Source organism: Actinorugispora endophytica, from assembly GCF_004363075.1.
In the GTDB taxonomy this organism is placed as follows: domain Bacteria; phylum Actinomycetota; class Actinomycetes; order Streptosporangiales; family Streptosporangiaceae; genus Actinorugispora; species Actinorugispora endophytica.
Window position 1 is genome coordinate 1 of the sequence record NZ_SNYN01000017.1, and the last position, 100,741, is coordinate 100,741.

The following is a 100,741-nucleotide window of genomic DNA, read 5'->3' on the forward strand; positions in this document are numbered from 1 at the left end:
GGGGGGGGGGGGGGGGGGGGGGGGTCGGCCGCCCGGCTTCGCGGGGGGGGGGGGGGGGGGGGGGTTGGTGGGGGGGGGGGGCCCCCCCCCCCCCCCCGGGGGGGGGGGGCCCCCCCCCCCCGGGGGGGGGCCCCACCGCGCGGGATCGGATCAGGGAAAGCGGCGGCCCGCACGGGGGTTCCGGCGGGTGGCGCGGCGCAGCTCCCGGGTGATGCGTTCGAGTTCGCCTCCTCCGCCGCGTCGGGGGGCGGGGCGCGCCGTTCGTCGCGAGCCCCCGAGGGCGCGGCGGGCACGGGCGACGATGCGATCGAGGGCGGACATCTGCGGATCACTCCCTTGGGTCGACTGCTGTTCGCCCTTCCGCTGCCCGCAGGGCGGCCGTTCATGCGCGCCGCGGCGGGGCGGTCCCGCCGCGGCGCGCAGCCCCCTCGTCAGCTCCCCGGATCGGGGTTCCGGCGTTTCCCCTGGTTCCTGAGGTACTCGCCGGCGCTGTCGCCGGCCTTGTCGATGTGCTCGTCGTACTTGCCGCCGGTCTTCTTCTTGGCCATCTCCGCGGCCTTGTCGATCCCTTTCTCCGCCTTGTCGCTGTGCTCTCCGGCGAGCCTCTTCGCCTTGTCGAAGGCGTCTCCGAGCTTGCCCACGCCGTCGCCCCCTCTGGTCGGACGGAGCCCTCCCGCTCCGCGCCTGCCCGTGGCCATACCCCGATGACCAGGGCGTATACCCGTCTGGGAGCGCTCAGACGCCCAGCACGACGCGTGCGACGGAGAAGTAGATGAGCAGACCGGTGGCGTCCACCAGGGTCGAGACCAGCGGCGCGGACACCACCGCGGGGTCGACGCCGGCCCTGCGGGCCAGCAGCGGCATGGTGCTGCCGATGACGGCCGCCCAGGTGCAGATCGCCACCACCGACAGCGCCACGGCGACCGCGATCCACGGGTCCACCAGCAGCGAGCCGATGGCCAGGGCGATCAGCGCGAGCATGACGCCCAGCAGCAGCCCGACCCGGGACTCCTTCCAGGCGACCCGGGGCAGGTCCCTGATGCGCACCTCGCCCACGGCCAGCGCGCGCACGATGGCGGTGGCCGACTGCGAACCGACGTTGCCGCCGGTTCCGGTGAGCATCGGGACGAACAGGGCCAGCGCGGTCACCTCCTCCAGGGTGGCCTCGAACCCCTGCATGACGTTGACGGTCAGCGTCGAGGCGACGATGAGCAGCAGCAGCCAGACCGAGCGGGCGCGGGCCAGCCGCAGCACGCCGACCGCGGCGTAGTGGCCGCTCACCGGGCTGGCGCCGGACTGGCGGGCGATGTCCTCGGTGTCGGCCGCCTCGATCAGTTCCAGGGCGTCGTCGAAGGTGAGCAGCCCGACGAAGCGCTCCTCGGAGTCGACCACGGGCAGTGCGACGAGGTTGGCCTCCTGCATGAGGCGGGCCGCGTCCTCGGCGGGCTCGGTGGCGTAGGTCCGTGCGGCGAACACGTCCACCAGGTCCTTCAGGACGGTGTCGGGCGAGCTGGTGACGAGTTCGCTGAGCTGCACCGTACCGGCCAGGCGGCGGCCCGCGTCGACGACGGGCAGGACGTGGACGGTCTCGGCCGCCGCGCCTTTGGCGCGCACCACCTCGAGGGCGCGGGCGACCGTGATGTCGCGGTGCAGGACCACCGCCTCGGGCGTCATGTACCGGCCGACGGACTCCTCGGGGTAGCCCAGCAGCGCCGCGGTCATCCGGCGCTCGGCGGGGCTCAGCCCGGCCAGCGCCCGCGCGGCGATCTTGGCCGGGGCCTCCTCGATCAGGCGGGCGCGGTCGTCCGGCTCCATCTTCTCCAGCAGCTCGCGGAAGGCCCCGTCGCGCAGGCTCACGAGGATCTCCTGCTGCTGACCGGGGTCGAGCTCCTCGAAGACCTCCAGCTCCCGCTCCTTGTCCAGGAGACGGAAGGGGACGACGGCGAGCGCCGAGTCCATTCGGGCCAACGCGTCGGCGATCTCGTAGAAGGGGTGCTCGGCCAGCCACAGCCGCATCCCGATCAGGTCGTTGGCGGCGACCAGGTCTGCCAGCTCGACCGGCTCGTCCTCGGATTGGGTCATCAGCTTCGCCAGATCACCACGAGGGCGCAGTCGTCGTTCTTGTCCTTGCTCAGGGTGTGCACGAGGTCCTCGGCGCCGCGGCCGAAGCCCTCGGCCACCAGGTTCTCGGCCTCGCCCAGGAGTTTGTCCACCCCGGAGTCGAGGTCCTCGCCGGGCGTTTCGATGAGGCCGTCCGTGTAGAGCATGATGGCGTCGCCGGGGCGCAGCCGCCCCCGTACGGCCGGATAGCTCATCGAGGGGATGACCCCGAGCACGACGCCCTTGGCGTCGGTGGTGCCCCACCCGCCGGTCGCGCTGTCGAACTGCACGGCGGGCGGGTGCCCCGCCGAGGCGAGGAGGTACTCCCCCGTCACCAGGTCGACGCTCAGGTGCACCGCGGTGACGAAGCCCTCGCCGACGGCGGTGCGCATCAGGTAGTCGTTGCAGTGCTCCAGGAACTCACCGCGCGGGACCGCGCTGATCAGGCCGCCGAAGGCGCCCGAGAGCAGCAGCGCGCGGGTGCCGGCGTCCACGCCCTTGCCGGAGACGTCGACCACGGCGACGTCGAGCCGGTCGTCCCGGCGCATGGAGACCACGAAGTCGCCGCCGAAGGACGAGCCACCCGCCTGGCGCAGGACCGCGGTGGAGTCCCAGCCGCGCGGGAGGTCGGGCAGGAGGCCCTGGGTGCGCAGGCGGTCGCGCAGTTCGAGGAGCATCTTCTCCCCGCTGAGCCCCTGCACGCCGAGCTGCTCGCGTACCCCCGACAGCAGGTAGGCCAGGACCGCGGTGACGCCGATGGTGACGGCGAGGCCCGGGCCGACCTGGCCGAGGTCCAGGGCGTAGGCGGTGAACGCCAGGACGGCGGCGACGACGGCGAGCAGGAAGGCCAGGCTCTTGCGTTTGAGCAGCAGGCCGCCCGCCAGGACGGTGAGGATGACGGCGCTGGGCGGGAACCATCCCGTGGGACCCCACACCGCTCCGACACCGATGCCGACGGCGAGCAGGACGAGGGTGATCAGGACGAGGCGGTAGCGGAAGAGCACTTTGCGTTTGAGCAGCGCGACAGCGCGTCGCACCAGTGAGCGGGCGAAACGAAGGATTCTGGTGGGCGGCGAAGTGCTCATCGCTGCCGAACTTTAGCGCGCGAAACCCACCCAAGCACGTCGCCCCACGGGCATTCCGTTCGAGACTTCGCATAACGGGCCAACCGATATGCGCCCAGGGCGCACCCCGAAAAATTCACAGAACGATTCATGATCCAGTATGGGCCCCAACTGCCGCCGCCGTCAGGCGAACGGCCTATCCCGTTCGCCGAACGGACCGGGACCGCCCTCCCGGGCGGCCGGCTCCGTCGAGCGGGACGGACCGGCGGACCACGTCCGCCACATCCTGCCACAGGTGCCTCCTGCCAGTTCAAAACGGGTACAAGAGCGAGATCTGGACGCCAAAAACCCGTGGCGCCCGACCGTGCCGCACTGGTAGGGACTACACCATGCCCAACACGCACCCCGCGGTCGCCCACGAGGCATGGACCGTACGCCCCGTCACCGAACCGGAGTTCCCCGACTTCTCCAGGACCTGCGCCGAGGCTCTGCTCAGTCCGGTCACGAGCGAGGAGCGGATCGAGCTGCACCTCGCCAACACCGACCTCGACCGCACGCTCGCCGCCTTCGACGGGGACCGGATCGTGGGCACCACGCAGGTGCACTCCTTCCAGATGGCGCTGCCGGGCGGGGTCCGGCCGGTCGCGGGCGTCTCCGCGGTCGGGGTGCTGCCCACGCACCGCCGCCGGGGCGTGCTCACCGCGCTGATGCGGCGCCAACTCCGCGACGTGTACGAGCGCGGGGAGGCCGTGGCCGCGCTGTTCGCCTCCGAGGGCGGGATCTACGGCCGGTTCGGCTACGGACTGGCCGCGCTGTCCGGGACCGTCACCGTCCGCAAGGGGGAGGGCGTGCTGCGCCCGGACGCTCCGCGCGACCCCGCGCTGCGGCTGCGCATGGCCGCCCCCGCCGCGGCGCGCGAGGAGCTGGCCGTGGTGCACCGGACCGCCGTGCCCGCCCGCGTCGGGGAGTTCCACCGCGGCGAGCGGTGGTGGGACCGGGTCCTGCGGGACCCCGAGACGGACCGGGGCGGTTTCAGCCCCTGCAAGGCCGTCCTGGTGGAGGACGGCGCGGGGCCGCTGGGGTACGCGCTGTACAGGGTGAAGCAGGACTGGGACGAATTCGGCAACGCCGACGGCTCGCTGAAGGTTGTGGAACTCCAGGCCACCGACCCCGCGGCCCACGCCATGCTGTGGGAGTTCCTGCTCAACCGCGACCTGGTGGGCACCGTCACCGCCGACCTGCGGCCCGCCGACGACCCCCTGCTGTACCTGCTGGCCGACCGCAACCGGGCGCGCATGACCCTGGACACCGGTTTCTGGGGGCGGCTGGTGGACCTGCCCAAGGCGCTGTCCGAGCGCTCCTACGCGGCTCCGGTGGATGTGGTCGTCGAGGTGTCCGACCCGGTGTGCCCGTGGAACGAGGGCCGCTGGCACCTGTCCGCGGACACCCGCTCGGCGCACTGCGAGCGCACCGAGCGCGAGGCCGACCTCGCGCTCGGCGTGGGGACGCTCGGCTCGGCGTACATGGGCGGCGAGCGCCTCACCTCGTACGCCGCGGCCGGTCTGGTGCACCGGGCCCGCCCGGGCGCGGTGGCGGAGCTGTCCACCGCGCTGGTCACGCCGGCGCTGCCGCACTGCTCGGCCATCTTCTGACGGGGCGGTCCCTCGCCGATCTCGGCCTTTCCGGGGTCTCAACCGCCTCCACGGCCCCGGAAGGGCCGAGGTCGGCGGGGAGGACCGCTACGGACCGGACGCTAGGGCAGCGGAGGGAGCTCGCCGGTGCGCTCGTAGGTCGAGAGCATGTCGATCCGGCGGCCGTGCCGCTCCTCGCCGCTGTAGGGCGTGGACAGGAAGACCTCGACGAAGCCGACGACCTCTTCGGGCGAGTGCATCCGGGCGCCGATGCCGATCACGTTGGCGTTGTTGTGCTCGCGGGACAGCCGCGCCGTGTCGGTGCTCCAGGCCAGGGCCGCCCGTACGCCCTTGACCTTGTTCGCGGCGATCTGCTCGCCGTTGCCTGAGCCGCCCAGCACGATGCCGAGCGCTCCCGCGTCGCCGGCGACGCCCTCCGCCGCGCGGAGTACGAACGGGGGGTAGTCGTCGACCGCGTCGTAGACGGTCGGTCCGGCGTCGACGACCTCGTGTCCCTGCTCCTTGAGCCAGGAGACGAGGTGCTCCTTCAGTTCGTAGCCGGCATGGTCGGATCCAATGTAAACACGCACGCCCCCAGTCTGGCAGGTCACCGGGGGGAACGCGGCCCGGGCGCGCCGGCGCCCGGCGGCCGTGAGCGGCCGCCGGGCGCCGGCGTGGTTCCGGTGTCCGGGGCTACGCCCCGATCCCTGCCTGGAAGACCGCGATGCCGAGCACCCCGAAGAGGATCCCGGACACGATGGCGACGACGTTCACCAGGACGATGGCCTTGAGGTCCTTGCTCACGGGGCCGGCCTTGGACGCGGACGACTGACTCAACTCAAACCACCTCGGCGTGATCGGGCAACGTGCTCACCGGAGATTTTGTCATAGTCCGTCATGGTTCGGGATCGGGGACGGGTCGATCCGCGCCTCATCCCCAGTGCGGGGGGACCTCGCGCGCCAGCTCGTCGATCCGGGAGTCGCCGTCCCCGTCCCCGACCGGCTCGCCCCAGCCCGCGCCGCGCTCGTCCGCGGTGGTGTCGGGCAGGATGTCCAGGTCGTCGTCGAAGAAGACCGGGCGCTCCTCATCCGGTTCGCTCATGCTCGCCCTTCCGGTCGGGGATCGGTTCAGTCGAAGATCGGTTCGCGGGTGCGGCTGCGCTTGAGCTCGAAGAACCCGTCGGTCCCCGCGACCAGCAGGACGCCGTCCCACAACCGCCCCGCGGCCTCGCCCCGGGGCGCGGGGGACACGACCGGACCGAAGAACGAGACTCCCTCGACCGATACCACCGGGGTTCCCACCTCCTGGCCGACCCTGTCCATGCCGTCGTGGTGCGACTTGCGCAGGGCCTCATCGTAGTCAGTGCTCCCGGCCGCCTCGACGAGGTCCGCGGGCAGGCCCGCGTCGGCCAGGGCCGCGGCGATGGTCTCCACCGTGTAGGGCTCCGCGCGGTTGTGCAGGCGGGTGCCGAGCGCGGTGTAGAACGGGCCCAGCACCTCGTTGCCCAGGCGCTGCTCGGCCGCGATGGCCACGCGCACGCCCCGCCACCTCTCCTCCGGCTGCGCCTCCCTGCCCTCGTTCAGCACCGCCAGGCTCATGACGTGCCAACGCGCCCGCACCGGGCGGACCTTCTCCACCTCCAGAAGCCAGCGCGAGGCCATCCACGCCCACGGACACAGAGGGTCGAACCAGAGGTCAACGGTGGTTCTCTCATCGGTCAACGTCATCTCTCCTCACGTCTTCACCCACGGACAGGAGCACGGTCGGCCCGGGCCGTCGCGTCCTCCAGTGGGAAACCACCGGAAACGTTTCCGCATTCCAGCCCTTGGCGTGGCAGGATCGATCCTGATCATCAACCAGGCCGCCCGCCCGCACGGCTGCGGACGCGGCGGCGGTCATCGAAACGGCCGGCGACGACGGCGGCCGCGAAGGGAGCGGGTCGTGGCAGGCAATCTGACGCGTGACGAGGCGCGGGAGCGGGCTCGGATCCTGGACGTCGAGTCCTACGTCGTGGAGCTCGATCTCACCTCGGACGATCAGACCTTCACCTCCACCACCGTGGTCCGGTTCGGCTGCTCCGAGCCGGGCTCCGGATCCTTCGTGGACCTGACGGCTCCGGCGGTGCGCGAGATCAGGCTGAACGGGGCCGCGCTCGACCCGGCCGAGGTGTTCGACGGCGAGCGGATCTCCCTTCCCTCCCTGGAGGGCTCCAACGAGCTCCGCGTCGTCGCCGACGCCGCCTACATGCGCACCGGCGAGGGGCTGCACCGGTTCGTCGACCCCGTCGACGGCAGCACCTACCTCTACAGCCAGTTCGAGACCGCGGACGCGCACCGGATGTACACGTGCTTCGACCAGCCCGACCTCAAGGCCTCGTTCGAGCTGACCGTGCTGGCCCCCGCGGACTTCGAGGTCGTCTCCAACAGCGCCCCCGACGCCTCCCGCGAACCGGTCGAGGGCGACGAGGCGGTGCGCTGGCACTTTCCGGCGACCAAGCCCATGTCGACCTACATCACGGCGCTGATCGCGGGTCCGTACCACGTGGTGCGCGACGAGCACGACGGCATCCCGCTGGGCGTGTACTGCCGGGCCTCCCTCGCCGAGCACCTGGACGCCGACGCGATCCTGGAGGTCACCAAGCAAGGATTCGACTTCTTCCACGGCCTCTTCGGCGTCCGGTACGCCTTCGGCAAGTACGACCAGCTGTTCGTGCCGGAGTTCAACGCGGGCGCGATGGAGAACGCCGGCGCGGTCACCTTCCTGGAGGACTACGTCTTCCGGTCCCGGGTGACCGACGCCCGCTACGAGCGCCGCGCCGAGACGATCCTGCACGAGATGGCGCACATGTGGTTCGGCGACCTCGTCACCATGCGCTGGTGGGACGACCTGTGGCTGAACGAGTCGTTCGCCACGTACGCGAGCGTGTACTGCCAGGCCCAGGCCACCAGGTGGACCGACGCCTGGACGACCTTCGCCAACGTGGAGAAGGCGTGGGCGCTGCGCCAGGACCAGCTGCCCTCCACCCACCCGATCGCCGCCGACATCCCCGACATGCAGGCCGTGGAGGTCAACTTCGACGGCATCACCTACGCCAAGGGCGCGTCGGTCCTCAAGCAGCTGGTGGCCTACGTGGGGGTGGACGCGTTCTTCTCGGGCGTGCGCGAGTACTTCGCCGAGCACGCCTGGGGCAACACCGAGCTGTCCGACCTGCTGACCAAACTGGAGAGCGCCTCGGGCCGGGACCTGTCCGGCTGGTCCCGGGAGTGGCTGGAGACCGCGGGTGTGAACACCATGCGCCCGGACTTCGAGGTGGACGGCGACGGGAACTTCACCTCGTTCGCGGTGCTCCAGGAGGCGGCCCCGGACCACCCGACGCTGCGCTCGCACCGGCTGGCCATCGGCCTGTACGACCGGACCGACGCGGGAATCACCCGCCGGCACCGGGTCGAGCTGGACGTGAGCGGCGAGCGCACCGAGGTGCCCGAGCTCGTGGGCACGGCCCGGCCCGACCTGGTGCTGATCAACGACGACGACCTGACCTTCATCAAGCTCCGCCTGGACGAGCGGTCGCTGCGCACGGTGACCGAGAGCGTCGGCGAGATCGCCGAGTCGCTCCCCCGGGCGCTGGCCTTCGCCGCCGCCTGGGACATGACCCGGGACGGCGAGATGGCCGCGCGCGACTACGTGCGCCTGGTGGTCACCGGCCTGGGCGGGGTCGACGACGTGGCGGTCGCGCAGACCCTTCAGCGCCAGGCGCTGTCGGCGCTGGTCAACTACGCCGCGCCCGACTGGCGCGCCGAGGGCTTCGACCTGCTGGCGGCTCGGCTGCGGGACCTGCTCAGCGCCGCCGCGCCGGGCAGCGACCTCCAGCTGGCCTACGCGCACGGCTTCGCCGGCACCGCGCGCTCGCCCGAGCACCTGTCCCTGCTCCGGGGCCTCTTCGACGGCGCGATCGTGGTGGACGGCCTGGAGATCGACACCGACCTGCGCTGGACGCTGCTGCGCTCCCTGGTCGCGGCGGGCACCGCCGGTGAGGACGAGATCGCCGCCGAGCTGGAGAGGGACCCCACGGCCGCGGGCGAGCGGGCCGCCGCGGGCTGCCGCGCCGCGGTTCCCACCCCCGAGGCCAAGGCCCTGGCCTGGGAGCGGATCACCGGCGGATCGCTGGCCAACGCCGAGTTCCGCGCGACCCTGGGCGGCTTCATGGAGCCCTCGCACAGCGAGCTGCTCCGCGAGTACGTCGACAAGTACTTCGACCTGCTCGCCGAGGCGTGGGCCAAGTGGACCGGCGAGTTCGCGCAGACCTTCGCCGAGTTCGCCTACCCGGGCCACCTGATCGAGGAGGAGACGCTGCGCCGCACCGACTCCTACATCGAGACCGAGTCCCCTGCCCCGGCCCTGCGCCGCCTCCTGCTGGAGGGCCGCGCGGGCGTGGAGCGCGCCCTGCACGCCCGCGCCAAGGACGCCGAAGCCGGGAGGTGACCCCCGCCCGGTGAACGACGCCCGCCGCGCCCCCGTCCGGGGGCGCGGCGGGCGTCCCCGTCAGGCCCGGGGGCCGGGGCGCGGCGCGACGTCGGCCAGGGGGCCCAGCGCGGCGCGCACCGCGGCCACCCGGTCCTGGCCGGTGACCAGGTCGTCGAGCAGGACCGGCACCCCTTCGGCGTCGGTGAGGGGGATCCGCCAGTTCGGGTACTCGGTACTGGTTCCGGGCTGGTTCTGCATGCGGTGGTCCCCGACCAGGTCGGTCAGCGCGACGCCGACCATCCTGGACGGGGTGCGCCGCAGGTAGCCGTGCAGGGCCACGACCACCGCGGCCGGGTCCGAGACGGGGTCGACCGAGGGGTCCAGCAGGCCGAGGTCGACCAGCATCGCGCGCCAGGCCGCCACCTGGGACTCGGCCTCGGCGCGCTCCCGCTCGACCGGACGGGTCAGCAGGCCGAGGTGGTCGCGCAGGTCGACGTGCTCGGCGGACACGAAGGAGGCCACCGGCGGCAGGTCGTGGGTGGCCACGGTGGCCAGGCAGTCCGCGCGCCAGGTCTCGGGGCGGCGCGGCCGGTTGGCCTCGTCCCGCTCGAACCACAGCACCGACGTGCCCAGGATCCCGCGTTCGGCGAGGTGGTCGCGGACCCACGGCTCGACGGTGCCCAGGTCCTCGCCCACCACGAGCGCCCCCGCCTCGTGCGCGGCGAGCAGCAGCGCCCCGACCATCCCCTCGTGGTCGTAGCGCACGTAGGCGCCCTCTGCGGGGGAGGCGCCCTCCGGCACCCACCACAGCCGGAACAGGCCCATGACGTGGTCCACCCGGATACCGCCCGCGTGCCGCATCGCCTGGCGCATCTGCTCCGCGAACGGCAGGTACCCCTGCTCGGCGAGCCGGACCGGGTGCCACGGCGGCTGGCCCCAGTCCTGGCCCTGCTGGTTGAACTCGTCCGGCGGGGCGCCCGTCCGCACCCCGGCGGTGAGCGCGTCGCCGTACATCCACGCGTCCGCGCCGCCGCTCTGGACCCCCACCGCGAGGTCGTGCACGATCCCGACGCCCATCCCCGCCGCGCGGGCGCTGGCCTGGGCCGCGGCGAGCTGCTCGTCCATGAGCCACTGCACCCAGCGGTGGAAGTCCACGGCCGGCCGGCGGCGCAGCGCCTCGTCCCGGGCCCCGGCGCCGTCCGGGTCGCGCAGCCGCTCGGGCCAGCGGCGGTGGTCGAACCCGTACTCCTCGGCGATCGCGCACCAGGTGGCGTACTTCACCAGTGCGTCGCCCTCCCGGTCCAGGTAGGCCCGCAGGGCCTCCTCCCGGTCGGGGTCGCGCCGGGCCTGGAAGAGGATCTCCAGTGCCGCGCGCTTGGCCCGCCAGACCGCGTCGCGGTCGATCAGGTCGGCGGTGCGGCTCCGCTCCCGTAGCGGGCGGGCGAGCCGCTGGACCGCCTCGCGGTGGACGGGGCGCAGGCCCGCGTACTCCGGGACGTCCTCGACGCGGATGTAGAGGGGCGTGACGTAGCGGCGGCTGACCGGCAGGTAGGGCGAGGGCTCCAGGGGCGGGACCGGTTCGGTGGCGTGGATGGGGTTGACGAGGGTGAAGGACGCTCCCAGGTCCCTTGCCGCCCAGTCCGAGAGCTCGGCGAGGTCGCGCAGGTCTCCCATCGCCCACGAGGCGCGCGAGCGGACCGAGTACAGCTGGGCCATCAGCCCCCACAACCGCCGCCCCTCGGGGACACGGGGGGCCGGCAACCGGTCGGGCACCACCAGCAGGGGCGCGCGTTCGCCGCGCCGGCCGTACTCCACGCGCAGCAGGTGCGCCCCGAGCGGCAGGTCGGGGCCGGGGACGACCGTCCCGCCGCCGGACAGCTCGACCCAGGCCCGGGCGCCGTCGGGGAGCGGGACGTCCGGAGCCCGGCCCCGCCGGACGACGACGGACACCGGAAGCAGCCGGCCCGCCCGGCGCTCCCTGTGCGCCCGGAGCGCGGCGCGGGGGTCGTCCACGTCCAGGCCGAGCACCCCGAGCACGTGGCGCAGCGTCGGCGGGGGGACGTCGACCCGGTCGCCCCGCCAGTCCACGTAACTCGTGGAGACGCCGTGTTCCTCGGCCAGGCGGACCAGCTCAGCATCGCTCACAGGAACCGATCATGCCCTACTCCGGCCCGCATCTCCGGTACCTTCGGCAACCGGTCGCGGACACGGCCCGGTTTCCGTCCGACCGGGACGGCCGCCTCCGGGGCGGGCCGGACGGCGGCCCGAAACGCCTCGCCCCCGGGGTCCTCCCACTTCACCGAAATGGCGGAGGGCTCCCTTTCCTCCTCGTCATACTGGGCGGGTGCTGAAGTCCTATCGTCCGCTGTTTTCCATCCCCCACCTCCCGAACCTCTTCGTCTGGTCCCTCGCCGCCCGCCTCCAGGTCGCGGGCCTGCCGATCGGGGTCACCTTCCTCGTCGCGGACTGGACCGGCTCCTACGCCCTGGCCGGCGTGGTCACCGCGACCCTGACCGTGGGGACCGCGGTGGCCGGGCCGCTCCGGGGCCGGATGGCCGACAGGGGCCGCGTCGACCGGCTCGTGGCCGTGTGCGGCCTCGTCTACAGCGCCGGGCTCCTGGCGCTGGCCCTCCTGCCCGGTTCGCTGTGGTGGGCGGCCGTTCCGCTGACCCTGGTCACCGGCCTGTTCATGCCGCCCGCCAATCAGGTCGGCCGGGCGCTGTGGCCCCGGCTGACCTCCGGTCCGGACCGCACGACGATGTACGCGGCCGAGGCCACCTTCCAGGAGCTCCTGTTCGTGGTGGGACCGCTCATGGCGGCCGCGGCCGTGGGCTGGGGCGGCGGGCGCGCGGCCGTGCTCCTGATGGGCGCGACCTCCCTGGTGGGGGCGCTGGGCTTCGCCGCCGCGATCCGCAGGGCCGGAGTCGCCGCCGCCCCCGTCCCGACCGGGGGCGGCCGGGCCGCGCGGGGGCGGCGGTCGCTGCTGCTCCGGCCCGAGCTCACGGTGCTGATCGCCGTGTGCACGCTGCTGGTCGGCGGGCTCGCGGCCGTGGACCTGGTCATCGTGGCCTGGGCTCGGGAGCTGGGCTCTCCCGGCCACGCCGGGGGCCTCGCGGCGGTCTGGGCCCTGGGGTCGCTGGTCGGCGGCCTCGTGGCCGGCGGGCTGCACGGGACGCCGCGGATCCCCCGCAGGGCGTTCTCGGCCGCGTTCGGGACCGCGCTGCTGATCCCGCTGCTGCCGCCCCTCACGGAGCTGCCCACGCCGTGGCTGCTCTCCCCGGTGCTGTTCGCCGCCGGACTGGCCATCGCCCCGACGCTGGCGGCGGTGACCGAGCGGCTCGGTGATGCCGCCCCGGAGGACCGGCGTGCCGAGGCCTTCGGCTGGATGAGCACCGGGATCACCACGGGGGTCGCCCTCTCCGCTCCGCTGACCGGCTGGCTGGTCGACGCGGGCGGCGTCGCCTCGGCGGTGGCGGGCGGGGCGGTCCTGATCCTGGCCGCCGCCGTCCTCACCCTCCGTGTCCCCCAGCCCGGCCCGCACGGGACCCTCGGGACCGTACGGGCCGCCTGAGCGGCGCACCCCTACCTGTTCCAGATCTCCGGGACGCGTCCGATCCACGGCCGGGCCGCCTCCAGCTGCGCGGACAGCGAGATGAGCGTCGCCTCGTCGCCGAGCTGCCCGGCGAGCATCACGCCGATGGGCAGGCCCTCGGCGGTGGTGTGCAGGGGGATGTTCACCGCGGGCTGGCCGGTGATGTTGTAGATGCCGGTGAACGGGGTGAACGCGGTCATCCGGTCGTACTCGTCGGCGGGATCCCCGGTCTCCTCGAAGTACCCGAGGGGCGCCGGCGGCGCGGCCAGGGTCGGGGTGAGGACCGCGTCGTAGGGGGCGAGCGCGGTCAGCGCGGCCCGGCTGAGGCCCTGCAGCGCGGTGGCGGCGTCCAGGTACTCGGGGGCGGACGTGGCGCGGCCCCTCTCGCGCAGCCAGCGGGTCAGCGGGCGCAGCCGGTGCTCGTCCCCGGGCGGGACCGGGGTGCGGGTCGCCGCCACCGCCCACACGGTCGCGAAGTGGCCCGTCTGCGAGCCGTCGAAGGGCGGCTCGACCTCCTCGACGTCGTGCCCGAGGTCGCCCAGCAGCAGGACCGCCTCCCGGTAGGCCTCCAGGACGTCGGGGTGCACGTCCACGCCCGGGACCGGCGGGGTGGCGAAGCACGCCACCCGCAGGCGCCCGGGCGCGCGTCCGGCGTGGGCGAGGAAGGTCTCGCCCTCGGCGAGCGGCCGGGCGGTGTGGTGGTCGCCGGGGCGGCTGATCGCGATGACGTCGAGCAGCAGCGCCGCGTCGGCGACCGTGCGGGCCAGCGGGCCGGTGGCGCCCAGCCCGACGAGGTCGGACCGCGGGGCCGCGGTGACCCGTCCCCGGCTGGGTTTGACGCCGTACAGCCCGCACACGCTGGCCGGGATGCGGATCGACCCGCCGCCGTCGCTTCCCTGGGCCAGCGGCGCCAGCCCCGCGGCCACGGCGGCCGCCGCCCCGCCGCTGGACCCCCCGGCCGAGCGCGCGGTGTCCCACGGGGTGCGCGCGGGCGGGGCGACCTCGTTCTCGGTGTGGCACGGCATGCCGAACTCGGGCACGTTGGTCTTCCCGGTGAAGACGGCCCCGGCCCGGCGCAGTTCGGCGACGTACTCCTCGTCCGCCTCCGCGACCCGGTCGGCGAACACGCGCGATCCTCCCGTGCAGCGGACTCCCGCGACCATGTCGAGGTCCTTGATCGGCACGGACACCCCCAGCAGCGGCGGCAGGCGCTCCGGCGTGTCGGACAGCAGCCGCTTCTCCGCCTTCCGAGCCTGTTCGCGGGCCAGTTCGGGGGTGACCGTAACGAAGGCCCCGACCTCGTCGCCGAGCCGCCCGATGCGGTCCAGGTAGTGGTCGGTGATCTCGACGGGGGACAGTTCACGGCGGTTGACCAGCTCTGCCTGCTGCACCGCGGTGAAGTCATGGATTTCACTCACGAACGTCGAGGTTAGGCAAAACCCGCGAGGGCGGCCACCGCTCCGGAGGCGGTCCTCGTCCTCTCCAGAGAACCTCGAAGGGTAATCCTTCCCACTCAGGCCTGGAAGCACACCCGGAGGAAACCACCCAGCAGGGAACAAAAGTGTGAGTTCCAATGGGCTAGGAGCCCGCGCGATATCGAACTACGCTCAAGGGCGTGGAATCGGCAACAAGTACCAGGCAGGACGAGCCCCCCGAGGTCGACGACATCGGTCGGCGCCGGAGCGCTCCCGTCTCGCCCTTCAGCGCACGCGAAGGCGGCCGCGGGCCCTCGAACCCCAAGGACGCCGTTCTCCAGACCTACCGCTCGTTGTTGCGGCCGGGCGCCAACCGCCGCTGGCTGCTGCGCGGCGCCGCCTGCGTCGCGGCCGCCATCGTCGCCGGGCTGCTGACCCGGGACTGGCGGATCGGCGTGACGATCGGCGGCGCGGTGCTCGTCGGGCTCATCGTGCACACCGCGCGGCGCCAGTCCGAGGTCCCGCAGTGGCGCAAGCCCTCGGCCGCCCGGCGCCGGACCGAGGCGCAGCTCAAGGTGATGCAGCGCTTCGGCTACCGGGTCCTGCACGCCCGGCGCATCCAGGACGGCAACGGGCAGATCGACCACTTCATCGTGGGGCGCCGGGGTGCGTTCGCCATCGACTCCGAGACCTGGGACAAGCGTCTTCCCCTGCGCAACAAGCTGGAGAAGCTCTACCACGGCCGCTTCTCCAAGAACGAGCGGATCGACGAGGCGCTGGCGGAGGCGCGCAACGCCGAGCGCCTGATCAGCGCGGAGCTGGGCCGGGAGATCAAGGTCCGCGCGTCGCTGGCGATCTACGGGCCGAGCATGCCCTGGGACAGCCACCGGCTGCGCGGGGTGGACATCATCACCGGTACCAAGGTCCGCAAGTGGCTGCGCAGCGGAAAGGACCGGCTCACCCCGGAGGAGATCGACGAGATCTACGCGGCCGCCGAGAAGGTGCTCCCGGCGCGCTACTGACTCCCTCCCCTTCCCGACGTTCGGACTCCAGGGCGGCGCACGCGCCGCCCTGTCTCATTATCTGGTCCCCTCATCTTCAAGTGCGAGATACGAGCACTGGGCCGGGGGGACTACCATCGAGGGAACTCTGCACGCCAGTTCCGACCCCGGGCGGCACGTCCGTGTCAGGCCGCGCCCGTACGGACAACCGACGGAACACCCGCCGCTCCGTCCCGCCGCCGGTCCCGGTTCTTCTCGACGGGAGCACACTCCATGCCCGCGCTTCGTTCACGCACGGTCACCCACGGCAGGAACATGGCCGGTGCGCGCGCGCTCATGCGCGCCACCGGTGTGGAACGTGAGGACTTCGGCAAGCCCATCGTGGCGGTCGCCAACAGCTTCACCCAGTTCGTGCCCGGCCACGTGCACCTCCGCGAGGTCGCCGACGTCGTGGCCGACGCCGTGCGCGAGGCCGGCGGTGTCCCGCGCGAGTTCAACACCATCGCCGTGGACGACGGCATCGCCATGGGGCACAGCGGCATGCTGTACTCCCTGCCCAGCCGCGAGCTGATCGCCGACTCCGTCGAGTACATGGTGAACGCGCACTGCGCCGACGCGCTGGTGTGCGTGTCCAACTGCGACAAGATCACCCCGGGCATGCTGCTGGCCGCGCTGCGCCTGAACATCCCCACGGTGTTCGTCTCCGGCGGGCCGATGGAGGCCGGCAAGGTCACCGTCGTCAACGGGACCGCCACCACGGTGCGCAAGCTGGACCTGATCAACCCGATGATCGCCGCCGCGGACGAGAGCGTCTCCCAGGCCGAGCTGGACGAGATGGAGGAGGCCGCCTGCCCCACCTGCGGCTCCTGCTCCGGCATGTTCACCGCCAACTCGATGAACTGCCTGACCGAGGCCATGGGCCTGGCGCTGCCCGGCAACGGCACCGTGCTCGCCACGCACGTGGCCCGCAGGCGCCTCTACGAGGACGCCGGACGCCTCGTCGTGGAGGCCGCCAAGCGCTACTACGAGGACGACGACGCCTCGGTGCTGCCGCTGTCCATCGCCACCCCGGCGGCGTTCGAGAACGCGATGGCGCTGGACGTGGCCATGGGCGGTTCCACCAACACGATCCTGCACCTGCTGGCCGCGGCCACCGAGGCCGGCGTGGACTTCGGCCTGGACGAGATCGACGCGGTCTCGCGCCGGGTCCCGTGCCTGTGCAAGGTCGCGCCGAACACCGAGAAGTACCACATCGAGGACGTGCACCGGGCCGGCGGCATCCCCGCCATCCTGGGCGAACTGGCGCGCGGCGGCCTGCTGGACACCTCGCTGCCCACGGTGCACGGCAAGACCGTCGGCGAGTTCCTGGCCGAGTGGGACATCGTCTCCCCGGACGTGCGGCCCGACGCGGTCGAGCTGTTCCACGCCGCCCCGGGCGGCAGGCGCAGCACCCAGGCCTACTCCCAGGACACCCGCTGGGACACCCTCGACCGCGACCGCGAGTCCGGGTGCGTCCGCGCGGTCGGGCACGCCTACACCAAGGACGGCGGCCTGGCCGTGCTCAGGGGCAACCTCGCCCCCGACGGCGCCATCGTCAAGACCGCGGGCGTCGAGGAGGAGCTGTGGACCTTCAGCGGCCCCGCCAAGGTGTTCGAGAGCCAGGACGACGCCGTGGACGGCATCCTCAACAAGCGCGTCAGCCCCGGTGACGTCGTCGTCATCCGCTACGAGGGCCCCAAGGGCGGCCCGGGCATGCAGGAGATGCTCTACCCGACGAGCTTCCTCAAGGGCCGCGGCCTGGGCAAGGCGTGCGCGCTGATCACCGACGGCCGCTTCTCCGGAGGCACCTCGGGGCTGTCGATCGGGCACGCCTCCCCCGAGGCCGCCGCCGGCGGCGACATCGCCCTGGTCGAGGACGGGGACGTCATCAGCATCGACATCCCCGGCCGGCGGATCGCGCTGGACGTCCCCGAATCGGAGCTGGACGCGCGCCGCGAGCGCCTGGTCAAGGAGCTGGGCGGCTTCCGCCCCCGCGACCGGCAGCGGCCGGTGAGCGCGGCGTTGCGCGCCTACGCGGCGATGGCCACCTCGGCGTCCACCGGTGCCGCCCGGGACGTCTCCCAGGTCGAGGGACCCCGCCCGTAGCGTCCACCGGGGGGAACGCCGAAGGGGACCGGCCCGTTGCGGGCCGGTCCCCTTCGGCGTTCCCCCCGGTCAGCCGCAGCACCCGCCTCCGCAGCACCCTCCGCCCCGGGGCTCGGCCGGGGCCTGCGCGAGCCCGCCCACCCCGACGGTGGACAGCAGCTTCACGGTGTCGTCGTGCCCCTCGGGGCACTCGGCGGGTTCGTTGGCGGCCGCCATGGGCCGGGACACTTCGAAGGTGTCGCCGCAGGCACGGCAGCGGAAGTCGTAACGAGGCATGGCACCAGGATAGGAGGAAGCCCCCGTACCCCGGTCCGGCCGGACAGCGGGTGGGGGGACGACGCGGTAGCGCCCCGGATCGGGGTGGGACCCTGACCCGATCCCGGGGCGTTCGCCGGTCAGGCCGCTCGCGCCATGTACTGGGCCCAGAGGGGATCTCCGTGGTTCTCACCGTTGATGAGACGCCAGTGCATGCCCCGGGGAACCGTGGGGGTCACGTTCAACTCCCAACCGAGTTCGTCCAGGAGCCGATCGGCCTTGCGGTGGTTGCACGACCTGCAGGAGGCGACGACGTTCTCCCAGACGTGCGCGCCGCCGCGGCTGCGCGGGATCACGTGGTCGATGGTCTCGGCCCGCTTCTCGCAGTAGGCGCAGTGGTAGCCGTCCCGCCGCATGAGGGCCACCCTGGTCAGGGGCACTCTTCGCCGGTACGGCACCCGGATGTAGCGGTACAGCCGGATGACCGACGGCACCGACAACGCCGTGGTCGCCGAGTGCAGGACGGCGCCGGCTGCGTCGCCGTGCACGACTTCGGCTTTTTCCCGCAACACCAGCAGAATCGCTCGGCGCAGCGGCACGGTCGTCAGTGGTTCGTAGCTGGCGTTGAGCAGCAGTACGTGACGGCTCGCTGTGCCGCCCCCCGTACCGCGCCGGGCGCTCATACCTGCCTCCGGGCCGCCGGCGCGCCGGCCACCCGTGTCTCATCCCCGGCCAGCCTGTCGGCCAGCCAGGAAACCTCCCTATGGACCGGCCAGACGACCGGTACTCTTCGCGTTGCCACACGGACCTCCCGTGGGTGGTTCCCGCCGAGTAACGTCCCTCATTCAGTTTGCTTGGTCGGAGGATGTCGCCGCCACCCTATTTCAGCACCGTGTCGTGAAAAACCGTGTGAAATCGAATGATCACGGTATGGCGGGGGCTTGCGGCGGCTTTCGTCGGAGAGCGCTGGATAGAGTGCATGGCATGCCTAACGTCCGCTACCCCTTCGCCGAGCGTCAGGATCTGACTGAGAATCTGCACGGACGCTCCGTCCTCGACCCCTACCGCTGGCTCGAGGACACCGACTCGGCGGCCACCAAGGAATGGGCCGAGGCCCAGGACGTCCTCTTCGCCGAGGCCGCGCACGTCTGGCCCGCGACCGAGTGGTTCGGCGCGCAGGTCCAGGAGCTGCTGGGCGCCGGATACGTGGGTTCCCCCGTCTGGCGCGGGGACCGCCGCCTGTTCGTCCGGCGCACCGCCGACCAGGAGCACGGCGTGCTCTACACCGCCGACCCGTCGGGGGCCGAGCGGGCCCTGATCGACCCCACCGCCCTGGACCCCGACGGCACCACCACCCTGGACTCCTGGGTGCCCGACATCGAGGGGCGGCTGCTGGCCTACCAGCTGTCCGAAGGCGGCGACGAGCAGTCCAGGCTCCGGGTCATGGACATCGCTACCGGCGAGGTCGTGGACGGCCCGATCGACCGCTGCTCCTACTCCCCCATCGCCTGGCTGCCGGGCGGGGACGCCTTCTACTACGTGCGCCGCCTCGCCCCCGGCCGGGTGCCCGAGAACGAGGAGCAGTACCACCGGCGGGTCTACCTGCACCGTGTCGGCGCGCCGGTGGACGAGGACGTGCTGGTCTTCGGTGAGGGCCGGGACAAGACCGAGTACTTCGGGGTGTCGGTGAGCCGGGACGGGCGCTGGCTGACGCTGACCGCCTCCCCCGGGACGGCGTCGCGCAACGACGCCTGGATCGCGGACCTGACCGCGGGCCCGCTCGAGGCGCCGGTCCTCACGGCCATCCAGGAAGGTGTGGACGCCGAGGTCTCGCCGCACGTGGCGCGGGACGGGCTGCTGTACCTGTTCACCGACCGGGACGCGCCCCGCGGCCGGCTGTGCGTCACGGATCCGACCACCCCCGGTTACCCGAACTGGCGCACCCTGATCGCCACCGACCCCGACGCCGTGCTCAGCGACTACGCGATCCTGGACGGCGCGGAGCCGGCGTCCCCGGTGCTGCTGGTCGGCTGGGAGCGGCACGCCGTCAGCGAGGTCGGCGTGCACGACCTCGGCACGGGCGAGCGGCTGGGCGGCCTCGCGCTGCCCGGGCTGGGCTCGGTGGGCGGGCTCACCACACGTCCCGAAGGCGGTTTCGAGGCCTGGTTCACCTACACCGACAACACCTCCCCGGTGAGTGTGCACCGCTACGACGCGCGGACCGGCGAGGTGACGCCGTGGGCGAGCGCCCCGGGGACGCTGGACGTGCCCCGGGTACGCACCGAGCAGGTCACCTACACCTCCCGGGACGGCACACCGGTGCGGATGCTGGTGGTCACCCCGCCCGACGCCGACGGCCCCCTGCCGACCGTCCTGTACGGCTACGGCGGCTTCTCCATCTCGCTGACCCCGAGCTACTCGGCGGCGGTGCTGGCGTGGGTGCGGGCGGGCGGCGCGTACGCGGTCGCCTCCCTGCGCGGCGGGCTCGAGGAGGGCGAGGAGTGGCACCGCGGCGGCATGCTCGGCAACAAGCAGAACGTCTTCGACGACTGCCACGCCGCCGCCGAGCATCTGATCGCCTCGGGCGTCACGGCTCCGGGGATGCTCGCGGTGATGGGCGGCAGCAACGGCGGCCTGCTGGTGGGCGCGGCGGTCACCCAGCGCCCGGAGCTGTACACGGCGGCGGTGTGCTCGGCCCCTCTCCTGGACATGGTGCGCTACGAGAGGTTCGGCCTCGGCCAGCTGTGGAGCGTGGAGTACGGCAGCGCCGCGGACCCCGACGCCCTGGACTGGCTGCTGGCGTACTCGCCGTACCACAACGTGCGCGAGGGGGAGCGCTATCCGGCGACCCTGTTCACGGTCTTCGACAACGACACCCGGGTGGACCCGCTGCACGCCCGCAAGATGTGCGCGGCGATGCAGCACGCCACGGCCGCGCCGTTCGAGCGCGCCCCGATCCTGCTGCGAAGGGAGGCCGAGGTGGGGCACAGCTCCCGTTCGATCAGCCGCAGCGTCCGGCTCAGCGCGGACCAGCTGGCCTTCCTCGCCCACCACACCGGCCTGCACGTCCCGGCCGCCGTGAACCACGCGCGGGGGTGACGCCTCGGCCGCCGCCCCGCCCGGGCGGGGCGGCGGCCGCCTTGGCACAATCGGGGGGATGTCGATCGGGATGAGGGGCGAACACTCGTGAGCGGGAGCACTGCGGGCAACGGCGTGGCGGACGGCGTCGGGACCGCGCGTCGGCACGTCCATCTGGAGCAGGTCCGGTTCGCCGACCTCGACCCGTTGAACCACGTCAACAACGTGCGGATGCTGACCTACCTGGAGAACGCGCGCATCTCGTTCCTGCGGTGGGACGTCGACGGCGGCCCGCCCTTCGGCGGCCTGGTGGTGGCCCGGCACGAAGCCGACTACCTGCGGCCGCTGTTGCTGCGCCGCGCGCCGGTGCGGGTCGAGACCTGGGTGGTCGAGGTCAGGCACGCCAGCTTCACCCTCGGGTACGAGGTCCTCGACGACGACGCGGTGTACCTGCGGGCCCGGTCGGTACTCGTCGGCTACGACCTGGACGTCCAGCGCCCCCGCCGCCTGCACGACGAGGAGCGCGCCCACCTGCTGCGCTTCCTCTCCGAGTAGGCGGCGCCGGATCGGCCGGGAACGCCACGCGGCCTTTCGTGAGCACACCACCCCGGACGCACCCTCGTCCGCGGGCCTCCCTAGCCTTTTCGGTGTGGGGAGACGCTGGCTGGTCCTCTGCCTCGCGGTCGCCGCTCAGATCGCGAGCCTGTCCGCGCTGTTCGGGGTGGCGTTCGCGCTCCCGGCGCTGCGGCAGGAGTACGGGATCACGATCGCCCAGGCGGGAACGCTCGCCGGGCTGCCGAGCCTCGGCCTGCTGCTGACGCTGCTCGGTTGGGGCGTCGTCATCGACCGGTACGGCGAGCGGTTCACCATGACGCTGAGCCTGTCCCTGACCGCGCTGTTCCTGGCGCTGCTCTCTGCGGTCGAAGGACCGGTCGGGGCGGGGGCCGTGCTGGTCCTGGTCGGAGCGGCGGGCGGCCCGGTGAACGCGGCCGGGGGACGGCTCGTCATGGGCTGGTTCTCCGCGCGTGAGCGGGGGCTCGCGATGGGGGTGCGCCAGGGCGCGCAGCCCCTCGGCATGGGCCTGTCCGCGGCGCTGATGCCTGCCCTGGCCGGGCAGCACGGCTTCTTCGCGGCCATGCTGGTGCCGCTCGTGCTCTCGGTGGCGGTGCTCCCCCTGGTGGTGCTCTTCGCCACGCCTCCCGCTGCGGCACCGTCTGCGGCACCCGTCTCCCCGGAGGAGATCCCGGCCTCCCCCTACCGGCGTGCCGCGATCTGGCGGGTGCACGGGGTGAGCATGCTGCTGGGCGTGCCGCAGTTCACCGTTCTGACGTACGCGCTGGTGTACCTGGTGGAGGACCACGGGTGGGCGGCGTCGGCCGCGGGGCTGCTGATGGCGGCCGTGCAGGTTCCCGGCGCCTTGGCCCGGCTCGGCGCGGGGGTCTGGTCGGACCGGGCGGGGACCCGCCTGGGTCCGGTGCGGGTCATCGCCGCGAGCGGGGCCGTCTCGCTGGTCCTGCTCGCCGCCGCGCCTCCGTCGCTCCCCGGCGCAGCGGTGGTGTTGCTGGCCGTGAGCGCGCTGCTGACCATGAGCCACAACGGGCTGACCTTCACCGCGGTCGCCGAGACCGCCGGGATGGCGTGGGCGGGGCGCGCGATGGCCGCGCAGAACTCGCTCCAGGCGGTCAGTTCGACCCTGACCCCCGTCCTGATGGGGGCGCTGATCGGCTGGTCCGGATTTCCCGCCGCGTTCGGCGTGGCGGCGCTGTTCTGCGTCGCCGCGGTCGTCGCCATGCCCCGCGCTACTTGAGGGAGATCCGGATCGGCTCGTCCCCGTCGTCGTCGCGGGCCTCGCTCGTGACGGTGACGACGGTGGGGTCCGCGACCGCCGCGGGCGGTCCGGCCTCCTCAGGCACGTTCACCAGGCTGTGCGCGGCGTGCACCATGTACTCCCACAGCGGCTGCTCCAGCTGGGGCGGCAGCGCGACCTCGTCCACGGCCGCGCGCATGTGCGCCAGCCAGTGGTCGCGTTCGAGCGCGCCGACGCGGAACGGGACGTGCCGCATCCGCAGCCGCGGGTGCCCCCGCCGCTCGCTGTAGGTGCGGGGGCCGCCCCAGTACTGGATGAGGAACAGCCGGAACCGCTCCTCGGCGGGCCCCAGGTCCTCCTCGGGGTACATCGGCCGCAGGACGGGGTCGGCGGCGACGCCCTGGTAGAAGCGGCGGACCAGGCGGGTGAAGGTCTCCTCACCACCGGCCGCGTCGAAGAAGGTCACTTGGTCACCATGCGGAGCAGTCATAATCACCTGACAGGTTATGTCCTTCTCGTCCACGGAGCGACTGGCGGCCCGGCGGGGGAACAGGTCCGGCCCGGACCGACGCGGCGCGTCGGTCCGGGCCGGGGCCCCGGTCAGTCGCGGGTGAGCTTGCGGTGCGTGACCGCGTGCGGGCGCGCGGCCTCGGGGCCGAGACGCTCGATCTTGTTCTTCTCGTACGACTCGAAGTTGCCCTCGAACCAGAACCAGCTGGAGTCGCCCTCCCACGCCAGGATGTGCGTGGCGACGCGGTCCAGGAACCACCGGTCGTGGCTGGTGATCACGGCGCAGCCGGGGAACTCCAGCAGCGCGTTCTCCAGCGAGCCGAGGGTCTCCACGTCCAGGTCGTTGGTGGGCTCGTCCAGCAGCAGCAGGTTGCCGCCCTGCTTGAGGGTCAGCGCCAGGTTGACGCGGTTGCGCTCACCACCCGACAGCACGCCGGCCATCTTCTGCTGATCAGAGCCCTTGAAGCCGAAGGCCGCCACGTAGGCGCGGCTGGGGATCTCGACGTTGCCGACCCGGATGAAGCTCTCGCCGTCGGAGATGACCTCCCAGACGTTCTTCTTGTCCTCGATCCGGCCCCGGTACTGGTCGACGTAGGAGATCTTGACGGTCTCGCCGACGTTGATCAGGCCCGAGTCCGGTGTCTCCTCGCCCACGACCATCTTGAACAGGGTGGTCTTGCCCACCCCGTTGGGACCGATGACACCGACGATGCCGTTCGGCGGGAGCGAGAAGCTCAGGTCCTCGATGAGGAGGCGGTCGTCGAAGCCCTTGGTGAGGTTCTTGACCTCGACCACCGTGGTGCCCAGGCGCGGGCCCGGCGGGATCTGGATCTCCTCGAAGTCGAGCTTGCGGGTCTTGTCGGCCTCGGCCGCCATCTCCTCGTACCGCTGGAGGCGGGCCTTGCTCTTGGTCTGGCGGGCCTTGGCGTTGGAGCGGACCCACTCCAGCTCGTCCTGGATGCGCCTCTGTCGCTTGGCGTCCTTGGCGCCCTCCACCTTCAGCCGGCTGGCCTTGGTGTCGAGGTAGGTCGTGTAGTTGCCCTCGTAGGGGTAGAGCCGACCGCGGTCGATCTCCAGGATCCAGGTCGCGACGTTGTCCAGGAAGTACCTGTCGTGTGTGATCGCGATGATCGTTCCGGGGTACTTCTCCAGGTGCTGCTCCAGCCACTGCACGCTCTCGGCGTCCAGGTGGTTGGTGGGCTCGTCCAGCAGCAGCAGGTCGGGCTGCTCCAACAGGAGCTTGCACAGCGCCACGCGGCGCTTCTCGCCACCGGACAGCACCGAGACGTCGGCGTCCGCGGGCGGGCAGCGCAGCGCGTCCATCGCCTGGGCGAGCTGGCTGTCCAGGTCCCAGGCGTTGCGGTGGTCGAGGACGTCCTGCAGCTTGCCCATCTCTTCGAGCAGCGCGTCGGAGTAGTCCGTGGCCATCTGTTCGGCGATCTCGTTGAAGCGGTCGAGCATCGCCTTGGTCTCGGCGACGCCGTCCTGGACGTTCTCCAAGACCGTCTTGGCGGGGTCGAGCTGCGGTTCCTGGGCGAGCAGGCCGACGGTGAACCCGGGCATGAGCCGCGCCTCACCGTTGGACGGCTGCTCGATGCCAGCCATCAGCTTCAACAGCGTGGACTTGCCCGCGCCGTTGGGCCCCACGACGCCGATCTTGGCCCCGGGCAGGAAAGAACCCGAGACATCGTCCAAGACAACCTTGTCGCCATGCGCTTTGCGCACGTTTTGCATCGTGTAGATGTACTCCGCCATGTCTTCCAGACTAGGGCGTCCGTCCCCGTGCCCCGGCCACCCCGCTACCCGTTGCCGGCCTCGGGCACCGGTGACCTCTCGGCGAGCCACTCGGGGGTGAAGCCGCGCCAGTTCCGCGGCGAGACACCGTGCCGCAGGGCCTGCCGGATGAGCAGGGCCATGGAGTAGTCCGGCACGGCCTCGACCGCCCTGTCCAGTGCCGCCTCCGCCAGGTACGGGTCCTCGTTCTGCCAGGCGGCGAACGCGAGCAGGCAGGCGGGGGCCGCGGCGTAGGCGGGGTCGACCCTGCGCAGCACGTGCGACCACAACCCGATGTGCTCCGCGATGTGCGCGCGGTCGATCCGCGACCACGCCTCGTCCCGGGCCCGCAGGCCGACGAGCAGCACGCCCAGCCAGGCCACGGTCTCGGGATCGGGGGGCGGTCCGCCGCGCACGGCCGCGGCCACCGCGGCCCGCACCGCCCGGATCCCCGCGGCGGTGAAGGAGGCGCCGGAGGGCGCCCGCCCGTCGGGGGCGGGGCGGCCCCACAGCCGGGTGCGGCGCGTCTCCGCCGCGAGGGTGGCCCGTCGCATCTCCTCGCGCTCGGGGCCGTTGACGGGCCCGGTGAACGCCAGGAGCTCGGCGCGGCTCCAGGGCCGCAGGCCCGCGGTGACCGCCGTGGCCGGGACCGCGGACCGGTGCACGTCGTAAGGCGTCCCTTCGGCCGGACAGCACCCGGGATCGCGGCACACGTAGGACCAGTAGCGGCCGCCCGCCAGCCGGAGCGCCTCGACGACGGCCACGTCCAGGCGGTCCAGGCGTGTCCGGAGCGCCGCCACGCGCGGAGCGGTCCACTCCTCGGAGCCGTAGCCGACGGCGAGTGCCTGCCAGCGGCGCTCCCGGTCGAAGGAGTCGCACAGGCGTTCGGCGAGTCCGGAGGGGTCGGCGGGATCGTCCCCCGCCACGGGTTCGTAGCCGACGGCGAAGTCGACCGCTCCGGTGGCGGCGTCGACTCCGAGGACGACCAGGCCGCGCTCCGGCTGGAACCCGACCAGGTAGGGCACTGCCGCGATCAGGTCGACGGGCGAGCGCACGGTGAGCTGGAAGGAGGTGTCAGGGGTTTCCTCTGTGGTCATGCGTCCACCGTGCGACAGCGCGCACACGGCGACGCAAGACGGCCTCCCGTCCTGTGGACGACGCCCCGCCCCCGGCGGAGGCTCCCTAGTCCTCCGGGTCGTCCCGGGGCGTGCCGCGGGACTGGGCGGGGACGCCCAGCGACTTGGTCACCGGCAGGCAGACGCGGTTGCGTCCCGAGTCCTTCGCCCGGTAGAGCGCGAGGTCCGCGGCCGTCATGAGTTCCAGCAGGTCCCCGCCGTGCACCCGGAGCAGCGCCACCCCGATGGAGATGGTGACCGTCACCGTGGTGTCGTTGACCGGCAGCGCCATGCGGCCCACCCGCGCGCGCAGCCGCTCGGCGACCCGGCACGCCTCGGCCATGTCCGCGCCGGGCAGGACCACGACGAACTCCTCCCCGCCGAAGCGGCCGACCTCGTCGTACTGGCGGAGCTGGTGTTTGAGGGTGTTGGCGACGCCGAGCAGCACCTGGTCGCCGCACAGGTGCCCGTAGGTGTCGTTGACCCGTTTGAAGTGGTCGATGTCCACGATCAGGACCGCCATGGGGCGTCCCGACTGGTTCGCCCGCGCCAGTTGGATCTCGGCCTCGCGCTCCCAGGCCGCGGCGTTGAGCAGACCGGTCTTGGGGTCGGTGCGCGCCGCGGTCTGGAGCTGCTGGAAGAGCAGGCTGCGCTGGAGCAGCAGCACCGGGGGAAGCGCGATCAGCAGCAGGAACAGCGACAGCGCGCTCAGGACCGCCACCACCAGGCCCACGCACACCTCGACCGCGTCCAGCATCAGCGGCTCGGAGTTCCACACCGTCGTGCGGCGCGGTTCGTCGTGGTCGCTGAGCCGGATCGTGCCGGCGACGAGAAAGGTGTTGAGAACGGTGAACAGCGCGGCGCACAGCACGGCCGCGCCGACGGCCCGCCCGCTGATCAGGGCGCTGCTCTCGGCCGAGCCCGCGATGCCGTCGATCAGGACGACCCGGCCGGTGACGAGGGCGTGGAACACGGAGGAGGCCACGAAGCCGGAGAGCGCGACCGCCGCCGCGCTGAACACCCGGCGGAACACGACGGCCTGCTGGACCCGGTACTGCATCAGCAGGTAGAGCGGGATCGGCACGAACAGGGAGTACAGGGGCGGCAGCAGGATCAGGGTGGGGATCCACCAGGCGCCCAGCAGGTCCCGGACCAGGCCCTGGGGCATCCCCAGGCGGCGCATGGCCTCCACGCAGACCGCTCCCCCGCCGACCAGCGCAGCGGCGGTGAGCACCTCCTCCGCCCTCGGGACGGTGGTGAGCGCCCCGGCCACGGCCAGCAGCACGTCGACCGCGACCAGGACCGTGACGAGCCCCACCACGGCACGCGGCTGCGCGAAGAGTGTCCAGTCCGCGGGACGGAAGAGCGCTCCCCGGTCGCGGCCGGTGATTGGGCGCCGCGTGACCGTCATTTTGGCCTCCTCGCTGCCGGTCCACCCGATACGGCGGGTTCACCGGCTCCGGCGCCGCCCAGCGGTGTTCGACGTCCGCGGGACGGAAACGGAGCACTGACTAGTTATTACTTTAGGTAATATCCTAATCGCTAATTGTGTACACCGTGTAGAAACGGATACATTGAGTGATGCTTAATCACAGCGTTTGGTTCCGCTCCCGGCCGCCGTTCGCCGGAATTACCGGAACCGGCCACGTGGAGCCCGGCGCGGCCGTCCCCTCCGCTGGGAGGCGGGCGGACCCCACCGCGGTCCCCGAAGTGAGGGACTGCGGAAAGACAGCACGGCGGCGCCGGACGGAGGATTCCCCGTCCGGCGCCGCCGTGTGATCCGGTCCGGCCCGTCAGCCCTGCTCGGACCGCCGCGTCCGGGCCAGCGCCTGGCAGTAGCGGCCGTACTTCTGGAGTTCGTCCTCCAGGGGTGCGACGACGCGCTCGACCGCGATCCGCTCGACGCGCCCGGTCCCCTGCCCGTCGACCTGCTCACGGCGGCGGGCCGCCTCCACCGAGACGAGGTTCCGGCAGCCGACCCCGGTCAGCCAGCCCAGGAGCAGCGACGAGGCCGCCAGTGCGGCCGCGAACGCCATGAACAGCGGGGTGTCCAGCGCGGGGACTCCGGTGATCCCGCCGCCGATCCAGCTGACCAGCAGCACCGCCAGCCAGGCCAGTCCGATCCCGGCCGCCGCCACCAGCAGGTATTGCGCCGCCCGCGCGGCCCGCCACCAGGAGGGCGCGACCTTCTCGTCCGGGATCGTGTCCGCGATGGCCGCGCCCAGCTCGTCGGACAGCGTCTCCAGGTTCGACCGCCCCGCCGCGCGCACCCGCTTGGGCCACGGGTCCGGCAGGGAGCCGGCCGCGGAGTCGGCCGCTTCGATGACGGCGGTGTCGATCTCGGCGCGCTGCGCGCCGATCGGTCCGCCTCCCCCCTGCGGGAGGCCCTCGTGCAGGAAGTCCAGCTGGACCGCCCTCAGCGGGTCGCGCCGCAGCCGTCTGAGCCACCGGGTGACGGGCCAGTCCACCACCCGCGCGCCGTGGCGCTCGTGCGCGGTCTCGGTGGCGTCCGCGATCGCCTCGACGCCGCTGGCCTCGGCCAGCCGCTCCACGAGCCTCTTCCTGGCGGACGGGGGAAGTTCGGCGGCCGCGTCCGGGGCCCCGTACTCCTCGAAGTCCGCCACGACCTGCTCCAGGTCCGCGACGAGGCGGTCGATCGAGGCGCGGCGCTCGGCGACCGTCTCCACGAGCAGCTCCCTCAGGTCGCGCAGGCCGTGGCCGGTGACCGCCGAGGAGGTGAGTACGCGCGGCTGCGCCCCGGACTCGGTCTCCAGGAGCCTGCGCAGGTCGGTCAGGAGCTCCTCGACCTCCTCGGGGCCGACCCGGTCGACCTGGTTGAGCACGGCCACCGTCACCGCTCCGTGCCCGGCCATCTCGGCGAGGTAGCGGTGGTGAACCGCGGCGTCGGCGTACTTCTGCGGGTCCAGGACCCAGACCAGCAGGTCCGCGGTTCCGATGAGGTGGTCGGACTCGGCGGTGTGCACGGCGCGCACGGAGTCGTGGTCGGGCAGGTCCAGCAGGATGAGGCCGGTGAGGTCGGAGTCGCCCTTGTCGAGCTCGCTGGCGCGCGAGTGCCGGTGGCGCGGCGGCACCCCGAGCCAGTCGAGCAGGCCGTCGGCCCCTTCGAGACCCCACACGCAGGCGTGCGCGGAGGAGGTGGTGGGCCGGGTGATGCCGACCCGGGACAGCTCGAGCCCGCTCAACGCGTTGAACAGCGAGGACTTCCCGCTGCCGGTGCCGCCGGCCAGCGCGATCACGGTGTGGTCGGCGGACAGCCGCAGCCGGGCGCCCGCGTGCGTGAGCAGGCCCCGGGCACGCGCGATGAGTTCGGGGGCGAAGTGGTCGCGGCCGAGTTCGACGAGGACCGCCAGGGCGTCGAGCCGGGAGATCAGCTCCGCGCGCGTGGTGGCGGGCATCGGCTGCCAGATCTCGCGGCGGGTGGGCTGGTACTCCTCCTCGTCATCGTCGTCCGTTCCCGACGAGGGCGACCAGTCGGGCTCGTCTGCCTCGGGCTCGGCCGCCTCGGCCCCGGCCTTCCCGGCCCCGGCGGGCTCCATCGCCTCGGGGACGTCGGCGGCCGGTTCGGGGACGGGGTCCGCGCGCCGACCGGTGGCCGCGTCGTCCTCGTCGACCGCGTCGACCGCGTCGGCGAGGCTGCCGACCCAGCCCGCGAGGTTGTCCGGGTCGTCGGGGTCGGGCCCGTCGTCGGAAGCGGTCTCCTCGCCGCCCTCCGTCGGCGCGGCGGGCGCGGCGCGCGGGGCCGCGTGCCTTCCGCCGGACGGGGGGCGGGCCGGCTCGGTCTGCGGCTCCTGGACGAACCCGTTCTCCCGCGGCCGCTCCGGGGCGGGCTCGGCCGTGGTGACCCCGGGGATCCGGTAGCTGAAGGCCGCCGGGGGGCGGGCGTCGTCAAGCGCGGGCTGGGGGCCCGAATGCGCGTCGGCGGCCCTGCGCAGTTCCGGGTAGGAGTCGGTGTCCTGGCCGGTCGGGTCCTGCGGCGGCTGGCCGGGGGGAGCCGTCCGGTCCTGCCGCCAGCCCTGGCCCGGCGGGGGGACCGCGGGCACGGCCTCGGGGCGGGCCGTGTCAGGCGCGTGCTCGGCGTGGGCGAAGTTCCGGGGAGTCGTCATCGTGCAATCTCAAGGTTGTGCGTGGCCTGGTGGAGTCGGACGGCGTCGGACTGGTCCGGCAGGTTCGCCGCGGCCAGTGCCTCGGCGAAGCGGTGCTTCTCCTCTTCGAAGAGTGAACTGACGCGCGCGCGCAGGTCGGCGCGCGCCTGGACTCCGATGTTGCGCAGCGGCTCCGCCCCGAACAGCGCCTTGAGCAGCCGGTTCGGCGACGCGTTGGGCGGCGCGGTGGCGGCGCTGTCGTTGTCGGAGATGCCGAAGCCGAGCAGGCCGACGATCATGACGAGTCCGAACGCCTCCACGTCGTAGGTGAAGAAGCGCGAGACCGAGCGCTTGGCCACCCCGTCGGAGGAGATGAGTCCGATGATGTGGCGCTGCCAGTCGGCGACCGCGGTCCTGGCCCGGTGCGGGAAGTCCTCGGGAAGCGCGTCGAGCCTGTGCCGCTCCGCGATGGCCGTCGCCCCCGGGATCTCCTTCCAGCGCTCCATGGCCGTCTCGACCGCGCGTTCGGCGGCGGAGACCACGAGCGCCTCGATGGAGTCGCGGATCGCCTGCTCGAGCGCGTAGACGCGGGACCGGCCCTCGGGGTCGTCCTTGGCCCTGCGCTTGTTGCGCATCCGCAGCGAGCGCGCCAGCTCGCCGCTGGAGGCGATGTCCTGCCACCGGGCGAGCACGTTTCCGCGCAGCAGCGAGGCGTCGGAGGCCCCGCGTTCGATCTCGGCCAGGGCGGAGGCGAAGGAGGTGCTCGCCGAGGAGGCCAGGGTGGTGCCCGCCTCGGCCTGGATCTCGACCTGCCTGGCGAGTTCGGGGATCCGGGTGCGGAAGCTCTCCAGCACGCCGAGGAAGGTCCGGCGCGAGACCCGGTCCCGTTTGACGGGGTCGACGGCGATGTCGGCCAGGTAGTCGCGGATCAGGTCGGCGGTGTTGGCGGTGAAGCGGCCCCCGGCGATCTGGTCGGTCTCCGGAATCGTGAAGCGGGTCGCCGAACCGAGGCCGTTGGCCTCGAGCATCGCGCCGAAGTGGTCGACGAGCTGCTTGCGGCCGCGCCGGGGCACCCGGGAGAGCACGACCGCCAGCGAGGTGTCGCGGTCCCGGGCGACCTGGAGGAACTCCCAGACCCGGGCGTCGGCGTAGCGGCGACTGGTGGTGACGAACACCCACAGGTCCGCGGCGTCCAGGAACTTGGCGGCGAACTCGTGGTGGGCCGCGACGGCGGAGTCGACGTCGGGGGTGTCCAGCAGGGCCACCCCCTGGGGCATGCAGTCGGTGGCGGCCAGCACGAGCATGCCGTCCTTGCCCGGCATGGCCAGGCCCTGCTGGCGCACGCGCGGCAGCGACGGCAGGAACGACGCCTCGCTGAACCAGTCCACGTCCGCCGGGTTACACGCCAGCACGGGGCTGTTGGTGGTGGGGCGGCGGACCCCGGTGGTGGTCACCTGCTCGCCCACGAGGCTGTTGACCAGGGTGGACTTGCCCGCCCCGGTGGAACCCGCGACGGCGATCAGCAACGGGGTGTCCGCCTTGCGCACGCGGGGCAGGACGTAGTCGTCGAGCTGGTCGAGCACGTCGCTGCGAGCGGTGCGCCCCTCCTCGGCCCCGGGCAGGCCCTCGGTGAACTCGATGGCACGGATCCGCGTGCGCAGCGCCTCGAGGTTCTTCTCCAGCTGCGCGTCACTGGCTGTCGAACCGCGGTGAGCCCCCACCGACCGGCCGCCCTGGCGGGAGCGCGCCCTGCCGGCCGGGTTCTCCGGGGACTCTCTGCCCCGGGGCCCCCCGGCTCCCTCGGACGCGTCCGGTATCGATTCGCCTGGCCCTGTCGCTTCCGGCACAGCAGGCGGCCGGGTCATGGCGGCTCCGCCCTTCTCGTCGGTATTCGTGGTCACAACACCCGATTCCCCCCGAGGCCCTCGTCACTCCCGACCGGTCGACCTGCCGGTCGGCGTAGGCGATTCCACGGCGTATTGGCCTCTGTGCAGTATGTCAAGGTCCCGGGCCGCGTTCACCACTTCCCCGATGACGAGTACCGCAGGAGGCCGCACCCCTGCCTCGTCGGCGGCCTTCTCGACCGTTTCCAGGGTGGCCAGCAGCGTGCTCTGCGTCGGTAGCGTGGCGTCCTGGACGACGGCGACCGGTGTCCGGGGGTCGCGGCCGTGCTCGATGAGGGCGGCGGCGATCCGCCCGATGCGCTCGACGCCCATCAGCGCGACGACTGTGCCGTCCGCCCCGGCGATTCCGGCCCAGTCGACGGTGGAGCGCTCGTCGCCGGGAGCGACGTGGGCCGAGACGATGTGCACGTCCTGGGAGACACCGCGATGGGTGACGGGGATGCCCGCGCTGGCGGGGGCGGCGAGCGCGCTGGTCACACCGGGGACAACGGTGACGGGGACGCCCGCGGCCGCGCAGGCCGCGGCCTCCTCGCCGCCGCGGCCGAACAGGAACGAGTCGCCCCCCTTGAGCCGGACCACGAACTTGCCCTGCCTGGCCCGGTCCACGAGCACGTCGTTGATGCTCTCCTGGGCCATCGAGCGCCCGTAGGGGATCTTGGAGGCGTCGATGACCTCCACCTCGCCGGACAGCTGGTCGAGCAGGGTGGTCGGCGCGAGCCGGTCCACCACGACCACGTCGGCCTGCGACAGCAGCTGGCGGCCGCGCACGGTGATCAGCCCGGGGTCGCCGGGACCTCCGCCGACCAGGGCCACGCCGCGCAGCGGCTCACGGCTGCGGCGGGCGTCCAGGGTGCCTTCGGCCAGCCCGTCGATGACGGCGTCGCGCAGGCCCGCCGCCCGGCGGGGGTCGCCGCCCGCGATCACCCCGACGGTGATGCCCGAGGTGCTGCCGCTGGCGGGCGTCCAGGCGCTGGACGCGTGCCGGTCGTCGGCCCGGACGGACCAGATCCGGGCGGCCTCGGCCTCGGCCGTCACCGCCTCGTTGACGTCGGCCGCGTCGGTCGCCGCGTGGACCAGCCAGAAGTCGCCGAGCTCGGTGTCGGTGACGTCGCCGGGACGGTAGGCGCGCCGCTCCCATCGCAGCCGCCCGGCCGAGGCGAGGTCCTCGAGCATGGCCGCGGCCTCGGGGGAGACCAGCGTGACCCGGGCTCCCGCCTCCAGGAGCACGGGAATCCTGCGCTGGGCGACGTGTCCGCCGCCCACCACGAGCACATCCCGTTCCCGCAGTCGCAAACCGAGAAGATACGTCACCGAGGCAGCCTCCAGATCCCGATTCCAGACCCCGTGCGTCCAGGGGTCCGGTGCTTGGCGCACCCGCGCCCGATTGGGCGCCTGTCCCGGCCGGCCCGCTCCCGGTCGGCGGGGCGGCCCGGGCTGGTGCCTCCCGTGTCCCCTAGGAGCGTTCCGGTGTTCGGGTCCGGCCGCGCGGACCGGGGTGCGGAGCCCATATTCCAGACACGCTCCAAAAGTACCGTGCCGCCCCCTGCCCGCGGCTACCCGTTCCCCGGTGAGAAAGCTCCCGCGCGCCGCCCCGGAAGGCGGCGGCCTTCTCCTCCCGTGACGTTCCGGACGCGGCGCGGAGGCATCCGGCGCGCGGCGGCCCGGAGAGGATACCCGGCGCGCGGTCACATTCGCGTATCGCGTCGGCGGGGGCCCGGCGGGGCGACCGGACGGCCCTCCCCGACCGGGGGCCGCCCGGCGGGGGAGCGCACCGCCGGCCGGCCCCTCGCCTCCGACCGGGCGGCGCCTTCCCGTCAACGACCCCCCGTGCCCGTCATTCCCGTTCGGACACGCTGGCGGAGTCGAAGGTCGCCACGTCGCGCAGGGCCCGCGCGGCGCTCTGCACGAGCGGAAGCGCCAGCAGCGCGCCGGAGCCCTCGCCCAGGCGCAGCTCCAGGTCGACCAGTGGGCGCAGGCCGAGATGCTCCAGCACCACGGCGTGACCCGGCTCGCTGGACCGGTGCCCGGCGACGCAGGCCCGCATCGCCTCGGGCGCCAGCGCGGCCGCGGCCAGGGCCGCGGCCCCGGCGATGACGCCGTCCAGCAGGACCGGCACCCGCATGGCGGCCGCGCCCAGGACGAAGCCCGCCAGCGCCGCGTGCTCCAGTCCGCCGACGGCGGCCAGCACGCCCACCGGGTCCGCCGGGTCGACCGGGTTGGCCCGCAGCGCCGCGCGCACGACCTCGATCTTGCGCGCGTGCGTGCCGTCGTCCACACCGGTGCCCCGCCCGGTGACCTCGGCGGCGTCCCGGCCGGTGAACACGGCGATCAGCGCGGCCGACGCGGTGGTGTTGGCGATCCCCATGTCACCGGTGACCAGGCAGCGGTTGCCCGCGGCCACCAGGTCCCGGGCCACCTCGATCCCCGCCTCGATGGCGTATCCGGCCTGGAGACGGCTCATCGCCGGGCCCCTCGTCATGTCGGCGGTGCCGCGCGCGATCTTGCGGGGCAGCAGGCCGGGCACGGCGGGCAGGTCCGACACCACGCCCACGTCCACGATCGTGACCTCGGCCCCGACCTGCGCGGCGAAGGCGTTCACGACCGCGCCGCCGTCCAGGAAGTTGCGCACCATCTGCGCGGTGACCTCCTGGGGCCAGGGGGTCACCCCCTGGGCGTGCACGCCGTGGTCGCCCGCGAACACCGCGACGGCGGCCGGCTCGGGGATCGGCGCGGGACACTCCCCCGCCAGCCCGGCGAGCTGCACCGAGACGTCCTCCAGCACCCCCAGGGACCCGGCGGGCTTGGTCATCCGCGCCTGGCGCTCCCTCGCCTCCTGGACCGCGCGCCGGTTGAGCGGGCTGATTCCGGCGACCGTCTCCTCCAGCAAGCTCGTCGGCTCCTCGCCCGGCAGACCGCGCTGCCCGTAGTGTTCACTGTGCACCGCCCAGGACAGCGGCCGGCGCTGCGCCCAGCCGCCCAGGGAGAGCTCGGGCTCGGGGGGAAAGTCGTCCACGTGGCCGACGCACAGGTAGGCGACGACCTCGAGGTGCGGGGGCAGGTCCAGTTCCCGGGCCAGGTCGCGTTCGGCGAAGAAGCTCACCCAGCCCACGCCGAGTCCCTCGGCGCGCGCGGCCAGCCACAGGTTCTCCACGGCCAGCGCGGCGGAGTACCCCGCGGTCTGCGGCTGGGCGCGCCGCCCCAGCGTGTGCCGCCCGCCCCGGGTCGGGTCCACGGTGACCACGATGTTCACCGGGGTGTCCAGGACCGCCTCGACCTTGAGGCCGGAGAAGGCGCGGGCCCGCGCTCCGGGCAGCGCCCGGGCGTACTCCTCGCGCTGGCGCCGCACCAGGTCGCGGACCCGGGCCCGGGTCCGCGGGTCGCGGATCACCACGAAGTCCCAGGGCTGGGAGAAGCCGACCGAGGGGGCCTGGTGGGCGGCCTCCAGGATCCGGACCAGGACCTCGTCGGACACGGGGTCGGGGCGGAAGCCCACCCTGACGTCGCGGCGCTCGCGGATGGCCCGGTAGACGGCCTCGCGCTCGGCGTCGCCGTACGCGTGCGCGCGCCTGGGTGCGGACGGCTGCGGCTCGACGGGGTCGGGGACCGAGCCGACCGGTTCGGCGATCACCTCGCCGTCGACGGGGCCCTCCGGCGCCTCCTCGACCGGTTCGACCGGTTCGACCGGTTCGGCCGGTCCGGCCTCCGGAGGACGGGGCGCATCGACGGGTTCGGAAGGCGCGGCCGGCTCGTTCACCTGGTCGCTCCGGTCCTCGGGTTCCGCCGGTCGTCGGGTCGCGGGCGGGGAGGCGTGCTCGGGGCCGGGCGCCTCGGGCGGACGCGCGGCCTCGGGGGCCTCGCCCCCGCGCGGATTCGCGGGCCGGGAGGCGGCCGCGCCGCGGAACGGGATCACGTTGCGGCGGGTCTGGGGACGGTCCGGGACGGGAGAGGCCCCGCCCGTGTCGGGGGGAGGCGCCGGGTGCCGCGTCCCGGGCTCGGGCGGGGCCTCCGGAGCCGGTGCCGCCGCCGGGGGCTGCGGCCGGGTGGTCGGCGTGCGCGCGGACGGCCGATCGGTCCCCTCCTCGGGGAGCGGGTCCGGCCACGGCGCGGCGGACGGTCGGGGCGGCTCGGGCGGCCCCGCGCGGAAGGGGTCCTGGTCCCGGTTCCCGCCCAGTGGGAGCGGCGGCAGCGGCCCCGCGCCCTGCCCCTGCTCGGGCAGTCCGTCCAGAAGCCCTCCCGGTGACTGCGCGTCACCGGGGAAGGGGACCGCGGCCCAGCGCCCGGTCCCGTACCGGTCCGGCTCCGCGTCCCGCGCGGCCGGGCGGCCGGGCGCGCTCCCGTGGTCGTCCTCTTCGGCCCCGGCCGCCCCGCCGGCCTGGTCGTCACCGCTCATGGAGGTCCTCCGAAGTCGTGGATACTGGTCGGAACCCGGTTCCGGTCATCGGCACGTCAGTCCCCTGCCCCGTCTCGGCCGTCACGCCGGTCTCCCGTAGACGCGCTGGTGGGGGCCGGTGCGCCTCGGAAGGCGTCCGGCCTTCCGCCCCTCGTTCGCGTGGCGGCCCCGCAGCGCTCAGAGCAACTCTGCCAGAACCCGCAGGATCTGGGCGTTGGTCCCCGCATCCCGGACCGCGACGCGCACGTGGTCGGGGCCCAGCCCGGGGAAGGTGTCCCCCCTGCGCACCGCGATCCCGTGCTCGCGCAACGCGCGACGCAGTCGGCCCGCTCCCGGGGTGCGCACGAGGAGGAACGACGCGCGGTGACCCGGTGTGACGGCCAGTCCGAGGTCGGTGAGGTCGTCGGCCAGTCGCGTACGCCGCTCGGTGAGGTCGGCGGCCCAGGTCTCGGCCTCCGCGACCGCGCGCGGCGAACTGCACGCGCCCGCCGCCACCAGGGCCGGGGTGGAGACCGACCACAACGGCTGGGCCTCGGCGAGCCGGCGGACCAGGGCGGGCTCGGCCAGCAGGTAGCCGATACGCAGGCCCGCCAGCCCCCAGGTCTTGGTGAGGCTGCGCACGACCACGAGGCCGGGCAGGTCGGTGCGCGCGGACAGGGAGTCGGGCTCTCCGGGGACGCAGTCGGCGAACGCCTCGTCCACGACGAGGATCCGGCCGGGCCGGGCGAGCGCGGCCAGGGCCTCGGCCGGGTGCAGCACCGACGTGGGGTTGGTGGGGTTGCCGACCATGACGAGATCGGCGTCCTCGGGCACGGCGGCCGTGTCCAGGGTGAAGCCGCCGGTGAGCAGGACCCGGTCGACCCGGTGCCCGGCGGCGCGCAGGGCCGCTTCGGGTTCGGTGAACTGGGGGTGCACCACGACCGCGCGGCGCGGCGCGAGAGCGCGGGCCAGCAGCACGAACGCCTCGGCCGCGCCCGCGGTGAGCAGCACGTCGTCGGGGTGCCGCCGGTGCCGCCGGGCCACCGCCCGGCGCGCCGGGCCGGGGTCCGGATAGGCGGCCAGGTCCGCGACGGAGGCCGCGATGCGCTCGGCCAGCCAGCGCGGCGGGGTTCCGGCGCGGACGTTGACCGCGAAGTCCAGGAGGCCGTGACCGACCTCGGAGTCGCCGTGGTGGCGCAGATCGACCATCGGTTCGCGTTCCCCCCGGTGTGCCGGCGCGTCGTGGACCCGCGGCCCGTGCCGGTCGGGTCCGGTCCGCGGTGGTTCTCTCGATGATCCCGGCACCGGCGCCGTTCCCTGGCCGTTCCGAGCGGCGCCGGCGGGGTCGGCGCCGCCGCGGACCGGAGATTCTCCGGAGCCGCCGGATCAGTCCCTGTCGAGTGCGAGTTTGAAGCCGACGTGGGAGTCCGTGAAGCCGAGCCGCTGGTAGAAGCGGTGCGCGTCGGTGCGTGAGGCGTTGGAGGTGAGCTGGACCATTCGGCAGCCGCGTTTGCGCGCCTCCTCCACCGCCCACTTGACGAGTTCGGACCCCAGGCCCTTGCCGCGCTCGCCGTTGTACACCCGGACGGCCTCGATCTGGGCGCGGGTGGCTCCCCTGTGGGACAGCCCGGGGAGGAAGATCAGCTGCAGGGTGCCCCGGATCTCCCCCTCGTGCTCGGCGACCGCGTAGATCTGGTGCGAGTCGGTGTCGATCGCGGCGAACGCCTCGCGGTACGGAGTCAGGTCCCCGGGTGTCTCCCGGGCCGCGCCGAGTTCGTCGTCGGCCAGCAGCGCGACGATGGCGGGCAGGTCCCTGGGAGCGGCGCGGCGGATAGTCAGGTTCTTCACACCGCCTATTTTCCCAAAGACCCGGTTCCGGCCCGCGCGCGGGTCGACGCGGTCCCGACGCGCCTCAACCGAGCAGATCCGACCTGATGACGCTGTAGACGGCCAGGTCGGTCCGTCCGTGGTGCAGCGGCGCGGCGTTGCGTTCGGTGCCCTCGTAGACGAATCCGGTCCTCTCCGCGACACGGCGTGAGGCCGTGTTGGCGGTGGCCGCCTTGAGTTGCAGCCGCTCGAAGCCCTGCTCCAGCAGCACCCAGCGGGTGATGGCGGTGACCGCCTCCGAGGCGACGCCCCGGCCGCGCGCCGCCGGGGCCACCCAGTAGCCGACCTCGGTGGTGCGCGCCCGCCAGTCCGTGCGCACCAGGCCGAACGATCCGGCGAAGGCCCCGGTGTCCTTGAGCACGGCCGCCCACTGCTGGCCGTCCCCGGTGGCCCGCATGGCCGGCGCGGTGTCGACACACCAGGTCACGGCGTCGGCGCGGGTGTAGGGCCGGCCCGGTGCGGGGATCGGGACCCACTTCCGGGTGACCGGGTCGGTGACGGACTCGAACACGTCGTCGATGTCGGCCTCGGTGAAGGCCCGCAGCCGCAGCCTGTCGGTCTCCAGGACGACACTGGGCATGATCGGATCGGTGGACAACTGGAGCCCTCTCTGGTCAGGGTGCGGAGTGGACCGCGACCACAGTGTGCCAGCAGGTGAGGCCCCCGCATCACCTCCGGGGAGGGCCGGTATCCTCGACCGGCCGCCTCTCCCGCGGAAGGGGACCAGCCCCTTCCGGGACGCGGACGGGTACTTCCCGCCCTTCCACCCCCTGGAGCCCCTCATGGACCTGCCCGCGGTTCCCGCCGTCCTCTTCGGTGTTCTGGCGCTCTTCGTCGTCATCGGCCTGGTGGTCTCCCTGGCCAACAGACGGAAGAAGCGGTCGGGCAGGAGTGGAGACGACGGCGGCGGCGACGGCGGTTCGGACTGGGGCTGGAGCTGGGGCGACGGCGGCGGGGGCGACAGCGGTGGAGGCGACGGCGGGGGAAGCGGAGGCGGCGGAGACTGAGCCGCCCCGGGCAACAGTCGCCCAAGAACCACCGTTTTTCCGGCAACGCCTACCGTGGCAGCGTTCGGGCGGGCAGGCTGGGATGGGGAGTCCTGGGAGCCCACAGCACGAGGAGCGCGCCCGATGCACGAGGAGATCGTCTACCGTCCCGCCCGGGAGCTGACCGCGATGATGCGGCGGCGTGAGCTCTCCGCGCGCGAGGTCGTCGCGGCGCACCTGGCCCGGATCGAGGCGGTGAACCCCTCGGTCAACGCGGTGGTGACACTGTGCGGGGACCGGGCGATGGACGAGGCCGCGGCGGCGGACGAGTCGCTGGTGTCCGGTGTCGAGCCGGGCCCGCTGCACGGGCTGCCGATCGCGCACAAGGACACGCACTCCACCGCCGGGGTGCGCACCACCTTCGGCTCGCCGTTCTTCGCCGACCACGTCCCCGAGCACGACGAACTGGTCGTGGCGCGGATGCGCGGCGCCGGGGCGATCACCATCGGCAAGACGAACGTGCCGGAGTTCGCGGCGGGATCGCACACCTTCAACACGCTCTTCGGGGTGACCCGCAACCCGTACGACACCACCAGGTCCGCGGGGGGCAGCAGCGGTGGCGCGGCCGCCGCGCTGGCGTGCGGCATGCACGCGCTCGCCGATGGCTCCGACATGGGCGGCTCGCTGCGCAACCCGGCCTCGTTCAACAACGTGGTGGGCCTGCGCCCGTCCCCCGGACGGGTCCCCACGCACCCGGAGCCGCTGGGCTGGTCGACGCTCTCGGTGCAGGGGCCGATGGGCCGCGACACCGCCGACACCGCGCTGCTGCTGTCGGTGATGGCGGGCCCCGATCCGCGCAGTCCGATCGCGGTCGACGAGCCGGGCGGGGTCTTCGCCGAGCCGCTGGAGCGCGACCTCACCGGCCTGCGGGTGGCATGGAGTCCGGACCTGGGCGGGGCCCTGGCCTGCGAGCGGTCCGTGCTGGAGACACTGACCGCGCAACTGGGCGTCCTCACCGACCTGGGTTGCCGGGTCGAGACGGCCGCTCCGGACCTGACCGGCGCCGACGAGGTGTTCCGGACACTGCGGGCCTGGGTGTTCGAGAGCAACCTGGGACCGCTGCTGGACGCCGACCGCTCCAGGCTCAAGCCGTCGGTGGTGTGGAACATCGAGGAGGGCCGCAAGCTGACCGGCCCCGACCTGGCCCGCGCCGAACGGCTGCACACCGAGATCTTCCACCGGGTGCGCGCGTTCTTCGAACGTTACGACGTGCTGCTGCTCCCGGTCAGCCAGGTCGCCCCGTTCGACGCCGACCAGGAGTACCCGGCCGACATCGACGGCCAGGTCCAGGCGACCTACCTGGACTGGATGCGCTCGGCGTACTGGATCTCGATCACCGGGAGCCCCGCGCTGTCGGTTCCCGCCGGCTTCACCCCCACCGGGCTTCCGGTGGGGCTGCAGATCGTGGGCCCGCACCTGGCCGAGCGTCGCGTCCTGGAGGTCGGCCACGCCTTCGAGGCCGCGACCCGCTTCGGCCGACGCCGCCCGAACCTGGGCTGACGCCCCGAGGCTTTGCCAAGGACCCACGCGAAGCGACCCGGTTCGCGGTCCCCACAGGGCCTCTGTTGATGATCTTGAGCCTTCTGCCCGTTTCGGGGCCGGGAAGGGCAGAAAGCCCACGACCGTCAAGAAAACCCTCACGCAACGGACGTCGTGGGCGCGGCCCCGACCGGCACCCGCCGTCGCCGCCCGGCGTGACCTCGCGATCCGCATGGCGCGAGGCCGAACGACCCACCCGAGGCACCGGCACGCGCACCACCGCCCCGCCGCCCCGCCGGAGACCCCCTAGTCGTCCACTCTGGCCAGCAGCCAGTCGTCAGTGGCCGAGTCGTGGCGGAGCTCGTAGACGCCGGACTCCGCGCCGGCGCCGACGCGCACTCGCCAGAAGGTCCGCGCGGGCGGCCTCCGCGCGCGCCCCGCCGTGAAGTCCGAGCGCAGTGTGACCCAGTGCTCCAGGATCTGCTGCACCACGTAGAGCCGCCCCTGCCACACGAACCGCGCCGGCCTTCCGCCCTGGTCCCACACCTGCACCGGCACACCGTAGACCTGACCCACCACCACCGTCCCCACCCGCCCCCATCAGCGCATCAACGACCAGATCAACTCGCGGACCACGGCTTCGTTCGAACACGTGTTCTAATTATAGCGAAAACCGGCGCGGGCCGGGCTCCGACACGTCTTGCGAGCGGCCGGATCTGACCACCTGCGGCCAGTCCCGCCGGCATCCGCCCCCGGTTCCCGGCGCGGCCGCGAGACATGACCGGCTCTGGAACCGGCCCCGGGGACCGGCGCGCCCCCCGAACCCGCACGGCATCCGCGCCCCCGCGGAGACGTCCGACGCGGCCTTTCGTCCCGAGGCCGCAGGCCCGGGACGGCCCGTCGAACACGACCGGGGACCACGCCCGGGATCGATACGCTGTGAAGCGCGAAGCACGCGATCCACAAAGGAACCCACCACTGTGACGCCAAACGGGCACGAGCGCGCAAAACCCCTCCGCACCGGCGACCCGACCGAGTTGGGCGACTACCGCATCCTCGGTCGCCTCGGACGCGGTGGCATGGGGACGGTCTACCTCGCCAAGGACCCGACAGGCCGCAACGTCGCGGTCAAACTGATCCACCCCGGCATCAGCGACGACGATGCCTTCCGCCGGCGGTTCGCCCGCGAGGTGGAGTCGGCCCGCAGCGTCGCCCGCTTCTCCACCGCCGCGGTGATCGACGCGCGGCTGGACGGCGACCCCCTCTTCATCGTCTCCGAGTACGTCGCGGGCCCCAACCTGGCCGAGGCCATCGCGGCCGACGGACCGATGGACGGCGGCACCCTGGAGAGCCTGGCCATGGGGGTGGCCGCGGCCCTCACCGCGATCCACGGCGCGGGCGTCATCCACCGCGACCTCAAACCCGCCAACGTGCTGCTGTCCTCGGTGGGTCCCAAAGTGATCGACTTCGGGATCGCGCGGGCGATGGACGACGACGGCGCCGTCACCCGCTCCAGCCAGCTGATGGGCACCCCCGCCTACCTGGCGCCCGAGCTCATCGCGGGGGAACCCCTCGCACCGCCCTCCGACATCTTCTCCTGGGGCTGCCTGGTCGCCTTCGCCGGAACCGGCAGGGCCCCCTTCAACGGGCCCACCGTCCCGGCGGTACTGCACCAGATCATCTCCGCGGCACCCAACCTGACCGGACTCGACTCCGGGGTGAAGGACCTGGTCGAGGCCGCACTGGACAAGAACCCCGACAACCGGCCCACCGCCCAGCAGCTGCTCAACCGGCTGGTCGGGCAGGAGGCGCCGAGCCCCACCGCGGTCAACGAGACCATGGCGCGCTCCTGGACCCCGCCCTCGACCGCGCGGCCCGTGGACGCGGACTCCGGCCCGAACCCGACCGCCGGCGCCGCCGGCCCTCCGAGCGGTCCGGACGCCGCCCCCACCTTCGCCCTCGCCCAGGAGCCGACCTCCGCGCTGCCGGGCCCCGAAACCGGCCCGGGGCAACCGCCCTCCGACCGCTTCGGGCCGCCGTCCGGCGGGCAGCCCGGCTTCCACGGGCCCTCCGCCGGGCACCGGGGAGTCCATCCCGCGGCCCACCCTCCCGGCCTTTCGCACCCCCCACAGGCCCGGTACTCCCCTCCCCCGCCCGGCCCGGGACCGCAGTACAGCCCCTCGGGTCCGAACAACGCCTACTCGCCCCCGTTCGGGCAGCCTCCCGTCGGCCACGGCGGCGACTACGGCGGCGGCACCCCCTCCGGAGGCGGCGCCCGGACCGACGGCACCCCCTCCGGCGGCCGCTTCCCGGCCAAGACGGCCGGCGCGGGAGCGCTGGCGCTCGTCGTGGTCGCGGGAACGGTCCTCGGCGGGATATGGCTGTTCGGCGACCCCCAGGTCCCCGAGGGCACCGAGATCTACAGCGACGACTTCACCGTGCGGGACGACGGCTGGGGCGACCGCGCCTTCGACCCCTCCGACACCTACTACTGGTCCGGCTACCACCAGGACGGCTACGCGCTCGGCGCCGACGGGGACGACCGCCAATCCACCTCCATGCCCGCCCCCACCGGTCCCCTCCCCGAGCAGGTCCGGGTCAGCGCCACCGCCCGGGTGCTCTCGGGGCCGGACTACGGGACGTTCGGGCTGTACTGCCTGCGCAGCGGGGAGGACGACGACGTCACCTTCTACCGCGCGAACGTGCGGGTGGACGGCACCGAGGCGGAGATCAGGCGCGAGGCGGGCGCCGCCGGGTCGCGCCACCTGGCCAGGTCGAGCGGCGGCTCGGTGCCCGGTTTCACCGCGACCGAGGAGGGCGCGGAGGAGCCGGTCGTCAACACGCTCGACTTCACCTGCGAACTGGACACCGAGAGCAGCACCGTGGACCTCAACCTGTGGGTCAACGGCGAGCACGTCCTGGAGGCGTCGGACGGCAACCCGCTGCCCGTCGACGGCGAGGAGGCTCCCGGCGCGGGCATCACGGTCGGCCGCGGCGTCGGCGGTGGACAGGACATCGTGACCGTTTTCGACGACTTCGCGCTGTACCGGCTGGGTGAGGGAGAGCCCGTGGAGTCGCAGGGGTAGCGTCTGCCCCACGGAGTGCCACAACGGGCACCCTGCCGGGTCCCGCGAGCTGAGCAGAGGAGTTCACACATGCGCGCCATCGTCATCGAGGAGACCGGCGGCCCCGAAGTGATGCGTCTGGCCGAGGTGCCCGACCCCGTACCGGGCCCCGGCCAGGTCGTCGTCGACGTCGAGGCCCGCGGGGTCAACTTCATCGACGTCTACCGACGCGCGGGGATCTACGCCGTCCCGACCCCGTTCACCCCCGGCGGTGAGGGCGCGGGCACGGTCAGCGCCGTCGGCGAGGGCGTCACCGGGGTGGCCGTCGGCATGCGGGTGGGTTCGGTGGAGGTGGCCGGCTCCTACGCCGAACGCGCGATCGTCGAGGCCGACAAGCTCATCCCGCTTCCCGACGGCGTCACCTCCGAGCAGGCGGCCGCGGTCCTGCTCCAGGGGATCACCGCGCACTACCTCACCCACTCGACCTACGCGGTGCAGCCAGGCGACACCGTGCTGGTGCACGCCGCGGCCGGCGGTACCGGCCTGCTCATCACCCAGCTCGCCAAACTGCGCGGAGCCAGGGTGATCGGGACGGTCTCCACCGAGGCCAAGGAGGCGCGGGCCCGCGAGGCGGGGGCCGACGAGGTCATCCGGTACACGGAGGCCGACGTGGTCGAGGAGGTCCGGCGCCTGACCGACGGCGAGGGGGTTCCGGTGGTGTACGACGGCGTGGGCGCCGGCACCTTCGACGCGAGCCTGGCGTGCCTGCGCCGGCGCGGCCTGCTCGCGTTGTTCGGCCAGTCCAGCGGCGTCGTCCCCCCGGTGGACCCGCAGCGGCTGAACACCGCCGGATCGGTCTACCTGACCCGGCCGTTCCTGGGTCACTACACGGCGACCCGCGACGAGCTGCTGGAACGCTCCTCGGACGTGCTGGGCCTGGTGGCGACGGGCAGCCTGCACGTGCACGTGGGCGGCCGCTACCCGCTGGCCGAGGCCCACCGCGCGCACGCCGCCCTGGCGTCCCGGGCGACCACCGGCAAGCTGCTGCTGGTCTAGTCGTCCCGCGTCGTGAGCCCGGTGCTCACTCGCGCTCGGGATCACCACTCCCCGCGGTGTCGGAGGGATACGACGACGATCGAGGGTCCTCCTTGTCGGTGATCTCGACGTCAGCGTCCTTGGACGTCCGTTCCGGGGGCGCCGACGTCGAGATCACCGGGGAGTCGCCTGCGCGCGGGTTCCCTACGCCTCCTCCCGCTGGCCGGGGAAACCGATGGGACCGGCCGCCGCCTCGGCTTCGGCCTTGGCCTCGGCGACCGCCTCGGCGGCGAGGTCGGCCGCGTGGTCGGCCGCGCGCAGCGCCTCACCGCGCACCGGGTCGCCCGAGGTGAGCTGCGGCGTGGCTCCCTCCTCCGGCGCCGCGTCCTCCTCAGCCCGGGGTGTCGCCGCCTCCCCGTCGGCGGCGGGCGCGAACGCCCTGCTGACGTTCTGGATGGCCTGGGTGAGCTCGCCCGGGATCACCCAGAAGGTGTTCCCCTCGCCGTTGGCGAGCGTGGGCAGCGTCTCCAGGTACTTGTAGGCCAGCAGCTTGGAGTCGGCGTTGTTGGCGTGCACCGCCTGGAACACCCGCTCGATGGCCTTGGCCTCGCCGTCGGCGCGCAGGATGGCGGCCTGCTGCTGGCCCTGCGCCTCCAGGATGGCCTGCTGGCGGGCGCCTTCGGCGGTGAGGATGCGGGACTGGCGCTCTCCCTCGGCGTGCAGGATCGTGGCGCGCTTGTCGCGCTCGGCCCGCATCTGCTTCTCCATGGCCTCCTTGATGGAGGGGGGCGGGTCGATGGCCTTGATCTCGACCCGGTTCACCCTTATCCCCCACTTGCCGGTGGCCTCGTCCAGAACGCCGCGCAGGCGCGAGTTGATGTCCTCGCGCGAGGTCAGGGTCCGCTCCAGGTCCATGCCGCCGATGACGTTGCGCAGCGTGGTGACGGTGAGCTGGTCGATGGCCTGCAGGTAGTTGGCCACCTCGTAGGCGGCGGCCCGGGGGTCGGTGATCTGGTAGTAGAGGACGGTGTCGATGTTGACCACCAGGTTGTCCTCGGTGATCACGGGCTGGGGCCGGGAGGAGAACACCTGCTCGCGCAGGTCGAACTTGGTGTTCACCCGGTCCACTCCCGGGATGATGAAGTTCAGGCCGGGCTGCAGGGTTCGCATGTAGCGACCGAATCGCTCGATGTTGTAGGCGCGCGCCTGGGGAACGATCCGCACGGTGGATACCACCCCCAGGACCACGATGACCGCGAGGACGATGAAGAGGATCTCCATGGCTGGTGTCATTCCTTCTCTCGGGTCGGCCTGGCGGGGGCGGCGCGCTCCGGTGGGAACCCGCTCGCCGGGGCGGGTGTCACGGCAGGGCTTCCCTCGGGTAGACCACGGCGGTGGCGCCCTCGATCTCCATGACGTCGACGTGGACCCCGGGCGGGATGGTGAGTGACTCGTCGAGGGCCCTGGCCGACCACTCCTCGCCCGAGAGCCTGATCCGGCCGCCGTCGCCGGTGACCTCCTCGAGGACGAGCGCGGACCTTCCCACGAGCGCGTCGGTTCCCGAGCGCAGGATCGGGGGCTGGGTCATGTGGCGGCGGGCGATCGGCCTGACGACGAGCAGCCCCGCCGCCGCGGTGGCGGTGAACGCCAGGACCTGCGGCACGAGACCGAGCCCGAGCGCGCCCGCCACACCCGCGACCAGCGCCGCCGCCGCCAGCAGTCCCAGCGCTAGGGTCAACGTGAAGAGCTCGGCGACGCCCAGGGCGACGGCCACGACCAACCAGACAACCCACAACGGCATACCAGCCTCCGGTCCTGTGGCGGGTATCACTAAAACTACCCCCGGGCGATCGGAGATCACACTTGGGGGAAGCGACATGTGGACAACGAACGGCGGGCACCACGCGGCCGCGTCCGCTTCCCCTCCCCCGAAGGCTTCTGTTTTCCTCCGCCGGGGCGGACGGCCCGGGCCCGGGCCGTCCGGGCTCCCCCGCGGAACCCGCCCGATCCCCCTTCACATACGACGCGAACCACTTCGCGCGCGGCGGACGTTTGCGAGAATCCGAACATGAGCCACTACCCCGAGCCGTACGACAACGCCGGCGACCCGAACGCTTGGAACCAGGGCTGGGAGACGTCCCCCCAGGGCCCCCCGCCCATGGGCGGGGACCCCAACGCGCAGCTGGCGCCCTACAACGCGCAGACGGGCGGTTACCAGACCCCCTTCGGCCCCCACGGGGAGCTCCAGCCCTCCCAGGAGCAGCCGATCGCCGTCCTCGGCGACATCACGGTGACGCAGAACCTCGTCATGACCCCGGTCGGCACCTTCCCGATCAGGGGAAGCATGTGGACGCTCAACGACATGACCGTCGTCCGTCAGCAGATGGCGACCTGGGCCCTGGTCGTGGCCTTGATCGGCTTCCTCTTCATCTGCGTCTTCAGCCTCTTCTTCCTGCTGGTGAAGGAGACCACCGTGTCCGGGACGATCCAGATCACGGTGCGCCAGGGCGAGAAGTTCTACACCACCCAGGTCCCGGTACACAGCCAGGCCCAGGGGCACCAGGTCCACCAGCAGTTCCAGTACATCCGCTCGATGGCGGTCTGACCGCTCCCCGCGTGGCCGCGGCCGGGAGCGGCCCCGGCCGCGCTCAGGGGCCTCCCGGGGGGACGACGGGCATCCCGCCGGGGGCGCCGTCCTCCAGCAGCCTCAGCAGTGCCGCCGTGTCCATGTGCTCCTCGACGAGGTCGCCGAGGGCGTCCAGGCGCCGGCTCCGTTCGGCGGCGAAGTCGGTGTCGGGGGCGCAGGCGAAGTCGCGGCCCGCGCGAGCGGCCACCTCGCGTAGGAAGGCCCTCCGGAAGCCGTCGTTCTCCAGCGCCCCGTGCCAGGTGGTCCCCCACACCGCGCCCAGCCGGTGGCCGTCCAGGAAGGGCTCGGTGTCGGCGGACGGGTCGACGTGGACCACCCCGTGGTGGATCTCGTAGGCGCGCACCGGGTTCCCGTACGCGGTTCCGACCGGCCGCCCCAGCGTCTTCTCCACGGCGAAGTCAACCCGGGTGGGCAGCAGCCCCAGGCCCTCCACCCGACCGGCCCGGGACTCCACCTCGTCGTCGATGCCGCGGGCCAGCATCTGGTAACCGCCGCAGATCCCCAGCAGCGGGAGACCCCGCCCGGCCCTTTCCACCAGCGCGTCGGCCAGTCCGCGTTCGCGCAGCCAGGCCAGGTCCGCCACGGTGGCGCGGCTGCCCGGCAGGATCACCAGGTCCGCGTCCGCGACCTCGTGCGGCGCGGTGACGAAGCGCACGTCCACCCCGGGCTCGACGGTGAGCGCGTCGATGTCGGTGAAGTTGCTGATGCGCGGCAGCCGCACCACCGCCACCCGCAGGGTCTGCGACCCCAGCGGGGGACGCGACGGGCCGCGGTCCACGCTCAGCGCCAGCGAGTCCTCCACGTCCAGCCACAGCCCGTCCAGCCAGGGCAGCACCCCGTACACGTCCCGGCCGGTGAGCGAGCGGATCATGTCCAGGCCCGGTTCGAGGAGTTCGCGCGCGCCCCGGAACTTGTTGACCACGAACCCCGCGACCAGGGCCTGGTCGGCCGGCTCCAGCAGGGCCAGGGTGCCGTGCAGCGCGGCGAACACCCCGCCCCGGTCGATGTCGCCGACCACCAGGACGGGCAGGTCCGCGGCTCGCGCCAGCCCCATGTTGGCGATGTCCCCGGCGCGCAGGTTGATCTCGGCGGGGCTGCCCGCACCCTCGCAGAGCACCACGTCGTGTGAGGCGCGCAGCTCGGCCAGCGCCTCCAGCGACACCTCGCGCAGGCGCTCCTTGTAGGACCGGTAGGTCAGTGCGTCGGCCTCGCCGACGGGGCGGCCCCGCACGACGACCTGGCTGCTGCGGTCGCTCCCGGGCTTGAGCAGGACCGGGTTCATCGCGGCGGTCGGTTCGATCCCGCAGGCGGCGGCCTGCATGGCCTGGGCACGGCCGATCTCCGCGCCGTCGGGGGTGACCACCGAGTTCAGGGACATGTTCTGCGCCTTGAAGGGCGCGACCCTAACCCCTTGGCGGGCCAGCCAGCGGCACAGTCCCGCCGTGACCACGCTCTTGCCCGCGTCCGAGGTGGTCCCCGCCACGAGCAGCGCGGGCGCGGCGCCGCGTTCCGAGAGCATCAGCGCGCCTCCCCGCTCACCGGGCGGAGACGTTCTGCCGTCGCCCAGGCCGCGGCCGCCGCGACGAGGGCGGCGCCCGCGTTGACGGCGCGGGCCAGGCGGACGGCGCGGCGGATGTCGCGGACCCGCGGAGCCCGGCCGTCGCCGAGTTCGGGACGGTGCTCGACCCGTCCGCCGTACACGTTGCGCCCGCCCAGGCGGATGTCCAGCGCGCCGGCGAACGCGGACTCGCACTGACCGGCGTTGGGGCTGGGGTGCCGGTCGCCGTAGCGGGCGCGGGCGCGCCAGGCCCGGCGCGGGTCTCCGCCGACGACCGGCGCGGCGGCCGCGACCAGCAGCGCGGTCAGCCGGGCCGGGGCCCAGTTGGCGACGTCGTCCAGGCGCGCGGCGGCCCAGCCGAACCGCTCGTAGCGCGCTGACCGGTGCCCGACCATGGCGTCCAGGGTGTTGACGGCGCGGTAGCCGAGCAGTCCGGCGGGTCCCAGCAGAGCGCCCCACAGCAGGGGGGCGACGACGGCGTCGGATGTGTTCTCGGCCACCGATTCGACGGTGGCGCGGGCCAGCGCGTCGGCGTCCAGCCCGCTGGGGTCGCGTCCGCACAGGTGCGGCAGCCTCCGCCGGGCCTCCGCCAGGTCCCCCGCCTCGAGCGCGTCGGCCATCGCCGCGGCCTCGCGTCCCAGCATGGCCCCGCCGACGACGGCCCAGGTCGCCGTGGCCGTGACCGCGAAGGCCCGGCACCGGCCGGCGTCCGCGAGCGCGCCCGCCGCGGCGACCGGTGCCACGGCCAGGACCGCGAACGCCGCCCCGCGCGTCCGGCTCGGCGCGTACAGCCGCTCCTCCAGCCTCCCCGCGGCCGTCCCGAACACCGCGACGGGGTGTCCCCGTTCGGGGTCCGCGACCACCCGATCCATCAGGGCTCCGGCCAACAAGCCTGCCGCCCGGGGCCATCCCGCGGCCATTCGACGCTTCTTTCGCACCCCACAACCCTAGAGGCTGCGGAAAGTCCGTTTCCGCACCGACCAGGGAAAACGAATTGCGACTCTCGGTGGCCATATGAACACTTGGAGAAGTCGGCGCTCCCCCGCGCATTCCCTCTCATCTCATTCGCCCGCGAAGGGCCGTGAAGGGAGGGAAGGCCATGAACGTCGTGTACATCGTTACGGTCCTCATTGTGTTCGGCCAGTATTGGAGCTGGTGAAACGGCCGGCGACGTCGCGCGGGAGGCACGACCGGGCGCCTCCCGCGCGACGCGCCCGTCTTCGCGAAACACCCGCGCCACGCGCCGCGTCGGTCGTCGGACAGAGGTAACGTGTTCGACGACGCCTTAGCAACCGGTTTGGTGGAGAGCGCGTGGTAACGAGACGCAACTACGCATCGCCGTAGTTGATACGATTTCGTCCGAACCTGGGCGTCCTCGGCGATATCCCCTAGAATGTCGCCTCGACTCCACCCTCCACGGTTCGGGGCCGCTCCACCATCGCGCCCCGAGATCCGCAGTGTCACCGGAATCCTCTCGGAACACGCCACAATTGAATCCGAGCACCCGTAGCTCAGTGGATAGAGCACCGGACTTCTAATCCGATGGTCGCAGGTTCGAATCCTGCCGGGTGCGCACTGGCCGAACAGCGAAAGGCGCCTTCCCGCCCGGGGCCGGGCGGGAAGGCGCCTCGTTCTGCCCGAGGCCGCGCTCGGGCCCGGCGGGGCAGGCGCGCGCCAGCACGCCCGGGGCGGATCTCCCGGCCGTCCCGGTGAACGTTCCCGGCCGGGACTCCCGATCACACCGGACCGCTGTTCCGGTCCCCGCCGGGCCGCCTTTTCGGACGGCTGCGATTCGGCGGCGCCCGGCACCCCGGAGCACCCGCGCCCGCGTGGCGGGGCCGTCCTCCGGGCCGGGGCCGGCCTCACCCCGCGCATCGCCGGATTGCGCCCGCCCGCTACCCACGATAAACATCGTTCACAGGGTAAAGACCCGAGTATGGCCGCTTCGCGATGATTGGTGCGTGAACACAGCAAATCCCGTCATTTCGGGTGAAGGAACCCAGCCCCGGCCCCAGCCGCACGTGAGGGAGGACACCTGTGCCTGAAACCCCCGTGGACGCTGTCGGGGTGCTGGACCGGCTCGCCTCCGGGGTACCGGGGGTCGAGGCCATCGTGCTGGCGGACCGGAGCGGGCGGCCGCTGGCCTCGTCCACCGGGACCGCCGCCGGCGACGCCGACCGGCTGGCCGCCGTCGCCGGCGGTGTGTCGGGCCTGGCCGGAGCCGCCATGGCGCTGCTGAACACCGGTGTGCTCGAACAGGCCGCCATCGACCTCGGGCACGGGCACCTGGTGGTGCACGCGCTCGGCGGAGGCCGCCGAATCGTCGCGCTGACCTCCCCGGACGGCGACCTCTCGGCCCTGGAGCGGGAGGTCCGGGACGCCTCCTCCGAGTTCTCCCTCGTCCAGCAGCCCCAACGGGCCGCCGGAGGCGGCGAGGAGGAGGCCGACCCGCTCGCGCAGGTGCACCGCCTGACGGAGCGGTTCCCCGGCTGGCGCATCCGCTACGAGGTCCCCGCCCCCGCTGCGGCCGGCGGATTCACCGCCGAACGCGACCACAGTTCCGAGGACCTCTTCGTCCTGCTGGGCCTCCTGAACGCCGTCCACGCCCGCACCGGCGCGGAACTAGAGGCCAGGCTCGCGATCCAGGACGCCGTCTCGACGGGCCTGGACGCGATCACCTCGTTGAGCCCCGCCTCCTGGAACTCGATCGAACGCGGTCTGGCCGCGCTGCTGCGCGATCCCCGCTTCTGACCGGACCTGACAGGTCCTGGCCGCATCCGGCCATGTCCAAGCACGCCTGACCACACCTGAGAGCGCGGTTCCCGACCGCCGGTTCTCCCTTCTCCTCCCGCGCCGCGCGGCGGCTTCGCCATGCCCGAAAACGGCGGGCGACGCTCCCCCATTTCTCTCCGACCCCTGTGGACACGACCCCGATGACACCCCCTGATCCCGCACGTCCGCCCGTCCGGCTGTACGAGGCCGCCGACCCCGCCCTGCTGTGGCCCGCGCTGCTGGCCGACCACGGCCAGATCGCGCCGGTGGAGATCGAACCCGGCGCGCACGGCTGGCTCGTGCTGTCCTGGAACCTGAACCGGCGAGTGCTGACCGACACCCGCGCCTTCGCCCGCGACCCGGCGTGGTGGCGCGAACTGCACGACGGCACCATCGGCCCCGCCTCGGGCCTGCGCGCCCTGTACGGCAAGCGGCAGTCCGCGCTGTTCTGCGACGGGGCCGAGCACCAGCGCTACCGCGACGCCCTCGTGGCCGCGCTCGGCCGGTTGACCAGGCAGCAGGCGGTCCGGCACATCGACGAGGCCGCCAACCGGCTGATCGACGCGTTCTGCCTGCACGGCAAGGCCGACCTGATCGCCCAGTACGCCCGCCAGCTCCCGTTGACCGTGCTGTGCCGCCTGTTCGGTCTGGCCCCCGACGAGACCGTCCGGGTCTGCGCGGCCATGCAGACGCTGTGGGAGGCCGGGCCCGACGCCCCCGCCGCCAAGACGCGGATCGAGGCGCTGCTGGACGGCCTCGCCCGCAGACGCCGCGCCGCTCCCGGCGACGACCTGGCGTCCGGCCTCGTCTCCGAGGGCATGACCGACGACGAGGTCCGCGACCAGCTCACCCTGGTCATCGCCGCGGGCGACGACCCCGTCACGCACCTGATCGGCAACACCCTGCGGATGCTGCTCACCGCTCCGGGGCTGCGCGCCTCCGTGGCGGGCTCGCGGACTCTGATCGCCGAGACCATCAACGCCTCCCTGTGGGCCGACCCGCCGGTCCAGGCCCTCATCGGCCGCTACCCCACCGCCGACGTGGAGCTGGGCGGGGCCCGGGTGCGCAGGGGCGACTGCCTGGTCATCGGCTACGCCGCCGCGCACCTGGACCTGATGGCCCGCACCGACCCCGCCGTCGCCCAGGCCAACCGCGCCCACCTGACCTGGGGCGCGGGACCGCACACCTGCCCCCAGATCGGGCGGTCCCTCACCCTGGCCATCGCCGAGACCGCCGTCGAGCAGCTCATGCACCGCCTGCCCGACCTGCGCCTGGCCGTGGACGCCGGCCTGCTGCGTCGGCGCCCCTCCCTGTCGGTGCACGCCCTCACCGACCTTCCGGTGAGCTTCACCCCCGCCGCCCCCTCACGCATGGACCGAGGAGACTCGATATGGAACCGCCCCGCCCTCGCACCGTCCGGCTCGACCCCGCCTCGGGGATCGACATCCACGCCCGGGCGCGCGAGCTCCGGGAGAAGGGGCCCGTGGTACGGGTGGCTTTTCCCGGCCTGGAGGTCTGGGCGGTGACCCACGACGCCGAGCTGCGCGCGGCGATGGCCGACGAGGCCACGTTCGTACGCGGCTGGCGCAACTGGCGCGCCCTGGCGGCGGGGGAGATCGACGCCGCGCACCCGGTCGCGGCCATGATGCGCGTCGAGTCGATGATCGCCCGCTCGGGGGACGACCACAGGCGTCTGCGCGGCCTGGTCCAGGCCGGGTTCACCCGCCGCCGCGTGGAGGCCCTGCGCCCCCGTGTCGAGGCGCTCACCACCAGCCTCCTGCACCGGATGGCGCGCCGCGGCGGGGTGGTCGACCTGAAGGCCGCGTTCGCGTTCCCACTGCCCATGATGGTCATCAGCGACCTGCTCGGCCTCGACCCGGCCGACCAGGAATCCCTGTCCTCCCTGGTCACCCGCATCCTGTCGGGGACCGACCCGACCGCCAACACCGACGCGTTCGCGTTCGCCGTCCGGATGGTCCGCGCCAAGCGCGCCGCCGGCGACGACGCGCTGATCAGCGCCCTCATCGACGCGCGCGACGGCGACGGCGACGCCCTCACCGAGGAGGAACTCGTCTGGAGTGTCCTGCTGCTCGTCGTCGGAGGGTTCGAGACCACCGTGGGGATGATCGGCAACTCGGTGAAACTGCTGCTCAACCATCCCGAGCAGCTCGCCCTGCTGCGCGGCGGCAGGGTGTCGTGGGAGCAGGCCGTCGAGGAGTGCCTGCGCTTCGACCCCTCGGTGGCGATGCTGCCGTTCCTGTACACCACCCGCGACGTGGAGATGGGCGGCGTCACCATCCCGAAGGGGGAGGCGGTCCTGATGTGCTACGCGGCCGCCAACCGCGATCCGGCCGCGCACGCCGTACCCGACCGCTTCGACACCACCCGCGGCGGGAACCGCCACATGGCCTTCGGCCACGCCGCCCACCTGTGCCTGGGCGCGCCACTGGCCCGCCTGGAACTGGCGGTCGCTCTGCCCGCCCTGTTCCGGAGGTTCCCGGACATCGCCCTGGCCGCCCCGACCGAACCGATGCCGTCGGTCTTCATGAACCATCCGCAGAGCATCCCCGTCCGCCTGTTCGGGAGCGGCGGACCGGCCGGCTGACCCCCGCTCCCGACCGGGCGGGGCTACCGGGCGGGGTCCGTCACTCCCATCGCGCGGAGGGCGCAGTGGACGATCTCGGCCTGGGCGTCCGGTTGCGAGTGCAGGTCGGGGGCGCGGATGAAGTCGTCGATGATGTGCACCGCGCACAGGGCCAGGACGCGGGCCTCGGGCTCGGTGAGCCCGGGGTTCAGCGCCATGATGGAGCGGACCCAGCGTGTCGCGTAGTCGCGCTGGCGGCGGCGCAGCATGCCCAGTTCGCGGGGGGGCAGGTTCTCGCTCTCGGTCACGTAGACGGCGAGGATGTCGCCGTGGTCGCGCGCCATCGCGACACGGGTCTCCGCCAGGACCGCCAGGGCCGCCGCCGGGTCGTCGACGCCGTCCAGGGCCACGGCGACCGCCGCGTGCAGACGGTCCGAGGCGCGCTGGAACATGCTGCTCAGCAGCTCGCTCTTGCCTTCGGTGTACTTGTACAGCGCCGCCGCCGTCACCCCCGCCGCCGCGCCGATGTCCTCCATGCTCACCGCGTGGTAGCCGCGCTCGCGGAACAGCCGCGCCGCCTCGGCCATCGCCCTCTCCCAGCGCGGGCGCCCCGCCCGGGGCTCCGCCGGGTTCGGGACGCCGCGCAGCGGCGGGGACGGGAACTCGGTGGCCAGGACCCGCAGGGTGGCCTCGGAGAGGAGTTCGACGTAGCGCTCCCGGGGCATCCGGACCCGGTACAGCGCCGAGCTGCCCAGAGCCCCGTGCCCCGCCCAGGCCAGCAGCCTGATCTGCGCGTCCGAGAGGTCCGGGCGGCGCCCGCGCAGCTCCGAGCCCCAGAAGATCAGTGTCTTGTCGACCCTTCGGCGCAGTTCGTCCTGCTCCTCGGGCGGCAGGTAGTGGTAGTCGCGCTGCCACAGCGCGGCGGAGTCCCGTTCGACGACCGAGACCCGGGCCATCCGCACGATCCGGTCCCGGAGGCTCTCGCCCTGCGTCTGCAGCGTTCCCTGCTCCTCGTAGGCGTTGACGAGCGACCATATCGCGCGGCTGAGCAGGTCCTGCTTGCTGTCGAAGTAGCGGTAGACGGCCGGCCCCGAGAGCCCCGCCCCGGCGGCGATGTCGGTCATCCCGACCTGGTGGTAGCCGTGCCTCCGGAACAGGTCGACAGCCACCGCCAGCAGCTGCCTGGAGCGCTCCTTCCTGCGGTCGGCCCGGGTCGTCCCCAGTTCCCTCGACATCTGTTCACTCCTCGTTCCCGTACCCGCCGCTCGCCAAGGCGAGGCTACCCTGGGCAGTCGGGCCGTCTCAGTATCCGATCCAGGCCTGGCGGTGGTACTCGATGATGCGAGGACGCAGCAGGGTCGAGGCCAGGGCCTCCCCCTCCTCGCCGGGGCGGCGGTCCTTGGGGAAGACCTTCGCGGCCGCCAGCGTCTGCTCGTCGAGGAACCGGGTCGGAGGCAGGTCCGAGGGAAGCGTCAGCTCCGGGGCCTGTCCGGCTCCGGCGAGGAAGAACCCCCAGTTGCCGAAGCTGGGCACGTCCACGTTGTAGGGGACCCCGCTCAGTCCGGCCTCTCGCATGCTCTCGCCCACACTCCAGTAGGCGCGCGACGCGAAGTACGGCGAGCCCGCCTGCACCACGATTCGCGCGTCCTCCGCCATCGCCCGCCGGGCCAGGGTGTAGAACTCTACCGAGTAGAGCTTGGCGGTGCCGACATCGTCGGGGTCGGGCAGGTCCGCGACCACCACGTCGAAGCGCTCGCCGTTGCGGCGCAGCCAGTCGAAGGCGTCGTCGTGGACCACCGTGAGCCGCTCGTCGCCGAAGACGCCGCCGTTGAGGGCTCTGATCGGGGGCAGGGAGTCCGCCAGCTCCACCACCGCCGGATCCAGGTCGACCAGCACCACACGCTCCACGTCGTCGTACCCGAGGATCTCGCGCACGGCCAGGCCGTCCCCCCCTCCGAGCACCAGGACGTCGCCGCGCGGCCCGTCCATCACCGGGTGCACCAGGGACTCGTGGTAGCGGTACTCGTCCAGGGAGGAGAACTGCAGGTCGCCGTTGAGAAAGAGGCGCAGATCCGTGTGGTCCAGGCTCTCGGTGACGACGATCTCCTGGTACTCCGAGCGCTCGGCGTGCACGACGGGGTCGCGGTACAGGGCCTGGCGCGCGCTCACCTCGAACCTCCCGGACAGCGTGAAGGCCCCGCCCAGCGCCAGCAGCACCAGGGTCAGGACCACCGCCAGCCCCACCGCGCCCGCCCGCGTCAGCGAGCGGCGGAACAGCCACAGCACGACGGCCATGCCCATGACGGCGTTGACCGCGCCCACCAGCAGCGCCCCCTGCGGCAGGCCCAGCAGCGGGAGCAGCAGGAAGGGGAAGGCCAGTCCTCCGACGAGGCCCCCCACGTAGTCCGCGGCGAACAGGTCGGCGACGGCGCTGGCGGCGTCCTGCCTGCGGATGCGCTGGATGAGCGTCATCAGCAGCGGGATCTCCGCTCCGATGAGCGCGCCGATGACGAAGGCGATGCCGACCAGGGCCGGCTGGTAGAGCGAGAACCAGGCGAAGGCCGCGTACAGCAGCAGCACCGACAGGCCGCCGAACAGCGACAGCAGTCCCTCGATGATCGCGAACCAGAACGCGGGGCGGCGGGCGAGCCGCTTGGACGCCAGCGAGCCGATGCCCATGGCGAACACCATGACCGACAGCACCACCGACGCCTGGGTGATGGTGTCGCCGAGCAGGTAGCTGCCCAGCGCCACCAGCGCCAGTTCGTAGACGAGTCCGCACGCGGCGCAGACGAACACCGCGAACATCACCAGGAAGCGGGCGAGCCGCGGCCGCACCGGCAGCCGCGGCTCCTCGGTCTCGCCCGCGCCCCGCAGCGCGGTGTCCGTGCCGGCCATCAGGAGATCGCGACGGCCACGACCAGCGCGACGGCGATGTGCGCGGAGGCGTTCACCCAGGCCGCCGGGTGCAGTTCGGTCTCGGAGACGATCGAGCCGAGCTTGCCGGGCGTGAGCAGGTCGATGAGCAGGAAGGAGAGGGACATCACGAGGAGCCCGATGACGCCGTAGGCCAGCGTGCTGACCAGGCCGAACAGCAGGCCCGGGCCGCTCGCGAGGATCGCCGAGGCGACCACGAGCGCGACGCCCAGGGTGTTGGCCGCGACGATGAGGGTGGCGTTGCGGTTGCGCTGCGCCCAGATCAGCTCGTGCAGCTTGCCGGGGGTGAGCAGGTCGATGATCAGATAGCCGACGGCCATCAGCGCGATTCCGACCACGCCGTAGGCCAGGCAGGCGACGGCATCGATGAGCAGCAGGTTCATGGGTTCCTCGTCTGGTGTGGGTAGTGGTGTCGCACGGGTGGGAAGGCGGTCACTTGCCCCATCCGGGGCCCCCGCCCCGGTTCGAGCTGCCGCTGGAGTCGCTGGTGCTGTTGCTGTTGCTGTTGTTGTTTCCGCCGCTGTTGCCGCTGCTGCCGCCGAAGAACCACACGCCGCCCCCGGAGGAGGAGCCGCTGCGGCACCCGACGTAGGTGTACTCGCCGTTGACCAGGTCGTAGTCGCCGTCGTTGGGGTCGTACTCGTAGTACGTGTTGCCCGAGACGTCCGTCTCCCGGTCGTAGTCGCCGCAGGCGCGCGAAGGGCTGCAGGCGACCAGGCACACCACGAGGACGGCGACGAGTCCCGTTCCGATCAGCAGGAACCTCTTGACGTTGGTCGCGGAGTCGTCATCGGCCATGGTGCGGGTCTTCCCTTCCGGGGCGTGGATGCAGGACGGTCGTGGAGGCGGTCGTCACAAGTTCGCCGCTCTGCGGGTAGGCGTGCCAGCTCCGCCAGTGCAGGACGGGGCCGGCCGCCATCGCGAGCAGGGCCGTGACGGCGAGGGGATCGCCGGGGAAGGTCGCCAGAAGCGTGTCCGGCCGGTCGGTCAGGCGGTCGCGCATCCTGGTGGTCTGCTCGGCGAACGCGCTGGGGCCCAGACGCAGCACGGAACTGGTGAAGCCGTGCCGCCGGACCCCCTCCACCCGGGGCGCGGCGCTGCCGGGCAGGCCGCCGGCCTCACCCGGCAGGCAGGCGACGGTCTCGATCATGTGTGCCGCGGGGTCCTCCAGCAGGACCTGGTGGGAGGCGCCCAGCACCCTGAGTTCGACGCGGGCCCCCGAGAGGTCCAGGACCCTGGTCGCCAGCGGTTCGGCCGGCGGGTGGGTGAGGCTCCAGGCGAGGTCGGCCGCCCGGGTGTCGCTGAAGGGGGTCTCGATGGCGACGCGCACGGGTCAGCCGCCCGGGTAGATGGTGAAGGAGCCGAGCGCGACGTCGGTGCCCAGGCTGGCCTCCCACCCTCCGTGGTCGAAGCGCTCGAACGCCAGGTGCCTGCCTCCGGGAGCCTCGTAGTCGGCGTAGTCCATGCCGCCGCTCTCGCGCAGGCCGGTGGTGCCCTCGGACCGGTAGGAGGCGGTGCCCCGCTCGACGAAGCGGTACCGCACGCCCTCGACCTCGAGGGTCTTGGGGCCGGGGACCAGGCTCAGGTCGGGGCGGCCGGTCCACATGACGATCTGCACGTCGGGGTCCTCCTCGACGGACAGCCAGCGGCGCTCGCCCTCGACCTCCATGAAGTGCTCGGCCCAGTCCCAGCCTCCCTCGGACAGCCGCAGGGAGCCGCGCACCCAGGTGCGCTCGATCCCGAAGTCGAGCATGTCGCCCGCCTTGATGGTGCGCGGATCGCCTTCGGTCCCCTGCTCCGCGAAGGGGTCGCGGGGCGTCTTGGGGACGGGGGCGGGCGGTTTCGCCGCGGCGCCCCGGGAGCGGCCCAGTAGATAGACCACCGCCGCGATCGCCACCACCACGATGATGACGATGATTCCGATCAGGACCAAATCGCCCACGTGCCTGCTCTCCTGCTTCTCATCTGTGCAGATCCTCGCACGTCACGGGTAGATCCGTCCATACAGGATCCCGTTGGTGCATTCACGAGCGTTTCGACGGAATCCAGGGCAATCCGGTTGCACCGGTCCGTCGAATTGTTGTCGGACCACGGGGGGTGAGCGGGCGGACACCACGGCACCCGCCCCGACCGGTTCCGGGGGGCCGGTCTTGAAGCGGATGCCGTGGACGCGGTCGTAGAGATCGTTCTCGGTCGGCAACCGCCGCCTCCGTCCATGCCGGGACGCGTACCCCTGTGCAATGCCCCGGAGGCCGCGGGACGGAACCTGAACTTCTCGGGGCCGGTCTCCCGAACCACCGGAAAGCCCCTCCGTCTCGGCGGAGCGGTCGGCGAGCCGGCGTACCGGCCTCCGCGAGCGGCCGTTTCCGGCCGCCGCGCCCCGGCGGCCCGGGTCGGTGTGTTAGTCGCCCGTGTCCGGGAGCAGAAGTGATACGACGGTCTGCGACACCGATTGGAGCCTCCATGACAGAGCGCGACGGCGCGGGGACGATCGACACCACGGCCCTGCGGGAACTTCTGGACGGCCGGTGGGCCGCCGTGCGCGGGCAGGCCAGGAAGCTGTTGCGCGGGCCGGAGTTCGCCCCCGTGTACGGGTTGGGGGTGGACGAGCACCGGACCCGGGTGTCGGGGCAGCTGCGCGCGCTCGCCGGGACCCGGCTGTCCGGTCACGGGTTCTCCTCCGACCACGGCGGGTCCGGCGACGTCGGCGCCTCCGTGGTCGCCTTCGAGATGCTGGTCTGCGACCTGTCGCTGATGGTCAAGGTCGGTGTGCAGTGGGGGTTGTTCGGCGGGGCGGTCCAGGCGCTGGGCACCGAGCGGCACCACGCGGCGTACCTGCGCGACGTGATGTCGGTGGAGCTTCCGGGGTGCTTCGCGATGACCGAGACCGGGCACGGCTCGGACGTGCAGCGGCTGCGCACCACCGCGACGTTCGACCCGGAGACCGACGAGTTCGTCGTGCACACCCCCGACGAGGCCGCCCGCAAGGACTACATCGGCAACGCCGCCAGGGACGGGCGCATGGCGGTGGTGTTCGCCCAACTCGTCACGGGCGGCGAGCGGCACGGCGTGCACGCGCTGATGGTTCCGCTGCGCGACGCGTCAGGCCGGCCGATGCCGGGCGTGCGGATCGAGGACTGCGGCCCCAAGGCCGGGTTGAACGGCGTGGACAACGGACGCCTGTGGTTCGACCGGGTGCGGGTTCCGCGCACCTCGCTGCTCAACCGGTACGGCGACGTGGACGCCGAGGGCCGTTACTCCAGCCCCATCGAGAACGCCAACCGGCGCTTCTTCACCATGCTGGGCACCCTCATCCGCGGCCGGATCAGCGTGGCGGGCGGCGCCGGCACGGCCACCAAGGCGGCGCTGGCGATCGCGGTCCGCTACGGCGAGGCCCGCCACCAGTTCGACCGGCCCGGCGGGGGCGGGGAGGTCCCGCTGCTGGACTACCTGACCCACCAGCGGCGGCTGCTGCCCGCGCTGGCGAAGAGCTACGCGCTGCACTTCGCCCAGGAGGAGCTGGTGTCGCGGCTGCACGAGAGCGTCACCGGGGGTCCCCTGGACGACCGCGGGCAGCGCGAACTCGAGGCGCGCGCGGCCGGGTTGAAGGCGGTCGCCACCTGGCACGCGACGCACACCATCCAGACCTGCCGGGAGGCGTGCGGCGGCGCGGGCTACCTGTCGGAGAACCGGCTGCCCCAGCTCAAGGCCGACACCGACGTCTTCACCACCTTCGAAGGCGACAACACCGTTCTGCTCCAGCTGGTGGCCAAGGGGCTGCTCACCAACTACCGGCAGGAGTTCGGGAGCCTGGACACCCTGGGCACGGCCCGGTTCGTGGCCGGCCAGTTCTTCGAGGCGGTCATCGAGCGCACCGCCGCGCGCTCCCTGATCGAGCGCCTGGTCAACGCCGCGCCCGGCCGGGACGAGGACGCGAACCTGTTCGACCGCGGCTGGCAGTGCAAGCTGCTGGAGGACCGCGAGGAGCACGTGCTGGAGGGTCTGGCCCGGCGCCTGCGCAAGCCCGGCGCGGACGCCTTCTCGATGTTCAACGACGCCCAGGACCACGTGCTGCTGGCGGGTCGGGCGCACGTGGAGAGGATCGCGCTGGAGGCGTTCGTCGCGGGTGTCGAGCGCGTGTCGGACGAGGGGACACGCGCGGTGCTGAACCGGCTGTGCGACCTGTACGCGTTGTCGGTCATCGAGGCCGACCGCGCCTGGTTCCTGGAGCACGAGCGCCTCACCCCCGCGCGGTCCAAGGCCATCACGACCGCTGTCAACGCCCTGTGCGGGAGACTGCGCCCGCACGCCCTCGACCTGGTCGGGGCCTTCGGCCTGAACGACGAGTGGCTGGCCGCCCCGATCGCCCTGGGCGCGGAGGCGGCCCGCCAGGAGCCGCGGTCCCGCGCGCAGGCGCCCCGGTAGGGCCGGGATCGCCGACGGGGCGTCAGCGCCCGGTGAGGACGCCGTCGAGTGTCCGGGCCCACTGGGCGATGACGCGGCCGCGCCGCGCGCGGTCGTCGGCGAGCAGCCCGGCCAGCCCCATGCCGCGCGCCAGGTCCAGGGTGGCCTGGACGGACTCGCGCACGCCCGGGACGGACTCGTCCGCGTCCAGCAGCTCGAGGGCGGCCCGGTGCGCCTCTCGGTCCATGCGCTCCTCCAGGGGGAGCACGTGGGAGCGCAGCGCGGGGTCGTTGGCGGCCGCCGCCCAGAGCTGGACCGCCGCCGCGAACTCCGTCCCCTGGTAGGTCTCGACCAGCATCCGGACGACCGCCTCGGTGCGCGCCGGGCCGCGCGGCAGTTTCGCGGCGCGGCGGCGCGTCTCGGCCATGCGCGACTCGCTCACGTGCAGCACCGCGGCGGTGAACAGCGCCTCCCTGGTCGGGAAGTGGTGCCGGGCCGCGTCCCGGGACACCCCCGCGCGCTCGGCGACCAGGTCGACGGTGCTGCCGGCCCAACCGATCTCGGCCAGGCATCCGACCGCGGCGTCCAGCAACCGCCGCCTGGCGGCCCGGCTGCGCTCCTGCGGGGGGTCTCCCGCCCGAGCCGCCCGAGCCGCTCCCGACGTCCCGGTCTCCCTCCGGTGCCGCCCTTCCATGGCCTCCCCGAATCGGTTGGCTCGGACCTCTTCCGCGGCGGCCCGACGCGTCGCCGTACCGGTCATGGCCACGAGGGTGGCACGGACCGCGCACGGAGAACAAGCGCGGGCGGCGGTTCCCCGCGCCCGGCTACTCCGGGGGCTTGACGACGGGGCGGTGCACGACCTCGTCGATGACGGTGAGGGTCTGGGTGGCGGTCACCCCCGGCAGGGCCTGCAGGCGGGTGAGGATGAGGTCGCGGAGCTGGTGGGTGTCCGCGACGCGGACCAGCAGCACGATGTCGGCCGAGCCGACCACGTACCAGCAGTACTCGATCTCCGGATACGAGGAGAGCACCTCGCGGTTGGCCCGCCAGTCGGGCTGGCTTCCGGAGATCAGCACCAGTGCGGTGACCCCGAGGCCCATCTTCGCGTGGTCGGTGACCACCGAGTAGCCGCGGATGACCCCGTCGTCGGTGAGCCGCTTGATCCGGTTGTAGGCGGTGGCCCGCGAGACGTTCGCCATCGCGGCGATCTCGGTGATCCCGGTCCGCGCGTCGTCGGCGAGCGCGCTGATGATCGTGTTGTCCGTCCCGTCGGGAAGCCTTGCGGGGCGCCGCTGCTCGCCGTTCGTCATCGGCTCGCTCCAAGCTCTAGACATCTCGCAATGAATTACCAAAATCGAGACAACTTCGTCTACCGGATTCTCAATAGACGAGACAACGGCGTCCCCCAAGGGGGGATTCCCCCAAAAGTGATGACAGGTCCGCCCGCGACCACGCTCCTAGGATCGGGAGGTGGACCACCCGCACCCGACGCCGGGAGAGCAGCCGTGCCCGTTTCCGCCGCAGTCCGCGCCCGGGTCCGGGGGTTCCTCCCGGTCGAGGCCGAGATCAGGTACATCTTCCCCGCCTCCTGGAACGAGTCGGTCTTCTTCGTCTTCGTGGTCACCGACGCCGCCGTCACCGTCCTGACGAACCGGATGTTCAGCCGGAGCCGCCCCAAGGAGATCTGGCACGTCTTCCCACGCGCCGTGCGCATCGGTCCCGTGGACACCCACCTCATCCCCACCTTCGAACTGGGCGGCCGCCAGTTCGAGGTGCACGAGGAGTACGTCCCGGTGATCAACGCCGCCGACGCCGAACTCTCCCCCGGCGCGCTTCCGCCGGACCCGCTCTCCGAGCTCTGAAGTCCGCCGGCCACGCCGCTGTTCTCGGCTTCCCCGGGGCCTCGGAGGCGGCCGGGACCCCGGGGAAGCCGAGAACAGCGAGAGAACCCGCCCGGTGAGCGGACTGTTTCGTTTGCGCCCCACCATGCCCCATCATCTTAGACAGAAAGGGATGAGAGCGGCTAAAATATATCTTTGCGTATCGACTTGGAGCTCGAATATGGCAAAAGTGTCGACTTTCTGAGCACACTTGAGGCACACGGTCGCGGATTCGCGTCCCAGCCCACCGGCCCGAGGAGTCACCCGCCATGAACGCAGAGGAAGCAGCTCCAGCGGGCCCCGACCTCAGCGGGATCCCGCCCGAGCTGTCCCGGTCGATGTACCGCGACATGCTCACCGCCCGGCTCCTGGACGACGAGGCGATCGCGCTGCAGCGCCAGGGCGTCTTCCCCGCCTACGTCTCCCTGCGCGGCCAGGAGGCCGCCCAGGTCGGCAGCGCCGCCGCGCTGGACACCGCGACCGACTTCGCTTTCCCCACCTACCGGGAGATGGCGGTCGCCCTCACCATGGGCGTGGACATGGTCGGCTACCTGGCCAGCCACCGCGCGCTGTGGCACGGCGGCCTCTACGACCCGATGGAGTCCCGGTTCGGCCCGGTCAACGCCGTCGTGGGCGGCCCCGTACCGCACGCCGTGGGCTGGGCGCTGGGCGAGAGCCTGCGCGACGGCCCCGGCTGCGCGATCGCCTACTTCGGCGACGGGGCCAGTTCCGAGGGCGACGTGCACGAGGCCATGAACTTCGCCGGGGTCTTCGGCGCGCCGGTGGTGTTCTTCTGCCAGAACAACCAGTGGGCGCTTTCGGTGCCCGTCGAGGCGCAGGTGGCGGGCGGCTCCGTCGCCGCGCGCGCCGCCGGGTACGGGATGCCCGGCGTGCGGGTGGACGGCCAGGACGTCGCGGCGGTGTACGAGGCCACCCGGGCCGCCCTTCGGCGGGCCCGTGACGGCGGCGGCCCCACCGTCATCGAGGCGCTGACCTACCGCGTCAACCCGCACTCCACCTCCGACGACCCGGGCCGCTACCGCGATCCCGCCGAGGAGCGGCGCTGGCGCGAACGGGACCCGATCACACTGACACGCCGGGCCCTGGAACGGGCCGGGCACGCCGACACCGACTTCTTCGACGCCGCCGAGACCGGGGCCCGCGCCTTCTGCGAGGCCGCGCGCGACGGTGTCGGCAACGCGCCGCACCCCGCCGGATCGGACCTGTTCTCCCACGTCTACCGCGAACCGACCGAGGCGCTGCGCCGCCAGCAGCGCGTCTGGCGCGACGAGGTCGGACCGTGAGCGGCCCCGCGTCCGGGAGTCCCCGCCACGAATCCGCCAAGAAGGGCAGCACGCCATGACCGAACTCGCGGTTCCCGCGGACCAGGCCGCCACGGCCACCGAGACGTCCATGCAGCAGGCCGTCAACGCGGCGCTGCGAACGCTGCTGGCCGAGGACCCCGCCACGCTCGTCTTCGGCGAGGACGTGGGGCGGCTCGGCGGGGTCTTCCGGGTCACCGACGGCCTCCAGGCCGAGTTCGGGGACCGGCGGGTCTTCGACACCCCGCTGGCCGAGTCCGCCATCATCGGCCTGGCCGTCGGTCTGGCGATGAACGGCTGGCGGCCCGTCCCCGAGCTCCAGTTCGACGGGTTCGCCTACCCCGCGGTCGACCAGATCGTGAACCAGATGGCGCGGATGCACTACCGCACCCGCGGGGCCGCCCCCATGCCGATCACGCTGCGGCTGCCCAGCTTCGGCGGCATCCAGGCGCCCGAGCACCACGGTGAGAGCCTGGAGGCGCTGTTCGCACACGTCCCCGGCCTGAAGGTGTGCGCGCCCTCGGATCCCGCCGACGCCTACGGCCTGCTGCTGCAGTCGGTGCGAGCCGACGACCCGGTGATCTACATGGAGCCCAAGGCCCGGTACTGGAACCGCCGCGCGGTTCGGCTGGGCGAACCCGACCTGCCGATCGGCGCGAGCCGCACCGTGCGCGAGGGGCGGCACGCCACGCTGGTCGCCTGGGGCGCCATGGTGCACCGCTGCGAGCAGGCCGCCGAGCTCGCCGCCGAGGACGGCGTCGAACTGGAGGTGCTGGACCTGCGCTGGCTCAAGCCGATCGACACCGACGGCCTGGCCGCGTCGGTCGCGCGCACCGGGCGCGCGGTGGTCGTGCACGAGGCCCCGCTGACCGCGGGCCTGGGCGCGGAGGTCTCCGCGCTGGTCACCGAGCACGCCTTCGCCTCGCTGCGCGCCCCCGTCCAGCGGGTGACCGGGTTCGACGTCCCCTACCCCGCGGGGCCGCTGGAGCCGCAGTACCTGCCCACGGTCGACCGCATCCTGCTGGCGGTCCAGCGCACACTGGAGTTCTAGTCCTTCTCGGTGATCGTGGCCTTTCCGGGGCCTCGGAGGCGGTTGAGACCCCGGAAAGGCCACGATCAGCGGGAGACCACCGCGAACCGGCGGAAACGACGACAAGGACCACCACCGATGACCCACACCGGCCCCACCTCCGAGCGCACCTTCGCCCTCCCCGACCTGGGCGAGGGGCTGGTCGAGGCGACCGTCCTGGAATGGCTGGTCCAGCCGGGCGAGCGCGTCGAGCGCAACCAGCCGCTGGTCGAGCTGGAGACCGCCAAGTCCGCCGTGGAGATCCCCTCCCCGCACACCGGGGTCGTGGCGCGGCTGCACGCCGAGGAGGGCCGGGTGGTCGCCGTCGGCGAACCGCTGGCGACCTTCGCGGTCGAGGCGGGCGCCGGGATCGTGGGTACCGTTCCCACCGAGGAGAAGCCGACCCGGCGGGTCCGCCTCAGGCCGCCCGCCGAGTAGCGGCGCGCTCCCCGCCGAACGGACCCCCACCTCCCACCCAGACGGGAACACGCATGGACCAGACCCTGCTCGACGCGACCGGGGAACCGGCGCTGCGGTACACGGTGGGCGGCGCGGAGCCGTCCCGGGAGCCGCCGGTGCTGCTCGTGCACGGGTTCGGCTCGGACTTCGAACTGAACTGGGCGCGTGCGGGCTGGGTCGGCGCGTTGCGGAACTCCGGCCGCCGCCTCGTCGGCGTGGACCTGCCCGGGCACGGCGGCTCCCCCCGCCCGCACGACCCCGAGCGCTACACCCCGAAGGCGCTGGCCGCGCTGCTCGCCCGGGTGCTGGACGCGGTCGGCGCGCCCGAGGCCGACGTCGTGGGCTACTCGATGGGGTCGCGGCTGAGCTGGCAGCTGGCGGTGGACTTCCCCGGCCGGGTGCGCCGGGCCGTGCTGGGCGGCTTCGGTCCGGTCGACGCCTTCGAGGACACCGACCTGGAGGGCCTGGAGCGCGGCGCGGACGGCGGACGGTTCGGCGCCGTCTTCGCGGCGGCCGCCGCCCTGCCGGGCGCGGACACCGCCGCGCTGGCGGCCTGCGCGCGGGGGCAGGCGTCCCAGGTCTACTCCCCCTCCCCCGCTCCGGACGGCGTTCCGCTCCTGTTCGTCGCGGGCGAGCGGGACGGGATCGCCGAGGGGGTGGAGTCCCTGGCCGCCGCGCTGCCCGCGGCGGAGGTGCTGCGCCTGCCGCGCCGGGACCACCGCAACGCGGTCTCGGCCCAGGCGTTCAAGAGCGCGGCCACGGAGTTCCTCGCGCGGGGGCGGGGGCTCTCCGGCTGAGCCGCCGGAGTGCCCCGCGCCCGGGCCGTCGACGGGGAACGGGCGGGCCGCGCGAGGCTGTTCCGGGAACACCGTCGTCACTCCGCGTACAGGCGCCTACGAGTCGTCCTTTGGCAACAATTGCCGTTGCGGACCCTTCGCCGACCTGGCGGGAAGGTAGAAATGTGAGATGGGAGACAAACCGTTGGTAACGTCCGTTTCACTCCGCTCTCGCCTTCATAACAACCCCCCCTCGATGATTGGTGACATTTCCGTAAGCGGATAGTGTCCGGCTGCATAACCCGGTGGTTCGCGTGCCGCGAACCGCCCGAGGGCTTGAAGGGGAGGAAGCGTGGAGCGCAACATGGTCACCCGTTTCGCGGCGATCGCAGCGGCCGGTGTGCTCGGCCTGGCGATGACAGCCTGTGACGCCAGCGGGGGTGGCGGCGAGTCCGGCGGCGACGGTGAGAGCGCCGCCCCGGCGACCGACATCAAGGTCGGCCTCGCCTACGACATCGGCGGCAGGGGTGACAAGTCCTTCAACGACGCGGCGTACCGCGGCCTCCAGCAGGTCCAGGAGGAGCTCGGCATCGAGGACGTCCAGGACCTGGAGCCCACCGAGGGCGAGTCCGACGCCGACAAGGTGAACCGCCTGACCCTGATGGCCGAAGAGGGCTACAACGTCGTCATCGGCGTCGGCTTCGCCTACGAGCAGCCGATCCGCGAGGTCGCTCCCGAGTTCCCCGACGTGCACTTCGCGATCGTCGACTCCGAGATCGACGACATCGACAACGTCACCGGCCTGGTGTTCGCCGAGGAGCAGGCCTCCTTCCTGGCCGGCGCCGCCGCCGCGCTCAAGACCGAAGAGGACCACATCGGCTTCATCGGCGGCGTCGAGACCCCGCTGATCAAGAAGTTCGAGGCCGGGTACATCGCGGGCGCCCAGGAGATCAACCCCGACATCGAGATCGAGACGGCCTACCTGTCGCAGCCGCCGGACTTCAGCGGCTTCCAGGACCCCGCGCGCGGCAAGGCCACCGCCGAGGGCCAGTACGACGCCGGGGCCGACGTGATCTACCACGCCGCCGGCGCCTCGGGCAACGGCGTGCTGGAGTCGGCCGCCGAGCAGGAGAAGCTCTTCATCGGCGTCGACAGCGACCAGTACGAGAGCGCCCCCGAGGACCAGCGGTCCTCCGTGGTCACCTCCGCCCTCAAGGGCGTGGACACCGCGGTGTTCGAGTACGTCAAGTCCGTGGTGGACGGCGACGTCCAGAGCGGCGTCCAGCGTTTCGACCTGGCCAGCGGCGGCGTCGACTACGCCACGTCCAACCCCGAGCAGATCTCCGACATCCAGGAGGAGCTCGACGGCCTGAAGCAGCGGATCATCGACGGCGAGATCGAGATCCCGACCGAGCCCTAAAGGGCTCGGCCTGATCGCCGCACGGCGTTCCGCGGCCCCGGGGAGCGTGCCCCGGGGCCGCGGAACGCCGGCGCGTTTCGGCGCCCGCAGGCTCACGAGGCCTCGGGCGCCTCTTTCGATAGACACCAAGGAGTCGGATGAGCGGCACGGACACGGCCAGCGGAGCGGCGCCTCCCGCCGTCGAGCTGCGCGGGATCACCAAGCGGTTTCCCGGGGTGGTGGCCAACCACGACATCAACATCACGGTCGGAGCGGGGACGGTCCACGCCATCGTCGGCGAGAACGGCGCGGGCAAGTCCACCCTGATGAAGACCCTGTACGGCATGCACCAGCCGGACGAGGGCAGTATCGCCGTCAACGGCGGGACGGTCCGGCTGAACTCCCCCTCCGACGCCATCAAGCACGGCATCGGCATGGTGCACCAGCACTTCATGCTCGCCGACAACCTCACGGTGCTGGAGAACGTCGTCCTGGGCGCGGAGGGCCTGCACGGCATCGGCTCCCGCGCCCGCGCGCGGATCGAGGAGCTGTCCGCCCAGTACGGGCTGGGCGTGCGCCCGCGGCGGCTGATGGAGGAGCTGGGCGTCGGCGACCGCCAGCGGGTGGAGATCCTCAAGGTCCTGTACCGCGGCGCGCGCATCGTCATCCTGGACGAGCCCACCGCGGTGCTGGTCCCGCAGGAGGTCGACGAGCTCTTCGACAACCTGCGCGAGCTCAAGCGCGAGGGCCTGACCGTCATCTTCATCTCGCACAAGCTCGACGAGGTCCTCTCGGTCGCGGACGAGATCACCGTGATCCGGCGCGGCACCACCGTGGCCACCGCCGACCCCGCCCGGACGACCGCGCGCGAACTGGCGACGCTCATGGTCGGCGGGCAGCTTCCGGTGCCCGAGCTGCGCGAGTCGACGGTCACCGACCGGATGGTGCTCCAGATCCAGGACCTGACCGTGGCCGCCCCCGACGGGCGGCCGGTCGTGGACGGCGTCTCCCTGTCCATCCGGGCGGGTGAGATCGTCGGCATCGCGGGGGTCGAGGGCAACGGCCAGAGCGAGCTGATCGAGGCCGTCATGGGGATGCGGCCGGTCGCGCGGGGGAGGATCCTGCTCGCCGGCGAGCCCGTCACCGGTTGGTCCACCCGCGCCGTCCGCGAGGCGGGGGTCGGCTACATCCCCGAGGACCGGCACCGGCACGGCCTGCTGCTGGAGTCCCCGCTGTGGGAGAACCGCGTCCTCGGCCACCAGACCCAGCCGCCGAACGCCAAGGGGCCGCTCATCGACCGCGCCGGGGCGCGCGCCGACACCGAGCGCATCGTCGCCGAGTTCGACGTGCGCACCCCGGGGATCGACGTGCAGGCCGACGCGCTCAGCGGCGGCAACCAGCAGAAGCTGATCGTCGGCCGCGAGATGAGCAACGACCCCAAGGTCATCGTGGCCGCGCACCCCACCCGCGGCGTCGACGTCGGCGCGCAGGCCGCCATCTGGGACCAGCTCCGCGCGGCCCGCGCCAAGGGCCTGGCCGTGCTGCTGGTCTCGGCCGACCTGGACGAGCTGATCGGCATGTCCGACACGCTGCACGTGATCCTGCGGGGCAGGCTGGTCGCCGAAGCCGATCCGGGCGCGGTCACCCCCGAGCAGCTCGGTTCGGCCATGACCGGCGCGGGACTGGACCCGGCCGACACGTCCGCGGACGACAGCGGACCGGCCACTGAAGACGAGGCAGGAGCATGACCAAGTCCCTTCCCACCCCCGCGGGGTTCGCGGCGGCGGCCGGAGCCGGGGTCGTCCTGACCGTGCTGCTCGACATGGCGCTGCTCGCACCGGCCGCGCTCGCCATCGGCGTGGTCGCGGCCTTCGCGGTGGCGGTCCTGTTCGTGGGCTCCTCCACCGCCGACGCCGACTCCGGCATCCACCGCGCCGTCGTCGCCCCCGTCGCGCTGGTGCTGGCCGTCCTGGTGGGCCTGTTCACCGGGCTGGTCGCCGACCTGTGGCTGATCGAGCCGGTGGCCTACGCGATCGGCGCCCTCGTCGGCGGGACGGCCTCGGCCGCCCTGTACCGCGGGCTGGCCACCCAGTTGGCGCTGGCCTTCGCCGCGGTCGCCGCGGCGGGCGCGCTGGCCCTGGGCATCACCGCCCTGGTGCTGTACGTCACCGGGGTGGACCCCCTCTCCACGTTCGCGCGGATGACGGACTACGGCACCCAGCCCAACAGCCTCGTGACGGTGGTCAACACCGGCACCACCTACTACCTGTCCGCGGTGGCGGTGGCGGTCGGCTTCCGGATGAACCTGTTCAACATCGGCGTGGACGGCCAGTACCGGCTGGCCGCGCTGCTGGCCGCGGCGGTCGGCGGCGCGTTCGTGCTGCCGCCCGGGCTGCACCAGCTGGTGATCATCCTCGTGGCCGTCGCGGTCGGCGGGTTCTGGGCGGGGATCGCGGGCTGGCTGAAGGTGACCCGCGGCGTGTCCGAGGTCATCTCCACGATCATGCTGAACGCGATCGCGACCGGCGTGACCGCCTACCTGCTCAACACCAACCGGCTCGCCGTCGAGATCGGCACCAACAACATCGGCACGCGGCCGATCGCCGAGTCCGGCTGGGTGCCGGGAATCCCCGGCGGCTTCATGGGCGCGGGCCGGGAGATCTTCGGGCTGACCCTGCTCGCGGTCGCGGTCGGCGTCGGCTACTGGTGGCTGCTGAACCGCACCCGGTTCGGCTTCGAGCTGCGCGCCACCGGCCAGTCCGCCACCGCGGCGCAGGCCAGCGGGGTCAACGTCAAGAAGATGGTCGTGGTCTCCATGGTCATCTCCGGCATGGTGGCCGGTCTGGTCGGCATGCCGCAGCTGCTGGGCGCGTCGCACTACTACGCGCTGGACTTCCCGGTCGGCCTGGGCTTCACCGGGATCGCGATCGCGCTGCTGGGCCGCAACCACCCCGTGGGAATCGCCGCGGCCGCGCTGTTCTGGTCGTTCCTGAACCAGTCGTCGCAGATCCTGGACATCGACGGAATCCCCAAGGAGATCGCCGTCGTCACCCAGGCCACGATGGTGCTGACCATCGTCGTGGTGTACGAGCTCGTGCACCGCTGGGGTCGGCGCTACCAGCAGCGTCAGGTCGGTAGGGAACTGGGCCGGGAGAGGGTGGCCGCGTCATGAGCCAGCACGTGGAAGTCGCGACCCCCGAGAAGGCGCCCCCGCCCCGGCGGGGCGTCCTCACCCCGTGGCGGATCGTCAGCCTGGGTGTCGCGGTGTTCGTCGCGCTCGCGGGCGTACGGGTCATCACCGGGCAGAACGCGCTGACCGACAGCGGCACCATCCAGGCGACGCTGGCCTTCGCGGTGCCGATCGGCATGGCGGGCCTGGGCGGCCTGTGGGCCGAGCGCGCGGGCATCATCAACATCGGCCTCGAAGGCATGATGGTGCTGGGCACCTGGGCGGGCGCCTTCGCCGCCAACAGCACCGGGAACCCGTGGGCGGGCCTGGTCGCCGGGATCGTCGGCGGCGTGCTCGGCGGTCTGCTGCACGCCGTGGCCACGGTCACCTTCGGCGTGGACCACATCGTCTCGGGCGTGGCCATCAACATCCTGGCCGTGGGCGCCATGCGCTACCTGTCGATCCTGTACTTCCAGCCCCAGCCGGGGGGCGGCGCCGCCCAGTCCCCGCCCCTCCCGGGCTTCCCCCGGATCGGCCTGCCGTTCGTGGCGGACCTGCTCGGTCCCCTGGAGGACCGGCACTGGTTCCTGGTGTCGGACGTGGCCGGGCTGATCGTCGGTCTGACCACCGAGATGTCCGTCGTCACGCTGATCGCGATCCTGCTGGTGCCCGCCACCTACTACATCCTGTGGCGGACCCCGTTCGGGCTGCGGCTGCGCTCCTGCGGCGAGAGCCCCGAGGCCGCCGAGTCCCTGGGCGTCTCGGTGTACTTCTACAAGTACGTCGCGGTGCTGGTCTCGGGCGGCCTTGCCGGCCTCGGCGGCGTGTTCCTGGCGATGGTGGCCTCCTCCATCTACCAGGAGGGCCAGACCGGCGGACGCGGCTACATCGGCCTGGCCGCGATGATCTTCGGCAACTGGCGGCCCGGCGGCCTGGCCATGGGCGCGGGCCTGTTCGGCTTCACCGACGCGCTCCAGGTCCGCGGCTCGGGCGCGGCCGTGCACGCGCTGCTGCTGCTCATCGCGGCGGTCCTGGTCGCGGTCGCGGTGTGGCAGTTCGTCCGCGGCAAGCGGGTGGCAGCGCTGGTCTCGCTGGCCGTCGCCGCCCTGCTGGTGGTGTGGTGGGCGCTCACCGACACGCTCCCGCGCGAGCTGGTCACCTACAGCCCGCACATCGCGACGCTGCTGGTGATGGCACTGGCCACGCAGCGGCTCCGGGCGCCCGCGGCCGTGGGGCGGTCCTGGCGGCGGGGAGGCGGCTCGTGACGGCCGCGACCGAGGTGGACTGGCCGGGGCTGCGCGCAGCGGCCGCCACCGCCATGGCGGGTGCCTACGCGCCCTACTCGAGGTTCCCGGTGGGCGCGGCGGCACTGGTCTCCGACGGCCGGGTGGTCGTGGGCTGCAACGTGGAGAACGCCTCCTACGGCCTGGGCCTGTGCGCCGAGTGCGGACTGGTCTCGGCGCTGCACGCGAGCGGCGGCGGACGGCTGGTGGCGTTCGCCTGCGTGGACGGGGCGGGCTCCGCCCTCATGCCGTGCGGGCGCTGCCGCCAACTGCTGTACGAGCACGGCGGGGCGGGCCTGCTGGTGGACACCCCCGAGGGGATCATCCCCCTCGGGGAGCTGCTGCCGCAGGCCTTCGGCCCCGACGACCTCGACCGGCCGAGATAGTCCTGGTGCCGTGTCAGGCGATGTTCGCCGGGTGCGAGCGTTGCCTGACAGCAGTCCTGTCGATGATCTTGACGTCGGCAGAGGCCCGTGAACGGCCGCGGCCCGGCCGAGTCCTACCAGGGAGTGCGTATGGATGCCATCGACGTCATCGCGACCAAGCGCGACGGGGGCGAGCTGTCCCCCGAGCAGATCGACTGGGTGATCGCGGCCTACACCCGGGGCGAGGTCGCCGAGGAGCAGATGGCCGCGCTGAACATGGCGATCGTGTGGCGCGGGATGACCCGGGCCGAGGTCGGCCGGTGGACCGAGGCGATGCTCGCCTCGGGCGAGCGGCTGGACTTCTCCGACCTGGGCGTGCCCACCACCGACAAGCACTCCACCGGCGGGGTCGGCGACAAGATCACGCTGCCGCTGACCCCGACGGTCGCCGCGTGCGGGGCGGCCGTCCCCCAGCTGTCCGGGCGCGGCCTCGGTCACACCGGCGGCACCCTGGACAAGCTGGAGTCCGTCCCGGGCTGGCGCGCCGAGGTCTCCCCCGCCGGGATGCGCCGGATGCTGCTGGACGTGGGCGGGGTGATCTGCGCGGCGGGCACCGGCCTGGCCCCGGCCGACCGCAAGCTGTACGCGCTGCGCGACGTCACCGGGACGGTCGAGTCCATCCCGCTGATCGCGAGCTCCATCATGTCCAAGAAGCTCGCCGAGGGCACCGGCGCGCTCGTCCTGGACGTCAAGGTCGGCTCGGGCGCGTTCATGAAGGACGTGGCGTCCGCGCGCGAACTGGCCCGCACGATGGTCGGCATCGGCACCGACCACGGAGTGCGCACGGTCGCGCTGCTGACCGCGATGGACACCCCGCTGGGCCGCACCGTGGGCAACGCCCTGGAGGTGGCCGAGTCCCTTGAGGTGCTGGCCGGGGGCGGGCCCCCCGACGTGGTCGAACTGACCGTGACGCTGGCCCGGGAGATGCTGGCCGCGGCGGGCCTGGACGACGCCGCGGACCCTGCCGAGGCGCTGCGCGACGGTTCGGCGATGGACGCGTGGCGGCGGATGGTCGCCGCCCAGGGCGGCGACCCCGACGCCCCGCTGCCGGTGGCCGCCGAGACCCACCAGGTCCCGGCCGCGGAGTCGGGCGTCCTGACCCGGCTGGACGCCCACGCCGTCGGCGTCGCCGCCTGGCGCCTGGGCGCGGGCCGGGCCCGCAAGGAGGACCCGGTCTCGGCGGGAGCGGGCGTCACCCTGCACGCCAAGCCCGGCGACCGGGTGCGCGCGGGGCAGCCGCTGTTCACCCTGCACACCGACGATCCCGGCCGCCTCGACCACGCGGCCGAGGCGCTGTCGGACGCCTGCGCGTTCGGCGGCGGGCACACCCCGCTCCCCCTGGTCATCGACCGGGTGGAGTAGGCGGGCCGCCTTCCGAAAGGACACCCCGGTGATCTCGACGCCGGCGTTTCGGAGACGAGGGCCCCGGAACGGCGGCGTCGAGGTCGTCGAGAGGAGCCGACGGCCCTCTGTCAGCCCAGGATCCGGTCCGCCACCGCGTCGTGCAGGGCCGCCAGGCGCCCGGCGGCCTCCGCGCGGGCCTCGCCGACGTCTCCGGTGACCGGGAGGACCACCTCGAGGTACGCCTTCAGCTTGGGTTCGGTGCCCGACGGCCGCAGGGTGACGCCGGCCCGCACCGGTCCGGTGAGGCGGTAGCGCAGGGCGTCGGTGGGGGGCAGGCCCCGGCCGCCGTCGGCGAAGTCCTCCACCGCCTCCACCCGGAAGCCTCCGAACGCCTCGGGAGGCGCGGCGCGCAGGGACCGCATGGTCTCGGTGAGCAGCGCCAGGTCCGCGACCCGCACCGAGAGCTGGCGGGTCAGGTGCAGGCCGTGGCGCCGGGCCTGGTCGTCCAGCAGGTCCAGCAGGGTCCTGCCGTCGCGCTTGGCCTCGGCCGCCACGGAGGCCACCGCGAGGGCCGCGCTGATGCCGTCCTTGTCCGCGACGGGCCGCCCGGCGTCCCCGCTCACGCAGTAGCCGAGCGCCTCCTCGTAGCAGAAGACGTTGCGCGCCTCCCCGCCCCCCGCGCGCACCAGCCACTTGAAGCCGGTCAGGGTCTCCTCGAAGCGCACTCCGTGCGCGGCCGCGATCTTGGGCAGCAGGCCCGCGGAGACGATCGTGGTGGCCACCAGCCGGTCGGGGCCCGCGGTGTGCGCCAGGACGTGCTCGGCGAGCAGACCGCCCACCTCGTCCCCGGTGAGCAGCCCGTGGCCGGGTACCGCCACCGCCACCCGGTCCGCGTCGGGGTCGTTGGCCAGGACGATGTCGGTGCCCGCGCGCTCGCCCGCGGCCAGCGCCAGGTCCATCGCGCCCGGCTCCTCGGGGTTGGGGAAGGCGACCGTGGGGAAGTCCGGGTCGGGTTCGGCCTGCTCGGGCACCGTGATCGGGGCGGGGAACCCCGCCCTCTCGAAGACGGCGCGCAGCACGGCGCCGCCCACGCCGTGCATCGCCGTGTAGGTGACGCTCAGGTCCCGTTCGCGGCCCAGGGGCAGCGCGGCGACCGCGTCGACGTACGCCGACACGACCCCGTCGCCCAGCACCTCGTAGCCGTCGTCCAGGGGCAGCGCGTCGACCGGGCCGACCGCGTCGATCGCGGCGGAGATCTCGGTGTCCACCGGCGGCACGATCTGGCTCCCCGCCACCGGCCCGCTCCCCCCGACGTACACCTTGTACCCGTTGTCCTGCGGCGGGTTGTGGCTCGCGGTGACCATCACCCCGGCGTCGGCGGCGCGGGCGCGCACCGCGTGGGCGAGCACGGGGGTGGGCAGCGGGCCGGGCAGCAGCAGCGCGCGGTGGCCCGCCCCCGCCAGGACGGCGGCGGTGTCGCGGGCGAAGTCCGCGGACCGGTGCCGGGCGTCGTAGCCGATGACCACGGTCGCCCCGGGGCGCAGCCAGGCCGCGATCCCGGCGGCGGCCCGCATGACGGTCACCCGGTTCATCCGGGTGGGTCCGGCGCCCAGGGGGCCGCGCAGCCCGGCCGTGCCGAACTCCAGCCGGCCGGCGAACCGGGCGGCCAGTTCGGCGTCGTCCCCGTTGTCCAGGAGCGTCCTGAGCTCGGCCCTGGTCGCGGGGTCGGGGTCCTGGGCCAGCCATGCCCTGGCCTGCTCGCGGTGGTTCGCCGCCATTGCGCCGCGCCGCCTTTCCGTGTGCGAAGGGGTGGGGTGCGGTCAGAGCCGTTCGACGATGCCCGCGAGCAGCCTGCCGACGTCGTCCGCCGCCCCGCGGCCGGTCTCCAGGACCTCCTCGTGGTCGAGGGGCTCGCTGCCCAGTCCCGCCGCGACGTTGGTGACCAGCGAGACGCCCAGCACCGAGGCGCCCAGTTCGCGGGCCGCGATGGTCTCCAGCACGGTGGACATGCCGACGAGGTCGGCCCCCATGGTGCGCAGCATCCGGATCTCGGCGGGGGTCTCGAAGTGCGGGCCGGTCATGGCCGCGTAGACGCCCTCGGGCAGCGACGGGTCCACCTGGCGTGCGATTCCGCGCAGGTCGGGGCTGTAGGCGTCGGTGAGGTCGACGAAGTCGGCTCCGACGATCGGCGACCGCCCGGTGAGGTTGATGTGGTCGCTGATCAGCACCGGCCGACCGGGGTGCAGGTCGGCGTTGAGCGAGCCCGCGGCGTTGGTGAGGATGATCCTGGTGGCCCCCGCCGCGACGGCGGTGCGCACCCCGTGCACGACCGAGTCGGTTCCGTTGCCCTCGTACAGGTGCGTGCGTCCCAGGAAGACCAGCAGGTCGCCGCCTGCCGCGCGGACGCTGCGCACCCTGCTGTGGTGCCCCTGCACGGTGGGCGCGAGGAAGCCGGGAAGCTCGTCGACCTCGAACTCCGATCCCGCGGAGCCGAGCATGTCCGCCGCGGGAGCCCAGCCCGACCCCATGACCAGCGCGGTGCCGTAGGAGTCCACCCCGGTCCGGGAGCGGAGCTCGTCCGCCGCCTCCCGGGCGCGTTCGTGGGCTTTGGTACTCACAGGCTTCTCTCCTCGTCCTCGGTTGACCGGGTCCGACCGCGACCTGCGGGGACGGTGCCGGCCCCGGCCTCCGGCGGGCCGGAGGACCACACCCTACCCCTCCGGTCCGCGCCCTCCTCCGCCCCGGGGCGGGCTCGGCGCCGGTCCGGGACCGCTCGGACGAGCACGTCCTGGGGCCCGGCGTCGCCGCCGGAGTACACCCGGCCGGTGTCGGCGAAACCGGAGGCGAGGTAGGCGCGCCGGGCGACGTGGTTCTCCCGGTTGACCGTGAGCAGGACCGCGGTGGCGCCGGGGGCGACCGCGCCGGCCAGGCGCGGCAGCGCGGCGCACGCGGCGCGCCCGAGGCCCCGCCCCTGCCAGTGGGGGGCGATGTAGAAGGCGCGCAGGAGCACCGACTCCTCGGGGGCGTCGGCGACCTCCTTCAGGTATCCGCCCCTGTCGAGGATGCCGAAGCCGACCGCCCTGCCCTCGTGCACGACGGCGAACGGCGTGCGGCCGGGGTCGGCGTCGGCTCTCGGCAGGGTGTGCGCGGCCGGTCTGGCGAACCGGCTCTGCCCCGGTCCGAGCCGGTGCCGCAGCACCTCCTCCCGAAGCTCCCTCACCCCGGGCCCGCCGCCGTCCAGCCGCACCAGCTCGACGGCCGAGAGCGCCTTCGCGGCACCGCTGCTTCCCATGGCTGCGTCCTCCACCCGATCCTCGGCCCGGTCCCGCTCCGGGGCCCTTCCGAGCCTCTCTAGCCGAACGGTCCCGGGAGCACAAGGCGGAGCGGCCCCGCCCCGCCCGGCCGGTGCCCGGCGGGTGTCGTTCCTCTGTCCTAACCTGGAGGGGAGCGGGACGAACCCCTGGAAGGCGAGGCGCGTCATGGCCGAGTTCCGGATCTCCACCGACGAGGACGTCGACCTGCGCAGGATCGCCACCGCGCTGGCCGAGTCGCAGGGCTGGCCGCGCGAGCGCGTGAGCATCTGGGACAAGCGCGACGGCGAGGTCCTGGTGACCGTCGACGACGCGCTCCTGCACCGCCCCGAGCCCGACCCGCTGAACCGGCCGGTGCACACCCGCAGCGACGTGCACCAGGCGTGCGAGCTGCTGCGCCGCCGCGACTCCTCCCTGCACGGGGTGGACTTCGCCCGGTTGCGCGAGGAGGCGTCCCGGTTCTTCTCCGCCGGATGGTCCATCGCGGACCTGCTGCACGCGCTGGGCACCCGGCCCGACGGCCTGCCCTGGGAGCAGGGCGCGGGCTACCAGGGCCCCGAGTGGCTGGAGCACCGGCTGCGCAGCTGGAAGACCCCCACCGGGGACATCCGGCCGTCGGCCTCCCAGGAGGATGCCCAGCTCAGGGTCGTGAGCCGGGCCGGGCTTCCGGAGAACATCGGCCTCCCGCGCAGCGAGCCCGGGCACGGGCACGTGGCCCGCCCCGAGACCGCCCGCGCGGCCGCCGACGACGCCCGGCGGCTGATGCGCGCGCACGCCCGCACCACCAGCAACACCCTCGAGCACCGCGACCGCACGGCCGCCAGGATCACCCGAACCGACGGCTGACCACCGTTTGACCGAGGTTTCACCCGAACCGGGAACGCCACGGACGGTCGCGCCGGAACCCGGGGGCCGGACCCGGCCTAATCTGACACGGTCGCCGCCGTCTCGTCGGGAAGGGGTCAATGGTGGGCGAACCGGTGCTGTCCCGGCTGCTGCCGTCCGAAGCGATCTCGACCGGTGTCGCGGCCGCAGACTGGCGCGCCGCCGTCCGCGCGGCGGGCGACCTGCTGGTCGCGACCGGAGCGACCACCGCCGACTACACCTCCCGGATGCGCCAGGTCGTGGAGACGCACGGCCCCTACATCGTGGTCTCCCCCGGCCTCGCGCTGGCGCACGCGGCACCCGGCCGCTCGGTGCTCCGCACCGGGCTGTCCTGGGTGTCCCTGTCCAGTCCGGTTCCCTTCGGCCACCCCGGAAACGACCCGGTGGGCCTGGTCGTCGGCCTGGCCGGGGCCGACCGCGACGACCACTGCGCGGCCCTGGCCGCGGTGACCGCCCTGCTGGCCTCTCCCGACCGGCTGGCCGCGCTGTCCCGCATCGAGGACCCGGACCGGGTGCACTCCCTGATCAGCGCGTTCGAGGTCTGGGCCTGACCAGGGCGCGTCCATCGCGGAGATGCCCGGCCACGCCCTGCCCCGGTCCCGGCGGCTCCCGGCGAGGGGCCGCCGGGACCCGGGACGGTCAGATGTGCACGACCGGCCCCTCGGAGTGCGTGCTGGGGCGCATCGCCAGCGACAGCAGCGCGGCGAGCGCCATCACCGCGGCGGCGATTCCGAAGGCCAGCTGCATCCCGTCCAGGAACGCCAGGTGGCTCGCCTCGGTAACGGCCCGCGCGACCTCGGCGGTGGCTCCCTCGGGCACGGCCGCGCCGCCCTGGGCGACCTGGCTCTGCGCCGCCGACAGCTCCTCCGCCCCGAGCTCGGCCAGCCCCGCGTCGCTGTAGTGGCCGGGCAGCGTCGAGATGATCGTCATCGACATCACCGCGCCCAGCACGGCGGTGCCCAGCGACCCTCCGAGCTGCATGGCCGCCTGCTGCACGCCCGCGGCGACACCGGCGAACCGCATCGGCGTGTTGGCGATGATCGCGGCCGTCGCACCGGTCATCACCAGGCTCAGCCCGGCTCCGAGCAGGACGAAGCCCACGGACGTGTACCCGATCCCGGTGTCGGTGGTCAGCCGCGACAGCATGAAGAGCCCGATCGCGGTCAGCACCAGCCCCGCCGCGGTGGGCACCCTGGCTCCGACCTTGTCCAGGAGTCGTCCCGCCAGCGGCGAGGTGATCGCCATCATCGCCATGAGCGGCATGAGCTGGAGGCCGGCCCTTGCCGGGGAGAGCCCGGCCACGCCCTGCAGGTAGAAGGTGATGAAGAAGAGCGAGCCCATCAGGCCCAGCGCCATCAGCACCATCAGGACGACCCCGATCGACACCGAGGCGTCGCGGAAGATCGCGAGGGGCAGGAGCGGGTCCGCCGGTCGGCGCTCCCACAGGACGAAGGCGACCCCGACCACCACGGCGACACCGAGCGGAACGAGCGTGACGGGCGCGGTCCAACCCGCCGAGGGGGCCTCCACGAGCGCCCACACCAGCGCGAAGATCGCGATGGTGAGAAGGACGACACCGGGCGCGTCGAAGCGCGACCCGGGGTCGGTCGGCTGGTTGGCCGCGAGCAGCCACATCCCCAGGCCTACGGCCACCGCGCCGATCAGGACGTTGATGTAGAAGACCGACTGCCAGCCGAACCCGCTGACCAGGACGCCGCCGACGATCGGGCCCGCGGCGTTGGCCCCGCCCAACAGGCTTCCGAAGACGCCGAAGGCGCGGCCCAGCTTGTGGGGCGGGAAGCTCGCGCGCAGCAGACCCATGGCCGCGGGGGTGAGCAGCGCGCCGAAAACCCCTTGCAGGATGCGGAAGGCGACAAGCATGATGACGCCCGACGACAGCGCGATGGCCACCGAGGTCACGACGAAGCCGACGATTCCGAGCAGGTACATCCGGCGGTGCCCGAAGCGGTCGCCGAGCTTGCCCGCGGTGATCAGGAAGACGGCGAGCCCCAGCAGATAGCCGTGCGTCACCCACTGCAGTTCGGCCAGCGATGCCTGGAGGTCCCGGCCGATGGCGGGGTTGGCCACGGCGACGATGGTGCCGTCCAGCGCGACCATCATCACGCCGAAGGCGATGGCCACCAGCGTCGCCCAGGGGCTTCCTCGCAGATTCCGCTCCGTGGTGGCGCTCGGCGCGGTGGTCGTGGTCATAGGTCCCCCGGTGTCCTTCTGTCGCTCATCGAACCCGAGAAGATTATGGCAGTCGCTGACATTTGGCAATTTGTGACGGATGATTCCCGCGCATGTATCCTCCGGTGAAAGGAGTCGTGCGAAAGGACCGGCCATGAGCGTCGCGACCGCCGAACCGAGACCGGCCCCCGGGCTGCGCGAGCGAAAGAAGGCCCGCACCCGGGACGCCCTGGTCGAGGCGGGCATGCGGTTGTTCGTCGAACGCGGGTACGCGGCCACCACCACCGAGGAGATCGCCGCGCACGCGGACGTCTCCCAGCGCACCTTCTTCCGGTACTTCGCGGGCAAGGAGGACGTCGCCCTCGACGTCCACGCCGGTTTCGACGAAACGTTCTACGAGGCCGTGCTGGCACGCCCCCCGCACGAACCCCTCTTCGCCGTCCTGCGCAACGCCGCGCTCGACGACTGGGCGCGCCTGGACCGCGCCCAGCTGAACACCCGGCTGGACCTGGCCCGAATCCTCGAGTGCTGCCCTCGGCTGCGCGCCGCCCAGCTGCGGTACTGCCTGGAGCAGCAGCAACGGCTCGTCGAAGAGCTCGCCCGGCGCCGGGGCACCGACCCCGAGACCGATCTGCGCCCCCGGCTCGCCGTCGCGGCGTTCTTCTCCGCGAGGCAGACCGCGCACCTGCTCTGGAGCCGGGGCGAGGAACACGGCCCCGACGAACTGGGCGCCGCGCTCCGCCGCTGCCTGGACGAACTCGTCCCGGCGGTCACGGAACCCTGAGCCGCGCCCCCGGGAGCTCCCGGGCGGGTGACGGGGAGGCGCCCCCTCCCCGTCACCAGGGGTCAACGGGGCGGTACGGTACGCACCTCCTCCTCTCGGGGGCTTGCCCTGGTGCCCGAGGGACGTCAAGATCCTGAGTGCAGGGACTTGGCTCTTCTCCGCCCCTGGAGAGGACGGTGATGCGGTCGTGGCTCCGGACGAGTTCGACGCGTGCGCCGAGTGCCTGCCCCCGGAACTCGCCGACAGGATCACCGCGCTGCGCCGCTACGTGGTGTACTCCCCGCACGGGCCGCGCCGGAGAAGCGTCGCCGAGGCCGTGTCCCTGGCCTTCGACGCCGCGTACGTCGGCGACCTCGCGGCCGCCGCGGCGATGACCACGCGCGCCGAGGAGCGCAACGCCGCCATCAGCGCGCAGAGCAGCACCCGGATCCTGAGCGGCTACCACGGCGTGGTGCGCCGCTGGGAGGGCGCCGCTCCGCTGGTCGCGGCCACCGACGCCAGCGTCAAGGGCCCCTACGCGGGGATGGGGTACGTGACCTCCGACGGCCGCTGGGGAATGCGCTCCTGGAACGGCTCCACCCGCGACCCGAGCGGCCCCTCCCGGGTCCTGGTCCAGGAACTGCGGGCCGTGTCACTGCTGCTGCAGGCGCTCGACCCCGGCGCCACCGCCGTCCTCCTGGTGGACTCGGCGGTGGCCCGCCGCTACCTGCGGGCCTGGCAGCGGGGCGGGGAGCGTCCGCTGATGCCCGCCGGGTACGAGGACGGCCCCAGGCGCGCCAACCGCCGCCCCACCCTGGTGCGCCTGGCCGAGGAGATGGCGGCGCGCCCCGGTCTGACGGTGGAGCCGGTCAAGGGCCACTCGGGCGACCTGCTCAACGAGACCGCCGACTCGCTCGCCTCGATGGCGCGCCGCCGCCTGGCCGATCCGCGCTCGCGCGGCACGCCCGAACTCATCGCGCACGCCGACGCCTTCGTCGCGTCCTTCCTGCGGCAGTGGCACGCCGACCTGTCCCGCTGGGCCTGACCCGGGCGGCTCCCCGCCGGGGAGGTCAGGGCCGCCGCGCGGGCGAGGCCCCGGAAAGGGCCAGCCGGGTGGCCCCGTCGGCGGACCAGCCCAGGAGCCGCTCCAGCGGGCCGCGGCCGAGCAGCAGCTTCCACAGGGTCGCGAACAGCAGTGCGCCCAGGACGAAGAGCTCCAGCCGGAACGGCGAGAAGTCGTAGGAGGAACCGCCCAGCATCGCGATCACCACGACGTGCCCGACGTAGACGGTCAGCACCATCGACCCGGCCGCCGCCAGCGGGAAGACGCCCCGGTGCAGCAGGTCGGCCAGAAACAGGCACGCGGCCAGGACGACCAGCGCGGTGCCGACCGCCCCGGCGATCTCGAAGGTGGTTCCGCTGTGCGGTGAGGCCACCAGCAGCCAGAACGGGCTGTCGGTGGGGACCGTGCCGTGCAGGGAGGCGATCTCCTCGAGGGTGAGGTCGCCCAGCAGGAGCAGGTCCTCGGCCGGGGCCGTCTCGGCCGCGGTCCCGTAGTACTGCGCGGCCAGTGTCCGGGTGAGCCGGTCGACGCCGCCCAGCGGGTGCATCAGCAGCCACGACCCGCCGTAGCCCAGGGCCGCCAGCACCAGTCCCGTCCCGGCGAGACCGGCCCTGGCCGGCGCGGACCGCAGGTCCAGGCGGCCCACCGCCATCCCGGCGACCACGAACGCCATGAAGGTACACGCCGGGTAGTAGCCGCTGAGGAAGAAGTCGCCCAAGCCGTCGATCGAGGCCGCCGGGGCGCCGGGGTCCCCGATCAGCGACCGGATCAGGAAGGACAGCTGCGGTCCGAGCAGCGCGATCGCGGCGGCGATCCCGGCCAGGGCCCCCGCGCCCAGCCGCAGCAGCGGCAGTGCCAGCAGGAAGTACCCGGCGTAGTAGACCAGGATGATCGCGATCGGCGCGCCCAGCAGGTCCAGGAACATCCCCAGCAGGGTCAGCGCCATGGCGCGCACCGCGATCTTGACACCCACCCGCCGCCGGGAAGCGTCCGACGACGGGTGCGCTCCCCCTGACAGCAGCGCCAGCGAGACCCCCGCCAGGAAGGCGAACAGCGCCGAGGACCGGCCCCTGGCCAACTCGTGGAAGGCCTCGGCGGCGGGGCCGTCCAGCAGCCCGATCGAACCGACTCCCAGGTGCACGGTGAACATGCCGAACACCGCGATGGACCTGGCCACGTCCACCCCGACCAGCCGACCGGGTTCGGGCCAGGCGGACCGCTGCGTGCGCGTCTCGGGCGCTAGTCGTGACACGTGCTCCAGGGTAGGACCTCCGGCGTCGGTTTGCGCTAAGGAGAACCAACCGGGGGATTCCCGACACGAACCCTCGTCCCGGGATCCGGGTGCGGCGACGGACTTCAGGCGCGGGACACCAGGGAACCTCCGGCGCGGGGGTGAATTCGGGCACCGGTGGTCTTGTTGACAGTCGTGGGCTTTCCGCCCGTTTCGGGACCGGGAAGGGCAGAAAGCCCACGACCGTCAACGGACCCCTCACGCAACGGACATCATGGGCGCGGCCCCGGACCGCACCCGCCGTCGCTGCCTCGTCACCGCGCCGCACACGAGGACACCTCGACGATCCGGTCGGCGAATTCCCGACGCCGAACCACCCCCGCGCCGGAGCTTCCCTAGACCGTCTTCCGGGCCAGGTCGGCGAAGTGGTCCAGGGCCTTCGGGTTGGCCAGGGAGTCCCGGCTGGCGACCCGTTCGGGGGCCTCCCCCATGAGGATGCGCTTGACCGGCACCTCCAGGACCTTGCCGGACAGGGTGCGCGGCACCTCCGCGATACTCCGGACCACGTCAGGGACGTGCCGGGGGGAGCAGTCCTCGCGGATGCCCCGGGCGATCCGCCCGAGCAGGGCGTCGTCCAGCCCCACCCCCTCGCGCAGCACCACGAACAACTCGATCAGGGAACCGCCGCCGGGCTGCGGGACGTCCACCACCAGGGCGTCCAGGACCTCCTCCAGCGCCAGGACCGTCCGGTAGATCTCGCTGGTGCCCATCCGCACCCCACCGCGGTTGATGGTGGAGTCCGAGCGTCCGTAGATGACCGCGGTCCCGCGCTCGGTGATCTCGATCCAGTCCCCGTGCCGCCAGACGCCCGGGTACACGGAGAAGTAGCTGTCACGCAGCCGCGTGCCGTCGGTGTCGCCCCAGAAGTAGAGCGGCATGGACGGCGCGGGCCGGGTCACCACCAGCTCGCCGACCTCGCCGACGACCTCCCTGCCCTCGGGGTCCCAGGCCGCCACGGCCATGCCCAGCGCCCGGGCCTGGATCTCGCCCTCGTGGACGGGCAGTGTCGGCACGCCGCCGACCAGGCAGCTGCACACGTCGGTGCCGCCGCTGGTGGAGAACAGCCACAGGTCCGGCCCGAACTCCCGGTAGCACCAGGCGAACCCCTCGGGGGACAGCGGCGACCCGGTGGAGCCGATCGCGCGCAGCGCCGACAGGTCGCGGTCCCGCGCGGGGTGGACGCCCTCCTTCATGCAGGAGGACAGGTACCCGGCGCTGGTGCCGAAGACGGTGACGCCCGAGCGCTCGGCGAGGTCCCACAGCGCTCCCAGGTCGGGATGTCCGGGGCTGCCGTCGTACAGGACGATGGACGCCTCCGTCAGCAACACGCTGACCAGGAAGTTCCACATCATCCAGCCGGTGGTGGTGAACCAGAAGACCCGGTCGTGCGCCTGGGCGTCCAGGTGCAGGTCGAGGTTCTTGAGCTGCTCCAGGAGGATGCCGCCGTGCCCGTGCACGATCGCCTTGGGCAGGCCCGTGGTGCCCGAGGAGTACAGGACCCACAGCGGGTGGTCGAAGGGAAGCCGCGCGAAGTCCGGTTCGGCGCCCTCCCCGAAGGACTCGAACTCGTTCCAGTCCAGGGTGCCCTCGACCGGTTCGTCGCGCAGGTAGGACAGCACGACGGTGTGCCGCAGCGTCGGCAGCCCGGCGCGCAGCGCCGCCAGCACGTCGCGGCGGTCGAAGTCCTTGCCGCCGTAGCGGTAGCCGTCGACGGCGAGCAGCACCACGGGTTCGATCTGGGCGAAGCGGTCGGTGACGCTGCGCACGCCGAAGTCGGGCGAGCAGGAGGACCAGACCGCGCCGATGGAGGCGCACGCGTAGAAGGCCGCGACCGCCTCGGCGATGTTGGGCAGGTAGGCCACGACCCGGTCCCCCGGCCCCACCCCGAGCCTGCGCAGCGCGGCCGCGATCGAGGCGGTGCGTCGCCTGAGCTCACCCCAGGTCCACTCCCCCAGGACGCGGAGTTCGGAAGCGTGCCGGATGGCGACGGCGTCGTCGTCGCGGTTCCGGAAGACGTGCGCGGCGTAGTTCAGCGTCGCTCCCGGGAACCAGGTCGCGCCGGGCATCGCGTCGTCGGCCAGCACCGCGCGGTACGGAGTCGCGGACCGGACCCGGTAGTACTCCCAGACGCTCGCCCAGAACCCGTCGAGGTCGGTGACCGACCAGTGCCACAGCGAGTGGTAGTCGGAGACGTCCACGCCGCGGTGCTCGCGCACCCAGCGCGTGAACGCGGTGATGTTGGCGCGTTCGCGCCGGGCCTCGTCGGGTTCCCAGAGAACGGGGGGCTGTGGCTGCTGGGTCATTCGTGCGCGCCCTTCCTCGACCTGGGCGTGCGGGCGGGGTGTCCCGTCTCCGCACGCCGGTGTGCGGGGTTCACAGCCATCTAACAGCAACACCCCCGCGGAACCCGGCTCCGGGGTGGCGCGGGTCACACCGGACGGGTCCCCGGCGCGCGGCGTGCCGGTCGGGCCACCGCCCGGGAGGGGAAGTCCTCCGCCTGCGCGTGTTCGTCCAGGGGAGCAGCGCGGACGCGCGTGCCCGGCGGGGAGCGGACCGGCCGGGCCCGGTCCCCGAGCGGGCGCTGCGGTGGACCGGCGGGACCGCCCCCCGACGCCGAGGACGCCGTCTCCCGGCTGTCCCGCCTTCGCGAGCGCGGTCCGGGGCCGCGCGCCTTCGCCCTCCGCGGTCCGGTTCCGCCGCCGCGCCGAGGCGGGGCCCCACCGGGAAACCGGCGGCAGCGAAAGCGCCGATTCACACGGGTAACCTGGTGCGGGGTAAAAAGCCGCATTGATCCATGGGGAGAGGCTTTTGGGCGGGCGACTGCGTGGACCCGCGGTCACGACGCGGAGGCTGGTCCTGGGGATCACCTCCGCGGTCCTGGCGGTGGCGGTGGCCGTCGTACTGACCGTTCCCGCCAGCCGGAGCACCGTTCAGCAGGCCTGGTGCGAGACCACCCGGACCTGGTGCGACAACGTTCCGGTGGGCCCGGACGGCGAACCCGACACGGACGGCCGTCGGCTCAGGCTCTCCCCCGTCGACGCCGCCACCTGGGGCAACTACTACGCGCTGGGCGACTCCTACTCCTCCGGGGACGGCGCCGGCGACTACGCGCCCGGGACCGCCGTCCGCGGCGGGTGCTGGCGCTCGGCCAACGCCTACCCCGAGCGGGTCACGGGCTCCTACGACTTCGCCGGCGAGCTCACCTTCCTGGCGTGCAGCGGGCAGCGCGGCAACAAGATGCTGGAGTCCGTCGACGAGACCGAGTCCCAGCTGGACTGGGTCGCCCCGCACACCTCGCTGGTCACCATCGGCATCGGCGGCAACGACCTCGGGTTCACCACGGTCCTCAAGACCTGCATGATGCGGGTCCCGCTGCTGGAGAGCGGGGTGTGCATCGGTCAGGAGGACGCCGTCGTCAACCGGATGGGCAAGTTCGAGGCGACCTTCGAACAGTTGATCGGCGAGGTCCGCGACCGCGCGCCGGACGCCCGCGTCCTGGTCGTCGGCTACCCCCGGCTCTTCCCCGAGGAGCCGACGGGGATGTACTACACGCTGACCGCCGGCGACCAGTCCTGGCTGAACGAGACGATCCGGCGCTTCAACAAGCAGTTGGACGACGCCGTCCAGGTGCACGACTCCGAGATCGCCGATTCCGGGCAGGTGGGCAGCGTGGAGTTCGTGGACGCCTACGACGCGCTGGACGGCCACGAGATCGGCTCGGAGGAGCCGTGGGTCAACGGCGTCCTGCTGCGCGACTTCGCCACCGGTGTCACCGTGGACCGCAGCACCTTCCACCCCGACGCCGACGGGCACCAGGCCGTCAGCGCGCTCGTGGGCGCCCAGATCGACGAGGGGCCGGGCCGCCCCTTCTACGTCACCCGCGCCACCGTGCACAACGCCAGTCCCGAGGTGCTCGCCGGCGAGGCGGGCTGAGGGGCCGCGCCTCCCGCGGCGCGGCCCCCGCCGGGTCAGTTCCCGGCGCGCAGGTCCGCCAGGACCTCACCCACCCGGTCCAGCGCCCAGTTCAGGTCGTCCTCGGTGATGATCAGCGGCGGCGAGAGCCGGATGGTCGAGCCGTGCGTGTCCTTGACCAGCACCCCCTTGCCGAGCAGTCGCTCGCACAGCTCCCGGCCGGTGGCCAGGGCGGGGTCGACGTCGATACCCGCCCACAGTCCGATGCTGCGCGCGGAGACCACCCCGTTGCCGACGAACTCCTTGATCCGGGTGTCCAGCACGGGGGCGAGTTGGCGCACGTTCTCCAGGTAGGGCCCGTCCCTGAGCATCCGCACCACGGTCGCCCCCACGGCGCAGGCCAGCGGGTTCCCGCCGAAGGTGCTGCCGTGCTGGCCCGGCCGGATCACGCCGAGGACGTCGGCGTCGGCCACGACCGCCGAGACCGGCAGGATTCCGCCGCCCAGCGCCTTGCCGAACAGGTAGACGTCCGGCACCACTCCGGTGTGCTCGCACGCCCGGACGGTACCGGTCCGCCCGAGGCCCGACTGCACCTCGTCGGCGATGAGCAGCACGTTCTCGCGGTCGCAGATCTCGCGTACGCGCGGCAGGTAGTCCGGCGGCGGGACGATGACCCCGGCCTCGCCCTGCACCGGCTCGATCAGCACCGCGACCGTGGTGTCGTCGATCGCCGCGGCCACGGCGTCGGCGTCGGCGTACGGGACGACGCGGAAGCCCGGGGTGTAGGGGCCGAATCCGCCGAACGCCTCGGGGTCCTCGGAGAAGGAGATGATCGTGGTGGTGCGGCCGTGGAAGTTCCCGCCCGCCACCACGATGCGGGCCTGCCCGTCGGGCACCCCCTTGACCTCGTACCCCCACTTCCGGGCGACCTTGATGCCGGTCTCCACGGCTTCGGCGCCGGTGTTCATCGGCAGCATCTGCTCCTTGCCGACGAGCTCGGTCAGGGCGGTGGCGAAGGGGGCGAACCGGTCGTTGTAGAAGGCCCGGCTGGTGAGCGTGACGCGGTCCAGCTGGCGGTGCGCCGCCTCGAGCAGTTCGGGATTGTGGTGACCGAAGTTCATCGCCGAGTACCCGGCCAGGCAGTCGAGGTGGCGGCGCCCCTCGACGTCCGTCACCCAGGCCCCGCTCCCCTCCGCGATCACCACGGGCAGCGGATCGTAGTTGTGTGCCGAGTGGGTCGAGGCCAGTTCGATGTGTCGACTGGTGGAGACGGCGGGCTCGGCGGGGTCTCCGCCGTGCGCCGTGTCGGGGCCCAGATCGCGCGTGTTGCTCATCCAGTTACTCCGATCGCCTTTGACCGTTGTTCGATTTTTGGATACCCGCTCGGATAACGCACAAAGCGTCCGTTCGGGGAGCCTCAAGCAGTGGAACAGATCCGCTCCGCACCGGGCAAGGGACACACGGTGTCCAAGCGCACACCAGCCCGGTTCCGCGTTCCCGGGGCCCTGACCGGGCCGCTCCGTGTGCCGTGCCCCGCAGCGCCCGGTGAGCTGGAGCACGCGAACGGGCCCCTCCCGGCCCGGCGGCACGCTCCCGCGCCCGCTCCCCGCCGGGAAAACCCCTCCGACCAGGATCTTCACGCACACGGTCGGGACCGTCGCGTTAACCGACCCCGACCCGACGTGACCCGCGCCATACATGCAGGATCGGTCCTCATACCCGCCCAGGGGTAACACCGTGATCAAGGGGCGCATGATGATCGAAACGCGAACGCCGGAGACGGGCGTCGGCCTTCGCCGCGCGTCGGACTTCTCGCTGTCCGGGCTGCTGTCGGCGGTGGCCGCCGCCGCGCCGGACCGGCTCGCCGTCATCGCCGGCGCGCGCCGCCTCTCCTACGCCGGACTCGACGCCCGGGCCACTCTCGTGGCCAGGCACCTGATCGACACCGGGATCGCCCCGGGCGAGCACGTCGCGATCCTGTCCTTCAACCGGGCGGAGTGGCTGGAGGCGGTGTTCGGCGTGTGGCGCGCCGGAGCCGTCCCGGTGAACGTCAACTACCGGTACGTCGCGGCCGAGCTCCGCTACGTCCTGGACGACGCCGACGCGGTCGCGCTCATCGCCGAGCGCTCGCTGGCCGGGGCGGTGGCCGGGGTGCGCGCCGGGCTTCCGCGCCTCCGCCACGTGGTGCTCCTGGACGACGACCGCGACGCCGCTCCCGCGGAGGGCGCGGACTACGAGCGCGCGCTGGCCGCGGCCGCGGACTCGGCCTCCGACCTCCCCCCGACCGGCGGCGACGATCTGTACATGCTGTACACCGGCGGCACCACCGGGTACCCCAAGGGCGTCATGTGGCGCCAGGAGGACATCTTCCGGGTGGCGCTGGAGCGCCGCCGGACCGGCGCGCCGCGCGCCGCGGACGACGCGGACGCGGGGGAGAGGGCCGCGCGATGTCCGAGCAGGCGGATGCTGGTTCTGGGACCGCTGATGCACGCCGCGGGCCAGTGGAACGCGCTGAGCATGCTGTTCAGGGGGGCGACGGTGGTGCTGAACACCGACCGCGCCTTCTCCCCCGCCCGGGTCGTGGACCTCGCTGACCGCGAGGGCGTCCAGATCCTGCAGTGCGTCGGCGACGCGATGGCGCGCCCCATCGTCCAGGAGCTGCTGGCCGGCCCCGCGCGGTGCCGGGAGCTGACCTCGGTCAACTCCGGCGGCACCCCGCTCACCTCGGTGGTCCGCGAGATGTGGCGGGCGTGGCGGCCTGACGTCGTCCTCAACGACAGCTACGGGGGCACCGAGACCGGTGTGTGCGGGGCCTCCGTCGCGGGGTCGGCCTCGCGCACGGCCGCCGGCGCGCGGCGCTTCTCCATGGGCGCGACCGTGGCCGTGCTGGACGACCGGCTGCGGCCGCTCCCCCCGGGGTCGGACCGGATCGGCCGGATCGCCCGTACCGGCCGGATCCCGCTGGGGTACTACAACGACCCGGTCAAGACCGCGCAGACCTTCCCCGTCGACGCCGACGGCCGCCGCTGGGCGCTCTCCGGCGACTACGGCAGCGTCTCGGCGGACGGTTCGATCGAACTGCTGGGCCGGGGCTCCGCCGTGATCAACACCGGCGGGGAGAAGGTCTACCCCGAAGAGGTCGAGTCGGTCCTCAAGGCGCACCCGGACGTGCGGGACACGATCGTGGTCGCCGCCCCCGACGAGCGCCTGGGACAGCGGGTCACCGCCGTGGTCGCGCTGGCCTCGGGGCACCGGCCCAGCGACGAGCAGCTGCGGGACTTCTGCCGGACCCGGCTCGCCGGGTTCAAGGTGCCGCGCACGATCCGGGTGGTGGACGAGGTCAAGCGGACGGCGGTGGGCAAACAGGACTACCGGTGGGCGTCAAGAGTCGCCCGCGAACCGGTGCGCGCGCCCGGGAGGTGATCCCGACCCCGATGCGGCGGCGGGACGTCGGCGCTATCGTTTTGAGATATGTCCCCGCGGATACTCGCCGACCGGTACCGCCTGGTCGAGCCCATCGGCCACGGCGGCATGGGCACCGTGTGGCGCGCCGAGGACGAGGTCCTGAGCCGGGACGTCGCGATCAAGGAGGTCCGGGTCTCCCCCGCGCTGGAACCGGGTACCCGCGCCGAGCTGCTGCGCCGCACCATGCGCGAGGCCCGCATCTGCGCGGGCCTGAACCACCCCTCCATCGTCACCGTGCACGACGTGGTGCGGGAGAACGACCGCCCCTGGATCGTGATGGAGCTGCTGCGCGGGCGCAGCCTGGAGCAGGTGGTGCGGGAGGAGGGGGCGCTGCCGCCCCGCCGGGTGGCCGAGATCGGACGGCAGCTGCTGTCCGCGCTGCGGACCGCGCACGCGGCGGGGGTGCTGCACCGCGACGTCAAACCCGCCAACGTCCTACTGCTGCCCGACGGCCGGCCGGTGCTCACCGACTTCGGGATCGCGGTCTCGGATTCGGAGGAGCGGCTGACGCTCACCGGGAAGCTGCCCGGTTCACCCGGCTACATGGCTCCCGAGCGGGTCTCCGACGGGACGGTGACCGCCGCCTCGGACCAGTGGTCGCTGGGGGCGACCCTGTACTACGCGGTGGAGGGCCGCTCGGCGTACGAGCGCCCGTCCGACGCCGAACGGCTCACCGCGGTGCTCGACGACTACCCTGACCCGGCCCAGCGCGCCGGCGCGCTGCGGCCCGTGCTCAACGGGATGCTCCAGCGCGACCCCGGGCAGCGCCTGACCGGACCGGCCCTGGACGCGGCGCTGGCCTCGGTCATCGCGGGCACGCGCCCGGGCGACGGAACGCCCACCCGGCTCGACGTCTCCGCGCTGGTCCCGCCGCGCACGGCTCTGCCGCCGGGGCCCCGGATCACCATGGGAGCGATGGGCGCCGGCACTCCTTCGGCCCCGCGCGCGGGCGGCTTCCGCTGGTGGAAGATCGCGCTGCCGCTGCTCGCCGGAGTGGTGACCCTGATCCTGGCCCCCCTCCTGGTGGAGTGGCTGGCCGCCGTGCTGTTCCCCTGAACGGCCCCGTCGGCGGGCCCGTCCCTCGCTGATCGTGACCTTTCCGGGGTCTCGGATGCGGTCGGGACCCCGGAAAGGTCACGATCAGCGGGGAGGCCACCGTGCTAGGCGACGTTCTCCGGGGCCGAGCGGGAGCGCATGATCTTGATGACGCGGACGATCACGAACCACAGCAGCAGCAGTCCGATGATGACGACCACCGCGTTGCTGATGACGCCGCTCCACTGCTCCAGGACCGGCTTGATGGCCGGGCCGAAACCGTAGCCCAGGCCGATCCACAGGGCGTTCCACACCGCGCTGCCGATGACGGTGTAGAGGGAGAACTTCAGCAGCGGCATGCGCTCGATCCCGGCCGGGACGGAGATGAAGCTGCGCACCAGGGGGACGCACCGCCCGAGCAGGACGGCCAGGCCGCCGAACCGCGAGAAGAAGCGCTCGGCCTTGTAGAAGTCCTCGACCTCCAGCAGCGGGGTCTTCTTCACGAGCCACAGCGTGCGCTCCCGGCCCAGCAGCGCGCCGATGCCGTAGAAGCCCCAGCTGCCCACCAGGCAGCCGATGGTGGCCCACAGGATCGCCAGCCACACGTTCATCTGGCCGTCGTACGCCAGGAAGCCCGCGCCCGGGAGGACGGCCTCGCTCGGCATCGGCGGGAAGAACGTCTCGATCAGCAGCGCCAGGCCCACACCGGGCTCCCCCAGCGTGGTCATCAGGCCCAGCACCCACCCGATGAAGCCCTCGTACTCGTGGGAGGGGTCGACCGCCGTCGTTTCCGCCACACCGCTCGCGAGCGGCAAGGACCATTCCATGAACGCCATATTCCCCAGTCATCTCTATGCGGCGGGAAGGGTGCGGAGCGGGCACGACACAGGAGAGGCGTGGTGCCCAACGCGGAGAGGGAGGCGCCCCCGCACACGGGCTGACAACCGGTGTTCCCGGTCGGAGGGGCGCGATCGCACCGAGGTTACCATCCGCTCCCAGCCCCGCGTCTCGCCCGGGACCTGGCCTCGTTGCTAGCCTTCGCTATGGACGCGGGGTGCCGACATGTCCCGGGAAGAGCGGACCGGCTGAGAAGACACCCGTGGACCTGATCTAGGTAACGCTAGCGGAGGGACGTCCTTGAGCTTCAACATCCTGTCCATCGCGGGAACCGACCCCAGCGGCGGGGCGGGCGTCCAGGCCGACCTGAAAGCGTTCTCCGCGCTGGGCGGATACGGCATGACCGTGGTGACGGCACTGGTCGCGCAGACCACCACCGGGGTCACCGGGGTGCACGACGTCCCGGCGTCGTTCGTGCGCGACCAGCTCGACACCCTGCTGACCGACGTGCGGGTGGACGCGGTCAAGATCGGCATGCTGTCCAACACCGGCGTCATCGACGTGGTCGCCGCCGCGATCGACGCCTACGCGCTCCCCAACGTGGTGCTGGACCCGGTGATGGTGGCCAAGAGCGGGGACCGGCTGCTGGCCGCCGACGCGGTCGAGGCGCTGCGCACCGAACTGCTGCCGCGCGTCGCCCTGGTCACCCCCAACCTTCCTGAAGCCGCCGACCTGCTCGGCGAGGCCGAGGCCGCCGGCCTGGACGCGATGCGCGACCAGGCCGAGCGACTGCTCGCCCTCGGCCCCCGACGGGTGCTGCTCAAGGGCGGCCACCTCGACGGCGACACCAGCACCGACCTGCTGCTCTCCGCCGACGCGGCGCCCGAGACGCTGACCGCCCCCCGGGTGGCCACCAGGAACACGCACGGCACGGGCTGCACGCTGTCCTCGGCGATCGCGGCGCTGCGTCCGCAGCGCGCCACCTGGTCCGAGTCCGTCCGCGACGCCAAGTCCTACCTCACCGAGGCGCTCCGGCACGCCGACACCCTGGACGTCGGCAAGGGCAGGGGCCCGGTCCACCACTTCCACTCCTGGTGGGGCGCCGGGGGCTGAGACGCGGGGAAGGGGGCGCGACCGGTTCGGTCGCGCCCCCTTCCCGGTGTCCTGCGGTCAGGAGCGAACGTCCACCATGTCGGGGTTGCGCCAGTTCGGGTCGGCGAAGTACTTCTTCGTCTCCGCGACCACGACCGGAGACAGCAGCAGCAGACCGACCAGGTTGGGCAGCGCCATCAGCCCGTTGGCGATGTCGCTGAACGCCCACACGGGGCTGAGCTCGGTGGTCGCGCCGACGAACACGACGGCGGTGAACAGCAGCCGGAAGGGGACCACGGCGACGCGGCCGACCAGGTAGTCCATGCAGCGCTCGCCGTAGTAGCACCAGCCCACGAGGGTGGTGAACGCGAAGAACATGACGGAGATCGCCACGACGTAGCCGCCGAGCGGCCCCAGCGCGGGCGAGATCTGCGACAGGCCCTCGGACATGGCCCAGGACGTCATCAGCGAGCCGTCCTCGCGGTCGCCCTGCTGCCAGGCCCCCGTGACGATGATGACCAGGCAGGTCATGCTGACCACGATGATGGTGTCGATGAAGGTCTGGGTCATGGAGACCATCGCCTGGCGGACGGGCTGGTCGGTCTTCGCCGAGGCCGCCGCGATGCCGCCGGTGCCCAGACCGGACTCGTTGGAGAAGATGCCCCGCGCCACGCCCATCTGGATCATGTACAGCAGGCCCGAGCCGAGCAGGCCGCCCGCGGCCGCCTGTCCGGTGAAGGCGTCGGTGAAGACCAGGGCGAGCGCGGCCGGGATCTCGCCGACGTAGGCGATGAGCACGGCGACCGACACCGCGACGTACGCCACGATCATGAGCGGCACGACGCCGGAGGCGAACCGGCCGATGCTCTTGATGCCGCCGAGCACGACCACGCCCACGACGACGACCATCACCGCGCCGGAGGCCCACGTGGGGACGGACCACACGCTGTCCAGCTGGGCCGCCACGGTGTTGGCCTGCGTCATGTTGCCGATGCCGAACGCCGCGACGGCGCCGAAGAGGGCGAACAGAAGGCCCAGGACCTTGCCGAACCCGCCGCCGACGCCGTGCCTGAGGTAGAACATCGGGCCGCCGCTCTGCTCGCCCTTGGCGTCCTTGCGGCGGTACTTCACCCCGAGCAGGGCCTCGCTGTACTTGGTGGCCATGCCCAGCAGACCGGTCACCCACATCCAGAACAGCGCGCCGGGACCGCCCAGGCCGATGGCCAGGGCCGCGCCCGCGATGTTGCCGACGCCGACCGTGGCGGCCAGCGCCGTGCTGAGCGCCTGGTAGTGCGAGATGTCGCCCTCGACGTCGTCGCCCTCCTTGCGCTTGACGAGGGCGAGGTAGAGCGCGTGGAACAGCACGCGGAACTGCAGCCCGCCGAGCCGGATCGTGAGGAACAACCCGGTCAGCAGCAGCAGCGGGATGAGGACGAACGGTCCCCAGACCACGGAGGAGACTTCGTCGAGTATGCCCTGGAGTTGCTCCATGGAGGCGCTTCCTGTTCGGTTCGGGTCGCGGGACCGGCCCCGGTCCCACCTTCACTTCTGGTTCTCTGACGAATGGTCACGAAAGCCAGTGCCGCGGGGGGCGCGACACCGACGCACGCACAGATTCGCACCGTTTCGTCACCATGAAGTTACGTTTGACACACACCCCGGGTTCATCTGCCGTGACCCTTCCGGCCTCTCAACGGCCTTCTTCGGCCTCCCCCCGGGCCTCCTCCCGGGCCAGCGCCAGACGGCTCAGCGCGGCGGCCGCCGCGTCCGGCTCGGCGCCCCGGCCCACCGCGACTCCCAGCAGGTACGTGGTGAGCGGGGCAGCGGGGCGGGCGACCGAGTGCGCGGCGTCCCGGGCCAGGTCGAGGACGCGCTCCACGTCCTTCTGGTCGACCTCGTCGGCCAGTTCCAGTTCGGCGCAGACCAGCCGCGCCCATTCGGTGAGGGTCACCGGGGCCTCCTTCTCACACGACAGCGTTTCCCGGTCGTCAATAGTGCCAGTGCCGCGCACGGCCACCGCCCGGGGACGCGCGACGGCGCACCGCCTCCCCTTCACCGGCCGTCCTCCTGCCGTTCCGCGTCCTCCGCGGCCCGTCCACCGGCTTCAACCGGGCGTTCACCCGGCGAGCGGAGCCGGTTCACGCGCGCCGCCTAGCGTCAGCGGGGTAAGGCTGCGCCACACCCTCGCCCCGTGGAGAAGCCCGTGTCCCCCACCCTTCTGTCCGACGCGACTCCGCTGCGTGTCGCCATCGTGACCGAATCGTTCCTCCCCCAAGTCAACGGCGTGACCAACTCGGTCTGCCGGGTCGCCGAGCACCTCGCCGCCACCGGGCACGAGGCGGTGATCATCGCTCCCGGACCGGGTCCGGCCCACTACGCGGGCTTCCCCGTGATCCGGCTGCCCGGGGTCTCCCTGCCCGGCTACCGCTCCTTCTCCGCGGGCCTGCCCACCCGCCGGCTGATGACGACCGCGCTGCGCGGTTTCGCACCCGACGTGGTGCACCTGGCCTCGCCCGCGCTACTGGGGCACGCCGCCGTCGAGGTCGCCCGGCGCTGGGCGCTGCCGACCGTCGCCGTCTTCCAGACCGACCTGGTCGGGTTCGCGGGCCGCTACGGCATCCCCGCGGCCGGGGTGCTGTGGCCCTACCTGAACCGGATCCACTCCGCGGTGGACCGCACCCTCGTCCCCTCCACCGCGACCCTGCGGACGCTCGCCGCCCAGGGGTTCCCCCGGCTGAACCTGTGGCCGCGCGGGGTGGACGGCGATCGCTTCGACCCCGCCCACCGCGACGAGGCGCTGCGGCGGCGGATCGCCCCCGACGGGCAGGTGATCGTCGGCTACGTCGGACGGCTGGCCCGCGACAAGCGGGTGGACCTGCTCGCCCAGGTGCAGAAGCTGCGCGGGGTCCGGCTGGTGGTGGTCGGGGACGGCCCCGACCGGGCCAGGCTGCGCCGCAGGCTCCCCGACGCGGTGTTCACCGGCCAGCGCACCGGCGCCGAGCTGTCCCGGCTGTACGCGAGCCTGGACGTGTTCGTGCACACCGGCGCCGACGAGACCTTCTGCCAGGCCGTCCAGGAGGCGCTGTCCTCCGGTGTCCCGGTGGTGGCCCCGGCCTCGGGCGGTCCGCTGGACCTGGTCCGGGACGGGCGCAACGGGCTGCTGTACGCGCCCGATTCGGTCCGCGAACTGCGGTTGGCCGCGGGACGGCTCGTCCACAACCCCGAACTGCGCGCCCGGCTCGCGGCCGCGGCCCGGCCGAGCGTGCGCGAACGCACCTGGGCCTCGGTCAACGACCGCCTCGTCGAGCACTACCGGGAGGTCACCGCGTCCAGCGACAGCCTCGTCCGGCGGTCCGGCTCGCCCGCCGCCTGACGGCCCTCCCCGGTTCCGGCCTCCGCCACGCGCCCGGTTTCTCTTTTGTCGGGCGAATGGCGTTACGCTGGCCGGGATGGCACGGGGCGGACCAGTCCCTTCCGCTATGACCGGTCCCCCTGTGCCACGACCGCGTCCGTGTCAGCCCGCCGCGGCGGACAGCGCGCGGTCTCCGCCGCGCACCCCGTCGAGCACCTCGTCGAGGCGGTCCAGGTGGGCGCGGATCCACGGCAGTGCCGTGGGGTCCCCGGCGGCCAGCGCGGTGTGGCGCTGCGCCTCGGTGTCCCCGTAGAGCAGGCTGGTCGCCACCCTCATCCGCAGCGCCCCGGCGTCCTCGCCGAACTCCACCGCGGGGAGCACGCCCATCCCGTAGCGCTCCAGCAGCAGCCCGGCCAGCCCCCGCCCCGTGGTCACGCCGTGGTCGGCGGCGAGGAACCCGCGCCAGGACTCGAAGTCCGGGTAGAGGTAGAAGGCGGCCTGAGGGGCGACGACCGTCGCCCCGACCGCCGCGAACCGGTCGGCGACGGCCCGCGCGACGATGCCGTGCAGGCGGCGGCTCCGGGCGATGGAGTCGGTGATCTCGGCGGGCTCGCCGAAGGCGTAGGCCGCGGCCCGCTGGACCGGGCCCGCCGGGCTGGACCAGATCTCGCTGGCGACCCCCAGCAGGTCGGCGCGCAGGCGCCGTCCGATGTCGCCCTCGGGAAGGCGCGCGACGCCGATCCGCCAGCCGCCCAGGGCGAGGCTCTTGCTCAGCCCGGTGGTGACGACGGTGCGTTCGGGCGCGAACTCGGCGGGGCTGTGCACGACGGTGGCGGGGTCGTGCACGAGGTCGCGGTAGATCTCGTCGGAGACGACCACCAGATCGAGCTCGCGCGCGACCCGGGCCAGGCGGCGGACGGTGCCGCGCGACGCGACGGTGCCGGTGGGGTTGTCCGGGCTCGTGACGATGACCGCGCGCACGTCGCGCCCGTCCGACCGGGCCCTGGTGACGGCCTCGGCCAGCAGCCCGGGATCCGGGACGCCGCCCTGGGCGGGCAGGGTCGGCACGAACAACGGACGGTGCCCCACCAGCTGGGTCTGGGCCGCGTAGCTCACCCAGCTCGGCGCGGCGATGGCGACGTCGCCGCCGATGCCCAGCAGCAGCGCGTACAGCAGCGGCTTGCTTCCGGGGCCCGCGACGACCTGGTCCGGGTCGGTCTCCAGGTTCCGGCGCCGCCAGTATCCGGCGGCCGCTTCGCGGAGCTCGCGCAGGCCCGCGACGGGTCCGTAGGCGTTCTGGCCGCCTCCGGCCGCGAGCGCGTCGCGCATCACGGGGATCACGGGCAGGCCCGCCTCCCCGAATCCCATCGGTAGGACGGGGAGCCCTTGGCGGCGCCTGCGGACGAGTGCTTCGTTGACTGCGAGGGTCGCGGAAACGGTGACGGACATGGAGGAATCAACTCCGCTTGATCGAAAGATCACGTGGTACGACCCCGGCCTGGGCCTACCGGTTTCACACTGCCCACAGTGCCCACATCCATCCATTAGCACAAGCGAGTCTTTCCGATGGAAGGCGTAAGGTGAACTTATGCTTGATTTGAGACGGCTCCAACTGCTGTACGAATTCGCCGGTCACGGCACGATCGCCGCGACCGCCGCCGCGCTGGGGTACACCCCGTCCGCGGTGTCCCAGCAGCTGTCCGCGCTGGAGCGGGAGGTCGACGCGCAGCTGCTGGACCGCACCGCCCGCAGCGCCGAGCTGACCGACGCCGGACGGCTCCTCCTGGAGCACGCCGAGCAGATCCTGGCGATGGTCGAGGCCGCCGAGTCGGTGCTGGCCGCGCAGAACGGCACTCCCCGGGGGCTGGTCACCATGACGGCGTTCCCCACCGCGGCCGTCGCCTTCGCCCCCGCTCTCGCGCACAGCCTGCGCTCCCACGAGGGCGTGCAGCTGGTGCTGCGCCAGACCACGGAGGGCAGCGGCACCCGCCAGGTCCGCACCGCCGAGGCCGATATCTCCCTGGTCGACGACTGGACGGGCCGTACACCCGACAGCGCGGCGGGCATCCTGCGGCACTACCTGCTGTTGCGCGACCCCCTCGTGCTCGCGGTGCCCCAGGGTCACCGCCTGGCCGATCCGGCGGTCCCGGTCGACCTGGCCGCGCTGTGCGAGGAGTCCTGGGTGACCGCCCCTCTGGGCGAGCCCTCCCGCACCGCCATCGACCGCCTCCTCGCCGACGTCGACGGCGCCCCCGGCGCGGCCTGGGAGTTCGAGGGGATCGGCACCATCATGAGCCTGGTCGCCCGCGGCCTGGGCATCGCCGCGGTGCCCTCGCTCTCGTTCACCTCGGCCGCTCCCGGCCTCGTCCACCGCCGCCTCCCCGGCGCCCCGGTCCGCGACGTCTACGCCGTCGTCCGCGCCAGCAGCGTTCGGCGCCCCGCCATCGACGTCACCCTCACCGCCCTGCGCGAAGCCGTCAGGGACGTCGAACGCGTCCTCGACGCCGAGATCGGCGGAGCCCCGTCCTAGTGCCCCTCGTCCCTCGTCCCGGTGGTCGGGGGGGGGGGGGGGGGGGGCCCGGCCGCCCCCCCCCCCCCCCCGGCCGGCCCCCCCCCGCGGGGGGGCGGTGGGGCGCCCGGGCGCGGCGCACCACGGAGGCCGGGGGGGCGGGGGGGAG

At 73.0% G+C, this 100,741-nt stretch carries 83 protein-coding genes, 1 tRNA gene, 1 pseudogene and 1 riboswitch; of the genes and pseudogenes, 39 read left to right on the forward strand and 46 right to left on the reverse strand.

Going from position 1 to position 100,741, the window contains the following annotated elements; genetic code table 11:
• Window positions 1-431 precede the first annotated feature (431 nt).
• The 3 genes from EV190_RS17005 to EV190_RS17015 form a co-directional block, all read right to left on the reverse strand.
• The gene (locus tag EV190_RS17005; protein ID WP_133742571.1) at window positions 432-641 is read right to left on the reverse strand and encodes an antitoxin; all 210 of its coding nucleotides are present in this window, start codon (window positions 639-641) and stop codon (window positions 432-434) included.
• Window positions 642-735: 94 nt separating this feature from the next.
• A complete protein-coding gene (gene mgtE / locus EV190_RS17010; RefSeq protein ID WP_133742572.1) occupies window positions 736-2,082 on the reverse strand; it encodes a magnesium transporter in 1,347 nt (448 codons plus the stop codon).
• Window positions 2,082-3,185 carry a PP2C family protein-serine/threonine phosphatase gene (locus EV190_RS17015; protein WP_133742573.1) on the reverse strand — a complete coding sequence of 368 codons (1,104 nt, stop codon included), beginning with the start codon at window positions 3,183-3,185 and terminating at the stop codon, window positions 2,082-2,084. The genes mgtE and EV190_RS17015 overlap by 1 nt, the downstream gene beginning before the upstream one ends.
• Before the next feature lie 368 nt (window positions 3,186-3,553).
• On the opposite strand from EV190_RS17015, the gene EV190_RS17020 reads away from it, so the two are divergent.
• Window positions 3,554-4,816, forward strand: coding sequence for a GNAT family N-acetyltransferase (locus tag EV190_RS17020; RefSeq protein WP_133742574.1), 1,263 nt, complete (start codon window positions 3,554-3,556; stop codon window positions 4,814-4,816).
• A gap of 101 nt (window positions 4,817-4,917) precedes the next feature.
• Here the strand turns inward: EV190_RS17020 and EV190_RS17025 are convergent, their stop codons facing one another.
• From EV190_RS17025 to EV190_RS17030, 4 genes are all read right to left on the reverse strand, one after another.
• Window positions 4,918-5,385 carry a ribose-5-phosphate isomerase gene (locus tag EV190_RS17025; RefSeq protein ID WP_133742575.1) on the reverse strand — a complete coding sequence of 156 codons (468 nt, stop codon included), beginning with the start codon at window positions 5,383-5,385 and terminating at the stop codon, window positions 4,918-4,920.
• Window positions 5,386-5,488: 103 nt separating this feature from the next.
• Window positions 5,489-5,632, reverse strand: a complete 144-nt coding sequence (locus EV190_RS23490) for a hypothetical protein (RefSeq protein WP_166655489.1) — start codon at window positions 5,630-5,632, stop codon at window positions 5,489-5,491.
• A gap of 94 nt (window positions 5,633-5,726) precedes the next feature.
• Window positions 5,727-5,897, reverse strand: a complete 171-nt coding sequence (locus EV190_RS23495; RefSeq protein ID WP_166655490.1) for a hypothetical protein — start codon at window positions 5,895-5,897, stop codon at window positions 5,727-5,729.
• 26 nt (window positions 5,898-5,923) lie between these two features.
• Window positions 5,924-6,517, reverse strand: coding sequence for a mycothiol-dependent nitroreductase Rv2466c family protein (locus EV190_RS17030; protein ID WP_133742576.1), 594 nt, complete (start codon window positions 6,515-6,517; stop codon window positions 5,924-5,926).
• Window positions 6,518-6,737: 220 nt separating this feature from the next.
• Between EV190_RS17030 and pepN the strand changes: the two genes are divergently transcribed.
• Window positions 6,738-9,278: an aminopeptidase N gene (gene pepN, locus EV190_RS17035; RefSeq protein ID WP_133742577.1), complete on the forward strand. Its 2,541-nt coding sequence runs from the start codon at window positions 6,738-6,740 to the stop codon at window positions 9,276-9,278.
• A 60-nt stretch (window positions 9,279-9,338) separates the two neighbouring features.
• Here pepN and malQ read toward each other — a convergent pair whose 3' ends face one another.
• Window positions 9,339-11,405, reverse strand: a complete 2,067-nt coding sequence (gene malQ / locus EV190_RS17040; RefSeq protein ID WP_133742578.1) for a 4-alpha-glucanotransferase — start codon at window positions 11,403-11,405, stop codon at window positions 9,339-9,341.
• A gap of 199 nt (window positions 11,406-11,604) precedes the next feature.
• Between malQ and EV190_RS17045 the strand changes: the two genes are divergently transcribed.
• On the forward strand, window positions 11,605-12,831 hold the full coding sequence (locus EV190_RS17045; RefSeq protein ID WP_133742579.1) for an MFS transporter: 1,227 nt from the start codon (window positions 11,605-11,607) through the stop codon (window positions 12,829-12,831).
• Window positions 12,832-12,842: 11 nt separating this feature from the next.
• On the opposite strand, the gene EV190_RS17050 is transcribed toward EV190_RS17045, so the two are convergent.
• The gene (locus tag EV190_RS17050; protein WP_133742580.1) at window positions 12,843-14,270 is read right to left on the reverse strand and encodes an amidase; all 1,428 of its coding nucleotides are present in this window, start codon (window positions 14,268-14,270) and stop codon (window positions 12,843-12,845) included.
• Window positions 14,271-14,620: 350 nt separating this feature from the next.
• Between EV190_RS17050 and EV190_RS17055 the strand changes: the two genes are divergently transcribed.
• Window positions 14,621-15,289, forward strand: coding sequence for a nuclease-related domain-containing protein (locus EV190_RS17055; protein WP_394345537.1), 669 nt, complete (start codon window positions 14,621-14,623; stop codon window positions 15,287-15,289).
• 252 nt (window positions 15,290-15,541) lie between these two features.
• On the forward strand, window positions 15,542-17,413 hold the full coding sequence (gene ilvD / locus EV190_RS17060; RefSeq protein ID WP_133742581.1) for a dihydroxy-acid dehydratase: 1,872 nt from the start codon (window positions 15,542-15,544) through the stop codon (window positions 17,411-17,413).
• A 69-nt stretch (window positions 17,414-17,482) separates the two neighbouring features.
• Here ilvD and EV190_RS17065 read toward each other — a convergent pair whose 3' ends face one another.
• Entirely contained in the window at window positions 17,483-17,689 is a 207-nt protein-coding gene (locus EV190_RS17065; RefSeq protein WP_133742582.1) for an FmdB family zinc ribbon protein, read from the reverse strand.
• A gap of 119 nt (window positions 17,690-17,808) precedes the next feature.
• A complete protein-coding gene (locus EV190_RS17070; RefSeq protein WP_133742583.1) occupies window positions 17,809-18,351 on the reverse strand; it encodes an HNH endonuclease in 543 nt (180 codons plus the stop codon).
• Between the two features lie 301 nt (window positions 18,352-18,652).
• Here EV190_RS17070 and EV190_RS17075 point away from each other — a divergent pair, with 301 nt between their 5' ends.
• The 3 genes from EV190_RS17075 to EV190_RS17085 all read left to right on the forward strand — a co-directional run bounded on the left by EV190_RS17075 (window position 18,653) and on the right by EV190_RS17085 (window position 22,553).
• Window positions 18,653-20,767 (forward strand): prolyl oligopeptidase family serine peptidase, encoded by a 2,115-nt coding sequence (locus EV190_RS17075; protein ID WP_133742584.1) that lies wholly within the window; start codon window positions 18,653-18,655, stop codon window positions 20,765-20,767.
• Window positions 20,768-20,854: 87 nt separating this feature from the next.
• Window positions 20,855-21,301 (forward strand): acyl-CoA thioesterase, encoded by a 447-nt coding sequence (locus EV190_RS17080; protein ID WP_133742585.1) that lies wholly within the window; start codon window positions 20,855-20,857, stop codon window positions 21,299-21,301.
• Between the two features lie 94 nt (window positions 21,302-21,395).
• Entirely contained in the window at window positions 21,396-22,553 is a 1,158-nt protein-coding gene (locus EV190_RS17085) for an MFS transporter (RefSeq protein WP_208113220.1), read from the forward strand.
• On the opposite strand, the gene EV190_RS17090 is transcribed toward EV190_RS17085, so the two are convergent.
• From EV190_RS17090 to EV190_RS17140, 11 genes and pseudogenes are all read right to left on the reverse strand, one after another.
• Window positions 22,546-23,043, reverse strand: a complete 498-nt coding sequence (locus EV190_RS17090; protein ID WP_133742586.1) for a globin — start codon at window positions 23,041-23,043, stop codon at window positions 22,546-22,548. The two genes, EV190_RS17085 and EV190_RS17090, sit on opposite strands and share 8 nt — an antisense overlap.
• 110 nt (window positions 23,044-23,153) lie before the next feature.
• Window positions 23,154-24,818, reverse strand: a complete 1,665-nt coding sequence (gene ettA, locus EV190_RS17095; protein ID WP_133742587.1) for an energy-dependent translational throttle protein EttA — start codon at window positions 24,816-24,818, stop codon at window positions 23,154-23,156.
• Between the two features lie 44 nt (window positions 24,819-24,862).
• Window positions 24,863-25,933 (reverse strand): DUF4192 domain-containing protein, encoded by a 1,071-nt coding sequence (locus tag EV190_RS17100; RefSeq protein WP_133742588.1) that lies wholly within the window; start codon window positions 25,931-25,933, stop codon window positions 24,863-24,865.
• Window positions 25,934-26,018: 85 nt separating this feature from the next.
• Complete coding sequence (locus EV190_RS17105) at window positions 26,019-27,362, reverse strand: GGDEF domain-containing protein (RefSeq protein ID WP_133742589.1); 1,344 nt, start codon at window positions 27,360-27,362, stop codon at window positions 26,019-26,021.
• Window positions 27,363-27,744: 382 nt separating this feature from the next.
• A complete protein-coding gene (locus EV190_RS17110) occupies window positions 27,745-30,075 on the reverse strand; it encodes a YfjP family GTPase (RefSeq protein ID WP_133742590.1) in 2,331 nt (776 codons plus the stop codon).
• Window positions 30,072-31,919, reverse strand: coding sequence for a GTPase (locus EV190_RS17115; protein ID WP_133742644.1), 1,848 nt, complete (start codon window positions 31,917-31,919; stop codon window positions 30,072-30,074). Before EV190_RS17115 ends, EV190_RS17110 begins: the two co-directional genes overlap by 4 nt.
• Window positions 31,920-31,982: 63 nt before the next feature.
• Window positions 31,983-33,269 (reverse strand): uroporphyrinogen-III C-methyltransferase, encoded by a 1,287-nt coding sequence (gene cobA / locus EV190_RS17120; protein WP_133742591.1) that lies wholly within the window; start codon window positions 33,267-33,269, stop codon window positions 31,983-31,985.
• Between the two features lie 523 nt (window positions 33,270-33,792).
• The gene (cobT, locus tag EV190_RS17125; protein ID WP_133742592.1) at window positions 33,793-36,348 is read right to left on the reverse strand and encodes a nicotinate-nucleotide--dimethylbenzimidazole phosphoribosyltransferase; all 2,556 of its coding nucleotides are present in this window, start codon (window positions 36,346-36,348) and stop codon (window positions 33,793-33,795) included.
• A 177-nt stretch (window positions 36,349-36,525) separates the two neighbouring features.
• Window positions 36,526-37,557: pseudogene (gene cobC, locus EV190_RS17130) on the reverse strand (Rv2231c family pyridoxal phosphate-dependent protein CobC); the annotation flags it as partial.
• Window positions 37,558-37,713: 156 nt separating this feature from the next.
• Window positions 37,714-38,175: a GNAT family N-acetyltransferase gene (locus tag EV190_RS17135; RefSeq protein ID WP_133742594.1), complete on the reverse strand. Its 462-nt coding sequence runs from the start codon at window positions 38,173-38,175 to the stop codon at window positions 37,714-37,716.
• 64 nt (window positions 38,176-38,239) lie between these two features.
• Entirely contained in the window at window positions 38,240-38,794 is a 555-nt protein-coding gene (locus tag EV190_RS17140) for a GNAT family N-acetyltransferase (RefSeq protein WP_133742595.1), read from the reverse strand.
• A gap of 202 nt (window positions 38,795-38,996) precedes the next feature.
• On the opposite strand from EV190_RS17140, the gene EV190_RS23750 reads away from it, so the two are divergent.
• Window positions 38,997-39,221 carry a hypothetical protein gene (locus EV190_RS23750; RefSeq protein ID WP_208113221.1) on the forward strand — a complete coding sequence of 75 codons (225 nt, stop codon included), beginning with the start codon at window positions 38,997-38,999 and terminating at the stop codon, window positions 39,219-39,221.
• 123 nt (window positions 39,222-39,344) lie between these two features.
• Window positions 39,345-40,760, forward strand: coding sequence for an amidase (locus EV190_RS17150; protein ID WP_133742596.1), 1,416 nt, complete (start codon window positions 39,345-39,347; stop codon window positions 40,758-40,760).
• Between the two features lie 285 nt (window positions 40,761-41,045).
• Here the strand turns inward: EV190_RS17150 and EV190_RS17155 are convergent, their stop codons facing one another.
• Window positions 41,046-41,315: a DUF6504 family protein gene (locus EV190_RS17155; RefSeq protein ID WP_394345536.1), complete on the reverse strand. Its 270-nt coding sequence runs from the start codon at window positions 41,313-41,315 to the stop codon at window positions 41,046-41,048.
• A 404-nt stretch (window positions 41,316-41,719) separates the two neighbouring features.
• On the opposite strand from EV190_RS17155, the gene EV190_RS17160 reads away from it, so the two are divergent.
• Both EV190_RS17160 and EV190_RS17165 read left to right on the forward strand, forming a co-directional pair.
• Window positions 41,720-43,825 (forward strand): serine/threonine-protein kinase, encoded by a 2,106-nt coding sequence (locus tag EV190_RS17160; protein WP_133742597.1) that lies wholly within the window; start codon window positions 41,720-41,722, stop codon window positions 43,823-43,825.
• Between the two features lie 69 nt (window positions 43,826-43,894).
• Window positions 43,895-44,860 carry a quinone oxidoreductase family protein gene (locus tag EV190_RS17165; RefSeq protein WP_133742598.1) on the forward strand — a complete coding sequence of 322 codons (966 nt, stop codon included), beginning with the start codon at window positions 43,895-43,897 and terminating at the stop codon, window positions 44,858-44,860.
• Between the two features lie 183 nt (window positions 44,861-45,043).
• Here the strand turns inward: EV190_RS17165 and EV190_RS17170 are convergent, their stop codons facing one another.
• Both EV190_RS17170 and EV190_RS17175 read right to left on the reverse strand, forming a co-directional pair.
• Window positions 45,044-46,120, reverse strand: coding sequence for an SPFH domain-containing protein (locus tag EV190_RS17170; protein WP_243742630.1), 1,077 nt, complete (start codon window positions 46,118-46,120; stop codon window positions 45,044-45,046).
• A gap of 79 nt (window positions 46,121-46,199) precedes the next feature.
• Window positions 46,200-46,640 (reverse strand): NfeD family protein, encoded by a 441-nt coding sequence (locus EV190_RS17175; protein ID WP_133742600.1) that lies wholly within the window; start codon window positions 46,638-46,640, stop codon window positions 46,200-46,202.
• Between the two features lie 267 nt (window positions 46,641-46,907).
• On the opposite strand from EV190_RS17175, the gene EV190_RS17180 reads away from it, so the two are divergent.
• Entirely contained in the window at window positions 46,908-47,444 is a 537-nt protein-coding gene (locus EV190_RS17180) for a hypothetical protein (RefSeq protein ID WP_133742601.1), read from the forward strand.
• 43 nt (window positions 47,445-47,487) lie between these two features.
• Here the strand turns inward: EV190_RS17180 and EV190_RS17185 are convergent, their stop codons facing one another.
• Both EV190_RS17185 and EV190_RS17190 read right to left on the reverse strand, forming a co-directional pair.
• Window positions 47,488-49,005 carry a cobyric acid synthase gene (locus EV190_RS17185; RefSeq protein WP_133742602.1) on the reverse strand — a complete coding sequence of 506 codons (1,518 nt, stop codon included), beginning with the start codon at window positions 49,003-49,005 and terminating at the stop codon, window positions 47,488-47,490.
• Entirely contained in the window at window positions 49,005-49,916 is a 912-nt protein-coding gene (locus EV190_RS17190) for a cobalamin biosynthesis protein (protein WP_243742631.1), read from the reverse strand. Before EV190_RS17190 ends, EV190_RS17185 begins: the two co-directional genes overlap by 1 nt.
• Before the next feature lie 628 nt (window positions 49,917-50,544).
• Here EV190_RS17190 and EV190_RS17195 point away from each other — a divergent pair.
• The 4 genes from EV190_RS17195 to EV190_RS17210 all read left to right on the forward strand — a co-directional run bounded on the left by EV190_RS17195 (window position 50,545) and on the right by EV190_RS17210 (window position 54,421).
• Window positions 50,545-50,617 (forward strand) — tRNA-Arg (locus tag EV190_RS17195).
• Window positions 50,618-51,081: 464 nt separating this feature from the next.
• Window positions 51,082-51,795, forward strand: a complete 714-nt coding sequence (locus tag EV190_RS17200) for a roadblock/LC7 domain-containing protein (RefSeq protein WP_133742604.1) — start codon at window positions 51,082-51,084, stop codon at window positions 51,793-51,795.
• A gap of 182 nt (window positions 51,796-51,977) precedes the next feature.
• Window positions 51,978-53,342 carry a cytochrome P450 gene (locus EV190_RS17205; RefSeq protein ID WP_133742605.1) on the forward strand — a complete coding sequence of 455 codons (1,365 nt, stop codon included), beginning with the start codon at window positions 51,978-51,980 and terminating at the stop codon, window positions 53,340-53,342.
• Complete coding sequence (locus EV190_RS17210) at window positions 53,309-54,421, forward strand: cytochrome P450 family protein (RefSeq protein ID WP_133742606.1); 1,113 nt, start codon at window positions 53,309-53,311, stop codon at window positions 54,419-54,421. Before EV190_RS17205 ends, EV190_RS17210 begins: the two co-directional genes overlap by 34 nt.
• A 23-nt stretch (window positions 54,422-54,444) precedes the next feature.
• On the opposite strand, the gene EV190_RS17215 is transcribed toward EV190_RS17210, so the two are convergent.
• The 6 genes from EV190_RS17215 to EV190_RS17240 form a co-directional block, all read right to left on the reverse strand.
• On the reverse strand, window positions 54,445-55,635 hold the full coding sequence (locus EV190_RS17215; protein WP_133742607.1) for a TetR/AcrR family transcriptional regulator: 1,191 nt from the start codon (window positions 55,633-55,635) through the stop codon (window positions 54,445-54,447).
• Window positions 55,636-55,702: 67 nt separating this feature from the next.
• Window positions 55,703-57,298: a polyamine aminopropyltransferase gene (locus EV190_RS17220; RefSeq protein WP_133742608.1), complete on the reverse strand. Its 1,596-nt coding sequence runs from the start codon at window positions 57,296-57,298 to the stop codon at window positions 55,703-55,705.
• Window positions 57,298-57,720, reverse strand: coding sequence for a DUF350 domain-containing protein (locus EV190_RS17225; protein ID WP_133742609.1), 423 nt, complete (start codon window positions 57,718-57,720; stop codon window positions 57,298-57,300). The genes EV190_RS17220 and EV190_RS17225 overlap by 1 nt, the downstream gene beginning before the upstream one ends.
• Before the next feature lie 49 nt (window positions 57,721-57,769).
• Complete coding sequence (locus EV190_RS17230; RefSeq protein ID WP_133742610.1) at window positions 57,770-58,135, reverse strand: hypothetical protein; 366 nt, start codon at window positions 58,133-58,135, stop codon at window positions 57,770-57,772.
• The gene (locus EV190_RS17235) at window positions 58,125-58,667 is read right to left on the reverse strand and encodes a DUF2617 family protein (RefSeq protein WP_133742611.1); all 543 of its coding nucleotides are present in this window, start codon (window positions 58,665-58,667) and stop codon (window positions 58,125-58,127) included. Before EV190_RS17235 ends, EV190_RS17230 begins: the two co-directional genes overlap by 11 nt.
• A gap of 3 nt (window positions 58,668-58,670) precedes the next feature.
• On the reverse strand, window positions 58,671-59,264 hold the full coding sequence (locus EV190_RS17240; RefSeq protein WP_133742646.1) for a DUF4178 domain-containing protein: 594 nt from the start codon (window positions 59,262-59,264) through the stop codon (window positions 58,671-58,673).
• A 536-nt stretch (window positions 59,265-59,800) separates the two neighbouring features.
• Here EV190_RS17240 and EV190_RS17245 point away from each other — a divergent pair.
• Window positions 59,801-61,762: an acyl-CoA dehydrogenase family protein gene (locus EV190_RS17245; RefSeq protein ID WP_133742612.1), complete on the forward strand. Its 1,962-nt coding sequence runs from the start codon at window positions 59,801-59,803 to the stop codon at window positions 61,760-61,762.
• A gap of 22 nt (window positions 61,763-61,784) precedes the next feature.
• Here the strand turns inward: EV190_RS17245 and EV190_RS17250 are convergent, their stop codons facing one another.
• Both EV190_RS17250 and EV190_RS17255 read right to left on the reverse strand, forming a co-directional pair.
• On the reverse strand, window positions 61,785-62,435 hold the full coding sequence (locus EV190_RS17250) for a TetR/AcrR family transcriptional regulator (protein WP_133742647.1): 651 nt from the start codon (window positions 62,433-62,435) through the stop codon (window positions 61,785-61,787).
• A 130-nt stretch (window positions 62,436-62,565) separates the two neighbouring features.
• Window positions 62,566-63,051, reverse strand: a complete 486-nt coding sequence (locus EV190_RS17255) for an Lrp/AsnC family transcriptional regulator (protein ID WP_133742613.1) — start codon at window positions 63,049-63,051, stop codon at window positions 62,566-62,568.
• A 195-nt stretch (window positions 63,052-63,246) separates the two neighbouring features.
• Between EV190_RS17255 and EV190_RS17260 the strand changes: the two genes are divergently transcribed.
• The 11 genes from EV190_RS17260 (at window position 63,247) to EV190_RS17310 (ending at window position 74,885) form a co-directional block, all read left to right on the forward strand.
• Entirely contained in the window at window positions 63,247-63,603 is a 357-nt protein-coding gene (locus tag EV190_RS17260) for a hypothetical protein (protein WP_133742614.1), read from the forward strand.
• A 287-nt stretch (window positions 63,604-63,890) separates the two neighbouring features.
• Window positions 63,891-64,925: a thiamine pyrophosphate-dependent dehydrogenase E1 component subunit alpha gene (locus EV190_RS17265; protein ID WP_133742615.1), complete on the forward strand. Its 1,035-nt coding sequence runs from the start codon at window positions 63,891-63,893 to the stop codon at window positions 64,923-64,925.
• A gap of 55 nt (window positions 64,926-64,980) precedes the next feature.
• Entirely contained in the window at window positions 64,981-65,994 is a 1,014-nt protein-coding gene (locus EV190_RS17270) for an alpha-ketoacid dehydrogenase subunit beta (RefSeq protein ID WP_133742616.1), read from the forward strand.
• A gap of 117 nt (window positions 65,995-66,111) precedes the next feature.
• On the forward strand, window positions 66,112-66,450 hold the full coding sequence (locus tag EV190_RS17275; RefSeq protein ID WP_133742617.1) for a biotin/lipoyl-containing protein: 339 nt from the start codon (window positions 66,112-66,114) through the stop codon (window positions 66,448-66,450).
• 53 nt (window positions 66,451-66,503) lie between these two features.
• Window positions 66,504-67,268 (forward strand): alpha/beta fold hydrolase, encoded by a 765-nt coding sequence (locus EV190_RS17280; RefSeq protein WP_133742618.1) that lies wholly within the window; start codon window positions 66,504-66,506, stop codon window positions 67,266-67,268.
• A 331-nt stretch (window positions 67,269-67,599) separates the two neighbouring features.
• Complete coding sequence (locus EV190_RS17285; protein ID WP_166655492.1) at window positions 67,600-68,667, forward strand: BMP family lipoprotein; 1,068 nt, start codon at window positions 67,600-67,602, stop codon at window positions 68,665-68,667.
• A 137-nt stretch (window positions 68,668-68,804) separates the two neighbouring features.
• On the forward strand, window positions 68,805-70,394 hold the full coding sequence (locus EV190_RS17290; protein ID WP_133742619.1) for an ABC transporter ATP-binding protein: 1,590 nt from the start codon (window positions 68,805-68,807) through the stop codon (window positions 70,392-70,394).
• Window positions 70,391-71,818, forward strand: a complete 1,428-nt coding sequence (locus tag EV190_RS17295; protein ID WP_133742620.1) for an ABC transporter permease — start codon at window positions 70,391-70,393, stop codon at window positions 71,816-71,818. The genes EV190_RS17290 and EV190_RS17295 overlap by 4 nt, the downstream gene beginning before the upstream one ends.
• Window positions 71,815-73,080, forward strand: coding sequence for an ABC transporter permease (locus tag EV190_RS23755; RefSeq protein ID WP_133742621.1), 1,266 nt, complete (start codon window positions 71,815-71,817; stop codon window positions 73,078-73,080). Before EV190_RS17295 ends, EV190_RS23755 begins: the two co-directional genes overlap by 4 nt.
• A complete protein-coding gene (locus tag EV190_RS17305) occupies window positions 73,077-73,484 on the forward strand; it encodes a cytidine deaminase (RefSeq protein WP_279536625.1) in 408 nt (135 codons plus the stop codon). Before EV190_RS23755 ends, EV190_RS17305 begins: the two co-directional genes overlap by 4 nt.
• Window positions 73,485-73,613: 129 nt before the next feature.
• Window positions 73,614-74,885, forward strand: coding sequence for a thymidine phosphorylase (locus EV190_RS17310; RefSeq protein WP_133742622.1), 1,272 nt, complete (start codon window positions 73,614-73,616; stop codon window positions 74,883-74,885).
• Between the two features lie 110 nt (window positions 74,886-74,995).
• Here the strand turns inward: EV190_RS17310 and EV190_RS17315 are convergent, their stop codons facing one another.
• From EV190_RS17315 to EV190_RS17325, 3 genes are read right to left on the reverse strand one after another with little or no spacing between them, the layout of a single operon-like run.
• The gene (locus EV190_RS17315; RefSeq protein ID WP_133742623.1) at window positions 74,996-76,645 is read right to left on the reverse strand and encodes a phospho-sugar mutase; all 1,650 of its coding nucleotides are present in this window, start codon (window positions 76,643-76,645) and stop codon (window positions 74,996-74,998) included.
• A 42-nt stretch (window positions 76,646-76,687) separates the two neighbouring features.
• Complete coding sequence (locus EV190_RS17320) at window positions 76,688-77,485, reverse strand: purine-nucleoside phosphorylase (protein ID WP_133742624.1); 798 nt, start codon at window positions 77,483-77,485, stop codon at window positions 76,688-76,690.
• Complete coding sequence (locus EV190_RS17325) at window positions 77,482-78,159, reverse strand: GNAT family N-acetyltransferase (protein WP_133742625.1); 678 nt, start codon at window positions 78,157-78,159, stop codon at window positions 77,482-77,484. Before EV190_RS17325 ends, EV190_RS17320 begins: the two co-directional genes overlap by 4 nt.
• Before the next feature lie 187 nt (window positions 78,160-78,346).
• Here EV190_RS17325 and EV190_RS17330 point away from each other — a divergent pair, with 187 nt between their 5' ends.
• Complete coding sequence (locus EV190_RS17330; protein ID WP_133742626.1) at window positions 78,347-79,024, forward strand: hypothetical protein; 678 nt, start codon at window positions 78,347-78,349, stop codon at window positions 79,022-79,024.
• Window positions 79,025-79,146: 122 nt separating this feature from the next.
• Window positions 79,147-79,614, forward strand: coding sequence for a PTS sugar transporter subunit IIA (locus tag EV190_RS17335; RefSeq protein WP_133742627.1), 468 nt, complete (start codon window positions 79,147-79,149; stop codon window positions 79,612-79,614).
• An 88-nt stretch (window positions 79,615-79,702) separates the two neighbouring features.
• Here the strand turns inward: EV190_RS17335 and EV190_RS17340 are convergent, their stop codons facing one another.
• Window positions 79,703-81,274 (reverse strand): MFS transporter, encoded by a 1,572-nt coding sequence (locus EV190_RS17340; RefSeq protein WP_133742628.1) that lies wholly within the window; start codon window positions 81,272-81,274, stop codon window positions 79,703-79,705.
• Window positions 81,275-81,407: 133 nt separating this feature from the next.
• Between EV190_RS17340 and EV190_RS17345 the strand changes: the two genes are divergently transcribed.
• Window positions 81,408-82,037: a TetR family transcriptional regulator gene (locus tag EV190_RS17345; RefSeq protein ID WP_166655494.1), complete on the forward strand. Its 630-nt coding sequence runs from the start codon at window positions 81,408-81,410 to the stop codon at window positions 82,035-82,037.
• Window positions 82,038-82,224: 187 nt separating this feature from the next.
• Window positions 82,225-83,061 (forward strand): ribonuclease HI, encoded by an 837-nt coding sequence (locus EV190_RS17350; protein WP_133742630.1) that lies wholly within the window; start codon window positions 82,225-82,227, stop codon window positions 83,059-83,061.
• Window positions 83,062-83,086: 25 nt separating this feature from the next.
• Here EV190_RS17350 and EV190_RS17355 read toward each other — a convergent pair whose 3' ends face one another.
• Both EV190_RS17355 and EV190_RS17360 read right to left on the reverse strand, forming a co-directional pair.
• Window positions 83,087-84,331, reverse strand: a complete 1,245-nt coding sequence (locus EV190_RS17355) for a heparan-alpha-glucosaminide N-acetyltransferase domain-containing protein (protein ID WP_243742633.1) — start codon at window positions 84,329-84,331, stop codon at window positions 83,087-83,089.
• A gap of 374 nt (window positions 84,332-84,705) precedes the next feature.
• The gene (locus EV190_RS17360; protein WP_133742631.1) at window positions 84,706-86,673 is read right to left on the reverse strand and encodes an acetoacetate--CoA ligase; all 1,968 of its coding nucleotides are present in this window, start codon (window positions 86,671-86,673) and stop codon (window positions 84,706-84,708) included.
• Window positions 86,674-87,178: 505 nt separating this feature from the next.
• Here EV190_RS17360 and EV190_RS17365 point away from each other — a divergent pair.
• Window positions 87,179-88,303 (forward strand): SGNH/GDSL hydrolase family protein, encoded by a 1,125-nt coding sequence (locus tag EV190_RS17365; protein ID WP_243742634.1) that lies wholly within the window; start codon window positions 87,179-87,181, stop codon window positions 88,301-88,303.
• A gap of 35 nt (window positions 88,304-88,338) precedes the next feature.
• Here the strand turns inward: EV190_RS17365 and rocD are convergent, their stop codons facing one another.
• Window positions 88,339-89,616, reverse strand: a complete 1,278-nt coding sequence (rocD, locus tag EV190_RS17370) for an ornithine--oxo-acid transaminase (RefSeq protein ID WP_133742632.1) — start codon at window positions 89,614-89,616, stop codon at window positions 88,339-88,341.
• A gap of 421 nt (window positions 89,617-90,037) precedes the next feature.
• Here rocD and EV190_RS17375 point away from each other — a divergent pair, with 421 nt between their 5' ends.
• Together EV190_RS17375 and EV190_RS17380 are read left to right on the forward strand one after the other, a co-directional pair.
• A complete protein-coding gene (locus EV190_RS17375; protein ID WP_133742633.1) occupies window positions 90,038-91,705 on the forward strand; it encodes an acyl-CoA synthetase in 1,668 nt (555 codons plus the stop codon).
• 48 nt (window positions 91,706-91,753) lie between these two features.
• Entirely contained in the window at window positions 91,754-92,803 is a 1,050-nt protein-coding gene (locus EV190_RS17380; protein WP_133742634.1) for a serine/threonine-protein kinase, read from the forward strand.
• 104 nt (window positions 92,804-92,907) lie between these two features.
• On the opposite strand, the gene EV190_RS17385 is transcribed toward EV190_RS17380, so the two are convergent.
• A complete protein-coding gene (locus tag EV190_RS17385; protein ID WP_133742635.1) occupies window positions 92,908-93,609 on the reverse strand; it encodes a DedA family protein in 702 nt (233 codons plus the stop codon).
• A 213-nt stretch (window positions 93,610-93,822) separates the two neighbouring features.
• Window positions 93,823-93,931: riboswitch (TPP riboswitch) on the forward strand.
• Between EV190_RS17385 and thiD the strand changes: the two genes are divergently transcribed.
• The gene (thiD, locus tag EV190_RS17390) at window positions 93,920-94,732 is read left to right on the forward strand and encodes a bifunctional hydroxymethylpyrimidine kinase/phosphomethylpyrimidine kinase (RefSeq protein WP_133742636.1); all 813 of its coding nucleotides are present in this window, start codon (window positions 93,920-93,922) and stop codon (window positions 94,730-94,732) included. It overlaps the preceding riboswitch by 12 nt.
• A gap of 57 nt (window positions 94,733-94,789) precedes the next feature.
• On the opposite strand, the gene EV190_RS17395 is transcribed toward thiD, so the two are convergent.
• Both EV190_RS17395 and EV190_RS17400 read right to left on the reverse strand, forming a co-directional pair.
• Complete coding sequence (locus tag EV190_RS17395; protein WP_133742637.1) at window positions 94,790-96,202, reverse strand: alanine/glycine:cation symporter family protein; 1,413 nt, start codon at window positions 96,200-96,202, stop codon at window positions 94,790-94,792.
• A 199-nt stretch (window positions 96,203-96,401) separates the two neighbouring features.
• Window positions 96,402-96,662 carry a DUF6457 domain-containing protein gene (locus tag EV190_RS17400; protein WP_133742638.1) on the reverse strand — a complete coding sequence of 87 codons (261 nt, stop codon included), beginning with the start codon at window positions 96,660-96,662 and terminating at the stop codon, window positions 96,402-96,404.
• A 252-nt stretch (window positions 96,663-96,914) separates the two neighbouring features.
• Here EV190_RS17400 and EV190_RS17405 point away from each other — a divergent pair, with 252 nt between their 5' ends.
• On the forward strand, window positions 96,915-98,084 hold the full coding sequence (locus EV190_RS17405) for a glycosyltransferase family 4 protein (RefSeq protein WP_133742639.1): 1,170 nt from the start codon (window positions 96,915-96,917) through the stop codon (window positions 98,082-98,084).
• A 141-nt stretch (window positions 98,085-98,225) separates the two neighbouring features.
• On the opposite strand, the gene EV190_RS17410 is transcribed toward EV190_RS17405, so the two are convergent.
• On the reverse strand, window positions 98,226-99,512 hold the full coding sequence (locus tag EV190_RS17410; RefSeq protein ID WP_133742640.1) for a pyridoxal phosphate-dependent aminotransferase: 1,287 nt from the start codon (window positions 99,510-99,512) through the stop codon (window positions 98,226-98,228).
• A gap of 139 nt (window positions 99,513-99,651) precedes the next feature.
• Here EV190_RS17410 and EV190_RS17415 point away from each other — a divergent pair, with 139 nt between their 5' ends.
• Window positions 99,652-100,593 carry a LysR family transcriptional regulator gene (locus EV190_RS17415; protein ID WP_133742641.1) on the forward strand — a complete coding sequence of 314 codons (942 nt, stop codon included), beginning with the start codon at window positions 99,652-99,654 and terminating at the stop codon, window positions 100,591-100,593.
• Window positions 100,594-100,741 lie beyond the last annotated feature (148 nt).

Coding starts and splice junctions, on each gene's coding strand:
- EV190_RS17270 (WP_133742616.1), top strand. CDS start 64,981: ATGACCGAACTCGCGGTTCCCGCGGACCAGGCCGCCACGGCCACCGAG.
- EV190_RS17115 (WP_133742644.1), bottom strand. CDS start 31,919: ATGACCCGGCCGCCTGCTGTGCCGGAAGCGACAGGGCCAGGCGAATCG.
- EV190_RS17325 (WP_133742625.1), bottom strand. CDS start 78,159: ATGGGAAGCAGCGGTGCCGCGAAGGCGCTCTCGGCCGTCGAGCTGGTG.
- EV190_RS17100 (WP_133742588.1), bottom strand. CDS start 25,933: ATGACCACAGAGGAAACCCCTGACACCTCCTTCCAGCTCACCGTGCGC.
- EV190_RS17345 (WP_166655494.1), top strand. CDS start 81,408: ATGAGCGTCGCGACCGCCGAACCGAGACCGGCCCCCGGGCTGCGCGAG.
- EV190_RS17265 (WP_133742615.1), top strand. CDS start 63,891: ATGAACGCAGAGGAAGCAGCTCCAGCGGGCCCCGACCTCAGCGGGATC.
- EV190_RS17180 (WP_133742601.1), top strand. CDS start 46,908: ATGAGCCACTACCCCGAGCCGTACGACAACGCCGGCGACCCGAACGCT.
- EV190_RS17375 (WP_133742633.1), top strand. CDS start 90,038: ATGATCGAAACGCGAACGCCGGAGACGGGCGTCGGCCTTCGCCGCGCG.
- mgtE (WP_133742572.1), bottom strand. CDS start 2,082: ATGACCCAATCCGAGGACGAGCCGGTCGAGCTGGCAGACCTGGTCGCC.
- EV190_RS17245 (WP_133742612.1), top strand. CDS start 59,801: ATGACAGAGCGCGACGGCGCGGGGACGATCGACACCACGGCCCTGCGG.
- EV190_RS17250 (WP_133742647.1), bottom strand. CDS start 62,435: ATGGAAGGGCGGCACCGGAGGGAGACCGGGACGTCGGGAGCGGCTCGG.
- EV190_RS17170 (WP_243742630.1), bottom strand. CDS start 46,120: ATGGAGATCCTCTTCATCGTCCTCGCGGTCATCGTGGTCCTGGGGGTG.
- EV190_RS17360 (WP_133742631.1), bottom strand. CDS start 86,673: ATGACCCAGCAGCCACAGCCCCCCGTTCTCTGGGAACCCGACGAGGCC.
- EV190_RS17230 (WP_133742610.1), bottom strand. CDS start 58,135: ATGGCCGATGACGACTCCGCGACCAACGTCAAGAGGTTCCTGCTGATC.
- cobT (WP_133742592.1), bottom strand. CDS start 36,348: ATGAGCGGTGACGACCAGGCCGGCGGGGCGGCCGGGGCCGAAGAGGAC.
- EV190_RS17175 (WP_133742600.1), bottom strand. CDS start 46,640: ATGCCGTTGTGGGTTGTCTGGTTGGTCGTGGCCGTCGCCCTGGGCGTC.
- EV190_RS17410 (WP_133742640.1), bottom strand. CDS start 99,512: ATGTCCGTCACCGTTTCCGCGACCCTCGCAGTCAACGAAGCACTCGTC.
- EV190_RS17020 (WP_133742574.1), top strand. CDS start 3,554: ATGCCCAACACGCACCCCGCGGTCGCCCACGAGGCATGGACCGTACGC.
- EV190_RS17090 (WP_133742586.1), bottom strand. CDS start 23,043: ATGACTGCTCCGCATGGTGACCAAGTGACCTTCTTCGACGCGGCCGGT.
- EV190_RS17395 (WP_133742637.1), bottom strand. CDS start 96,202: ATGGAGCAACTCCAGGGCATACTCGACGAAGTCTCCTCCGTGGTCTGG.
- EV190_RS17275 (WP_133742617.1), top strand. CDS start 66,112: ATGACCCACACCGGCCCCACCTCCGAGCGCACCTTCGCCCTCCCCGAC.
- EV190_RS17110 (WP_133742590.1), bottom strand. CDS start 30,075: ATGACGACTCCCCGGAACTTCGCCCACGCCGAGCACGCGCCTGACACG.
- EV190_RS17015 (WP_133742573.1), bottom strand. CDS start 3,185: ATGAGCACTTCGCCGCCCACCAGAATCCTTCGTTTCGCCCGCTCACTG.
- EV190_RS17105 (WP_133742589.1), bottom strand. CDS start 27,362: ATGACGGTCACGCGGCGCCCAATCACCGGCCGCGACCGGGGAGCGCTC.
- ilvD (WP_133742581.1), top strand. CDS start 15,542: ATGCCCGCGCTTCGTTCACGCACGGTCACCCACGGCAGGAACATGGCC.
- EV190_RS17140 (WP_133742595.1), bottom strand. CDS start 38,794: ATGCCCAGTGTCGTCCTGGAGACCGACAGGCTGCGGCTGCGGGCCTTC.
- EV190_RS17280 (WP_133742618.1), top strand. CDS start 66,504: ATGGACCAGACCCTGCTCGACGCGACCGGGGAACCGGCGCTGCGGTAC.
- EV190_RS17150 (WP_133742596.1), top strand. CDS start 39,345: ATGCACGAGGAGATCGTCTACCGTCCCGCCCGGGAGCTGACCGCGATG.
- EV190_RS17065 (WP_133742582.1), bottom strand. CDS start 17,689: ATGCCTCGTTACGACTTCCGCTGCCGTGCCTGCGGCGACACCTTCGAA.
- ettA (WP_133742587.1), bottom strand. CDS start 24,818: ATGGCGGAGTACATCTACACGATGCAAAACGTGCGCAAAGCGCATGGC.
- EV190_RS17290 (WP_133742619.1), top strand. CDS start 68,805: ATGAGCGGCACGGACACGGCCAGCGGAGCGGCGCCTCCCGCCGTCGAG.
- EV190_RS17310 (WP_133742622.1), top strand. CDS start 73,614: ATGGATGCCATCGACGTCATCGCGACCAAGCGCGACGGGGGCGAGCTG.
- EV190_RS17190 (WP_243742631.1), bottom strand. CDS start 49,916: ATGGATCGGGTGGTCGCGGACCCCGAACGGGGACACCCCGTCGCGGTG.
- EV190_RS17385 (WP_133742635.1), bottom strand. CDS start 93,609: ATGGAATGGTCCTTGCCGCTCGCGAGCGGTGTGGCGGAAACGACGGCG.
- EV190_RS17205 (WP_133742605.1), top strand. CDS start 51,978: ATGACACCCCCTGATCCCGCACGTCCGCCCGTCCGGCTGTACGAGGCC.
- EV190_RS17185 (WP_133742602.1), bottom strand. CDS start 49,005: ATGCTCTCGGAACGCGGCGCCGCGCCCGCGCTGCTCGTGGCGGGGACC.
- EV190_RS23495 (WP_166655490.1), bottom strand. CDS start 5,897: ATGAGCGAACCGGATGAGGAGCGCCCGGTCTTCTTCGACGACGACCTG.
- EV190_RS23750 (WP_208113221.1), top strand. CDS start 38,997: ATGGACCTGCCCGCGGTTCCCGCCGTCCTCTTCGGTGTTCTGGCGCTC.
- EV190_RS17215 (WP_133742607.1), bottom strand. CDS start 55,635: ATGTCGAGGGAACTGGGGACGACCCGGGCCGACCGCAGGAAGGAGCGC.
- EV190_RS17220 (WP_133742608.1), bottom strand. CDS start 57,298: ATGGCCGGCACGGACACCGCGCTGCGGGGCGCGGGCGAGACCGAGGAG.
- EV190_RS17225 (WP_133742609.1), bottom strand. CDS start 57,720: ATGAACCTGCTGCTCATCGATGCCGTCGCCTGCCTGGCCTACGGCGTG.
- rocD (WP_133742632.1), bottom strand. CDS start 89,616: ATGAGCAACACGCGCGATCTGGGCCCCGACACGGCGCACGGCGGAGAC.
- EV190_RS17415 (WP_133742641.1), top strand. CDS start 99,652: ATGCTTGATTTGAGACGGCTCCAACTGCTGTACGAATTCGCCGGTCAC.
- EV190_RS17330 (WP_133742626.1), top strand. CDS start 78,347: ATGGCCGAGTTCCGGATCTCCACCGACGAGGACGTCGACCTGCGCAGG.
- EV190_RS17165 (WP_133742598.1), top strand. CDS start 43,895: ATGCGCGCCATCGTCATCGAGGAGACCGGCGGCCCCGAAGTGATGCGT.
- EV190_RS17295 (WP_133742620.1), top strand. CDS start 70,391: ATGACCAAGTCCCTTCCCACCCCCGCGGGGTTCGCGGCGGCGGCCGGA.
- EV190_RS17340 (WP_133742628.1), bottom strand. CDS start 81,274: ATGACCACGACCACCGCGCCGAGCGCCACCACGGAGCGGAATCTGCGA.
- EV190_RS17075 (WP_133742584.1), top strand. CDS start 18,653: ATGCCTAACGTCCGCTACCCCTTCGCCGAGCGTCAGGATCTGACTGAG.
- EV190_RS17315 (WP_133742623.1), bottom strand. CDS start 76,645: ATGGCGGCGAACCACCGCGAGCAGGCCAGGGCATGGCTGGCCCAGGAC.
- EV190_RS23755 (WP_133742621.1), top strand. CDS start 71,815: ATGAGCCAGCACGTGGAAGTCGCGACCCCCGAGAAGGCGCCCCCGCCC.
- EV190_RS17380 (WP_133742634.1), top strand. CDS start 91,754: ATGTCCCCGCGGATACTCGCCGACCGGTACCGCCTGGTCGAGCCCATC.
- EV190_RS17070 (WP_133742583.1), bottom strand. CDS start 18,351: ATGAGCGCCCGGCGCGGTACGGGGGGCGGCACAGCGAGCCGTCACGTA.
- EV190_RS17255 (WP_133742613.1), bottom strand. CDS start 63,051: ATGACGAACGGCGAGCAGCGGCGCCCCGCAAGGCTTCCCGACGGGACG.